This is a genomic window from Streptomyces sp. GbtcB6 (assembly GCF_019091475.1).
GTDB classification, from domain to species: domain Bacteria; phylum Actinomycetota; class Actinomycetes; order Streptomycetales; family Streptomycetaceae; genus Streptomyces; species Streptomyces hyaluromycini.
On record NZ_JAGXJL010000004.1, the window covers coordinates 137,859 to 251,937 of the forward strand.

The following is a 114,079-nucleotide window of genomic DNA, read 5'->3' on the forward strand; positions in this document are numbered from 1 at the left end:
CTGCGCTGCACGTACTGGCTGAGGACCAGGATCGGCAGGGTGGGCCGGGCCGCCCGCAACCGCACCGCCGCGTGCAGCCCCTCGTCCTGGAAGCCCGGCGGCATCCGGACATCCGTCACGACGACGTCGGGCGCGTGCTCCTCGACCGCCGCGACCAGCGCCTCCGCGTCCCCCACCGCCGCGACCACCGCATGACCGAAGCGGCCCAGCAGCCCCGCGATCCCCTCCCGCAGCAGCACGCTGTCCTCGGCCAGGACTACGCGCAGAGGTCGATCGGCTCGCACGGCAACTCCACACGCAGCAGGGTCGGTCCGCCCGGCGGGCTGGACAGGGAGAGTCTGCCATCCAGCACCGACACCCGGTCCGCGAGCCCGGTGAGGCCGCTGCCCGCCACGGCCGCCGCGCCGCCCCGGCCGTCGTCGCGCACCTCCAGGTGCAGTCGGCCGTCCCGGTGTCCGCCGGTCACCTCGGCGCGGCCCGCGCCACTGTGCCGGTCGACGTTGGCGAGCGCCTCGCGCACCACGAAGTACGCGGCCGCCTCGACCGACTCCGGCAGCCGCACGGGCAACCGGAAACCGACGTCCACCGGAACGGCCGTTCGATCCGCCGCATCCGCCACTGCCGCCTCCAGCCCATGGTCGGCCAGTACCTTCGGATGGATCCCGTGCACGATCTCCCGCAGCCCGGCGAGCGCCTCGCCCGCCTCGCGCTGGGCCTTGGCGAGCTGGTCGGCGAGCGGTCCCGGCGGGGCGTCCAGAAGGGCCAGGCCCAGGGTCATCGACAGGGCGACCAGGCGCTGTTGGGCACCGTCGTGCAGATCGCGTTCGATGCGCCGCCGTTCGGCCTCGAAGGCATCCACCAACCGCGCCCGGGACCGCGCCAGTTCGACCACCCGGTCCCCCGACCCGTCCTCGCGCGGCGCGATCAGCAGCCGGGTCAGCCCGGCCCGCGCACCGGCCACCACACCCAGCGCGTAGCCGCCGAGAGCCAGCAGGAACACCCCGGCCAGGGCGACGCCGAAGGCGGTCGGCCAGCCGGTGACCGTCCACACCTTCAGCACCTTCGTCTCCCGGCCGCCGCCGACCGTGGCCAGCAGCAGCGGGGCGGCGGCCACCGACAGCGGGCAGAGCAGGCCGAGCGCCACGGCGAGCGCGTCCACCGGCCACAACAGGCCCGCGAACAGCAGCGCGTGCCCGAGCTCACGCCAGGTCGCCCGCTCACGCAGCCGGGTCGTGAGCCAGGCCCGCAGCCCCGGGGAGGAGGGCCGCGCGTGGGGGTCGTACACCCGCTCCCGGTCGATCAGGCGGAGCCGGTGCCGTTCGAGCCGGGCCACCGGAAGACCCGCGAGCGCCACGAGGAACAGCAACGGCAGCCCGACGAGTACGACGGCGAGCGCACCGCCGGCCACCACGGCGACGACCAGCCCCACCAGGAGTACGGCACCGGTCACCGCGCCGGTCGCCAGGTAGCCGACGGCACGCCAGGGCCAGGCGGAGAGCAGGTAGCGGGGCGCGGCCATGGCCTGCCAGACGCTGCGCGGAGGGGGCTGCATGCCGGTCACCGTAGGCGGCGGGCCGGGCACCCGGCCATCCGTCCAGCCTCCGTGGCCGGGGTATGCCTGGCCCTACCCCGGATCTCCGTCCTGCCGCAGTGCGCCGCCCCGCCCCCGAACGGTTTCGTGGAGCCACCGACAGCGAAACCGGCAGCGAAACCGACGACGACGTCGACGACCACTTCGACGACCACACCCACGACCACACCGACGACGGCATCGGCATCGGCATCGGCATCGGCGACGAGACCGGCAACAGGACCGCCAACGAGCAGGAGAACGGGGCTTCATGACCGCCATCGCCTTGCGTTCCGTCAGCAGACGGCACGGCTCCGGAGACAGCGCCGTCACCGCGCTCGACGATGTCTCCCTCGCCTTCCCGAAAGGCACCTTCACCGCCGTCATGGGCCCCTCCGGCTCCGGCAAGTCGACGCTCCTGCAGTGCGCGGCGGGCCTCGACCGGCCCACCTCCGGTTCGGTCCTGCTGGGCGGGACCGAGCTGACCGGACTGAGCGAGAAGAACCTGACCCTGCTCCGCCGGCAGCGCATCGGCTTCGTCTTCCAGGCGTTCAACCTCCTTCCCTCCCTCACCGCGGAACAGAACGTGGCGCTGCCGCTACGACTGGCGGGCCGCCGTCCCCCGAGGGCCCGGGTCCGCGAGGTGCTCGACCGGGTCGGACTCGCCGACCGCGCCCGGCACCGGCCGAGCCGGCTGTCCGGCGGTCAGCAGCAGCGCGTGGCGCTGGCCCGTGCCCTCGTCACCCGCCCCGAGGTGCTGTTCGCCGACGAGCCGACCGGCGCCCTGGACACGCGGACGAGCCGTACGGTGCTGAAACTGCTGCGCGCCATGGCGGACGACGAGGGCCGGACGATCGTCATGGTCACCCATGACCCGGTCGCCGCCTCCTGCGCCGACCGCGTCGTCTTCCTCGTTGACGGCCGGGTCGACGGCGAACTGACGGGCGCGAAAGCCGACGACATCGCCACGCGCATGACCGGGCCGGAGGTCCTGCCGTGCTGAGCGACTCCCTGTACAGCACGTACAGCCTGCACATCCCGTACAGCCTGCACACCCTGCGCACCCGCTGGATCACCTTCGCCGGCAGTTTCGTCGCCCTCTGTCTCGGCGTCGGCCTGCTCACCGTGACGGGTCTGGCGCTCGCTTCCTCCCTGGACGCTCCGCAGCGCGCCCCGGAACGGTTCGCCGCGGCCCCGGTCGTCGTCAAGGGCGCCGACACCCTGCACGTCTCCACCCCGATCGGCACCCGCACCCAGAAGCTCGCCCAGCCGCGGGCCGTACCCGCCGCCGCCGTCGCCGAGTTGCAGAAGCTCGGCAAGGTCACCCCCGACCGCACCTTCACCGTGCATGTCGCCGGGTCTGCCGCCGTGCCGGTGGGGGACGGGCCCGGCGAACTCGTCGGTCACCCCTGGTCGGTCGCCGCGTTCGCGTCGTACGAGATCACCTCGGGCCGCGCACCGCGCACCGCTCGCGAGGTCGTCGTCACCGGGACCTGGGCGAAGCCCGGCCGCACCCTCCGCACGGATCGCGGCGGCGTCACCGTCGTCGGCACGGTCGCCGACCGCGGCTTCGAGCACGCCGTCTTCTTCACCGACGCCCGGGCGGCGCAACTGGCGCCCCACAGCAACCAGTTGGTCGTGGCCGCGGACCCGGCGGCGGTACGGAACGCGGTCGGCGGCATCCCCGGCGTACAGGTCCTCACCGGCGACGGCCGGCGCTTCGCCGACCCGGACCCGGACCGCGACCGCGAGGCGCTGACCGCGCTGAACGCCCTGTTCGGCACGGCCGGCGGGGTCGCCGCCTTCGTGTCGGTCTTCGTGGTGGCGTCGACGTTCGCCTTCGCGGTCGCCCAGCGCCGCCGCGAGTTCGGCCTGCTGCGCATCGCCGGGGCGACGCCCGGACAGCTCCGCCGGACGGTGGTCGCCGAGGCCCTGCTGGTCGGGGCGCTCGCCTCGGCGGTGGGCTGCGTGCTCGGCCGGTACGGCGCACCCTGCCTCGCCCGCTGGACCGTCGACGGCGGACTCGCCCCGGACTGGTTCCGGATCGGCGCCCCCACGTGGCCGTACTGGGCGGCCTTCTCGACCGGGCTGCTGGTCGCCCTGTGCGGAGCGGTCACCGCGTCCTGGCGGGCGGGCCGGACCGGGCCGGCTCAGGCGCTGCGAGAGGCGGCCGTGGACAACAGGCCCATGACCCGGACGCGTTGGCTGTCCGGCATCGGCCTGCTGCTGGCCTCGGCCGTCCTCCCGCTCCTCGCCGACCCCGGCGACCTGCTGCACCGCAAGTCCTACGTGAGCCGTCCCATGCTGCTGATCACCGCGGTCGCGTTGCTCGCCCCCGTCCTGGTCCGTCCGCTGACCCGGCTGCTCACCTGGGTCCCGGCCCGGCTCCCCGGCGCCGGCGGCATGCTGGTGCGCGAGAACGCGGCCGCGGGGGTCCGCCGTACGGCCGCCGTCGCCGCGCCCGTGCTGGTCACCGTCGCCCTCACCGGCTCGCTGCTCGGCACCACCGCGACCCTGAACGCGGCGCGGGCCGCGGAGACCCGCGACCGGACCACGGCGGCCTTCGTCGTCACGCCCGCGGCAGGCGGATTCGGGGAAACGACGCTCAGGGCGCTGCGCTCCGTACCCGGTGCCGAGCTCTCCGCGACCTCGGCGAGCGCGGTGTACGTCCTGGAGGACGGGGTCGCCCTGATCAGATCCGGGGCCCGGGCCGCCGATCCCGCCGCGCTGGCCGCCACCACGCACCTCCCGCTCGTCTCCGGCAGGACCACCGGCCTCGACGACGGCTCGATCATCGTCAACGAGGAGTGGGAGAAGCACACCGTCGGCCAGAGCGCCCGGGTGTGGCTCGGCGACGGCACCCCGAGGACCCTGCGCATCGCCGCCGTGATGAGGACGGGCACCGGGGACAACGGCGCGTACGTGACCCCGGCCAACGCACCCGGTGCGGCCGTCGACCGCGTCGACGTGGCCCTTCGGCCCGGCGCGGACGCGGCCACGGTGGCCGCCGGGCTGCGCGCGGCGGCCCGGGTGTCCGGCGCGCACGTCCTCACCAGGGACCGGTGGATCGCGGCGACCCACCCGCGGACCGACCGGACCACCCGCCTCGGCCTCCTCCTCGTCCTCGGCATCGCACTCCTCTACACCGGGATCTCCCTGGTCAACACCATGGTGATGGCGACCTCCGACCGGGTGCGCGAGTTCGCCGTGCTGCGGCTGGCCGGGGCCGGCCGCCCACAGATACTGCGGCTGGCCGGGGCCGAGGCGCTCACGGTGGTCGCGGTCGGAGCGGTGCTGGGGCTGCTGGTGACCGCCCTCGACCTGGCGGGAATCACGGCGGCCCTGCACGCCCTGTCGGCCCCGGCCGCCCTCACCCTGGCGTGGACCGCCCTGCCCTGGACCGCCCTGGCCGTCACCACGGCCGGCTGCGCGGCCCTGGCCGTCCTGGCCTCGGTCGCCCCGGCCGCGCAGGCCCTGCGCCGACGTGCGGCGACCTAGGGCCTGTCGTTTGGATCAGGCCGGCCTGACTCACGATGCCTTGCCGACCGACCCGAGCGGGGCGTGGTGCGTGCAGCTGCAAGGCGGAGGAGGGCGGCGACGCGGAGCGTCGACAACCGACGACAACGCCGCAGATGTGCGTGCCACGCCCCGCGACGCCGGCATGATCCAAACGACAGGCCCTAGCGGCACGCCGGCGCCGACGTCACATCGGCGGTCGGCCGCCCTCGCCACGCTCACGGCGAGGGCCGCGCCGCCGGGAGCACCGCCGCCCCGGTAGCGGGCCCGGCTCAACCCGCTGGGCCGGTTCGACCCCATGGAGACGGCCTCGTTGCCGGTTCAGGCGGGTCACCTGTCACCGCGCTCCGCCCACGACGCCGTCAGCGGCTCGGCCCGGACGTCCATGCTTCCGCGCCTCCTCCGGGGTGCGGGCCCTGCGGAGGAGGGAGAACGTCAGCCAGAAGGGACTAGGCCCGTTTGGCGACTGCGGTACGGGCGGAGTGCCACAGAGTGCGGGGGTTGTCCCGGCCGCCGTGCAGTTCGAGCATCGCGTTGACGATGTCCTCGACGCTGCCGCCCTCGTTGACGATGCGGCTGAAGTCGCGCAGGTACTGCTGGCTCGCGCCGATGCTCTCGGGCAGGTCGGGCGCGCCGACACTCTTGTGTCCGGCGACGACGATCCGCGGGTTCAGGGCGGCGACGGCGTCCAGGCTGGCGATCCATGCCTCGCGGCCCTGCTCGTCGGTCTCGGCGGTCATCATGTGCACACCGTTGTAGACGACGTCACCCCCGACCACCGCGGCGGCCGAGGGCACGTGCAGGACGGTCGAATGCTCGGTGTCCCCCTGGCCCACGGAGACCGCGCGCAGGACCTGCCCCTCCAGCTCGAACTCCGCGGCGGCCAGCGGCTCGGGCAGCACCGCCGTCTGCGGCAGCTCGCCGGGGAAGCTGGCCTTCCAGTAGGCGGACAGACCGGGGTCACCGGCCTCGAACCGGGCGCGTTCGACAACCTCGGGGGTGGCGATTCCCCGGGCGTCGGGGAAGTGCTCCTGGAGGCGGGCCAGGCCGATCCAGTGGTCCTGGTGGCCGTGGGTGATGTAGACGCCGGTGACGCGCTTGCCGAAGCCGCGCACCCACTCTGCGAGCGCGTCGACCTGGTCGAGGGTGACGAGGGTGTCGACGAGGACCGCTTCCTCGGCGCCGGCGATCAGAGTGCTGCTCATGGGCGACCACATCGGGGCGTCGCCCGGCCCCTGGGCGGGAGCGCCGGCGAAGGGGCGCATCGGTGCGACGTACACGTCGACGGTAAGGGAATCTGAGCTCATGACGGGCCCCTCGGGGGTTGGTGGCGATGACTCCGACCTCGGATTATGCTATGTAACATAGCATAATCAAGTGGCGGGTCCAGGGGCCCGCACCTGATGGGAAAGAATGGTCTGCATGTCAGAGAGCGTGCGCGAAGCGATGATCAAGGCGGCGTGGTTGCTGATCGCCGAGCGCGGGCTCGAGGGCATGTCGACCCGCGAGGTGCTCGCGCGCACCGGGGCACCCCGTGGCTCCGTGTACCACCACTTTCCGCGCGGGCGCGCGGAACTGATCGAGCTCGCCATCGACCACTCCCGGCAGTGGATGCAGGACCAGATCGACGCGATCCGCGCGCAGACCCCGCAGGACGTGGTCACCGGGTACATCGACATCTGGCGCAGGGTCGTCGAAGGCACGGACTTCCGCGCCGGCTGCGCGATGGCCGGGGTGACGACCGGCGGACACGATCCCGCGATCCTCGACCGGGCCGAGGCGGCGTTCAACGCCGCGGCCGACGCGCTGGCCGCCCGGCTCGAGCAGGTCGGACTGGCGCCCGCCGAGGCCGCACAACGTGCCAACCTGTTGGTGATCGCCGCCGAAGGAGCCGTCATCCTGTCCCGCGCACGGCGCAGCAGCGAGCCGCTCACCCTCGTCGCCACACGGCTCGGCTGACGGAGCCCGATCCCGGTTCGCCAGGGCTCGGCCGCACATCAGGACCTGGGCGCCGCCTCACCCCCCGAAGGGTGCGGGCGCGTCCCGGCCGACTCGACGGCCACGTCGAGATCGCAGACCCCGATCAGGCAGCACCGCCGACGGACCGACCGACCGACAGACCTGCAGAACGGGCCGCCGGAAAACGGGTGCCGGCGCCGTCGGCCAGCCCGCGGACCGCCCCGGCGGCAGTCGAGACCGGGACGAGACCGGGGCGATCCCGTCGCCGGCATGCATCGGCCGAGCCGGTGGCCGCCCAGCGCACCCCCCTTGCACCGGCCGGCCCTGGGCGGCGAGGTCGCGGTCTCTCGGCAGCTCCGCCGGGCGCACCCTGCCCGCGCAACCGGGACCCGGCCGTAGCCGGACGGCCGTCGGCACGCTCGCGCAGCGGCTGACCGGCCGACGCGCCGAAGACCTGTCGGCCGGCGACTCGGTCCGGCGCACGGAGGTCTCCGGCCGCGCCGCGAGGGACGTCGCCCCCGGCGCCGGTCGTGCGTTCCGCGAACACGGCAGCCGCCCACCGAGGGCAGCCCTCCCCGCCCGGAGGCGCATCGGGACGGCCCCTTCCATCCTGAAGGAAAGCCGGACGCCCGCGCTTGACTCTGAAGATGATGTGCGTAATCCTCAATATGCACGAACCAAGGGAGTATTGGGCATGTCGAAACCTGAGCAGACTTACGAACCCGAACTCACGGGATTGCTTGTCGTCGATCCCTACAATGATTTCCTGTCGGAGGGCGGCAAGCTGTACGAACACGGTCGCTCCACCCTCGAGACGCACCATGTCGTCGAGCACATGCGGCAGGTCCTCGCCGCCGCTCGCGCGGTTGATGTGCAGGTTTTCATCGCCCCGCACCATCGCTGGCGGGAAAGCGATCCCTACAGTCACTGGAAGACGATGCCTCCCGTCCAGGCAGCCGCCGCAAAGGGACAGACTTTTGCCGACGGAACCTGGGGCGGAAGTTTTCACCCCGATTTCGAGCCGCGCCCCGGCGAGGGCGTCGCGCAGGAGCACTGGCTCTCGAGCGGGTTCGCCAACACGGACCTCGACCTCCAGCTCAAGAAGCACGGGGTCCGCAAACTGATCGTGATCGGCATGCGCGCCAACACCTGCATCGAATCCACCGTCCGCTTCGCAGCGGAGCTCGGCTACGAGGTCACGGTGGTGAAGGACGCCATCGGCAGCTTCGGGTTCCCTGAAATGGACGCGTCACTGCAATTCAACATGCCGGCCTACGCGAACGCCATCATCTCGACCGCCGAGATCGTCGCGAAACTGTCAGCCTGAAAACAGGGAGATCAATAGATGACTGACCGCGTTATCGCCGAATCGGTGTCCGAAGCCACCATTCAGGCGCCGCTGCCGACGATCGACCTGGCGGAGTGGGTCTTCACTCTGACCGACAGCGGATATCTGGCATGTTCGAAGAACCACATTGCCGGGGCGACGACACTCACGCCCGAGGGCAAGCGCATGTCCATCAATGTGGAGCAGGTCGGCAATCTGATGGTGCAGCACTACGTCGAGGACGTCGCCGAGCGCAGCCATTGCCGCCTCGTGTCCCTGTCGGATTCGATCGGTCCGGACATTGGCGCCCGGGTCAAGCTCACCGTGATCTGGGAGTTCACCACCGAAGCCGTCGACCCGGACACGACGAGGTTCATCAACAGGGTCGAAGTCCGTACCGCTCCCGGCTATCTCGAAGCGCTGGAGGGACGGGGCGTGCCCTTTGCCGTGGCGAGTGAGGCCGCGCAGAAGGCGTTGAGCGCCCACAACGCCGAGGAGACTCCGCTCTTCGCCAGGGACATCGAGCGCAAGGCGCGCGCCGGCCGGTGGGGATGACCCGGCCCAGACGGTGCCACGGCCGCACCGCCTCGTAGAACGGGCCGGCTTTCGCCCCCGCCCTCCTCGCGCAACCAGCGCCATGGATGCCCTCCGGCCCGGCCGGTCAGGGAGTCCATGGCGTGTGCCATGTGACGTCACACATCGCAGGATGATGCATATAATCCTCAGTTGTCGCGGGCTGACGACGGCCCCGTGGACTGGAGGTTCGATCATGGTGAGTTCGCAGGCGGACAAGGCGGCGAGCCATGCCCGGATCGTGGACAGGGCCGCGGCACGTTTCCGCCGCGATGGCGTGAACGGGGTCGGTGTGGCCGAGTTGATGAAGGAGGCCGGTCTGACCCACGGCGGCTTCTACCGTCATTTCGCCTCCCGGGACGATCTCGTCGCCGAGGCGGTGGAGCACGCCTTGGAGCAGGGGAACAAGCGGTTCCTGACCGCCGCCGCCCGTGGCGGACAGCAGGCGTTCACAGCGATCGTCGACGGCTACCTCAGCACCGCCCACCGGGACGCACCGCAGGACGGGTGCGCGGTCGCCGCCCTGCCCCAGGACGTCTCACGGGCCGATGACAGAACGCGGGCCGCGTACGGCCGGCAGGTCGAGAGCTACCTGAACATCCTGGCGGGCCTCGCGTCGGGCGACGATCCCGCAGCCGAGCGCCGGCAGGCATGTCTGGTGCTCAGCGCTCTGGTCGGGGGGGTTGCCATGGCCCGGGCCGTCGGCGACCCAGAACTGTCCGCGGAGATCCTCTCCGAGACGGCCGCCGCGCTCAAGGAGCTCTAAGAGCTCGTCGTCCATCCACGTCCCTCACCCGGCCATGGGCCGCCTCGGTTGCTCCCCCGTCACCATCTCCGGCAGAGCGCAGAGCGCAGAGCGGAAAGACCCGGCCCCCGAATACCGCAGTAGAACGCAGTAGAACAAGGACAGGCCCCGCCCATGAGACAACTCATGAGCCGGGGCCCTGCGTATGCCCTTGCTTCCGTGATGGATGCGCAACGACACGCCGGATCGAGTCGGGATCCGGGACAACCGAAGTTATCGAGCCAATCCAGGCACACCAGTCTGCTGCGACACGTCTACTGAAGACGATGGATACACATGGTCGGCCCGGTGCGCTCCACGGAGCAACGAGCAGCCGCAAGTGATCGCCGCCTTTCCTCGGCGCGCGGAGTCACTCAGTCGGGCAAGACCCGAAGTGGCCGGATCACCGCAGCCAGTGGTCACTCGTTGCGCAAAGTAATGTCATGGGAACGCAGCGGGTGACATCATCTCCGGTACTCACTGCAGCCGACCCACGATGGGCCTGCCGTGAGAGGGCTGGGCGCACACGCCGAGGGGGAGCCCAGCTCACCTTCTGCTCGCCTGCGGCGGTCCTACCTGTCTATTGCATGACTTGGGGCCGTTCATGACTTGGTACCACCACGGCTGGCTCGCCGGATACGCATTACCGGCGATGCTGAGCGCCGGCCTTGCGTGGGTCGGCTTAGCCCGCCATTCCGTCGGCAAGGGCTGGCTGCTGGGCAGCTGGAGATCTACTGGCCTGGCACTTCTGGTTCTCGTTCTGACAGGTCTGGTCGGGATCGCCGCCGGTCTGGCACTTCCGCACCTGGCGAAGCTACCGCCGGTAGCCGCAGGTCTGGCGACCGGTGTCACGGCCATGCCTCGCAAAAGGCAGGAGGATACGACCCAGCCCTACCTCAGGTTCATGACGCTCGGCATCGCCTGGTTCAGGGAACGACTCGAATATCGCATGAGCCTCGACGCTCACAGTTGGTGCGCTCGGTTCCTTGACGGCTTCGAGAAGTCAACACAGCTTCGTGTGTTCGTACACGAGCTCAGGAACTACCTGGTGGATCGGCATCCCACACTCACCAAGACGATCGCCAACCTCTTCGACGCGGCCGACGAGGCCATGATCCACGCGCTGGAGGTGCAGACGAAGACCGAGGAGGCCCGAAGAGACATTGACACCGGCTGGATGCGAGATCCGACTGATGAAGAGGTCTATCAGTACCGCAGTGCTTTCGGCGAGGCCTTCAACCGTTGCGGAGACCTGTTGCTCTGCGCGTACATGCACGGCCGTCGGACGGAACAGGCCGAGCTTGAGACACTGCGCGCCAAGGCGCTTCCCAACGATGCCTTCCACAGTTCGTCGCTGCCCGTACAACGACGCCGGTTCAGCCTCCGCCGCAACCGCACCTAGCGGCAGCGGTCTGCAGCACCACGGGCCTGGCGGTTCGCTGTCTTCAGTGACGGCAAGACGCGCTCATCGATGTGAAGAGACGCTGTCCTTGCGCAATGACAACGGCTCTCCGTTGCTGACGGGCCGGTTCTGCGCAGCCTGCGGCCGCCGCGGGGAGAACTTGATCTCGACGTCGGCCCCCAGCGCTTCCGCCGCAGCCGCCAACGTGCGCATCGTCAGGTTCGCATCACCCGACATGATCTGACTGACCCGGCCGGGGCTGACACCCATGGCCTTGGCGAGGTCGGAACGTGACTTGCCGAGCCCTGCCAGCAGGCCCGCGAGAGAAGCAGACGCCTGCCGCGCCAACTGGGCGCCAGCTAACTCGACGTTACTTTCACTACGAACGAAGAAGCTCATGATATGACCCCCAACTCAAGCCGCTACAGCGGATGTTGCTGTCGCTTCAAGGATGCCACCTTTAGGTCTAGCTAAACACTCGATTCAGGCAGAATCTCCCGGCCCGGCGGCGCAAATCGTCCCTGGGGGGCGCCCGTGACCTGCGGCTATGAGTTCCCCGAGCGATCGATCCGTGGCTGATTGGACGTCACTCCAATGGGGCGACGACTCCCAGCGGGCCGGTCCTCCGGCTTCCTCCCTGCTCGCCTTCCAGCCGGCCCATGCCGACCGCCGCAAGATCAGGAAGTGGCTGGACACCCTCGCCCTCGGCGGCGAGCGCCCACGGCACCGCACCCACCAGCGGCGTAGATCAATTCGGCCCCCGAGCGCCACAGCACAACGAAGACAGGCCCCGCCCGTGAGATAGCTCACGAGTCGGGGCCCTTTGCATGCCTGACCAGGCCGTGCGATGCCTCACAGTCGCCGCGACGATCACCGCACAACGAGAAACGGGCCCCACCGTGACTTCCGTCACCGGCGGAGACCCGTTTCGTCGGTATCTCTCTGTGCGCGAGGGGGGAGTTGAACCCCCACGCCCTTGCGGGCACTGGAACCTGAATCCAGCGCGTCTGCCTATTCCGCCACCCGCGCATTGGGTGTGCCTTCCGGCTTCCGGCCCGTTGTTTCCTTCGGTCCGGCCCCTTCCGACATCGAGAACACTAGCACGTGGGACAGGGTGGGTTCACATCCCTTATCCCCCGGCAGCGCTGACCTTGCGATCACGTACCGAGCAGTCGGCCATCACGTATCAACCTCGTACCGGTCAAGGCCATCTGTCCAGGAGACGGATCGGGTCCACAGTCAGGTGCGGGACACTGGTCGTGGGCCACCTCTACGATCCATGGCAGAAGAAGCGCCGATCCTTGGCAGGAGAAGCACGCCGAGGAGTTCGAAGGGGGGCCGCTCGGGGAACCGGCTGATTGCCGGGCGCGTAGATACGATCAGTGAGCAGTAGCGGCAACGGCAACGGCAGGCAGTACGGGCAAGGCGACAGAGGAGGTGCCCTGTGGGAGTCCTGAAGAAGTTCGAGCAGCGTCTCGAAGGTCTGGTCAACGGCACCTTCGCCAAGGTGTTCAAGTCCGAGGTCCAGCCCGTGGAGATCGCCGGCGCGCTGCAGCGCGAGTGCGACAACAACGCGACCATCTGGAACCGGGACCGGACCGTCGTACCCAATGACTTCATCGTGGAGCTGAGCGCGCCCGACTTCGAGCGGCTCAGCCCCTACTCCGGGCAGCTCGGCGACGAGCTCGCCGGGATGGTCCGCGACTACGCCAAGCAGCAGCGCTACACCTTCATGGGGCCGATCAAGGTCAACCTGGAGAAGGCCGAGGACCTCGACACCGGCCTGTACCGGGTGCGCAGCCGCACTCTCGCCTCGTCCAGCAACCAGCAGGCCGCCGAGCGTGCCCCCGCGGGCGGCGCCGGCGCCCCGCAGCGACCGGGCGGCTACGGCTACCCGCAGCAGAGCGCCGCCGCCCCGCCCATGCCGAGCGCCCCACCGCCCGGCGCCCGCCCCGGCGGCTACGGCTATCCGCAGCCCACCCAGCCGGCCGCCCAGCGGCCGCCCTCGGGTCCCGTCGGCGCCTCGGCGCCCGGCTCCCGCACCCGCTACTGGATCGAGATCAACGGCACCCGCCACCAGATCTCCCGCGCAACGCTCGTGCTGGGCCGCAGCACCGAGGCCGACGTGCGGATCGACGACCCCGGCGTCTCCCGCCGGCACTGCGAGATCCGGACCGGAACGCCCTCGACGATCCAGGATCTCGGGTCCACCAACGGCATCGTGGTGGACGGGCAGCACACCACCCGCGCTACGCTCCGCGACGGCTCGCGGATCGTCGTGGGCAGCACCACCATCATTTACCGGCAAGCCGAAGGGTGAAGCGGGGGCAATGTCAGAGCTGACCCTCACGGTCATGCGGCTGGGTTTCCTGGCCGTACTGTGGCTGTTCGTGATCGTGGCCGTGCAGGTCATCCGCAGCGACCTGTTCGGTACGCGCGTCACCCAGCGCGGATCGCGTAGGGAAGAAGGGCGCCGGCAGCAGCCCGCCGCCCGGCAGCAGGCCGCGCCTCCGCAGCAGCGCGGCCAGCAGCCGGCGGCCGGCGGACGCCAGCGCCGTAACGCCCCCTCCAAGCTGGTCGTCTCCGAAGGCACCCTCACCGGTACGACGGTCGCGCTCCAGGGCCAGACCATCACCCTCGGCCGCGCCCACGACTCGACGATCGTGCTGGACGACGACTACGCCTCCAGCCGTCATGCCAGGATCTACCCGGACCGCGACGGCCAGTGGATCGTCGAGGACCTCGGCTCGACCAACGGCACCTACCTGGACCGGTCCCGGCTGACGACGCCCACACCGATCCCGCTGGGCGCGCCGATCCGCATCGGCAAAACCGTCATCGAGCTGCGGAAGTAGTGCTACATCATGGATAGGCGCGAGCGGAGCGAGCACGCAGCGGCGGACCGGACGCCGGTCCCCGGCGCGCTCCCGACCGGAGGGTGGGCACCGTGCGGATGTACCCGGAGCCGACGGGCGAGGTGCGCATGAGTCTGTCACTGCGCTTCGCCGCCGGATCGCACAAAGGCATGATCCGGGAGGGCAACGAGGACTCCGGTTACGCCGGTCCCCGCCTGCTCGCCATCGCCGACGGCATGGGCGGCCAGGCCGCCGGCGAGGTGGCCTCCTCCGAGGTGATCTCCACCCTGGTCACGCTCGACGACGACGTGCCCGGCTCCGACATCCTCACCTCCCTCGGCCTCGCCGTGCAGCGCGCCAACGACCAGCTGCGCGCCATGGTGGAGGAGGACCCGCAGCTGGAGGGCATGGGGACCACCCTCACCGCCCTGCTGTGGACCGGGCAGCGGCTCGGCCTCGTACACGTCGGCGACTCCCGCGCGTACCTCCTCCGTGACGGCGTGCTCACGCAGATCACCCAGGACCACACCTGGGTGCAGCGGCTCGTCGACGAGGGCCGGATCACGGAAGAGGAAGCCACCACCCACCCGCAGCGCTCGCTGCTGATGCGTGCGCTCGGCAGCGGCGACCACGTCGAGCCGGATCTGTCGATCCGCGAGGTGCGCGCCGGGGACCGGTACCTGATCTGCTCCGACGGGCTCTCCGGGGTCGTCTCCCACCAGACCCTGGAGGAGACCCTCGCCAGCTACCAGGGCCCGCAGGAGACCGTGCAGGAGCTGATCCAGCTCGCACTGCGCGGCGGCGGCCCCGACAACATCACGGTCATCATCGCGGACGTCCTCGACCTGGACACCGGCGACACCCTCGCGGGGCAGCTCTCCGACACCCCGGTCGTGGTCGGCGCCGTCGCCGAGAACCAGCAGCACCTGCACGACAACGGCTTCATGCAGACCCCGGCCGGCCGCGCCGCCAGCCTCGGCCGCCAGGGCCCACGGCACGGCGGCGGCGAGTTCGGCCCGCCCGGCTCCGGCGACACCACCGGCTACGTCCCCACCGACAGCTTCGGCGACTACACCGACGACGACTTCGTCAAGCCCCGCCGCGGGCGGAAGTGGCTGAAGAGATCCTTCTACAGCGTGCTCGCCCTCGCCGTGATCGGCGGGGGCCTGTACGGCGGCTACCGCTGGACGCAGACGCAGTACTACGTCGGCGCCAACGGGACACACGTCGCGCTGTACCAGGGCATCAGCCAGGACCTGGCCTGGGTGTCGCTGTCGAAGGTGGAGACGGACCACCCCGAGATCGAACTCAAGTACCTGCCGCCGTACCAGCAGAAGCAGGTCAAGGCGACCATCGCCGAGGGCGGTCTCACCGACGCCCGGTCGAAGGTCCAGGAGCTGGCCGTGCAGGCCTCCGCCTGCAAGAAGGAGTCGGAGCGCACCGCCGCCGAGTCCAAGACCAGCTCCAAGACCGGCCAGGGCGAGGCCGGAGGCACCACGGGAACCACCAAGACCTCTCTCACGTCCAAGGCCTCGCCAAGCCCTACGAACTCGGCGTCCCCCTCGGCGTCATCGTCCCCGTCCCCCTCAGCGACCCCCAGCCCCGGCCCCACCCTCTCGGAGGATGAGCAGAAGGTCGTCTCGCTGTGCGGTAAGCAATAGGCAAGCCGTGAGAGGCCCCGTCACACGATGAGCAGTACTACCAACACGTCGACGAACCACACGTCCACGATCGGCTCCATCGGAACGCCGAGCCGGCGCAACACCGAGCTCGCGCTCCTGGTGTTCGCCGTCGCCATCCCGGTGTTCGCCTACGCCAACGTGGGCCTGGCCATCAACGACAAGGTCCCCGCCGGACTGCTGAGCTACGGCCTGGGCCTCGGCCTGCTGGCCGGCGTCGCCCATCTCGTCGTCCGCAAGTTCGCCCCGTACGCGGACCCGCTGCTGCTGCCGCTGGCCACCCTGCTCAACGGCCTCGGCCTGGTCGTCATCTGGAGACTCGACCAGTCCAAGCTGCTCCAGTCGATCCACGTCTCGGGCGGCAAGGCCACCAACCAGCTGCTGTACACCGCGATGGGCATCGCGCTGTTCATCGTCGTCCTGATCTTCCTCAAGGACCACAGAGCACTCCAGCGCTACACCTACATCTCCATGGTGGCCGCGCTCTTCCTGCTGCTGCTCCCGCTCGTCCCGGGCCTCGGCCTGAACGTCTACGGCGCCAAGATCTGGATCTCCGTCGGCGGCTTCACCATCCAGCCCGGTGAGTTCGCGAAGATCGTCCTCGCGGTCTTCTTCGCCGGCTACCTGATGGTCAAGCGGGACGCCCTCGCGCTCGCCAGCCGCCGCTTCATGGGGCTGTACCTGCCGCGCGGCCGCGACCTGGGCCCGATCCTGGTCGTCTGGTTCATCTCAATCCTCATCCTGGTGTTCGAGACCGACCTCGGTACCTCGCTGCTGTTCTTCGGAATGTTCATCATCATGCTGTACGTCGCCACCGAGCGGACCAGCTGGATCGTCTTCGGTCTGCTGATGTCGGCGGCCGGCGCGGTCGGCGTGGCCAGCTTCGAACCGCACGTCCAGCAGCGCGTCCAGGCCTGGCTCGACCCGATGAAGGAGTACACGCTCTCCCGGCAGGGCGTCGCCGGCCACTCCGAGCAGGCGATGCAGGCCCTGTGGGCGTTCGGCTCCGGCGGCACCCTCGGCACCGGCCTCGGCCAGGGCCACTCCGAGCTGATCCGGTTCGCCGCCAACTCCGACTTCATCCTCGCCACCTTCGGCGAGGAACTCGGCCTGGCCGGCATCATGGCGATCCTGCTCATCTACGGCCTGATCGTGGAGCGCGGTGTGCGCACCTCGCTCGCCGCCCGCGACCCGTTCGGCAAGCTGCTCGCCGTCGGCCTCTCCGGCGCCTTCGCGCTCCAGGTGTTCGTCGTCGCCGGCGGTGTGATGGGCCTCATCCCGCTGACCGGTATGACGATGCCGTTCCTCGCGTACGGCGGTTCCTCCGTGATCGCCAACTGGGCGCTCATCGGCGTGCTGATCCGCATCAGCGACACCGCCCGCCGCCCGGCCCCGGCTCCCGCCGCCAACCCCGACGCCGAGATGACCCAGGTGGTCCGCCCCTCATGAACAAGCCCCTGCGCCGGATCGCGATCTTCTGCGGCCTCCTGGTCCTCACCCTGCTGCTGCGCGACAACTGGCTCCAGTACGTCAAGGCCGACACCCTCCGCGAGGACCCCGCCAACCGCCGCGTCACGATCGCCCGCTACTCCACCCCGCGCGGCGACATAATCGTCGACGGCAACCCGGTCACCGGCTCCACGGCGTCCAGCTCCTCCGGTCTCAACGACCTGAAGTACAAGCGCACGTACAAGAACGGCCCCATGTGGGCCCCGGTCACCGGGTACGCCTCCCAGGCCTTCGGCGCCAACCAGCTGGAGTCCCTCGAGGACGGCATCCTCACCGGCAACGACGACCGGCTCTTCTTCCGCAACACCCTCGACATGATCACGGGCAAGCAGAAGGCCGGCGGCAACGTCGTCACCACCCTCAACGCGGCCGCCCAGAGCGCCGCCTACAACGGGCTGAAGAAGCAGGGCGGCAAGGGCGCGGTCGTCGCCCTGGACCCCGCCACGGGCAAGATCCTGGCCCTCGCCTCCTACCCGTCGTACGACCCCTCGGCCTTCGCCGGTACCTCGGACACCGACGCCGAGGCCTGGAAGAAGCTGCAGAAGAAGTACAACCCGAACGACCCGATGCTGAACCGGGCGCTGCGCGAGACCTACCCGCCGGGCTCCACCTTCAAGGTGGTCACCGCCTCGGCCGCGCTGGAGAACGGGCTGTACACCTCCGCCGACGAGGCCACGAAGTCCCCGCTGCCGTACGTCATGCCGGGTACCACCACCGAGCTGAAGAACGAGGGCAGCATCCCGTGCAAGAACGCGACCATGCGGGTCGCGCTGCGGTACTCCTGCAACACCGTCTTCGGCAAGATCGGCGCCGACCTCGGCAACGACAAGATGCTCGCCGAGGCCAAGAAGTTCGGCTTCGACTCCGAGCAGTTCACCCCGGTCCGCTCCAGCGCCTCGGTCTTCTCCGACAACATGAACCAGTCGCAGACCGCACTGTCCTCGATCGGCCAGTACAACACCGCCGCGACCCCGCTGCAGATGGCCATGGTCGCCTCCGCGGTCGCCAACGACGGCAAGCTGATGAAGCCGTACATGATCGACAAGCTGCAGTCGTCGGGCGTCGACACGATCTCCCAGACCGAGCCCGAGGAGATGAGCCAGCCGCTCTCCTCCTCCAACGCCCAGATCCTCCAGTCCATGATGGAGACGGTCGTCAAGGAGGGCACCGGTACGAACGCGCAGATCAACGGCGTCACCGTCGGTGGCAAGACCGGTACCGCCCAGCACGGTGTCGAGAACAGCGAGAACCCGTACGCGTGGTTCATCTCCTACGCCAAGCTCCCCGACGGCAGCAAGCCGGTCGCGGTCGCCGTGGTGATCGAGGACGACCAGGCCAACCGTGACGACATCTCCGGCGGCGGCCTCGCGGCCCCGATCGCGAAGAGCGTGATGGAGGCGGTCATCAACTCCAAGAAGTGACCCCGCTCACGTCCCCTTCACATCGGTGCACGTTGACATACCGGTCCTGTATCGGGTTACGGGCTTGGCCAGGTCACACAAACACAGCCGGGTACGGTAGGCCCGGACGGCAGCCTCCGACCGCACACACCCGTGCCGGCCGGGACCCACGGAGAGGGCTGGTAGGTAGCTATGGAAGAGCCGCGTCGCCTCGGCGGCCGGTACGAGCTGGGCCACGTGCTCGGCCGTGGTGGCATGGCGGAGGTCTACCTCGCGCATGACACCCGGCTCGGCCGCACGGTGGCGGTGAAGACGCTGCGCGCGGACCTCGCGCGCGACCCGTCTTTCCAGGCCCGGTTCCGCCGGGAGGCCCAGTCGGCCGCCTCGCTCAACCATCCCGCGATCGTCGCGGTCTACGACACGGGCGAGGACTACATCGACGGGGTCTCGATCCCGTACATCGTCATGGAGTACGTGGACGGCTCGACGCTGCGGGAACTCCTCCACTCCGGTCGCAAGCTCCTGCCCGAGCGTGCCATGGAGATGACCATCGGCATCCTCCAGGGCCTGGAGTACGCGCACCGCAGCGGCATCGTCCACCGTGACATCAAGCCGGCGAACGTCATGCTGACGCGCAACGGCCAGGTCAAGGTCATGGACTTCGGCATCGCCCGCGCCATGGGCGACTCCGGCATGACCATGACCCAGACCGCGGCCGTCATCGGCACCGCCCAGTACCTCTCCCCGGAGCAGGCGAAGGGCGAGCAGGTCGACGCCCGCTCGGACCTCTACTCGACGGGCTGCCTGCTCTACGAGCTGCTGACGGTACGACCGCCGTTCGTGGGCGACAGCCCGGTCGCGGTCGCCTACCAGCACGTCCGCGAGGAGCCCCAGCCCCCGTCGGTCTTCGACCCCGAGATCACGCCCGAGATGGACGCCATCGTCCTCAAGGCCCTGGTCAAGGACCCGAACTACCGCTACCAGTCGGCCGACGAGATGCGCGCCGACATCGAGGCGTGCCTGGACGGCCAGCCGGTCGCGGCCACCGCGGCGATGGGCTCCGTCGGCTACGGCGGCTACCCGGACGACATGCCGACCACGGCCCTGCGCTCCGACGCCGGCGCCACCACCATGCTCCCCCCTATGAACCCGGACGACGGCGGCTACGGCTACGACGAACGCCCGGACCGCCGCCGCCAGCAGAAGAAGAGCAACACGTCCACGATCCTCCTCGTGGTCGCGGGCATCCTGGTGCTGGTGGGCTCGGTCCTGATCGGGAAATGGGTGGTCAGCGGGGGCGCGAACGACACGGTCCAGACGCCGACGTTCGTCGGGCAGACCAAGGCGACGGCCACGCAGATGGCCGACAACGTCGGTCTCAAGCTGGCCTTCACCCAGAAGACCTGCGACAACCAGCCCAAGGGCAGCGTGTGCTCACAGGACCCCACTCCCAAGACCGACGTCAAGAAGGACTCCACGGTCAACCTCGTCATCTCGACGGGCGCGCCGAAGGTCGCGGTGGACAACGTGATCGGCAAGAACGTCGACGACGCCACCACACAGCTGGAGAACAAGGGCTTCAAGGTCAAGGTCACCAAGACGGTGTCCACCCAGGACGAGGGTACGGTCCTGAGCCAGAACCCCGACCCGGGCACCGAGAAGGAGAAGGGCTCGGTCATCACCCTGGAGGTCGCCAAGGCCGAGGAGAAGTCCACGGTCCCCGACGTCACCGGCAAGAGCTGTGACGACGCCAAGGCGCAGATGGCGGCCAACAACCTGACCGGCAACTGCACCCAGGTGGACACCGACGACGCCAACCTGGTCGGCAAGGTCGTCTCGACCGACCCGACGGCCGGCACCCAGGTGAAGAAGAACTCCGCGGTGAACATCCAGATCGGCCAGGCCAAGCAGCAGACGGCCGTGCCGAGTGTGCTGGGCCAGACCGTGAGCCAGGCCAAGCAGACCCTGCAGGCGGCCGGATTCACGAACATCCAGTTCAACGGCGACTCCAGCGACAACGCGCTCGTCACCAACCAGGACCCGGCGGCCAACACCGGCGTCGACGACCCGGGCAGCACGACGATCACCCTCACCACGGTGAGCGTCGGCAACAACAACGGCGGCAACAACGGCGGTACCAACTTCTTCGGTGGTACCTCCGGCTGACGTTCCGCACGAGGGCAGGCTCTTCTCGGCCCCGCTGAGCTCCGGCTCGGCGGGGCCGAGTGCTGCAAGCGGACACCCCGGCATCCGCCGGCTCGCCGTCACCGCCAACCTGAGCGGGGTCATCATGGTGGACCGCTGCGGCTTGGAGGCATGGAGCGCTGGAGCGCCTCTCAAGGGCCTGAGGTAACCCCGAGCAACAAGGCATGCCAGGCGACAGACCTGCTGCAAGGAGGTCTGTCAGCTCAGTTCCTTCGGCGGTGTCCGCTTGCTGTCGACCTTCTGCACGCGGACCAGTTCACCCCACACCACATACCGGTACCGGCTCGTGTACACCGGCGTGCAGGTCGTCAGGGTGATGTAGTGGCCCGGCTTGGTCTTGCCGGACTCCTTGGGGACCTGGGAGAGGACCTTGACGTTGTACTTCGAGGTCTCGGGGAGGATGTCGTAGACCTTGTAGACGTACCAGTCGTCGCGGGTCTCGAAGACGACCGGGTCGCCGACCTTGACCTTGTCGATGTTGTGGAACTTGGCGCCGTGACCGTCGCGGTGGGCGGCGAGCGCGAAGTTGCCGGCTTTGCCGGTGGTCGGGAGCGTGGCCTTGACCGGATCCGTGTAGTAGCCGGCCACGCCGTTGTTCAGGACGTCCGTCGACGTGCCCTTCTCGACCAGGACCTCGCCGTTCTTCATCGACGGCACGTGCAGGAAGCCGATGCCGTTCTTCGTGTTCAGCGCGCCCGGACCGGTGTCCTGCTGGGCCCAGGTGTCCCGGACCTTGTCGCCCTCCCGGTCGGCCTTGCGGTCCGCGATGACGTTCGTCCACCACAACGAGTAGACGACGAACAGGCCGAGCAACAGGCCCGCCGTGATGAGGAGTTCACCGAAGACGCTGACCGCCGTCGCGATCCGGCCCATCGGCCGCCGCCCCGGCACGGACGCCGCATCCGGCGCGTCGGTCTGCTCTTCGGTGTCGTCGGCGGTCGCTGCCACTGTTCCTCTGCCTCTGCCCTTACTCGACGAGCGCGTCTGGCTTGCCCTTGCTGCGCGGGCGTTCCTCGACCATCTTGCCCCACACGATCAACCGGTACTTGCTGGTGAACTCCGGTGTGCAGGTGGTGAGAGTGATGTAGCGGCCCGGTTTGGTGAAGCCCGACCCCTTCGGGATCGGATCCAGCACACTCACGTTGCTCGGCGCGGTCACCGGCAGCATCGACGTCACCTTGTACACGAAGTACTCGTCCTGCGTCTCGACCACCACCGAGTCGCCGGCCACCAGCTTGTTGATGTACCGGAACGGCTCGCCGTGCGTGTTGCGGTGCGCGGCCAGGCCGAAGTTGCCGGTCTTGTCCTGCGGCATCGCGGTCTTCAGCGCGCCCTCGCCGTAGTGCCCGACCATGCCCTTGTCGAGGACCTTCTTGTTGCTGACGCCCTCGGCGATCGGCGCCACCACGTCCAGCTTGGGGATGTGCAGGATGGCGAAGCCCTGGCCCGGCGCGAAGACACCCGGCGCACGCTTGCCGCTCGCCCAGTCCTGCTGGAGGCTGCTCGCCTCCTGGCCGGCCTGGGCGTGGGCGCGGACGTTCGTCCACCACAGCTGGTAGGTCACGAACAGCAGCATCAGCACGCCGGTGGTGATGAACACCTCGCCTATCGCCCGGCTCGCCATGACGGCCGGACTGGGCTTGCGCAACCGCTCCCGCCGCCGGGCCTCCACCCGGGAGAGCGGCCGGCCCGGCGCGGTGGTTTCCGACGGCGCCGTCTCCGGTGTGCCGCCGTGCCGCCCGCCGCGCCGCTTGGCGGCCTTTCTGCGGGCCGCGCGGCCGCCTCCCGGGGTTCCGGTGCCAGAAGGGGCTGCTGTGGCCGCAGAGGCCGATACAGGCGGCTCGGGGATCCGCAGCGCGACGGTCTCCTCGTCGATCGGCGGGAGCGGCGGGAGGTACGCCGTCTCCCCGAGCGCGCTCGACCCCCCGTACGGCTGATCCCCGTACGAGGCACCGGTCTCGCGCTCGGGGCGCAGCGCGGTCACGCCGTGGCCCTGCCCACCACCGGGGCGAGCCCCGCCGACCTCGCCACGGCCCCCTGGTCACCGCACTCCACCAGCCAGTTGGCCAGCATCCGGTGCCCGTGCTCGGTCAGCACCGACTCGGGGTGGAACTGCACGCCCTCGACCGGGAGTTCACGGTGCCTGAGGCCCATGATGATCCCGTCGTGGGTGCGGGCGGTCACCTCCAGCTCGGCCGGGACCGTCGCCGGCTCGGCCGCCAGGGAGTGGTAGCGGGTCGCGGTGAAGGGTGAGGGCAGGCCCGCGAAGACGCCCTTGCCGCCGTGCTCGACCAGCGAGGTCTTGCCGTGCAGCAGCTCCGGCGCCCGGTCCACCACACCGCCGTACGCCACCTGCATCGACTGCATGCCGAGGCAGACGCCGAAGACCGGGACACCGGTCGCGGCGCAGTGCCGGACCATGTCCACGCAGACGCCCGCCTCCTCCGGCGTGCCGGGCCCCGGTGAGAGGAGGACGCCGTCGAAGCCGTCCTGGGCGTGCGCCGTCGACACCTCGTCGTTGCGCAGCACCTCGCACTCGGCGCCCAGCTGGTACAGGTACTGGACCAGGTTGAAGACGAAGCTGTCGTAGTTGTCGACGACGAGAATCCGCGCGCTCACTGGTTGTCCACCGTCACATCGTTGAAGGGCAGCAGTGGTTCGGCCCAGGGGAAGACGTACTGGAAGAGGACGTAGACCACGGCCAGGACCAGCATGAGTGAGATCAGCGCCCTCACCCACGCGTTCCCCGGCAGATGCCGCCAGATCCAGCCGTACATGCCGTCCCTTCCGTTCCACCACGGCACCAGAATCCCGCCGTACTGCACCAGACTAACGGCGCAGCGCCTTAGGTCTGCCTGACTCCACGGGCTGTGTGGAGTCCAAGTGCGCCCAGACGATCAGCCGATGGCTGTGCCCCCATTCCGGATCGCACGTGGTCAGCGTGAGATAGCGCCCCGGACGCGTATACCCCGACTTACGTGGCACAGGGTCGATCACTTCAACGTCCGTCGGAACTGTTTTGTAGGGCCCTTTGTCGATCCGATACGTGAACCAGGTCGTCCCGTCCGTCAGCACGATCGCATCGCCCTTGCGCAGCTTCGGGAAGTCGAGGAACGGATCGCCGTAGGTGCGCCGGTGGCCGGCGACCGCGAAGTTGCCCACCTGGCCCAGCTGGGCGGTCCTGGCGTAGTGCGCGAGGCCCTTCTTCAGCACATCGGTGCCGGTGCCCTCCAGGACCGGTTTGTTCCACGTGAAACCGAACCGGGGGATGTACATGATCGCGAAAGGCTTGCCGTAGTGGTACGCGGCGGGCTTCGCGGGGGCGGCGGCGGTCGCGGACGCCTTGGCCGTCGGATGCACCGCGGCACTGGCCGACCACTGCCGCTGTAACTGGTCGATCTGGTCGTGCATCTCGCTGTCGGCCTTCACGCCGGTCCAGAACAGCACGTACGCGACGAAGAGCACGATGAGCGTGCCGACGGTGATGCAGAGCTCGCTGACGGTCCTGACGATCACGCGCACCGGCGGCTCCAGAAAGTGACGAGCTGCTTACCCCACGGGCTTCGCGTAGTGCAGATCCACTGTGCCCGAGTAGCCCGGCAGAGTCACCGTCCCGTCCTCGGTCACTTTCCAGCCGAGGCCGTACACGTTCACGTACACCATGTAGTTCTGGATGGCCTCGGAGTCGGCGAGCGACTTCTGCATCTTCGCCGGGTCCCCGACCGCCTGGATCTTGTACGGCGGTGAGTAGACCCGGCCCTGCAGGATCAACGTGTTGCCGACGCAGCGCACGGCGCTGGTGGAGATCAGCCGCTGGTCCATGACCTTGATGCCGGTGGCACCGCCCTGCCACAGGGCGTTCACCACGGCCTGCAGGTCCTGCTGGTGGATGACCAGGTAGTCGGGCTGCGGCTCGGGGTAGCCGGGGAGCTTGGCGGTGGCGTTCGGCGGCGCGTCGTTGAGCGTGACGGTGATCGCCTTGCCGGTGAGCTTCCGGGTGCCCGCGTCCTTCTCCAGGCCGGTGAGCGTGTCGTCCTGGGCCTTGGTGGAGCCGTCGTCGCGCTTGGCGAGCTTCTCGTTCTCGTCGCGCGTACTCGCGTTGGACTCGTCCAGCTCCTTGTTCTTGCGGCTGTGCTCCTGGATCAGGTCGGAGAGCTTCAGCAGGTTGTCGTCCGAGCGGATGTCGGTGCCCTTGGCCGTGTTGAAGCTGGTGAAGAAGAGCAGACCGGCGAGGGCGAAGACGCCCACGGTGAGAATCCGCACCGGACGGAACCCGTTCTTGCGGGTTGGGCCGGCACCCGTTGATCCGGTCCCCTGGGAGTCGGCAGAATTGCTCAACGTACCCTTATCTCCTTCGGCGCCACGGAAGCACTACGCTAACGGACGCCCGGGGGAGCGCTCAGTGTGCCCTTACTGTCCCCCTTGTACGCTGCCCCGAGCCCGACCCAGTTACCTGCGCGGCCACGCAGCGCATCGACAGGAGAGACCCTCGTGCCGAAGTCACGTATCCGCAAGAAGGCCGACTACACGCCGCCCCCGGCGAAGCAGGCGACCGCCATCAAGCTCAACAGTCGCGGCTGGGTCGCACCGGTGATGCTGGCCATGTTCCTCATCGGGCTGGCCTGGATCGTCGTCTTCTATGTGACCGACGGTTCGCTGCCGATCGACAGCCTCGACAACTGGAACATCGTCGTGGGCTTCGGCTTCATCGCGGCCGGCTTCGGCGTCTCCACACAGTGGAAGTAGCTCTGCCCAGGGTTATCCGCTGAGTTATCCACAGGCCTGTGTATGGACCTGGGGAAAAGAAGACGATCTGTGGATAACCCGTTGGGTGTTGACGCCGGTACGACTACCACAACACCCGCCGCAAAACCACTCGCCCCCTCCCTGACCTGCGGCAACGCAGGTGAGTAGGAGGGGGCGCAGTTGTGCGGGCACGTTGTGCACAAGATCGGCCACCGACTGTGGACAACGGTTCGGTATCGGTGCGGTGAGCCGCCGTGATCAGGCGCAGACGCAGGCTCAGGTGAGCTGGGCGGTCCGGATGACCGTGATCACCACGGCCACGACCAGCACCAGCGCACACGTGCCGTACTGGATCAGGTTCCGCCGCTCGCGCGGGGCGTGCACCATCGCGTAGCCGGTGATGACACCGGCGACCAGGCCGCCGATGTGGGCCTGCCAGGCGATACCGCCGCTGAAGGTGAAGATGAGGTTGATCACCAGCAGGGCGATGATCGGCCGCATGTCGTAGTTGAGCCGGCGGATGAGGACCGCGGTCGCGCCGAAGAGGCCGAAGATCGCGCCGGAGGCGCCGAGCGAGGGCTGGTTCTGGGCGGCGAGCAGATAGGTGAGGGCGCTGCCGGCCAGGCCGGAGACGAAGTAGAGCGTGATGTAGCGGGCGCGGCCGAGGGCGGTTTCCAGGGGGCCGCCGATCCACCACAGGCTGAGCATGTTGAACACGATGTGCATGGGGCTCGAGCTGTCATGCAGGAACATCGCGGTCAGCATCCGGTAGTACTGGCCCTGGGCGATGCCCTCGACATCGCCGTACTGCGGGAACCAGGCCTGGCCGATCAGGTCGAAGCGGTTGGTGAAGCTGTCCCCGACGGAGAGCTCGACCAGGAAGACGGCGATGTTGATGCCGATCAGGATCTTGGTGAGCAGTCGCGGGTCGGCGGCGACCGTGCCGCCGGCGAGGGTGCGGGGCCGGGAGGCGGCCGGGGGCGGGCCGCTCTGGCCGGCGGTGGTGCCACGGACGCACTCGGGGCACTGGAAGCCCACGGAGGCGCTGACCATGCACTCGGGGCAGATGGGGCGCTCGCAGCGGGTGCAGCGCACGCCGGTCTCCCGGTCCGGGTGCCGGTAGCACTTGGGCAGGCTGTGGGCGTCACGCGCGCTGCCTGTCGCCTGGTCCTCCATGGGGTCCCCTCGCTCGTCCTGGGCAGTGTTCCGCCCCGCCCATCCTTACGGACGAGCGGGGCGTTTGGTTCCCTTCGGGTGCTTCCGTTTCGGGCCGCTCAGCCGCCGCGCTTCTCGACGACGACCGTCTCGATGACGACGTCGGTCACCGGCCGCTTGTTGGGTCCGCTGACCGGGACGGCGGCGATGCTGTCCACGATCTTCTGGGCGGCCGGGTCGACGACCTCGCCGAAGATGGTGTGCTTGCGGTTGAGGTGGGGAGCGGGATTGACCGTGATGAAGAACTGGGAGCCGTTGGTGCGGGGGCCGGCGTTGGCCATGGCGAGCAGGTAGGGGCGGTCGAAGCGGAGGTCGGGGTGGAACTCGTCCTCGAACTTGTAGCCGGGGCCGCCGATGCCGGTGCCGACCGGGTCGCCGCCCTGGATCATGAAGCCGCTGATCACCCGGTGGAAGACCGTGCCGTCGTAGAGCGGGTCCGTGGAGACCGTGCCGGTGTCCGGGTGGGTCCACTCACGCTCACCCTGCGCCAGTTCGACGAAGTTGCTGACCGTCTTGGGCGCGTGGTTCGGGAAGAGCCGGACCTCGATGTCGCCGAGGCTGGTCTTCAGAGTGGCGTAGAGCTGCTCGGCCACGATCCGCCTTCCGTTGTGCTCGGATTCAGTGCCACGATCCTCGCACGGTACGGCAGGTCCGACGCCCGCCCGGAGTTTCCGGACCCGGATCCTCACGAATCGCTTGCGGAACCCCTTCTGTCATGCGGGGGCGCGCGGCACCGATCCGTGGCATTGTCGTCGACAAGCCCCTCTTAGCTCTGGTTGCACCCGTATGCCCGTCCTCGCGCGCCGCTTGGCCCGTGGACAGGCATGATCCGTAAAAGGGTGGAAAGTCGAAATACCGTACGCCACCGAGGAGGAGGAAACCCGTGACCCGCAAAGACAGCGTGCGCGCCGCGACCAGTTCGGCGAAGGACAGCGTGCGGCACGCCGCGGAAGCGGTGGCGCCCTACGCCGACACGGCCAAGGAGCGTGCCGCGTACTACGCGCAGGAGGCACGCGTACGGCTCGCGCCCGTGGTGTCTCAGGCCGCAGAGCAGGCCCGCGTCCAGGCCCGCGTCCAGTACGACGCCCGTCTCGTGCCGCGCCTGGAGCAGGCCCGCGCCCATGTACCGCCGAAGGTGGACCAGGCCGCGCACGATGCCGCCGACCTGACGCGTAAGGCGGCCCGGCAGGCCGCCGACTACTCGCGGCCGAGGATCGAACAGGCGGTGGCGGCGGCCGGTCCGGTCCGCGAGGAGGCCACCGCGCGAGGTGCCGCCGCGCTGGCCGCGCTGCGCGGCAATGTCTCGGCCGAGGAGATCGAGAAGCTGGCGCGCCGGAACCAGCGGCGCTCTGCGTGTGGCCGTGCGTTCAAGGCGTTCGCCGTGGTCGGCGTACTCGCCGGCGCGGCCTTCGCCGCCTGGAAGTGGTGGGACAAGCAGGCCAACCCCGACTGGCTGGTCGAGCCTCCCGCCGCCACGGAGGTCCCGGATCCGGGTCGTCTCGGCTCGGTGGACGGCAGCTCGCCCCTCGACCCCGAGGTACAGGCCAAGGAGGCGAAGGAGCGGGGCTCACGGTCCCGGGACGACAAGAACCGCTGAGCCCGAGGGTCTGCAGGACGCCGTTTCACGTGAAACCAGACGCCTGACCGCGAGGCCGCGCACATGAACCCCTCTGACTGCATCTACGCAGATCAGAGGGGGTTCATGTGGGGAGCCCAGGGGAGTCGAACCCGAAACCGAGACACGCCCCACCTGCAGCTCTACCGGAAATCTCGGACAACACCCTCCGTTTCGATCCTGCTGGGCCCGACTCGATCCGGTTCGATCCCGAGAAACGGGAACCGCCTTGCCAGGACGGTGCGGGCGCCACGTCGTCACGTCCATGCTCCGTCAGGCGCGCAGCCCTTCTAGGACCACCTGGCGCAGTTCCCCGTACCGCTCGGTGAGGTCGGCGCGGCGGGTAAGGACGTCGGAGATGTGCTGCATGCCGAAGAACGCCGCGACGAGCACCCGGGCCGCGCCGCGCGGGGTGATGCCCGCGCGCAGTTCACCGGCCTTGTCGATGTCCTCGACGAGATCGGTCAGGTAGTCCTCCCAGCCCACGTACGGCTCGGGCAGGTCGCCGTTGATGAGCGACCGCTCGACCTGCAGCCGCGCGCCGGCCCGGACCACGATGTCGTCGCGGAACGCGCGGGTCACCCCGTCCATGACGGCCACCAGCGTCTCGTACGGCGGGAGTTGACGGGACGTCGCCTCCTGCAGGAGCAGGGGCCAGCGGGCGTAGTGCTCCTGGACGACGGCGACGGCCAGCTCCTCCTTGTTCTTGTAGTGGAAGTACACCGCTCCCTTGGTCATCGAAGCCCGTTCGGCCACGTCCTGCAGCGTCACCGTCGCGTAGCCGCGCTCGGCGAAGAGTTCGGCGGCCATCAGGAGGATGTGGGCCCTTGTCCGCCACGCCCGCTCCTGCTTCGGTTCGCTTCGCCTGCCTGTCATGGTCATCGCGCCTCCCTGGTTACCTCTCTTGGCAATATACCTTCCTGAAGGTATATTTTCTGCCGCCGGGGGGCGGCAATCAGTCCCCTGCGCGATACCTGCACATCTCTTGGGGGGGATTCAAGGATGTCTGTCAACACACTGCGGTCCACACCGTCACCGGTGGAACAGAGCCGGGCCGGACTCACCTTCGACCGCACGGTACCGCGCCAGCTGGTGCACCGTGCGTCCGTGACCGAGGTCTTCCTGACCGACGGTGCCCAGGTCGCCGCCGGCCGATTCCTGGTCGGCGCCCAGTGGCCGCGCCAGCATGTGCTCTACCACCCGGACCAGTCCGGTCGCTACGACTTCATGCTGCTCGCCGAGACCGTCCGGCAGGCGGGGATCTTCCTCATCCACCGCTTCTACGACGTCCCGCTGGGCCACCACTTCGTCTTCAGGTCCCTCGAACTGCGCATCGACGACCTCGACGCCCTGCGCGTGGGTGCCACGCCGCTCGGCGCGGTCCTCGATGTCACGGTCACGGCCTCCGGCGACACGGCACGCCGCTTCGACGCCCGCCTCGACGTGACCCTCGAGGTCGACGGGCGGCCCTGTGCGTACGGTTCGGTCTCCGTCGTCGTGGTCGACGCGCGTGGATACGACATCGTCCGGCACCGCGGCCGGGACCTCACGGCTGCCCCGGCCGCGCATACGGCGGCGCCCTCGACCGCGCCGGTCATCGCCGGCCGCCAGGACGCCAACGTGCTGTTGCGCACCGTCGCCGGCACCGACTCCAGCACCTGGCTGCTGCACGTCGACCTCCAGCACCCGGGGTACTTCGAGCACCCGTCGGACCATGTGCCGGGCATGATGCTGCTGGAGGCGTTCCGCCAGGCCGGCCATCTGGCCGCGGCCCGCGACTGCGTACTGGCCTCCCTGGAGGCCCGGTTCCGGTCCTTCGGCGAACTGTGCCGGCCGATCGTGATCCGTTCGGCCACCCGCCCCGACGGACCGCTGCACCTGACCGCCCTGCAGGGGGAGCGCACGCTGGCCGAGGCCGACGCCCTCTTCGTGCGCGCCTGACCCATGGACCTGCAGCGTCTGCGCGCCTTCCGCGAGGTCGCCCGGGAGCTGAGCTTCACCCGGGCGGCGCGGAACCTGCACTACTCGCAGCCCACCATCACGGCCCAGATCAGGGGCCTGGAGGAGTCCGTCGGCACGCCGCTGTTCGTGCGCCGCGGCAACCGGGCCGTCGAATTGACCTCGGCGGGCGTCCGGCTGCGCCCCTACGCCGACCGGATCCTCGACCTGGTCGAGGCCGCCCACTCGGAGCTGCACGCCGGGCTGTGACGGCGCCTTCGGCCCCCGGCACCCGATCTTCTCTGCACCCGATCTCCTCTGCACCCGGTTCCCCGCACCGGGTCCCCTGTACCCGCAGGACCTCACAAAGGTTTCCCCTGTCATGACGATCGGTCCTCTCAGAGCCGCGTTCTTCGACGTCGACGAGACGCTCATCACCGGCAAGAGCATGCTGAGCTTCCTCACCTTCCACTGGGCCCGTGAGGGCCGCGCCGCGTCCCGCGTGGCGTCGGCCCGGGCCGCTCTCAGCCACCAACTCCGCTCCGGCATGCCCCGCGAGCAGGTCAACCGCGCCTACTACCGGCTGCTGCGCGGCAGTCGCGAGACCGACCTGGCGGAGAGCGGCCGCCTCTGGTTCGCCCGCGAACACCCGCGAGGCCTCTTCCACCCGCCCGTCCGCGAGGCCCTGCGGCGGCACTCCAGCGCCGGCGACCTCACGGTCCTGGTCTCGGGCTCCTTCAGCGCCTGTCTGGACCCGATCGGACAGGCCGTCGGCGCCGATCTCGTCGTCTGCACGATCCCCGAGGTCGCGGGCGGCGCCCTCACCGGCGAGCTGACCGGCCGCCCCATGATCGGCCGGGCCAAGGCGGAGGAGGCGCGGCGCATCATGACCGCCTTCGGGCTGCGCCCCGAGCATTGCCACGCCTACGGCGACGACGCCAGCGACCTCGCGCTCCTGACGAGCGTCGGCAACCCGGTGGCCGTGGGCGGCGATCCGGCCCTGACGGCACACGCGGTCCGCGCGAACTGGACACGTCTGCCCGGCCCGGCCCTGAACGGCCTGCTGGACAAGGCAGCCTGACGAACCGTCACCTCTGATCGCGGCAGGCCTCGCCGCGTGGCCGCGGCCTGCCGCGACGTCTCCCGCCGCGCCCCGGTGTCCGGCGGCTCAACCGCCCAGGACCGGCGCCACCACGTCCCACATCTCCTTGACCTGCGCCTCCAGCCCTCCTTCTCGGCCCTGCGCCGTCCATCGATTCGAGCAGGCCCCCATCAACAGCGCCACCACGAACCGGGCCAGCAGTTCCGGCTGGTGGCCCGCGCCGATCTGGCCCTCCCGCCGGGCTTCGTGGATCAAATCCTCCAGATGTCCGCGGAGTTCGCCGAGAGGAGCCGGATCCCGCCGGTCCCCCCGGGCCGCGTCCGTCGTGAGCCGCAACCCCGCGGCGAACTGCACGTCGTCGTCCATCCTCCGGGCCAGCCCGATGACGAGTTCGCGCGGGGAGGACCCGGCCGACGACAGCAGTTCCCCCCACGCCCGCTCGAACCGCCGGCCCAGCTCCTCGGCCAGCTGCGCCTTGGACGCGAAATGACCGTAGAGCGCGCCCTTGGTGAGGCGGGTGCGGGCGACGACGTCGGACAGGTTCGTGCCCGCGAAGCCGTGGAGGACGAACTCGGCCGCCGCCGAGTCCATGAGCAGCTCATGTGTGCGCTGCGCTCTGCTCTGCTTCATGTGTCCGTCCTCGCCTTCGACCTGCGCTCATCAAGAAAATACCTTCTAGACCGAATCTTTTTATACCGTTAACCATCGTTCAGGAAAGGCAGCCATGTCCACGGCTCTCGCGATCCCGTCACTTGCCCCCGGCGCCGTCACCGCCCTCGCCGCCCGGCACGCCCGCGCTTCCGAGGAGGCCGCGTGTCTGCACCGGGAGGTGGCGGCCGCCCTGCCCGCGACCGGTTTCGCCCGCCATTTCGTGCCGAGCCGCTGGGGCGGCCGGGCAGGCGGTTTCGCGGAGCTGGTGGGCGCGGTGGCCGCCGTCGGGGAGGCATGCGCGTCCACCGCCTGGTGCTGTGCCCTGCTGGCCGGGCATGCCCGGCTCGCCGCCCATCTGCCGGAGCGGGCCCAGGCGGAGCTGTGGGCGGACTCTCCCGACACGGCGATAGCGGCGGCCGTCGTCCCGCCCTCCGGCCGGCTCACCCGCGCCCCCGGCGGCTGGCGGCTGACCGGCCGCTGGGCCTGGGCGAGCGGCGTCGAGCACGCCGACTGGGTGCTGCTCGCCACCCTCGACGAGCAGCCGGCCGGCCCTCCCGCCTACCGCATCCTCCTGCTCCCCCGCCGGGACATCCGCGTGCACCGCACCTGGGACAGCATCGGCCTGCGCGGCACCGGCAGCCACACGGTCACCGTCGACGACGCCTTCGTGCCCCGGCACCGCTCCTGCCTGCGGGACATCCTGATGACGGGCGTGCCCGAGGCGGACGCGGCGCCCTGCCACCGGGTGCCGTACACCCTGGTCGCCCCGCTGCTGTTCTGCGCTCCCGCACTCGGCGCGGCCCGGGGCGCCCTGGACGCCTGGACCACGCTCGTCCGGGAGCGCGGCGCGAGCGGCGAGAGCGGCGCCCCGCACACCCTGGCCCGCTGCTCGGCCGACGTCGATGCGGCGGCGCTGCTGCTGGAGGCGGCGGCGCGGCGGGCGGACCAGGCGGCACTCACGCCTCCGGCCGCCTTCGCGCCGGAGACGACGGCCCGCAACGGGCGGGACGCCTCGGTCGCGGTCGATCTGCTGACGGGAGCGGTGGGGCAGCTGTTCCGCACGGCCGGCATGCGCGCGCTGACCCCGGAGAGCCCGTTGCAGCGCGCCTGGCGCGACATCCACGTGGTGGGCGCCCATGCGAGCCTGCGCCCGGAGCCGGCCGCCGCGGCGTACGCGGCCATGGCGTTCCGGGCGTAGGGCGCGCCTGGGCCCTGTCGTCTGGATCAGCCTGGCTATGAGGTGCGGCACCTTTCGACAGACCCGAGCGGGGCCTGGTGCGTGCAGCTGCAGGGCGGAGGAGGGAGTCGGCTCGACCTCCTCCGCCTCGCAGCTGGACACACCAGGCCCCGCTCACTGGCGCTGACAAGCACCGTTGCCCGGAGCCGCCGCCGGACAGGCCCTGGCTCCGGCGCGGCCGCCGATCCGCTGTCATCAGGATTCCCGATAATAGTTGATACCTTCGCGAAGGTTTTTATTTCATGGAGACATGACCGAACCCACCAGCTCCACTCCCGCCTCCGGGGAGGACGCGTTCGCACCCCACCCCGGGCGCCACGGGGCAGGCAGGACACCGCTGGCCGATGCCGTGCTCGCGGCGGCCCGCCGGGACATCGCCTCCTTCCACGCCCTCCCGCTCTCGCACGGCCGGTCGATCCGCGACTCCCGGATCCGGGAGTCCTACGAGAGTCTGTTCGGCGCGGCCCAGCTCGCCGCCGATGTGTCGTACAGCGGCACGATGCTCGACTCGTTCTTCCGCCCGCGCGGCCCGCTGCGCGAGGCCCAGCGGCTGGCCGCCCGCAGCTTCGGCGCCGACGCGACGTACTTCCTGTCGACCGGCACCAGCACCGCCAACCGGGTCGCCCTGACCGCGCTGACCCGTCCGGGCGGCCGGGTGCTCGCCGACCGCAGCTGCCACCAGTCCGTGCACTTCGCGCTCGGCGGGCTCGGCGTGGACGTCACCTACGCACCCATGCAGAGGTGCTGCGCGGACTGCCCGCGCGCCTTCGGGGACCTGCCCCGACTGCTGGAGACGTTCCGTACGGCGGTGGCGGAGGGCCGGCCGTACGACACCGTCGTCCTGTCCGCCGTGTCGTACGACGGTGTCCGCTACGACCTGCCGACGGTGCTGGCCGAGCTGGCCGCCGCCCACCCCGGGGTCCGCGTCCTGGTGGACGAGGCGTGGGGCGCGGTGCACCGCTTCCACCCCCGGCTGCGCCCGCTGACCGCGCTGCACGCGGTGGAGACCCTGCGCCGCGCCGAACCGGCACTGCCCCTGACCGTGGCCGTGACGCACTCGGCGCACAAGTCGATGTCGGCGCTGCGGCAGGGCTCGTACCTGCATCTGGCCGGCGAGGGCGAGGCGCAGGAGCGCACCGCTCAGGCGCTGTTCCAGCACCACACCACCTCGCCCAGCTGGCCGGTACTGGCCAGCCTGGACCTGGCCCGGCTCCAGGCGGAGACCGAGGGCGAGCAGCTGCTGGAGCGGTCGCTGAACCTGGCCCGGACCCTGCGCACCGAACTCGGCACCGACCCGCGGCTGTCGGCCTACCGCACACTGGGCGCGCAGGGCCATCTGACCGACCCGGCGCTGCTGGTGAGCGACGACCCGACCCGGGTGCTGGTCGACATCGGCGCCCTGGGCATCACCGCCGCGGACTTCCGGCGGATCCTCTTCGACGAGTACGCCCTCTACGTGGCCCGGGAGAGCGGCGACGCGGTGCTCTTCCACCTCCACATCGGCGTGGACGAGGCCACCTTGCTGCGGCTGCTGGACGCGCTGCGGACCATCCAGCGCACCTATCGCACCGCGTCGGCGGCCCTGACGCCGGGCACCTCGGACCACTTCATCATCGCCTACCCGCCGGGCATCCCGATCACCGTGCCGGGGGAGCGCGTCTGCGACCGCATCCTCGGCGAGATCGACGCGCTGCGCTCCGACGGCTGCGAGATCTACACGCTGCACCAGCCCGGTGTCTCCACCGCCGCCGTCCCCGTGCCCTCGGGTCCCCCCGTCTCCACGGCGGTCTCCGCAGTCCCCGCAGTCTCCACAGCCTCTGCTGTTCCCGCTGTTCCCGCCGGAAGGAAGTGACCGTAAATGATCAAGCTCGCGGACATCCGCAAGCACGCCGGGCGCCGCCCCGGACACGTCGCCGTGGTCGACGGCGAGGTCCGGCTGACCTGGGCCAACCTCGCCGACAAGGTGGCCCGGGTGGCGACCGCCATCGAGAAGCGACTGCCTGACATACGTCCGGCCCGTGCGGTGTTCGTCGCCGAGAACCGCTGGGAACTGGTCGTCGCCATGGCCGCGGTCTCCTCGCTCGGCATCCCGTGCGTCGGACTCGACTACTCCGCCGGGCCCGAGGCCACCGCCGGCGCCCTGGAGCAGCTGCGGCCGACCGTGATCATCAGCACCTCCGCCCAGCGCGCCGTGCTCACCGAGGTCGGCTGGCCCGAGGGCCGGGACGTCCTCGACATCCGGCTGGACAGCGACCCGCCGAGGAACGCACCGGGCGTCGCCTTCACCGACCTGCTGCTGTCGGAGCCGGGCGAACCCCGGCCGGTGGAGCAGCCGTTCGAGGCCTTCTCCTTCACCTCCGGCACCAGCGGCATCCCCAAGCTGGTGATCCGCCGGTCCTCCTTCGAGGCGCGCCGGTTCGCCGACCTGGTGGACCAGTACTCCTTCGACGAGGACGACGTCCACCTGGTGACGGTCCCGCTGTACCACGCCTCGGGTCCCGGCTGGGCACGCATCTTCCTGTCCCTGGGCGGCACGATCGTCCTCGGCCCGTACGACGACACGGCGACCCTGATCCGCCTGATCCAGGACGAGGGTGTGTCCACCACGCTCATGGTCCCGCCGGTCCTCAAGCGGGTCGTCGCCCACCCGGCCTCCGAGCACCTGCACAAGACCTCCCGGCTGCACTTCGTGCTCTCCGGCGGGCGGCACCTGAACCGCTGGGTCGTCAACAACACCTGGGACCGCCTCGGCCCGGTCCTGCACCTCTACTACGGCACCACCGAGACCGGCGTGAACGTCATGATCGGCCCCGAGGAACTGCATGTGGCGCCCTGCCGCTCCGGCCGCCCGATGCCGGGCAACACCATCGCCGTGCTCGACCCGGAGAACCGTCCGGTGCCCAAGGGCATGCGCGGCCGGGTGGCGATCGCCAGCTACCAGCTGATGGACGCCTACGCCACCGCCGAGCCGGAGTTCCTCGACCTCGACCACGGCGGCCGCACCCAGCGCTTCCTGCTCACCGGCGACAGCGGCTTCATCGACGAGGCCGGCCGGCTCGAACTCACCGGCCGCAACGACGGCGTCTCCAAGGCGACCGAGGGCAAGCCGCTCGACGTCAACGTCTTCGGTCTCGAGAACGACCTGATGGACCTGCCCTGCGTCCGCGAGACCGCCGTACTGCGCACGAAGCTGCCGGACACCGGAGAAGAGGTGCTGATCGTGCCGTTCGCCCCGGTCTCCCCCGAGCGGATGGAGAGCGGCGGGCGCGCGGTCACGGCCGCCTGCACCCGCCGGGTGCCGTGCCTGCCCGCGTACGTGGTCCCGGTGGAGGCGATCCCGTACAGCCCGACCGGCAAGGTGCGGGCGGCGCGGCTGCTGGAGACGGTGCTGCCGCTCGTCCGCGCCGAGGCGGCGACCCGCCGCGCCGGCCTCGTCCCCGCCTGACCGCCCCCTCACTTCTGCCCCCGCCGTCCCCCCACTCGACAGGAAGAGTCATGAACGATCAGAAGAACTACAGCCGAGGCCTGCTGCTCTGCCTGCTGGCCACCGTGTCCTGGGGAGCGATGTTCCCCCTCATGGACGTGACCCTGAAACACATCGACCCGTTCACCTTCACCTGCCTGCGCTACGCGATCGCCGGCACGATGTTCCTGGTGTTCCTCAAGCTGCGCGAGGGTGCGGCCGGGTTCAAGCTGAAGGGCGAACGGATCGGTCTGGCCTGGCTGTTCGGCACGGCCGGCTTCGCGGGCTTCCAGTTCCTGGTGTTCTTCGGCCAGGACCTCATCGGTGCGCGGGGCGCCCTGAACGCCTCGATCATGATGGCGACCATGCCCATGATGGGCTTCCTGGTCAACTGGGTGCTGCGCAAGGTCGTCCCGCCGAAGGGCGCGCTCGCCTTCATCGGTATGTCCTTCGTCGGCGTCATCCTCGTCGTCTCCGACGGCAGCCTCAGCTCGCTCCTCGCCCACCCCTCGGACTTCGGCCCCGACGCCCTGCTGCTGTTCGCCGCGCTCTGCTGGGTGATCTACACCTCCGGCGCGACGTTCTTCCCGACCTGGTCCCCGATCAAGTACACCGCGATCACCACGGTCCTCGGTCTGGCCAGCGCCACCGTCATCACGGCCGTCATCCTGGCCACCGGCGGCGTCCCGGTCCCGAGCGGCCACGACGTGACCTCGATCCTGCCCGAACTGGCCTACATGAGCATCATCGCCGGCTTCGTGGGCGTCCTCGGCTGGAACTTCGGCAACAAGTACCTCGGCCCGCTCAACGGCGTCCTGTTCATGGACGTCGTCCCGATCACGGCATTCATCATCTCGGCCCTGACCGGCGTGATCCCCGCGGGTATGCAGATCGTGGGCGCCTCGCTGACCGCCCTCGCACTGATCTTCAACAACCTGTACCTGCGCCGCGTCGCCCAGCGCACGGCGGCCGCGCAGGCCGCGGCGAAGCCGGTCACGACCGCGCCGAACGCCGGAGAGGAGAAGCCCGCCCCCGTGACGGCCGGCCGCTGAGCCCCGCGGCGCACGAACACGTCGGACAACTGAAGACACACGGCAGCCGCGGGCCACACCCCCGCGGCTGCCGCCGCTCAGTACAGCTCGACGCGGTCGAACAGTCCCGCGGCGGTGAAGGCGGTCACCAACTCGGCCCGGCCCTCTGTGAAATGGGCCCAGCTGTCGAAGTGGACCGGGACGATCCGGCGCGCGCCGAGAATTCGGGCGGCCTCGGCGGCCTGGGCGCTGTCCAGGGTGAGCAGCGCTCCGTCGAGGGCGGCGGTGCGCGCGGCACCGGCGAACAGGACGGCGGTGTCGACCGGGCCGAAGCGCTCGGCGATCTGCCTGACCAGGTCCAGCGAGGCGTTGTCACCGCTGACGTAGACCGTGGGCAGGCCGTCCCCGGTCAGCACAAAGCCGACGACCTCGCCGACGACCGGCTCACAGCCCTCGGGCCCGTGCCGGGCGGGCACCCCCGTCACGGTGACGGTGCCGCCGTGGGGCCGCTCCAGTACGACGGAGTCCCAGGGGACGAGCCCCCGCGCGGTGCCGCCCAGCCGGCCCGCCCCGCCGGTGGTGGTGAGGGTCAGCGGAACGTCGGCGAGCAGGGCGCGCCCGGAGCGGTCGAGGTTGTCCGGGTGCTCGTCGTGAGAGAGCAGGACCACGTCGACGCGCCCCAGGTCGGCGGGTGCGGCGCCGGCGGGAGCCGTCTTGGTGAGGACCCGGCCGTTGCCCACGGGGTGATCGCCGGGGCCGTCGAAGGTCGGGTCGGTGAGAAACGTCAGTCCGCCGTACTCGATGAGCGCGGTCGGGCCACCGAAGACACGAACGGGGACAGCAGTCATGACAGCACACACCTCACGGAGGAAACCTCACGGATAAGAGATCCACTAACCGTGAAGTTAGCGGCTTCTCACGGATGAAGGCAAGGTGTACCGTGACATCGATGAACAGGACCGCGACCGCCGAGCCCGCTCCGGCACCCGCGCCGGGCGCGGAGCAGTACCTCGCCCTCGACTTCGCCGACAGCGTCGTCGCGCTGCCCGGCGGGCGATTCCTCGACCTGCTCGGCACACCGGAGGCCGCGGCACGGTGGCTGACCGAGCGGAACCTCGCCCCGGCGGACACCGAACTGCGTGAGACCTGCTCGATCCGCATGCGGTCCCTGCGCGAGCACGTCCGAGCACTGTTCACCTCCCGGATCGACGGACGGCCCGCGCCCTCGGCGGCCCTCGCCGCCGTCAACGAGGCGCTCACCCGGGTCCCCACGGCCTCCCCCCTGCACTGGGACCCGGTCCGCGGGCCCTACCGGACCGCCCCGCACCCCACCGACCAGACCGTCGACCACGCCCTGGGCGTCCTCGCCGCGGACGCCGCCGACCTGCTCACCGGCCCGGACGCGGCACGTCTGACCGCCTGCGGCTCGGTCCCCTGCAACCGCTACCTGCTCCGTTCCGGCCGCCGCCACTGGTGCTCGGTCCGCTGCGGCGACCGCGCCCGCGCCGCCCGCGCCTACGCCCGCCGCACAGCCGGCTGACACACCCCCGCGCCCCCAGCGCGCACCAAAAATGCCCCCTGAAACTGCGTTTCCGCAGATCAGAGGGCATCTACCAAGTGGAGCCTAGGGGAGTCGAACCCCTGACATCCGCCATGCAAAGACGGCGCTCTACCAACTGAGCTAAGGCCCCGTACGGGAAGCGCCCGGCCCAGCGGGAGATCCGCGGGGTCGGTGCCGCAGACCAGAGTACCGGGTCACCCCCCGTACCTCGCAAAAAGATTGGGGGTCCCCGCAGATGACCACTCTCCGTAAGATGCACGACGGGGTTCGCTGTAGCGAACCGTGGTTTTTTTGGGGAAGCGATGGGGAGACGCAATGGACGCCGCACAGCAGGAAGCCACCGCCAGAGCGCGGGAGCTGCAGCGGAACTGGTACGGAGAGCCGTTGGGGGCGCTCTTCCGTAAGCTCATCGACGACCTGGGGCTCAACCAGGCACGTCTCGCGGCGGTCCTCGGACTGTCCGCGCCCATGCTGTCGCAGCTGATGAGCGGACAGCGGGCGAAGATCGGCAACCCGGCCGTGGTCCAGCGGGTGCAGCTGCTCCAGGACCTCTCGGCGCAGGTCGCGGACGGCAGCGTGAGCGCGGCCGAGGCGACCGAGCGCATGGACGAGATCAAGAAGTCCCAGGGGGGCTCGGTGCTCAGCAACACCACGCAGACGACCAGCGGTTCGGGGGCGCCGACGGTCAAGCGGGTGGTCCGCGAAATCCAGTCGCTGTTGCGCTCGGTGGCCGCCGCCGGTGACATCATCGACGCGGCCGACACGCTTGCTCCGACCCACCCGGAGCTGGCGGAGTTCCTCCGGGTCTACGGTGCCGGCCGCACCTCGGACGCCGTCACGCACTACCAGTCGCACCAGAGCTGAGCCACGGCCCGGCGCACCGGAGGGGGTCCGGTGAACCGGGCGGGGCCCGGCCCTGGCAGAGGGGGTCACGCGAGAGGGGTCGTATCGCTCATCCGGGGGAAGCAAGGGGGGTAACAGGCAGGGGGTGGCAGGGGGACCCGAGGGGGAGGGCTACGGGCAGTCATGGGTGAGGTCTTCGCGGGCCGGTACGAACTGGCCGACCCGATCGGTCATGGCGGAGTGGGCGCCGTCTGGCGCGCCTGGGACCACCGGCGCAAGCGCTATGTGGCGGCCAAGGTGCTCCAGCAGAGCGACGCCCACGCGCTTCTGCGCTTCGTGCGGGAGCAGGCGCTGCGCATCGACCACCCCCATGTCCTGGCTCCGGCCAGCTGGGCCGCCGACGACGACAAGGTCCTCTTCACGATGGACCTGGTCGCCGGCGGCTCGCTGGTCCACCTCGTCGGGGACTACGGTCCCCTGCCCCCGCTGTTCGTCTGCACCCTCCTCGACCAGTTGCTCTCCGGCCTCGCCGCGGTGCACGCCGAGGATGTGGTCCACCGGGACATCAAGCCCGCGAACATCCTGCTGGAGGCGACCGGCACCGCCCGTCCCCGGCTGCGCCTGTCCGACTTCGGCATCTCCATGCGGCTCGGCGAGGCCCGGCTGACCGAGACCAACCTCGTGGTCGGCACGCCGGGTTACATCGCTCCCGAGCAACTCCTGGGCGCCGAGCCCGACTTCACGGCCGACCTGTTCGCCGTCGGCCTGGTCGCCCTGTATCTCCTCGAAGGCGCCAAGCCCGACGCCAAGGCGCTCGTCCAGTACTTCGCCGAACACGGCACCCCGGGGGCGCCCAAGGGCATCCCGGACCCGCTCTGGCAGGTCGTCGCCAGCCTCCTCCAGCCGGACCCCCGCGCCCGCTTCCACACCGCCACAGGAGCCCGCAGGGCCCTCGCCCAGGCCAGGGAACTCCTCCCGGAGACGGACGCCGACGACGACTCGATCGAGATCTTCGACCAACTGGGGCCACTGCCCAAGGGGTTCGGGCCCGATGGTCCGGTTCGGGTGGCTTCGGGGGGCGGCACGGCTCAGGGGGCGACGGGGACTTCGGCAAGGCCGGGTACGCCGGGGGCGGGAGCAGGAGCGGAGGCAGCGGGGGCAGCGGGGGCAGCCGCTGCGGCGGCGCCGGGAGCAGCGGCCGGGGGCAGGGCAGGGACGAGTACAGGGACGGGCTCGGAGGAGGCGGCCGAGGCGGGACTGGGTACGGCGGCGGGGACGGGTGCGGGGGCAAGTCCGGCGGCGCCCGGGACCCGGGTGGGAAGTGCTGACGGGCCCCCGGCGGTCGACGCCGGCGGTACCGGAACCCCCTCGGCCCCCGTCTCCATGTCCGACACCGGCAGCTTCCGGCTCCCCCCGCCCCAGACGCCGGTCACCCCGGCCCCCGCCGCGGTGCAGCCCGGGCCGACACCGCCGTACCCGCCGTACGCCCGGCAGCAGCCGGTGCCGCAGCAGGCCGCCCCGGTCGCGCAGCCCCACACCCCGTGGCCGCCCGCGCAACCGCTCCCCCCGGCCAGGCCGGACACGGACACGGACACCACCACCGCCACCTACACCGCGCGGGACCCGCAGGCCCCGCCGCCTTCGGTCCGCACCCACGGCCGGCGTCGGCGGCGGGCCCGCAGGCCCGGCCCTCCCGCCAGGGCGGCCGTGCCCATCCTGCTCCTCGCGCTGGCCTGTTACGCCGTCGGTTTCTGGGCGTTGGCCCGGATCTGAGCGCGCCGGGCGGTCAGGGTCCACACGCCCAGGACAAGCAGCAGGGCCGTGCCCGTGCCGATGCCGCCGACCGCGAGAGCCCGCATCCCCGTGTCGCCGTCGCCGGCCGCGGTCCCGAGGCTCCCCCGGTCCGAGGAGACGTCGAAGACGCCCTTCGGGACCGGCGAACCGGCGTACGCGGGGCCGGAGTTCGGAGTGCCGTCGACGCGGACATGGAGCGTGACGCCGTACGGCCCCTTCCCGAAGGTGTCCGCGGTCTGCCCGGTGAGGTGGACGACGAGGTAGTAGGCGCCGGCGAAGCGGACGGAGTTCTCCGAGCCGGAGACGGCGTACCGGTTGGCGTACGCCACGGGTGGCAGGGGGTCGAGGGAGGACGACTTCTGGGTGCCGTCGTAGCCGAGGGAGACGTCGTCGACGTAGCCGCGGACCGGGTTGTAGAGGGAGAGGTTGAGCGCGGCGCTGACATAGCCGTGGGTGTCGCCGCTGGTGCTGCCGAGGTCGACGGTGGTGTGCAGCTGCTGGCCCCAGTCGACCGGGACGGCGTAGTAGAGGGTCTGGCCGGGCGTGATGTCGGTCCGCCAGACGCCCTGGTCCAGGATGCGGGCCGTGGTGAAGCCGGCGCCCGCGGTGCGGCGGCGGGGTTCTCCGGTGAGCGGCTCGGGCGACGCGGAGTTCCAGGCCTCGGGGGCGGTGGTGGCGCCGGCCTTGGCCAGGGCCGGTTCGGTGACGGGGGCGATCTCCAGGTCCCAGCTGCCCGGGGTTGTGGTCGTGGAGCCGGATACGACCCGCTCCACGACCACGTAGTAGGTGCCGGCGTCCTGGCACAGCGCCCTCCCCGCGTCCCGGCGCCCCACCGCCGTGACCGGCCGGGGGCTGAGCCCGGCACCGAAGCGGGCGCTGTCGTAGTCGCAGGCGGTGCCGTTGGCGTCCTCGATGGAGACCTCGATGCCGTCGCTGGCGGAGACGGTCGCGGTGGCGGGCGGAACGGCGGTGACGGGGACGTAGGCCGTGGTGCCGGCGGCGAGTTCGAGGCGGAAGTACAGCTCGCCCTTGTCCGGCAGGGTGCTGCGGTAGGTCGTACCGGACTCCAGCGGTACGGCGTCCGTGGTGCCCGTCGCGCCGGTGACCGTGCGGGCGTCGGGGGCGAAGGCGTATCCGCTGCCACCGGTCGCGGAGGCGGCAGAGGTCTCAGGAGAAGCGGAGGCAGCGGAGGCAGCTGAGGCCGGCAGCAGTGCCGTCAGTGCGAGGGCTGCCGTCGCGCCGATGCCCCGCCATGCCGCCGTACGCCACCGCCGTATCACGCGCGCCCCCCAGCCGTCGTTCGCCGGCCGCCGAAGTCCGGGACCGGCCCGCCCCATACTGCCCCGCGCGCCCTCGCGCCACCCGGGGATCCCCACGACCGTCCGAAACGCCCGCATCGCACCGCAGCCGCCCGCCCACGCCCGCCTGCCCGCCCGTGCCCGCCCGTCCGTCGGCCTGCCCGCCCGTCGGCCTGTCAGTCCGCCCAGGCAACGCAAAACCCCGACCGCTCGGGCGGCCGGGGTCTCAGTGTCGTCTGTTGTCGGTACTCACGAACCCGTGGGCACGGAGTCAGTAGCCTCCGTCCACAGGTCCTGCTCAGCGCGATCCGCCTGGATCTGGCGGTACACAAGGAGCCCGCCGATGGCGGCCAGTGCGACCAGGAGAAGCTTCTTCACCGCGCGACCTCGTCTCTTCCTTGACGTAGGGGACCTCTGCCGCCCGACTATACACACCGACCGATATCGATCGGTGACCTGGCATCCGACCCCAACTCCGGTCCGCCACAAGGTGTTGCACGAGGTCGGACCGCTCCGATCGGAGGGTGATCACACCCCCACGGACGGTTACTTTGCTCCCTCTCGACTCCTTTCACGGCTCTTTCTTGGGATTTTTCCCATCCCATGCACCCATCCGTGTGGTGTTCATCAGAACATCGACGCGCCACAGTCCGGCGTCCCCCACTTCGCGATCCCCATACACATCATGAGGAAAGTACGCAAATCGCCCAACCTGAAAGTGAGGGGCCATGGCCCGGAACGCCAAGGTCACGAAGCTGTGGACCGCCATCGTCACCGCCTTCCTCGCGCTGTGCACGGCGCTCGGATTCATCTCCGCCACCACCGCCGCCGCGGTACCGCAGACCGAGACCCCGCGCAACAGCACCGGTGACGACCACAGCACGGGCCGGGTGACGATCCCGGCACAAAGCCACTGGCTCTGGTCCCACGCCAGGTCCCTGCCGCCCACGATGAAGCAGCGCATCCGGGCCGAGGCCCACGGCAAGACCCCCAGCTGCCGCCAGCACCCCCTGGACACCACCGAGTCCGAGAACCCGGCCGAGCCCCCCGCGGCACCGCTCGACTGCTGACCCCGCCGGTACAGACGGCTCGGACGCAACGGCGCAAGGGCGACTTGCGTACGTACCAGCGCCTACTGCGACAGCAGACCCGCGACCGGGATCGATCCGGCCGCGGGCCTCCGCACGTCCATGGACGGAACGACTCGACTCCTCAACTCCTCTTTAGGAGTCGTAGGCTGATCATGTGCCCAAGGCCTACGAGGAGATCGCCGACGACCTCCGCCGCGCCATCCGGAACGGCGGGCTCAAGCCCGGTGCCCGGCTGCCCTCCGAGGCGGAGCTGGCCCGGCAGCACGGCCGCAGCGTGCCCACGATCCAGAACGCGCTGCGGCTGCTCAGCGCCGAGGGCCTGATCGACAGGCGGCACGGCAGCGGCACCTTCGTGCGCCGCCCGCGCACCCGCGCGATCCGCGACAACGAACGGCACCAGTGGGAGAAGGACCGCGCCCGGATGCCGGAGGCCACCCGGGCCGAGACCGGCGCGACCGAGCGCGAGACCGGCCTGGTCAGCGGCGACCTGGTCTTCTTCGCGCGCTACCGCGAGCTGACCGCGCCCAGCGACCTCGCCGACGCGTTCGGGGTGCCGGAGGGCACCGTGCTCCTCGAGCGCACCTACCGGACCTGGCACTCCGCCGAGACCGCCCCCTTCAACCTGGTGACCTCCTACCTGGTCCGCGACATGATCGCGGCCAACCCGGATCTCCTGGACGAGACCAACGAACCCTGGCCGGGCGGCACCCAGAACCAGCTCCACACCGTCGGCATCGAGGTCGACCGCGTCGAGGAGCGCTTCACCGCCCGCCCGCCGACGCCCGAGGAGGCCAGGGAGCTGGACCTGCCGGCCGGCACCTCGGTGATCCTGCTGCGCAAGACGTCGTACGACATCCACGACCGCATCGTGGACATCACGGCCGTCACGCTCCCCGGCGACCGCACCGAACTGCTCTTCACCACATACCTCGAAAGGTGGTGAGCGCTGCCGTGACCCGGCGCATCACCGTCGTCACCGCGGTCCACGCGCCGTCGGCCCGCTTCCTGCCCGAGGCCTACAAGTCACTGTGCGAGCAGCGACTGCCCGAGGGGTGGGAGTGGCAGTGGCTGATCCAGGAGGACGGAGACGGCGGCGACGGTTCCGGCGAGGTCCGTACCCACGTCCCCGACGACGCGCGGGTGTCGTTCCGGCGGGGCCGCGCCGGTGGTCCCGGGGTCGCGCGCACCCTCGCAGTGGCCCGGGCGGAGGGCTCGTACGTCAAGGTCCTCGACGCCGACGACCAGCTCCCGCCGGGTGCGCTGGCCCGTGACCTGGCCGCGCTGGAGGGCCGCCCGGACATCGGCTGGGCCACCTCACGGGCCCTGGACCTGCTGCCGGACGGCTCCACGGTCGGTTTCCCGGGCGACCCGGAGGAGGGCCCGATCGAGCGCGGGACGGTGCTCGGCCACTGGACGGCGCACGACTTCCGCGCCCAGGTGCATCCGGCCACCCTCTTCGTCCGCCGCGAGCTGCTGCTCGCCCTCGGCGGCTGGATGGCGCTGCCCGCCTCCGAGGACACCGGGCTGCTGCTCGCCCTCGACGCCGTGAGCCGGGGCTGGTTCTCGGCGGAGGTCGGGCTGCTCTACCGCAAGTGGGACGGCCAGGTCACCGGCCGCCCCGCACACAGCGACCCGGTGGAACGGGAGGCCCGCATGACGGTCGTGGCGGCACGGGCACGGGCCCTGGCAGAGCTCGGCTGGCGGTACGGCTGACCTACCCGGCAGGGCCCAGCGTCGCCGCGTCCACTCGCGAGAACACCAGGTCGCTCTCCTCGGTCACCGGCCGGTCCCAGCGGACCGGAACCACCGGTTCGCCGTACAGGGCGCGGGGGTAGCTGTCGACCGCGTAGCTGTTGGCGAGCCGGTAGACGTGGTAGCCGGCGTCGGTCATGGTGCGCAGCAGGTCGTCCGCGGAGTCGCCCAGCTGGGCCATCCGGTCGGGGGTGACCTCGACGGTGATCTCGGCGTCCGGACGCAGCTTCTCCAGCAGGGGGGCGAGCCCGCGCACCACCGCGCCCTCGGCGCCCTCCACGTCGATCTTGATGACCCGCGCGGTCTCGAGCTCCTCCGGCCGGAGCAGCTCGGGCAGCGGCACGGCCTCGATGTCGAAGCTGGACTCGGCCGGGCCGTCCCACGGGACGATGCTGTTGGCGCCCATGTTGCGGGAGCTGGCGAGCACGAAGGTCAGGGTGCGGTGGGCGTCGGAGACGGCGGCGTTGACCGCGCGGATGTTCCGGCAGCCGTTGAGCGCGCTCTGCTGTTCGAGGCGGCGGTGGAAGGCGGGGGAGGCCTCGACGGCCACGACCCGGCCCTGCTCCCCGACCAGCTGGGAGGCGAGGACGCTGAAGACGCCGATGTTCGCGCCGACGTCGACGAAGCAGTCCCCCGGCGCCAGCCGGCGGCGCAGCCAGCGGGTCATGTGCGGCTCCCACACCCCGAAGAGGTAGAGGTAGCGCTGGATGAGGTCCTGGGTGTCGACCGCGAACCGGGCGCCGGAGAGCGTCTCGACGACGCGCCGCCGGGGGTGGTCGCGCAGGTAGGGGTTGAGCGCGCGGGCCGCGAGGGTCTTGCCCCAGGGGCCCGGGAAGTCGCGGACGTAGCGGCGGCCGAGGGTGGCCAGGAGTTCGGTGGGGCTGGTGCGGCTGGTGCTCATCCGCTAGTCGGTGACCCTTCGGCCGTCGATCCGGATCGCCTGCGACGGGCAGCGCTCGGCGATGTCCCGGATCAGTTCGTCGTCGTCCCCGGACTCCTCCCGTCCGGGCAGGACGAAACCGTACCCGTCCTCGAACCCGAACACAGCGGGTGCCCGGAAGGCACACTCACCCGACCCGTAACAGACGTCGGCGTCGACGGAGACCTTCATGGCAGGTCCCCTGCCCACCGGGCGGCCCGCTGAACCGGCCGGAGCCGGGGCGGGGCTGTCGGGCTACGTGAAGGGCAGCTCCAGCATCCGGATCGCGTTGCCGCGCAGCAGCTTGTAGGCGACCTCCGGGGCCAGGCCGCCCACGTGTTCCTGGGCCACCCGCTTGGTCTCCGGCCAGGTCGAGTCGACGTGGGGGTAGTCCGTCTCGAACGTCGCGTTGTCCACGCCGATCGTCTCGATCGCCTCGATGCCGTGCCGGTCGCGGAAGAAGCAGCAGAAGATCTGCCGGTAGTAGTACGTCGAGGGCGGCTCGGGGATCAGGTCCTTCACCCCGCCCCAGGCGCGGTGCTCCTCCCAGACGTCGTCGGCGCGCTCCAGCGCGTACGGGATCCAGCCCATCTGTCCCTCGCTGTACGCGAGTTTCAGCCGGGGGAACTTCACCAGGACCCCGGAGAAGAGGAAGTCCATCATCGAGGCCATCGCGTTGTTGAAGCTGAGCGAGGCCTGGACGGCGGGCGGGGCGTCCGGGGAGGCGGCCGGCATCTGGGAACTCGACCCGATGTGCATGTTGACGACCGTCCCGGTCTCCTCGCAGGCCGCGAAGAACGGGTCCCAGTAGCCGGAGTGGATGGACGGCAGGCCCAGATAGGTCGGGATCTCGCTGAAGGTGACCGCCCGGACGCCCCGCTCGGCGTTGCGCCGGATCTCGGCGACGGCCAGGTCGATGTCCCACAGCGGGATCAGGCACAGCGGGATCAGCCGGCCGCCGCTGTCTCCGCACCACTCCTCGACCATCCAGTCGTTGTAGGCGCGGACACAGGCCAGCGCGACCTCCTTGTCCTTGGCCTCGGCGAAGGTCTGCCCGCAGAAGCGGGGGAAGGTCGGGAAGCAGAGGGAGGCCTCGACATGGTTCATCTCCATGTCCTCCAGGCGGGCCTTGGGGTCCCAGCAGCCGCGCCGCATCTGCTCCCTGGTGATGCCGTCGAGCGTCATCTCGTCCCGGGAGAAGCCGACGGCGGCGATGATGCGCTTGTACGGGAAGAGCAGGCCCTCGTACTCCCACCAGTCGGTGGTCTGGCCCTCGGGGTCGGTGGTGAACCGGTACTTGCCGCCGACGTAGGCGAGTTCGCCGATGCCGGCGGTGAAGGGCTTTGGCCCCTTGTCGCGGTACTTGCCCGGCAGCCACCGCTCGAAGAGGTGCGCGGGCTCGATCACGTGGTCGTCCACGCTGATCACCCTGGGCAGATCCTGGGTGCCGGTCGCGTTCTCTGCCATGCCTACCCCCTGCTGCCTGCGGAGTTCCGAATTTATCTGACGGTCCATCAGATAAGCCGTCGGCATTCAGGCTAGGCCCAGGAGCCTGCACCAGCAAGGCCCGCCACATCCCGCACCCCACCCGAACACCCCGCCTCACGACACGCGCCGCCCCCTCACGCCTCGCGACGCGCACCACCCCTCTCCCGCAGCACGCCGCCACCCCGCCCCTCGACGTACGACCCCCTCGCCGAGTTCACGCCGCCCTCCCTCTTGCGACGCGCGCCGCCTTCCGCTGAACTGACGGTCCGTCAGGTCTGTTCGGGGATCCGGGGAGGGTGCGGGATGCGATCAGCCTTGCTGAGCGGTGCCGAATGGTTCGCGGTACTCCGCATCGGGCTCGGTCTGTGGTGGCTGGAGAGCTGGCGGCACAAGGACAAGAAGCAGTGGTTCGGCGGCGGAGGCATCCGGTGGGCGGCCGGTGTCGCGGAGAAGCATCGCTGGCCGGTGGTCCGGCGGGGCTTCGACACCGTCGTCGCACCCCGCCCCCGGCTGATGGCCTACGTCGTGGCGTACGCGGAGCTCGCCCTAGGCCTCGGCCTGGTCTCCGGCTTCCTCACACCGATCGCGCTGGTGGCCGGGTTCCTGCTCAACCTGATCTACCTGGTCCTCATGATCCACGACTGGGCCGAACAGGGGCAGAACCTGATGATGTCCCTGATCTCCGCCGTCGGCCTGTTCGCCGTCAGCTGGCAGAGCTGGTCCCTGGACTCGGCACTGGGCCTGTTCGGCTAACCGACACACCCTTCGGGGGCGGGGCCCCTGGGGAGCTCCCGCAATGAGGGGCCCACGATGAGGCGCCCCGAAGGGGCGCGGGGCTGTCTCTGATATGCGGCTACCGCCGCGTGGGCGCGACCAGCCCCCACTCACCCGCAGCGACCCTCTGCCCCATCACCGCACTCCCAGCGAGGAGGCACAGATGATGACCGACCCCTCGAAGTCCCCCTCGAAGTCCCCCTCTGATTCCCTCTCGGCGGACACCCTGAGGCAGCTACACTCGGCGCGCGCCCACAGTGCCTACGAGCGTGCGGTGGCCGCCTGCCGGCACGCGGGGATCGACCCCGCCGCGGCGCAGACCGTACCGACGAGTCCGGTGGGCCGGGCCGCGAACGCCCTCCGGCTGTCGGCCCAGTCGCTCGCCGCCCTGGCCGGCACCGCACCCGATCCGGCGGCGGACGCCCGCTGCGCCCGCAACGCCGCCGCCACCGCGGCACTGGCCGCGCAGGTGGCCGGTTCCCTGGACGAGCGCGCCGCGACGGCGACGGCCCTGCGTGCCGCCCTGACCGCATCCCAGGCGGCCGCGACGGCGGCCGGCGGCACGGCGGCAGGACAGGACGCGGCTCTGAACGCGAAGGCAGACGACGCGGAGGAACGCGCGGCCGCGGCGGCCCGGACGGCGGGCTGGATGTGATCCCGTGCCGTTCGGCACCGGTCCCTCCCCACGTGGGGACCGGTGCCGAACGGCGCGGGTGGTGTCGGGCCGCGCACTGGGACCGGATACCTGCTCAGTGCGCGGGAGCAGCTCGTGTCGTACGGCCACTCCGGCGGAAGGCCGCCGGTCGAAGGTGACCGAGAACATGCGGTGCCGTGAGCTGTCTCTGCGAATGCTGAGCTGGTCGGCCGGTCGGGGCGACGCCCGATCACCGCGGTGCTGCGGCGAAATCCTGCCAGTCGAGGAGCCCGTCTGAGGAGGGCAGGACGTCCGGTCCAGGGCTTCTCCGCAGGTCAGCCGTATAAAGTGAGTTTTCCGGTCCGGATGGCCAGCAGCGGGGAAAGTAAGGGGTGGAGTGCTTTGGGTCCCGATGCAGGGGCACGCACAGCCTTCGCGGAACGCCTCGCGTTGCTGTACAAGGAGGCCGGTAATCCTCCGCTCAAACGCGTCGCCGAAGCGGTCGACCGGCTGCATCGCGTCGACGAGCGGGGCCGGCCCGTGCGGGTCTCCGCGCAGCGGATCAGCGACTGGCGGCGGGCGAAGAACGTGCCCGCCCAGTTCGTCGCCCTCTCCGCCGTCCTGCAGGTCCTGATCCCGCAGGCTCGCCGCGCCCAGCCGGTGCCGGTGTCCGGCGGGCTCTACGACATGACCCAGTGGCAGAAGCTGTGGGAGCGGGCCGTGGCCGACCCGGTCGGCGAGCTGCCCGCAGCGGAAGCGGCCGAGGAGACGGACCAGCCGCCGCCGACCGACAGCGTCTGCCCGTACCGGGGCCTGGCCTCCTACCGCCGTGAGGACGCCCGCTGGTTCTTCGGCCGGGAGCGCAGCACCGACGCGCTGGTCGCCCAACTCCGTTCCGCCGAGGCGGACGGCGGTCTGGTGATGCTGGTCGGCGCCTCGGGTGCGGGAAAGTCCTCGCTGCTGAACGCCGGCCTGGTCACCGCGCTGCAGAGCGGCGCCCTGGCCGATGACGAGGGCCGCCCGCACCACATCCTTCAACTCGTCCCGGGTGCGGACCCCGTGAAGGAGCTGATCCGCCGCATACCCGAGCTGGCCGAACTGGCAGACCCCGACGATCCGGACGCCGTACGACATGCGGTCACGGCCTGGACCCGACGCGAAACCGGTCCCGTGCCGACCAAGACCGGGTCGACCGTCGATGTTTCACGTGAAACATGGCGTCCCTCAAGGCACGATCCCGCCCGTCCAGTCCTCATCGTCGACCAGTTCGAGGAGACCTTCACCCTCTGCACCGACGAGGCGGACCGGCGCACCTTCGTCCAGTTCCTGCACGCGGCCAGCACCCCCGCCGCTTCCGGCGAACCGGCCCCCGCCCTGGTGGTCCTCGGTATCCGTGCCGACTTCTACGAGCAGTGCCTCGGCTACCCGGAGCTGGCCGACGCGCTCCAGCACCGGCACATGGTGCTCGGCCCGCTGACCACCGCCGAGCTGCGTGAGGCGGTGACCGCTCCCGCCAAGGCCGTGGGCCTGGAGCTGGAGCCCGGCCTCGCCGAGCTGATCGTCCGGGAGGTGAGCGCGGACGGTCCGCGGGGCGCCCACGACGCCGGTGCCCTCCCGCTCCTCTCCCACGCCCTGCTCGCCACCTGGCAGCGCCGCAAGGCGGGCCGGCTGACGCTGGCCGGCTACCGGGCCGCCGGCGGCATCCAGGGCGCCGTCGCCGCGACCGCGGAACGCGCCTGGTCCAGTCTGGACCCGGCCGCCCGCACCGCCGCCCGGCTGCTCCTGCTCCGCCTGGTGCGGCTCGGCGAGGACACCCAGGCGACCCGCAGACGTTGCACCCGGCGCCAGCTGGCCGCGGAATCCACCGACCCGAACAAGACGGAGGAGTCACTCGAAGCCCTGGTCCGGGCCCGGCTGGTGACCCTCGACGCCGACACCGTGGAGATCACTCACGAGGCGTTGCTGCACGCCTGGCCCCGGCTGCGCGAGTGGCTCGACGAGGACCGCAACGGCAATCTGCTGCGGCAGCGCCTGGAGGAGGACGGCCGGTCCTGGGACGAGTCGAGCCACGACTCGTCCCTGCTCTACCGCGGTTCACGGCTCGAACAGGCCCACACCTGGGCGAAGTCGGCCGGAGACACCTACCTGACCCGCAGCGCGCTGGAGTTCCTGGCGGCCTCGGTACGGCTGCGCCGGCGCACGGTGTGGCTCAGCCGGGCCGCCGTGTCGGCGCTGGTCGTGCTCGCGGTACTGGCCGCCGGCTCCGCCGTGATCGCCCGGCAGCAGCGGGACGACGCGGTTTTCGAGCAGGTGGTCGCGGAGGCCGACCGCTTCCAGTACTCGGACCCGTCGCTGTCCGCCCAGCTCGACCTGGTGGCCCACGACCTGCGCCCGGACGACGAGGGCGCCAACAACCGCCTGATATCCATCGTCAACGCCCCGCTGGCCACCCCGCTGCTCGGCCACACCGGCGCGGTCTACCTCACCTCCTTCAGCCCCGACGGCAAGACCCTGGCCACCGCCGCCTACGACCGCACGGTCCGGCTGTGGGACGTCAGTGACCCGACCCGGCCGAAGGCCCTGGGCAAGCCCCTGCTCGGCCACACGAGCTGGGTCTCCAGCGCGGTCTTCAGCCCGGACGGCAAGACCCTGGCCAGCGCCGGCGACGACGGCACCGTACGGCTGTGGGACGTCTCCGACCCGAAGCACCCCGCCTCCCTGGGCTCCCCGCTGGCCGGCCACGACGGCACCATCTACCTCGTCGCCTTCAGCCCGGACGGCCGTACCCTGGCCGCCGCCGACGAGGACCACACCGTCCGGCTGTGGGATGTGCACGACCCGCGCCACCCCGCTTCGCTGGGCACCCTCACGGGCCACTCCGAGGCCGTGCGCTCCATCGCGTTCAGCCCCGACGGCCGCACCCTCGCGGCCGGCAGCGACGACAACTCGATCCTCCTGTACGACGTCTCCGACCCCCGGCGCCCCGAGCGCGTCGGCGCTCCGCTGACCGGGCACACCGCGACCGTGCACTCGGTGGCCTTCAGCCCGGACGGCCGCACCCTCGCCAGCGGCAGCAAGGACGACACCGTACGGCTGTGGGACGTCTCGGACCGGACGCACACCAAGGCCCTCGGCGCGCCGCTCACCGGCCATACCGGGCCCGTCTGGTCGGTGGCCTTCAGCCCCGACGGTTCCATGCTCGCCGCGGGCAGCGCGGACTCCACGGCCAGCCTGTGGAACGTCGACAACCCGGCCTTCCCCTCCCAGGTGGGTGAGCCGCTCGCGGGCAGCAGCGGCGAGATGTACGCCGTCGGCTGGAGCCCCGACGGGCAGACCCTCGCCACCGGCAGCGGTGACGGCAAGGTGCGGCTGTGGTCGATCCCGGGTTCGGACATGATCGGCGCGGCGGGGGCGTTCAGCCCGGACGGCCGCGTCCTGGCCACCGGCGGCGGTGACAGCAGGATGCGGCTGTGGAACATCACGGACCCGGCCCGGCCCACCGCGCTCGGCGAACCGTTCACGACCGGGTCGCGGGACCTGCGCTCGATGGTGTTCACCCGGGACGGCCACACCCTGATCATCCTGACCAGCGAGGACAACCTCAGCTGGGTGCAGCTGTGGAACGTCTCCGACCCCGCGCACCCCGCCCAGTACGGTGCGCCGGTCCGGCTGAACACCCGGTACGCAGGCTCCGAGGCGCTGGCCCTGAGCCCCGACGGGCGCACCGTGGCCGCCGACTACGACGACCGCACGGTGCAGCTCCTGGACATCAGCGACCCTGCCCACCCCAAGCGCCTCGGCGAGCCCCTCAGGGGCCACACCGGTTACGTCAACGCGCTCGTCTTCAGCCCGGACGGCAGGACCCTGGCCAGCGGCAGCGCGGACGGCACCGTACGCCTCTGGAACGTCTCCGACCGGACCCGTGCCAGGCCCCTGGGCGCCCCCCTCAAGGGCCACCTGGGCCCCATCAACACCCTCGCCTACAGCCCCGACGGGCGCACCCTGGCCAGCGGCAGCGACGACGACACGGTCCGTCTCTGGAACGTCTCCGATCCCGCGCACGCGACCCGGCTGGGCGTGGTCCTCACCGGCCACACCGAGGCGGTCGTCTCCCTGACCTTCAGCCGCGACGGCAGGACCCTGGCCAGTGGCGGCAACGACAACACGGTCCGCCTCTGGAACGTGTCGTCCCCGTCCTCGGCCCACCCCATCGGCCAGTCCATGAGTCCCAACGCCAAGACGGGCAACTTCCTCTCCTTCAGCCCGCGGAGCAACATGCTGGGCGTCTCCAGCGGCGCCGACACGGTCCGCCTGTGGAGCCTGGACGTCGACCAGGCGGTCACCCGCATCTGCTCGGTCACCCGCGACGTCCTGACGCCCGCCAAGTGGCGCGAGTACCTCACCCGCCTCACCTACGACCCGCCCTGCGACGCCTGATCCACCCCCATCCCCGACCGCCATTGAGTGATCCCGATCACAACTGCTCATGACGGCCGAGAAGTTGACTCCCACCGCACAGGCCACCTTGTTAGGCTGGCCGCAGCCCGGTCGCTGGTGCATCCCCCGTCGCCAGCGATCGGGCCTTTTCATGCCCTGCCGCATGAACCACACCCCATGAACGCCGAAGACCCCCGATCCGTCCGGACCGGGGGTCTTTCGTGCTGGTGGGGCTAACAGGATTTGAACCTGTGGCCTCATCCTTATCAGGGATGCGCTCTAACCAACTGAGCTATAGCCCCGCCGCGCTCTGCGGTGTGTGTCCCGCGCGCTGACTCCTGAAGATTAGCGCACGACCGGGGCAGTCCCAAAATCGGTTGTCGGGGGAGCGTCAGGAGAGGTTTGAACTCCGGTTACTCGTCCTCGGCCAAGGTCAGCTCGATGCCGCCGACGAAGCCCGCGGAGAGGTTGTAGATGAACGCGCCGAGGGTCGCCAGCGCCGTCGCGAGGACGACGTCGATGACCGCGATGATCGCCGTGAACGTCAGGACGTGCGGGAGGGAGAGGAACGACTGGAGGTCGAAGCCGTTCGACTCGTTCGAACCGGTCGCCTCCGAGATCGTGCCGCCGACCGTCGAGAACACGCCCATCGCGTCCAGGACCATCCACAGCACCGCCGCCGCCACGATCGAGCAGATGCCCAGCGCGATGGAGAGCAGGAAGCTGACCTTCATCACCGACCAGGGGTCGGCCTTGGCGACCCGCAGCCGGGCCTTGCGGGTGCGCGGGGCGGTGCGCGTACCGGCGCCGGTACGCGGCCGTCGTACGGCCCCCGAGGGCGCCTGTGCGGGCTGCCCCGCCGGGTAGGCCTGCGGCGGGTGGTAGGGCCCGGCGGGCTGCTCGGCACGCCGTTCCCCGGGCAGCGGGGACGTGCCCTGCTGCTGCGGCTGCGCGGCCGCCGGCAGGTCGCCCGGCGCGGCCTGCCCTCGGGCGTCGGTCACAGATCCCCCCTGCGATCCCTGTGCGTCCGGCGCAGGCGCCTTCACGGGCGCCTTGATCGCCTTCAGCTGAGTCGTGTGCGTGTCCGCCTGCTGCGGCGCACCGCCCCCGTCGGACGCGGCGGAGCCACGGCCGCCGCCGTCCGCCTCCGTACCCGTAGAGGTACCGGCCGATCCGGCGCCCGTGGCTCCGCTCACGATGACTCTCTCCTCGTGCCTACTCGGCCGAGGGCGCCTCACCCTCGTCCGTACCGCTGGTCTCGACACCCTCGGCGGTCTCGTCAACGGCGTCCTCGCCGTCGACTTCCTCCGCCTCGCTGCCGGCCTCGGCGTTACGTGCGATGCCGACGACGGCATCGCGCTTGCCCAGGTTGATCAGTTGGACGCCCATGGTGTCACGGCCCGTCTCCCTGACCCCGCTGACTCGCGTACGAATCACACCGCCGGACAGGGTGATGGCGAGGATCTCGTCGTTCTCCTCGACGATCAGCGCGCCGACCAGCGAACCGCGGTCCTCCACGATCTTGGCGGCCTTGATGCCGAGGCCGCCGCGGCCCTGGACGCGGTACTCGTCGACACGGGTCCGCTTCGCGTACCCCCCGTCGGTGGCAGTGAACACGAACGTACCGGGTCGAACAACATTCATCGACAGAAGTTCATCGTCCGCGCGGAAACTCATGCCCTTGACACCGGAGGTGGCCCGGCCCATGGGGCGCAGAGTGTCGTCGGAGGCGGTGAACCTGATCGACTGTGCCTTCTTGCTGATCAGAAGCAGATCATCGTCCGCCGAAACCAGCTCGGCACCGATCAGTTCGTCATCGGAACCGTCCTCGCGCTCCCGCAGGTTGATCGCGATGACACCGCCGGAACGGGGCGAATCGTAATCCTTCAGAGGCGTCTTCTTGACCAGACCGGCCTTGGTGGCCAGCACCAGGTAGTCCGCCGCGTCGTAGTCCCGGATCGCGAGGATCTCGGCGATCGCCTCGTCCGGCTGGAAGGCCAGCAGGTTCGCCACGTGCTGACCGCGCGCGTCCCGGCCGGCGTCCGGCAGCTCGTACGCCTTCGCCCGGTACACCCGGCCCTTGTTCGTGAAGAACAGCAGCCAGTGGTGCGTGGTCGAGACGAAGAAGTGGTCGACGATGTCGTCTTCCTTGAGCTTCGTACCGCGCACGCCCTTGCCGCCGCGCTTCTGCGCCCGGTAGTCGACGGTCTTGGTCCGCTTGACGTAGCCGCCGCGCGAGACCGTGACGACGATGTCCTCCTCGGCGATCAGGTCCTCGATGGACATGTCACCGTCGTAGGGCACCAGCATGGTCTTGCGGTCGTCGCCGAACTTCTCCACGATCGCGGCGAGCTCGGCGCTGACGATGCCGCGCTGCCGGACCGGCGAGGCGAGGATCTCGTTGTACTCGGTGATCTTCGCCTGGAGTTCGTCGTGCTCCTGGATGATCTTCTGGCGCTCCAGGGCGGCCAGTCGCCGCAGCTGCATCTCCAGGATGGCGTTGGCCTGGATCTCGTCGATCTCCAGGAGGTCCATCAGGCCCGTACGCGCGATCTCGACGGTGTCACTGGCCCGGATCAGCGCGATGACCTCGTCGATCGCGTCCAGCGCCTTCAGCAGACCGCGCAGGATGTGCGCCCGCTCCTCGGCCTTGCGCAGCCGGAAGCGCGTCCGGCGCACGATGACCTCGATCTGGTGCGTCACCCAGTGCCGGATGAACGCGTCCAGGGAGAGGGTGCGCGGCACGCCGTCCACCAGCGCCAGCATGTTGGCGCCGAAGTTGGACTGGAGGTCGGTGTGCTTGTACAGGTTGTTCAGGACGACCTTGGCGACCGCGTCCCGCTTCAGCACGATGACCAGCCGCTGGCCGGTGCGCGAGGAGGTCTCGTCGCGGACGTCGGCGATACCGCCGACCTTGCCGTCCTTCACCAGGTCGGCGATCTTCTGCGCGAGGTTGTCGGGGTTGGTCTGGTACGGCAGTTCCGTGACCACCAGGCACTGGCGGTTCTGGATCTCCTCGACCTCGACGACCGCGCGCATGGTGATGGAGCCGCGCCCCGTGCGGTACGCCTCCTCGATGCCCTTGCGGCCGACGACCAGCGCGCCGGTCGGGAAGTCGGGTCCCTTGATGCGCTCGATCAGCGCGTCCAGGAGCTCCTCGTGCGAGGCCTCCGGGTTCTCCAGGTACCACTGGGCACCGGCCGCGACCTCGCGCAGGTTGTGCGGCGGGATGTTGGTCGCCATACCGACCGCGATACCGGCGGAGCCGTTGATCAGCAGGTTCGGGAAGCGGGCCGGCAGGACGGTCGGCTCCTGGGAGCGGCCGTCGTAGTTGTCCGTGAAGTCGACGGTCTCCTCGTCGATGTCGCGGACCATCTCCATCGACAGCGGCGCCAGCTTGCACTCGGTGTACCGCATGGCGGCCGCCGGGTCGTTGCCCGGGGAGCCGAAGTTGCCGTTGGAGTCCACCAGCGGCATCCGCATCGACCACGGCTGGGCGAGGCGCACCAGGGCGTCGTAGATGGAGGAGTCGCCGTGCGGGTGGTAGTTGCCCATGACGTCGCCGACGACACGGGCGCACTTGTAGAAGCCGCGCTCGGGGCGGTAGCCGCCGTCGTACATCGCGTACAGGACGCGGCGGTGCACGGGCTTGAGGCCGTCGCGGACGTCGGGCAGCGCGCGGGACACGATGACGGACATCGCGTAGTCCAGGTACGAGCGCTGCATCTCCGTCTCGAGCCCGACGGGCTCGACGCGCATCACGACCTCGCCGCCCTCTTCAGGGGTGACGGGAGTGTTCTCGTCGGTCATAGCTGGTCAAGATCCTTCCTGGTGCGGTCAGCTGAGACCGACTCAGATGTCGAGGAAGCGGACGTCCTTGGCGTTGCGCTGGATGAACGCGCGGCGGGCCTCGACGTCCTCGCCCATCAGGACCGAGAACAGGTCGTCGGCCTGGGCGGCGTCGTCCAGGGTGACCTGGCCGAGGACCCGGTGCTCCTGGTCCATCGTGGTGATGCGCAGCTCCTCGGCGTTCATCTCGCCGAGGCCCTTGAAGCGCTGGATCGAGTCCTCGCGGACGCGCTTGCCGCGCTGCCGCCCCATCTCGAGGAGCGCGTCGCGCTCGCGGTCCGAGTACGCGTACTCCGTGTCGTCCCGGCCCCACTTGATCTTGTAGAGCGGCGGGCGGGAGAGGTACACGTGCCCGGCCTCGACCAGCGGCCGCATGAAGCGGAACAGGAAGGTCAGCAGCAGGGTGGAGATGTGCTGGCCGTCGACGTCGGCGTCCGCCATCAGGATGATCTTGTGATAGCGGAGCTTCTCGATGTCGAAGTCCTCGTGCACACCGGTGCCGAAGGCGGAGATCAGCGCCTGGATCTCCTGGTTCTGCAGGATCTTGTCGATCCGCGCCTTCTCGACGTTGAGGATCTTGCCGCGGATCGGGAGGATCGCCTGGTACTGCGGGTTGCGGCCGGACTTGGCCGAGCCGCCGGCGGAGTCACCCTCGACGATGAAGATCTCGCACTTGGTGGGGTCGTTCGACTGGCAGTCGGAGAGCTTGCCCGGCAGGGACGCGGACTCCAGGAGACCCTTGCGGCGGGTGAGGTCCCGGGCCTTGCGGGCCGCCACGCGCGCGGTGGCCGCCTGGATGCCCTTGCGGATGATGTCCGCGGCCTCGACCGGGTTGCGGTCCAGCCAGTCGTTCAGGTGCTCGTAGACCGCCTTCTGCACGAAGGTCTTGGCCTCCGTGTTGCCCAGCTTGGTCTTCGTCTGGCCCTCGAACTGCGGCTCGCTCAGCTTGACCGAGATGATCGCGGTCAGACCCTCGCGGATGTCGTCACCGGTGAGGTTGTCGTCCTTCTCGCGGAGCAGCTTCTTGTCGCGCGCGTACTTGTTGATCAGCGAGGTGAGCGCCGCGCGGAAGCCCTCCTCGTGGGTGCCGCCCTCGTGCGTGTGGATGATGTTGGCGAACGAGTACACGCCCTCGCTGTAGCCGCTGTTCCACTGCATGGCGACCTCGAGGGACAGGCTCTTGTCCTTGTCCTCGGCCTCCAGGTCGATCACCGTCGGATGCACCACGTCGCCCTTGCGGGAGTTGAGGTACTTCACGAAGTCGACGATGCCGCCGTCGTAGTGGTACGTGACGGTCTTGACCTCGGCCTTCTCGTCGGCGCCGGCCTCGTCCGCCCCGGCCACCGCCTTCGCCGACTCGCGCTCGTCGGTGAGCCGGATCGTCAGGCCCTTGTTGAGGAACGCCATCTCCTGGAAGCGCCGCGACAGCGTCTCGAAGGAGTACTCGGTGGTCTCGAAGATGTCCGGGTCCGCCCAGAACGTGACCGAGGTGCCGGTCTCGCCGGTCTCCTCGTGCTTGACCAGCGGAGCCGTGGGGACGCCGAGCTTGTAGTCCTGCGTCCAGCGGTGGCCGTCGGTCTTGATCTCGACGGACACCCTGGACGACAGCGCGTTCACGACGGACACACCCACACCGTGCAGACCGCCGGAGACCGCGTAACCGCCACCGCCGAACTTGCCGCCCGCGTGCAGCACGGTCAGCACGACCTCGACGGCCGGCTTGCCCTCGGACGCCACGATGCCGACGGGGATGCCACGGCCGTTGTCGACGACGCGCACGCCGCCGTCGGCCAGGATCGTCACGTCGATCGTGTCCGCGTGGCCCGCCAGAGCCTCGTCGACAGAGTTGTCCACGACCTCGTACACAAGGTGGTGCAGACCGCGCTCGCCGGTGGAGCCGATGTACATACCGGGTCGCTTGCGGACCGCGTCCAGCCCTTCGAGGACGGTGATGGCGCTGGCGTCGTAAGAGGCGGTGACCTCACCGTTCGCGCCGGCGTCGGTGGACGGGATGTTCTCGTTGGGGTTGCCGGAATCGGCCACGAAGCGCCCTTTCTGGCACAGCACGAGCCAGGCTCGTCGGCGGGTTGCCGGAGCGGCTGCGGCATGTTGCGTTGGTAAGCCTTGATCAGCGTTGCTCAGCTTTTCCCGGGCGGTCCCCACGTTCGGGGCGGGATTGTCTTCCAGTCTACCGGTAGCGCCGACAGTGATGGGGGTTTGCCGGTACCTGAGTCCGCATGTGCCGCCCTGAACCCGCCTCCGCCGACTCCCGATATGTGGATGGGGGCTCCAAGAGGCTCACGGAGGCACTCAGCGCTTCCGGCTGTCAACCCTTGGCTACTCCGGGGTCAGGTCGCGATTCGCAACCGCGTGCAGTGGTACGACGATCAGCCGGGGCAGCCGTACGACGGCTCCGCACCCGGCTCGTGGCGTGACGCAAGTCACCCGTAGGTATCGCCGGGACCGGTGCTTCCGGGGGCGCGCAACGGGCCGTAGCGCCGGGCCGGACCGCCCGGATTGAGCACCTTGATCATGCGTACGGTGCCGTGCCCCAGGTCCTCGTTCAGGCGGGCGACCAGCGCGGGTGCCAGATGGCGCAGCTGGGTCGCCCAGGCCGTCGAGTCGCACTGCACGACCAGCACGCGCTCGTCCTCGTCGTAGCGCTGCGGCACACAGTGGTTGGCCAGATCATCACCGACGATCTCCGGCCAGCGGCCCATCACCCCGCCCACCGCGGCCGGCGTCTCCCAGCCCCGCTCGGTGATCAGCCGGTTGATCGCGGAACCCAGCGCCATCGGGTCACGGCCGTCGGCACGCGCCCCGGAGCGCAGGCCACCGCGCCGCGCCTGCTTCTTCTGCTGCGCCGCGTCCCCACGCGCGCGTGCCGCCTCCTTCGCCGCCCGCAACGCCACGCGCGCGAGATCGACACCGGAGGCCTCGGGCGTCTTCTGGGACGTTTTCTGGGACGTCTTCTTGGGCTCGTCGGCGCTCATGCCCGCTCCACCGTCCCGTCGGCCACCGCGTAGCGCGTACCCGTGAGGATGTGCGGTACGTCGTCGTCCACAGCGGCGGTGACCAGCACCTGCTCCCCGGGCGCGACCAGCTCCGCCAGCCGCTCCCGGCGCCGGGCGTCCAGTTCGGCGAACACGTCGTCGAGCACCAGCACCGGCTCGTTCCCCTCGGCACGCAGCAGGTCGTACGACGCGAGGCGCAGCGCCAGCGCGTACGACCAGGACTCGCCGTGCGAGGCGTACCCCTTGGCGGGCAGCTGCCCCAGCTTGAGCGCCAGGTCGTCGCGGTGCGGACCGACCAGCGTCACGCCCCGCTCGATCTCCTGCTTCCGGGCGTCCGCCAGGGCCGCCATCAGCTGGGTGTACAGGTCCTCGCGCGTATGGGCGTCGCCGGGCGCCGACGGCTTGTACTCCAGCGCGACGGGACCGCCGCCCGGCGCCAGCTGCTCGTACGCCTTGTCTGCGAGGGGCTGGATCGCGGCGACCAGGTCGAGCCGCTGGGCGAGCAGCTCGGCGCCCACGCGCGCGAGGTGCTGGTCCCACACGTCGAGCGTGGACAGGTCCATGGACCGACCGCCGTGCCGCCGGGCGAGGGCCGCGCTCTTCAGCAGGGTGTTCCGCTGCTTCAGCACCCGCTCGTAGTCGGACCGCACGCCCGCCATCCGCGGCGACCGCGCGGTGATCAGCTCGTCCAGGAAGCGACGCCGCTCGCCGGGATCGCCCTTCACCAGCGCGAGGTCCTCGGGCGCGAACAGCACGGTCCGTACGATCCCCAGGACGTCACGCGGCCTGACCTGCGAGGACCTGTTGATGCGGGCTCGGTTGGCCTTGCCGGGGGTGAGCTCCAGCTCGACCAGCTGCTGCCGGTCGCCCTGCCGGACCTGCGCCCGGATGACCGCCCGGTCGGCGCCCATGCGGACCAGGGGGGCGTCGGTCGCGACCCGGTGGCTGCCGAGGGTGGCGAGATAGCCGACGGCCTCGACGAGGTTGGTCTTGCCCTGGCCGTTGGGGCCGACGAAGGCGGTGACGCCCGGGTCGAGCGGGACCTCGACCCGGGCATAGGAACGGAAGTCGGCCAGCGACAGATGCGTGACGTGCATGGGTGTTTCGCCGACCTCCCCGTGACCTGCTACTTCGTCTCTACTACGGCTTACTTCGCCGCTACGGCGTGGCCGCCGAACTGGTTGCGCAGCGCGGCGATCATCTTCATCTGCGGCGAGTCCTCCTGCCGGGAGGCGAACCGCGCGAACAGCGAGGCGGTGATCGCGGGCAGCGGCACCGCGTTGTCTATCGCGGCCTCCACAGTCCACCGGCCCTCGCCGGAGTCCTGTGCATAACCCTTCAGCTTGTCCAGGTGCTCGTCCCCGTCGAGGGCGTTCACCGCGAGGTCGAGCAGCCAGGAACGGATGACCGTCCCTTCCTGCCAGGAGCGGAAGACCTCGCGCACGTCCGTGACGGAGTCGACCTTCTCGAGCAGCTCCCAGCCCTCAGCGTAGGCCTGCATCATCGCGTACTCGATGCCGTTGTGGACCATCTTCGCGAAGTGGCCCGCGCCGACCTTGCCGGCGTGCACCGAACCGAAGTCGCCCTCGGGCTTCAGCGCGTCGAAGACCGGCCGGACCTTCTCGACGTGCTCGGCGTCTCCGCCGTACATCAGCGCGTAGCCGTTCTCCAGGCCCCAGACACCGCCGGAGACCCCGCAGTCGACGAAGCCGATGCCCTTGGCGGCCAGCTCCTCGGCGTGCCTCTCGTCGTCCGTCCAGCGGGAGTTGCCGCCGTCGACGACCACGTCACCGGGCTCCAGGAGCTCGGCCAGCTCGTCGATCGTGGACTGCGTCGGCGCCCCGGCCGGGACCATCACCCACACCACGCGCGGCCCGCTGAGCTTTCCCACAAGCTCTTCCAGGCTGTGGACATCGGCGAGGTCCGGGTTGCGGTCGTATCCGACGACGGTGTGGCCCGCGCGGCGGATCCGCTCGCGCATGTTGCCGCCCATCTTGCCGAGGCCGACGAGACCGAGCTCCATCAGTTGGTTCCTTAGGTTGCGGTGTGGCAGGAGAGGCACGTTCGTACCCGCGTCCGAGCCTAATCGCCACCCTTTGCGCACAGTTGTGGGCATAGCCGCTCACCTGGGAAAACCCACCGGGCCTCGGTGCCGGGTACCCACAGGGGAGACCCGGCACCGTGCACAGCTGTGGACAACTCAGCCGCTGAGCCGCACCGGCATGATCAGGTACTTGTACGCCTCGTCCGCCTCGGCATCCACCGCCGGCTTCCCGCTCAGCAGCGCCGGCTTGGTGGACGTCGTGAACGACAGCTGCGCCACCGGAGAGTCGATCGCGCTCAGGCCGTCCAGCAGGAACGTCGGGTTGAAGGCGATCGAGACGTCGTCGCCCTCCAGCTGTGCGTCGACCCTTTCCACAGCCTGTGCGTCGTCGCTGGAGCCGGCCTCCAGGATCAGCACACCCTGCTCGAAGCTGAGCCGCACCGGCGTGTTCCGCTCGGCCACCAGGGCGACGCGCTTGACGGCCTCCACGAAGGGGGCGGTCTCGATCACGGCGACGGAGTTGAACTCGGTCGGGAACAGCGAGCGGTACTTCGGCAGGTCGCCTTCGAGCAGCCGCGTGGTCGTGCGCCGGCCCGCGCCCTCGAAGCCGATGAGGCCCTCGCCCGCGCCGGAGCCGGAGAGGGCCAGGATGACGCTGTCGCCGCTCGTGAGGGCCTTGGCGGTGTCCAGGAGCGTCTTGGCGGGCACCAGGGCGACCGCGGAGGCCTCCGGGTTCTCCGGCTTCCACAGGAACTCGCGGACCGCGAAACGGTAGCGGTCGGTCGAGGCCAGGGTGACCGTGTCGCCCTCGATCTCGATGCGCACACCGGTCAGCACCGGCAGCGTGTCGTCACGCCCGGCGGCGATGGCCACCTGGGAGACCGCGGAGGCGAAGACCTCGCCCGGGACCGTGCCCGTCGCGTTCGGCATCTGCGGCAGGGACGGGTACTCCTCCACCGGCAGGGTGTGCAGCGTGAACCGGGACGATCCACAGACCACCGTGGCCCGTACACCGTCTGTGGAAATCTCCACCGGCCGGTTGGGGAGCGCACGGCAGATGTCGGCGAGCAGCCGGCCGGAGACGAGGACCGTGCCCTCCTCATCGACCTCGGTCTCGACGCTGACCCGCGCGGAGACCTCGTAGTCGAAGCTGGACAGGCTCAGCTGGCCGTCCTCGGCCTTCAGGAGCAGGCCGGCGAGGACCGGCGCCGGCGGACGGGCCGGGAGGCTGCGTGCCGCCCAGGCCACTGCCTCCGCGAGTACGTCGCGTTCCACCCGGATCTTCACCGTAAGCCCGCCTCCTGCTGTTGCCGGGGCTTCTCGCCCTGCTGCGTCTTCGTCGTCTGTCTCGGTGTCGTCGGCCCCGGGGAGGGGAAGAACACCGGGGACCAGTCTGACGCACCGCACTGACAGCTGGTGCCTCTCGGGGTCAAGTCGTGACGAGGCGCGGTCAGAGGCCGGAGAGCGAGTTGTGCACAGGGCCCTCTTCGAAACGGATTCCGAGCTCTCTCTAGTTGTCAGTAGTAGTAGGGCCTGTGGATACCGTGGATAACCTCGTTTGCCCAGCTCAGGGCCGAGATTTTGTCCACTGCCCCTGTGGGTGGAACCGGTGGACAACTGGGTGTCGCTGTGGAGAACAGAAAGTTCTGCACACGCCATGCACAGCCCGAGGGGAGTTCTCCCCAACACCGTCCCCAGCTTTACCCACCTTTCCCACAGCCCAACCTGGCAGCTTCGTGTGACGCCTTTCACTCGACTCGGTGAGGAGGCGCGTCGGGTTGCCGAACAGTGGACAGCGGTGTGGAGAAGCTGGGCATCGCTGGGGACAACCGCCCCTCAGCCTGTGGGCTACCGGTGGACAACTTCATACACAGCCTGTGGATCTTTTCGTCGTCCACAGTCTGTGGAGATCCGTTGTCCACGATTCCACAGCCACCTGAGCTGCCCAGATGCGCTTTCAACCCCCAGCCTGTGGACGACGCTCGGGACAACTTCACAGTCCCCAGGGTGTGGACGCAAGAAAGTCGGCAAATCTGTGGAGGACGCCCGTAACCAGGCCGGTAATCGAACAGTGGGGGGTGTCTGCTTGCGACCCCGTTCAGGGCACGCGCCCCGCCAGGGGCGCGGGGAACTGCGCGACCAGCCCCCACCGGGCCCGCAGTGGCTCACTCCCGCAACCACCCCAGGACGCCAAAAGGCGCCCCCGGGATCTCTCCCAAGGGCGCCCTGAACGCCGTAGAACTAGCCGTTCTTGATGCGGTTCGTCAGCTCCGTCACCTGGTTGTAGATCGACCGCCGCTCAGCCATCAGCGCCCGGATCTTCCGGTCGGCGTGCATCACGGTCGTATGGTCCCGGTTCCCGAACTGCGCCCCGATCTTCGGCAGCGACAGATCCGTCAGCTCCCGGCACAGGTACATCGCGATCTGCCGCGCCGTGACCAGCTGCCGGCCGCGCGAACTGCCGCACAGGTCCTCGACGGTGAGCCCGAAGTAGTCCGCGGTCGCCGCCATGATCGCCGTGGCGCTGATCTCCGGCGTGGAGTCCTGCCCCCCGGGGATCAGGTCCTTCAGCACGATCTCGGTGAGGCCGAGATCGACCGGCTGGCGGTTGAGCGACGCGAACGCCGTCACCCGGATCAGCGCGCCCTCCAGCTCACGGATGTTGCGCGAGATGCGGGAGGCGATGAACTCCAGGACCTCCGGCGGCGCGTTCAGCTGCTCCTGCACCGCCTTCTTGCGGAGGATCGCGATCCGCGTCTCCAGTTCCGGCGGCTGGACGTCGGTGATCAGACCCCACTCGAACCGGTTCCGCAGCCGGTCCTCCAGCGTGACCAGCTGCTTGGGCGGCCGGTCGCTGGAGAGCACGATCTGCTTGTTCGCGTTGTGGAGCGTGTTGAAGGTGTGGAAGAACTCCTCCTGCGTCGACTCCTTGTCCGCGAGGAACTGGATGTCGTCGACGAGCAGGATGTCCATCTCGCGGTAGCGCTTGCGGAAGCTGTCGCCCTTGCCGTCGCGGATGGAGTTGATGAACTCGTTGGTGAACTCCTCCGAACTCACGTACCGCACCCGCGTGCCCGGGTAGAGGCTCCGCGCGTAGTGCCCGATCGCGTGCAGCAGGTGCGTCTTGCCGAGTCCCGACTCCCCGTAGATGAAGAGGGGGTTGTACGCCTTGGCGGGCGCCTCGGCGACGGCGACCGCGGCCGCGTGTGCGAAGCGGTTGGACGCGCCGATGACGAACGTGTCGAAGAGGTACTTCGGGTTCAGGCGGGCGGTCGGCTCGCCGGGGCCGCCGGCCTGTGCGGGCTTCCCGCCGTGGGTCCCGGGCCCGCCGGCGCCCGGCAGGTCCGGCCGTCCGGGACCGCCCCGGTGTCCCTGGCCCGGCCCGCCCGAGGACTCGGGCATCTCACGGCGCCCGGAGTCCCGGTCGTAGTCGGACCGGTCGTAGTCGGGTCGCTCGTAGTCGGGGCGCGGCGGTTCGTACTCCGCGCGCTGCTGCTCGTACGGCGGCCGCGCCGGCTGCTGCTGCGGGCGGTACTCCTGGCCGTACGAGTCCTGGCCGCCGTAGCCGTCCGAGCGGTACGCGTCCTGGGACGGCGAGGCATAGGGGTCGCGCTCGGGGAAGCCGAGCCGCGGCTGCTGCCAGCCGTACTCGTCCTGCCCGGGGCGCGGCCAGGCGCCGGGCTCGGGGCGCTGGTACTCGGAGGGGTAGGCGGGGCGGGCGATGGGGAGCTGGTCGCGGCCGCCCTGGTCCGGCAGCTGGTCGGCGCGGTGACGGCCGTACCCTCCGTCGTACTGCGACGACGGGAGCTCGGACTCCTCGTAACGCTGTGTCTTCACGGGGGGCGCCGGCGGGGCCGGGGGCTCGCCGGCGGACTCGTCCACGGTGATCGCGATCCGGATCGGGCGCCCGCACTCGCGGCTCAGGGTCTCGCTGACGATCGGTGCGAGACGGCCCTCCAGTACGTTCTTCGCGAATTCGTTCGGTACGGCGAGCAGGGCGGTGTCCGCGACCAGCGCGAGCGGCTGGCAGCGCCGGATCCAGTGTTCGTCCTTCGTCTCCACTCCCTGACCGCGGCCCTCACCGAGGAGCTGCTCCAGTACTCGTGGCCACACTGCGGCAAGATCGGCAGGTACGTCAGCCACAGGGCACGCTCTCTCACAGGTCCCACGAACGTGTGGTTCGAGGACGGGTCGGGATGAATATCGGGTCGGGCGGGGATAAAGGAACGAATCGGAGTTCAGCCACGGTAGTCAGCGTGGCGGGTGCGGTTCAAGTTGTTGTCCCCAGCCTGTGGATAGTGTCTCTCCGTCACTGCTGGTTTGACCGAATGGCGTAGCCCCGCGTACCGTAACCAGGTCGAGTTGTCGATGGCTGCTGCCGCCTGCCTCCGATGGGCACAGATCGCTGAAGGTGATCGGGAAGCGGTGCACTCGGGCGTGATGCGAGCTACTCGTGGGCGCACGGTGACAGCCAGGATGGCACCCGCCACCACCGATTTGATTTCTGGAGCCCCCGAGTGAGCAAGCGCACCTTCCAGCCGAACAACCGTCGTCGCGCGAAGACCCACGGCTTCCGCCTGCGGATGCGCACCCGTGCCGGCCGCGCGATTCTCGCGAACCGTCGTGCCAAGGGTCGCGCCAGCCTGTCCGCCTGATCCCGATCAGGTCATGACGTCGTGCTGCCTACCGAGCATCGGCTGAGGCGGCGCGAGGACTTCGCGACCGCGGTACGACGGGGTCGCCGGGCAGGCCGCCCGTCCCTCGTCGTCCACCTTCGTAGCGGTGCCACGGACCCGCACGCGCCTGGGGAGAGCGCTCCCCCGACGCGTGCGGGTTTCGTCGTGAGCAAGGCCGTGGGTGGTGCCGTTGTGCGCAACACAGTGAAGCGCAGACTGCGTCATCTGATGCGTGAGCGAGTCGCCCTGTTTCCCCCCGGTAGCCTGGTAGTCGTACGAGCGCTGCCCGGAGCGGGCGACGCCGACCATGCACAGCTGGCCCGAGACCTGGATGCCGCCATCGAGCGGCTGCTGGGAGGGGGCGCGCGATGAAGTACCCGCTGCTGGCTCTGATCAAGCTCTACCAGTGGACGATCAGTCCGCTGCTGGGGCCGGTGTGCAAGTACTACCCGTCGTGCTCCCACTACGGCTACACGGCCATCGACCGGCACGGTGCGATCAAGGGCACGGCACTCACGGCCTGGCGCATCCTGCGGTGCAATCCGTGGTCGCTCGGTGGTGTGGACCATGTCCCGCCGCGCAAGCGCCCGCGGTGGCACGAAATGCTGCGTGACGCCTGGCGTGCACGCAGGGGCGGGCCCTCCGCCGCCGAACCGGCCACCGAGGAGAAGCCTCCTTCCGAGCTTCCTTCGAGCCCGGCCGCAGAGACTTCGTCCCATGCCCAAGGAGCATGATTAGTGGACACGATTGCCAGCCTGTTCAGCTTCATCACGACACCCGTCTCATGGGTCATCGTCCAGTTCCACTCGGTGTACGGGAAGATCTTCGGTCCCGACACGGGCTGGGCCTGGGGCTTGTCCATCGTGTCCCTGGTGATCCTGATCCGCATCTGCCTGATCCCGCTCTTTGTGAAGCAGATCAAGGCGACCCGGGCCATGCAGACGCTGCAGCCCGAGATGAAGAAGATCCAGGAGCGCTACAAGAACGACAAGCAGCGTCAGTCCGAAGAGATGATGAAGCTGTACAAGGAGTCGGGCACCAACCCGCTCTCCTCGTGCCTTCCCATCCTGGCGCAGTCCCCGTTCTTCTTCGCCCTGTACCACGTGCTCAACGGCATCGCGACGGGCTCGACGATCGGCGTCATCAACGAGTCGCTGCTCGCCAGTGCCCGTAAGGCCCACATCTTCGGGGCCCCGCTCGCCGCGAAGTTCACGGACGGCTCCTCGAAGGTGGAGGCGCTCGGCGCCTCCCTCACGGACGTCCGGGTCGTCACCGCGATCATGATCGTCCTGATGTCGGCGTCGCAGTTCTACACGCAGCGCCAGCTGATGACGAAGAACGTCGACACCACGGTGAAGACGCCGTTCATGCAGCAGCAGAAGATGCTGATGTACGTCTTCCCGGTCATGTTCGCCGTCTTCGGTATCAACTTCCCGGTCGGTGTCCTCGTCTACTGGCTGACCACCAACGTGTGGACCATGGGCCAGCAGATGTACGTCATCCGCAACAACCCGACCCCGGGTTCCAAGGCCCAGGCCGCCTACCTGGAGCGCCTCACCAAGCACGTCACGCACCACGGCAAGACCCGTCGGCGCAGCGAGAAGACCATCGTCAAGGCGATCGTCGCCAAGGGCCGGGACCGCAACGAGTTCGAGCGCACGTTCATCAACGCGCTGACCAAGGCCGGCCTCACGGCCCAGGCCGACGGCACCGTGGTGACGGGCGAGGCCCAGGCCGTCGCGCAGACCGAGGACGGCGTCACGGCCACCGGTGCCGCCAAGCGGCAGCAGCCCAAGCGCCAGAGCAAGGCCCAGCGGCAGTCCGGCGCAGCGAAGGCGCCCGGAGACTCCACGTCGGACTCTTCGGACTCGTCGGATTCGGCTGATTCGGCGGACACCACGACCTCGCTGGAGAAGGCCGACGAGCCGCAGGACGCCAAGCCGGCTGCCCAGCAGGCCCCGAAGGGCGGCTCGAACGGCCGCAGCAGGGCCCAGTCCGGTCAGCGCAAGGGCGGTCCGCAGCGCCCCAAGTCCCCGTCCAAGAAGTAAGAAGGAGCCCATCCCGTGACGGAAGGCACCACCTCCGCCGCTGCCGAGGGTGCAGACACCCTGACCCGCCTGGAGCAGGAGGGCGAGATCGCGGCGGACTACCTTGAGGGCCTGCTGGACATCGCCGACCTCGACGGCGACATCGACATGGATGTCGAGGCCGACCGCGCCTCGGTGTCGATCATCAGCGACTCGGGCGGCCGCGACCTGCAGAAGCTGGTCGGCCGCGACGGCGAGGTGCTGGAGGCGCTTCAGGAGCTGACCCGCCTGGCCGTGCACCGGGAGACCGGTGACCGTAGTCGGCTGATGCTCGACATCGCGGGTTACCGAGCCAAGAAGCGCGCCGAGCTCTCCGAGCTGGGCGCCAAGGCCGCCGCCGAAGTGAAGAACACCGGCGAGCCCGTGAAGCTCAAGCCGATGACCCCGTTCGAGCGCAAGGTCGTGCACGACGCGGTCAAGTCCGCCGGTCTGCGCAGCGAGTCGGAGGGCGAGGAGCCGCAGCGGTTCGTCGTCGTACTGCCCGCCTGAGCGGTCCCCCCGTTGTACCGGCCCCGTCTGTTGAGCAGGCGGGGCCGAACTTTGTCAGCCTGGTAGTTCTGGTGGCCGGTGCGTGGAGCGCCGGCGCTGTACGGAAGGACGGTCCCCCCGTGACGGAGGCTGCGGAGCTCCCCCCGGCGCCCGAGCAGGCGCGGGAAGTGTTCGGTGACCGCTTCGCCGATGCGGTCCGCTACGCGGAACTGCTCGCCGAGGCAGGCGTGCAGCGTGGTCTGATCGGCCCACGGGAAGTGCCCCGTCTGTGGGAGCGCCACCTGCTGAACTGCGCGGTGCTCTCGGAGGCCGTCCCCGAGGGGGTGACGGTGTGCGACGTGGGTTCCGGGGCCGGGCTGCCGGGCATTCCGCTGGCGCTGGTCCGTGAGGACCTCAACATCACCCTGTTGGAGCCGTTGCTGCGGCGCACCAACTTCCTGACCGAGGTCGTCGAGCTGCTCGGTCTGGACCATGTGACCGTGGTGCGGGGCCGCGCCGAGGAGGTCATGGGCAAGCTGCCTCCGGTGCATGTGGTGACGGCCCGTGCCGTGGCCCCGCTGGACCGGCTGGCCGCCTGGGGCATCCCGCTGCTGCGTCCCTACGGCGAGATGCTCGCCCTCAAGGGGGACACGGCGGAGGAGGAGCTGAAAGCCGCGTCTACCGCGCTGACGAAGCTCGGCGCGGTGGCCACATCCATCCTGCATGTGGGTGAGGGCGTGGTGGATCCGCTGTCGACCGTCGTCCGTGTGGAGGTCGGGGAGAGCCCGGGCGGTGTGCGCTTCGCAGCCAAGCGCGCGAAGGCAGCCCGCACGGGGAGGGCGCGTAGGCGCCGCTGATCCGTCCTGACGACCAGACGTACTCCACACAAGCTGCCAAACCTACGCATGACGGAGTGTCGCGGCTTTTCGGTACCGCTCGCTGTGCATCGTGTTTCACGTGAAACGTCGCTCACTGCTACACGGCATCATCGGCCGGGGCCGCGCCGCGGCCGAACCGCGCGACCGAAAGCCTCTTGGTTCCCTCAGAGAGGGGGTCTCTGGTGACACTCCGTCCTCCCCCCGGGGCACGGAGTTGTCCACAGAGGTGGATTTCTCCACAGAACACCAGGCCTCACTGGTTCACGACCCCGAAGGCATGGGAGGCTCTGTTCATTGCGAGCCTGAAGTCGAGGAGAGTGAATCCTTGCGGTCCGACGCCAACATCGCGGGACCGATGACCGATCCGGTCCCCGGTCCCCGTACCGAGTCGATGGGGGCGGATGTTTCACGTGAAACACCGCCTCCTATGGACGACACTCCCATCGGTCGTGCTGCCCAACTCGCTGTGGAGGCTCTGGGCCGTGCCGGCGAAGGTCTGCCACGTCCGGAGCAGACCAGAATCATGGTGGTCGCCAACCAGAAGGGCGGTGTTGGCAAGACGACCACAACGGTCAACCTTGCCGCGTCCCTGGCCCTGCATGGCAGCCGCGTCCTGGTGATCGACCTCGACCCACAGGGCAATGCGTCCACTGCGCTGGGTATCGACCATCACGCCGAAGTTCCGTCCATCTACGACGTGTTGGTCGAGAGCAAGCCGCTGGCCGAGGTCGTCCAGCCGGTGGTGGACGTCGAGGGTCTCTTCTGTGCTCCCGCCACGATTGATCTCGCCGGTGCGGAGATCGAGCTGGTGTCCCTGGTGGCACGGGAGAGTCGGCTGCAAAGGGCGATCCAGGCGTATGAGCAGCCGCTGGACTACATCCTCATCGACTGCCCGCCCTCGCTCGGCTTGCTGACGGTCAACGCGCTCGTCGCGGGTGCTGAGGTGCTCATCCCGATCCAGTGCGAGTACTACGCGCTGGAGGGCCTCGGCCAGCTGCTGCGCAACGTCGACCTGGTACGGGGGCACCTCAACCCCGACCTGCACGTGTCGACCATCCTGCTCACCATGTACGACGGCCGGACGCGTCTCGCCTCCCAGGTCGCGGACGAGGTGCGCAGCCACTTCGGCGACGAGGTGCTGCGGACGAGCATTCCCCGCTCGGTCCGCATCTCAGAGGCGCCGAGCTACGGGCAGACGGTACTGACCTACGATCCTGGATCTAGCGGTGCCCTCTCCTACCTTGAGGCGGCCCGAGAAATCGCGCTGAAGGGCATCGGGGTCAGTTACGACCCGACGCAGGCCCATATCGGCGCTCAGACCAACCCGAACATGGTGGAGGGGATCCAGTGAGCGAGCGACGGAGGGGGCTGGGTCGTGGGCTCGGTGCACTGATCCCAGCTGCCCCGACCGAGATGAACCCGGCCCAGACGGCCGTGGGGGGAACGGTAGCGCCGTCCCCCACCGCGGTTCCGGTGCTGACGACCGACCGTGGGGTCGCCGCGGCCAAGGTGACGACGCTGCCGGCTGTTTCACATGAAACCGAGGAACCGTCGGTGTTCGGAGTTGGAGGCGTGGAGACGCCTGCACCTCCGATGGGCGCTCACTTCGCGGAGATCCCCCTCGACGACATCACGCCGAACCCGCGTCAGCCGCGTGAGGTCTTCGACGAGGACGCTCTTCAGGAGCTGGTCACCTCCATCCAGGAGGTCGGCCTCCTCCAGCCCGTCGTCGTACGGCAGTTGGGCCCTTCCCGCTACGAGCTCATCATGGGCGAGCGGCGCTGGCGGGCCTGCCGTGAGGCCGGCCTGGACGCGATCCCGGCGATCGTCCGGGCGACGGACGACGAGAAGCTCCTCCTGGACGCGTTGCTGGAGAACCTGCACCGCGCCCAGCTGAACCCGCTGGAAGAGGCCGCCGCCTACGACCAGCTGCTGAAGGACTTCAACTGCACGCACGACCAGCTGGCCGACCGCATCGGGCGCTCCCGCCCGCAGGTCTCCAACACCCTGCGACTGCTGAAGCTCTCCCCGGCGGTCCAACGCCGGGTGGCCGCCGGAGTCCTGTCGGCCGGGCACGCCCGGGCGCTGCTCTCCGTCGATGACTCGGAGGAGCAGGACCGGCTGGCCCACCGGATCGTCGCCGAGGGGCTGTCGGTGCGGGCCGTCGAGGAGATCGTGACCCTCATGGGCTCGCGACCCCAGACGACGACGCGCGCCAAGGGACCGCGGGCCGGCGCCCGCGTCTCCCCGGCGCTGAGCGACCTCGCGACCCGGCTCTCGGACCGCTTCGAGACGCGGGTGAAGGTCGACCTGGGGCAGAAGAAGGGCAAGATCACCGTCGAGTTCGCCTCGATGGAAGACCTTGAGCGGATCCTCGGCTCGCTCGCCCCGGGCGAGGGGCCGGTCCTGCACCAGGGCCTCCATGACGGAGACCCCTCGGCCTCTGAGGGATCCGAGGAGTTCGAGGACTGACCATCCCGCCGACCGGACGTTTCCCGTCCGGTCGGCGCCTTGTCGCTCAGAGAGCGGACTGTGTCCGGTGTGTATCGGAACGCGGTCCGCTCTTTGCTTTCAGGCGGTATCGATGGAATCGCTGTGTGGATACGATGCGAACGGTATGGCGCATCCACCTGACAGCTGGCAGCACCTCTGAGAGAGAGGCGGGGGCCATGCGATCGATGAGCCGCACCGGACTGGTGAGCGCGGGTCTGGGACTGGGCGCGACCGTCGGATTCTTCGGCAGTCTGCTCAGGGAACGCAGCGCTCTGACAGCCGCTCGCGATGCTGCGGGCGAAGGAAGCGAGGAACAGCCTTCATGGGGCGTCGGCTCGTACCGCTCACGCTGGACAACCTTCAGGACCTTCCCCAGCGCTGTCGCTCGTGTGTCTTCTGGGAACTGGATCCCGTCAGCGGCGAAGCAGCGGTGAGAGCGGGTACATCCGCGCTGGAGAAGGAATCCTGGATCTCCGCCGTCCTGCTCGACTGGGGATCGTGCGGCCGTGTGGTCTATGTCGACGACGTGCCGGTGGGCTTTGTGCTCTACGCTCCGCCCGCCTACGTCCCGCGCTCCACGGCGTTCCCCACGAGCCCGGTTTCATCGGACGCCGTGCAGCTCATGACCGGCTTCATCATGCCCGGCTATCAGGGGCAGGGGCTCGGACGCGTGATGGTGCAGACGGTCGCCAAAGATCTGCTGCGACGGGGCTTCAAGGCCATCGAGGCGTTCGGCGACGCCCGCTACAAGGAGTCGGCCTGTCTGCTGCCTGCCGAGCATCTGTTGGCCGTGGGCTTCAAGACGGTCCGGCAGCACCCCTTGCACCCCAGGCTGCGGCTGGAGCTACGGACGACGCTCTCCTGGAAGGAAGACGTGGAGATGGCGCTCGACCGGCTTCTGGGGGCCGTACAGAAGGAACCAGCGCTTCGGCCGCTGTGAGTGCCTCAAAGCGAATGGGCCAACCCCAAGGGGTTGGCCCATTCGTGTTTCACGTGAAACATCACTCGGCGATGAAGTCCTCGAGGTCGCGGACAAGCGCGGCCTTGGGCTTGGCGCCGACGATGGTCTTGGCGACCTCGCCACCCTGGTAGACGTTCAGGGTCGGGATCGACATGACGCCGTACTTGGCCGCCGTGGTCGGGTTCTCGTCGATGTTCAGCTTGACGATCTCGATCTTCTCGCCGTGCTCGGCGGCGATCGCCTCAAGCGACGGGGCGATCTGGCGGCACGGGCCGCACCACTCGGCCCAGAAGTCCACCAGGACGGGCTTGTCGCTCTTGAGGACGACCTCTTCGAAGTCGGCGTCGGTCACATGCTTCAGAGTGCCGGCCACGGCGGGCTCCTTTATTTGATCGTGCGGTGGGGCGGAAGGGGGAAGGTCAGACGGAGGTCGTCTCGGGCTCGGCCTTCTCCTCGTCCGCGAGGGCGGAGAGGAAACGCTCGGCGTCGAGAGCGGCGGAGCAGCCGGTGCCGGCTGCGGTGATTGCCTGGCGGTAGGTGTGGTCGACCACATCACCGGCGGCGAAGACACCGGTCAGGTTGGTGAGCGTCGAGGGGGACGCGACCTTGAGGTAGCCCTCCTCGTCGAGGTCCAGCTGGCCCTTGAAGAGCTCGGTGCGCGGGTCGTGGCCGATCGCGATGAACAGGCCGGTCACCGGCAGGTCGGAGAGCTCGCCGGTCTTGACGTTGCGCAGCTTCAGACCGGCCAGCTTCTGCTCACCCTGGACCTCGGCGATCTCGCTGTCCCAGGCGAACTTGATCTTCGGGTCGGCGAACGCGCGCTCCTGCATCGCCTTGGAGGCACGCAGGGTGTCCCGCCGGTGGACGATCGTCACGGACTTGGCGAACCGGGAGAGGAAGGTCGCCTCCTCCATCGCGGTGTCGCCGCCGCCGATCACGGCGATGTCCTGGTCCTTGAAGAAGAACCCGTCACAGGTGGCACACCAGGAGACGCCACGTCCGGAGAGGGCGTCCTCGTTCGGAAGACCGAGCTTGCGGTGCTGCGAGCCGGTGGTGACGATGACGGCCTTCGCCTTGTGGACCGTGCCGGCGGTGTCGGTGACGGTCTTGATCTCACCGGTCAGGTCGACGGAGACGACGTCGTCCGGAACCAGCTCGGCACCGAAACGCTCGGCCTGGGCGCGCATGTTGTCCATGAGGTCGGGGCCCATGATGCCGTCGCGGAAGCCCGGGAAGTTCTCCACCTCGGTGGTGTTCATCAGGGCACCGCCCGCTGTGACGGCCCCCTCGAACACCAGGGGCTTCAGCGACGCGCGCGCGGTGTAGAGCGCCGCCGTGTAGCCGGCGGGCCCGGAGCCGATGATGATCACGTTACGGACGTCGCTCACGGCTTGATTCCTCGTCTCTGGTCTACGTCATTCGACCGGTGGGAGTTCTTCTCAGAAGCTCTCACACCACCCAACGGATCCTAAGGGGCGCGCATTCCCGGTGTGTCCGGGCACACGGGGATCCCACACCGTACGGATTTCCACGCTGGGGCGAGACGATGCGTTCCCCCTCTGAAGCGGTTCCGGGGGAACACTCAGGGATGGGTCAGGGACTCCGTCAGGAGGACCTTGCCGGTGGACGCGGGCGCCTTGCCGGCACAGGACGCGTCGACGATGTACGCCGTCACCCGGGAAGCATCGGAGGCGTCGGGGAGTACGACGAGGTAGGCGTCCTTCCCCTCGTACGTCCCCTTCTTCGCACCCAGGGCGTCGCCGGTCTGGGTGATGCCCTGGCGGACACAGTCGGGTACCCGTGTCGAGGGCTGGAGCAGGATTTTCGGGCTCTGTGTCGAGTCCGGCTGGCCGGTGGCCTGGGACTCGACACTGAAGGGCTTCTGGGAGCCTCGCTGTGTGCCTGTCTTCGTACCGAGGAGGTCCTTCACCTGGCCCTGGAGGGTGCTCTGGGAAAAGGTCACCGCGGAGCTCGTCGGCTTGCCCTGAGCTGTCGTCGGCCCATTGCCGCCGAGCGACTGGAGGAGGAAGGAACCGGCGCCCAGGACGGCTGCGGTGAAGACAGCGCCGAGGACGACCGTCCGGTGGCGTCGGCCGCGACCACGTCCGCGCTCCTTGCGGCCGGGACCGGCAGAGGCATTCGACCGCCCGGCAGGGCGGTCCCCCGGCGACGACATTTCGAGGGGCGATGTTTCACGTGAAACATGTGCCTCAGATGCCGTGGCGTTCAGCAGAGCCTCGGCCGCGAGTGCGGCGTCGATCCGGCCGGCGACATCGGCCGGCATACGCGGCGGACCCGGCAGAGCGCCCAGCAGACCCCGGATCTCCTCCAGCGAGGTGTGGACGTCGGCACAGAGCTCGCACTCGTCCAGATGCCGTCGCACTTCTGCGGTCCGGGTGGGGGGCAGCAGGCCCTCGGTGAGGTCGGAGATCTCCGCGACGTCCGGGTGCCCGGTCGTGTCTGTCGTCGAAGTCACGCTCGCCCACCTCCGCCCTTCACTGCGGCTGAATCACTCGGCCCGGTGTCCTGCGGGCCCCTTTTCTGAGGCCCCGCTGCGGGTGGGACGGATGTCCCCTCCGCCCGGTTCCGTGCCGGGTCCGGGTCATTCTCGTCACCGGTGCTTTCCGGCCGTAGATGGGTGAGCAGCGGAAGGAGTCTGGCTCTGCCGCGAGCGCAGCGGCTCTTCACCGTCCCTGTGGGCACATCGAGGATCCGGGCCGCCTCGGCGACCGGGTAGCCCTGCATGTCCACGAGGACGAGGGCGGCCCGCTGGTCGTGGGGCAGGGTGCCGAGGGCTTCCAGGAGCTGGCGGTGCAGGTCGTTCCGCTCGGCCGGAGCGGAGGCCGATTCATGCGGCTCCAGCAGTTGCTCCAGCCGCTCGGTGTCATCGACGGGGGCGGTCTTGCGGGAGGCCGCCTTACGGGCACGGTCGAGGCAGGCGTTCACCGTGATCCGGTGCAGCCACGTTGTGACGGCCGACTGGCCCCGGAAGGTGTGGGCGGCCCTGTAGGCGGAGACCAGGGCGTCCTGGACGGCGTCAGCGGCTTCCTCGCGGTCCCCCAGGGTCCGCAGGGCGACCGCCCAGAGCCGGTCCCGGTGCCGCCGCACGATCTCACCGAAGGCATCGGGGTCGCCCTCCACATGGCGGGTGAGCAGATCCTGGTCGCTCACTCCGCCGTATCCGGCGCCCTCCGTCATCTGCCCCTCCGCCTTCGGCCTTTCGCTCAGCTGGTCACCTTGATGTCTGCCACCCGCCCGCGGTAGGTGCCTTCGTCCGTTAGCGGCAGCTTGGTCAGCCAGACGAGCAAGTAGCGGGACTTGAGGGACTCGCCCGGCTTGAGGGTGACGCTGGTACCCGAACCACTGGCGACCTTCGTGTAGGAGTCGAAGGACGTCGGCTCGGAGCCGGCGGCGTTGGATGCGGCGCGCAACTCGACGGACGTGTCTCCCACGAAGGTAACGGTCACCTTCCCGATCTGCTGGACCTTGCCGAGATCGAGAATGACGCCGAGGCCGGGCTTCAGGTTTCCGAAGGTGGCGCCCTTGTAGAAGTCGGTCTGCCAGTAGGTCGACAGGCTCTTGTCGTAGACCTTGCCGATATCGGCCGGCTTCTCGGACCCGTCGCCGAACGGGTCGAAGTCCCGGGCACTGCTGATGGCGATCGGTTGGTTGACCACCTTCGGTGCCTTCTTGTCCCCGTCGTCCGTCGGCTGGGTGTTGTTGGTGTCGCCGGACTTGTCGCCCTGGTTCATCAGGGCGTCCGCGAGCTGCCAGCTGCCCAGGCCCAGGGCGGCGATGAGGAGGGCCGAGACGGCCCACTTCAGCGCTTTGCCCGTGCGGCTCTGCAGCGGGGGCGGCGGAGCCTGGAGCGGCTGTGTCATGCCGGGCGGCGTGGGACGGCCGTAGGTGCCCTGCTGGTACGTGGTGCGCTGGTACTCGGGCGGTGCCGTGAACGCCGGCTCCGGCGGACGGACGCGGGGCATCTCACCGATCGCCTTCACCAGCTCCTCCGGCGTGGTGCACGCGGACTCGTGACGGGAGGCGGTCGCGCCGTCGTTGACCAGAGCCCGCATGGTGAGCTCGGACAGGCCGCGGTGGACACCGGCACGTACCTGGTCGGGGGCGATCAGGCCGACGTCCTTGGGCAGACCGGCCAGACCGTAGGCGTCGCTCTCGTACGGCCAGCGCTGGGTCAGCGCCGCGTACAGCAGGGCGCCGATCGCCTCGGTGTCGGCGCGCTGCGGGGTGTCGGAACTGATGCCGCGCAGCGCCGCGTTCACCGCGAGGCCGCGGATGCGCCACTGGCCGGTGGAGGTGCGCAGCACGGCGTTCGGGTTGAGGCGGAGATGGGCCAGCCCCTCGCGGTGCGCTGCCGCCATGGCGGAGGCGATCTGACTGACCATCTGGTAGGCGTCGTGCGGCTCCAGCGGTCCGGCCGCGAGCAGCGCGGTCAGTTCGGTGGCGTCCGGGAGCCACTCGTGTACGACGTAGACGAGGTCGTTCTCCTCGACGGCGTCCAGCACCTGTACGAACCGGGGGTCGCCGAGCAGCGCGGCGGAGCGGGCTGCGGCCAGCACCGCCCGGGTGCGCGCATGGTCGGCGGGCAGGGTGTGCACGCCGACAGCACGCCGGAGTTTCTCGTCGACCGCACGCCAACTGCTGAATCCGTCCAGACGGGTGACGCACTCCTCAAGGCGGTAGCGTCTGGCCAGTTTGTGTCCGCTGTGCAGTTCCGGGGGTGCGGTCTTCTTCTCAGCACCCGCGTCTGTGCCGCTTCCCTGTGCCTTGTCGCTGTCCGTGTCCCGCTCCGGGTTCTGGGCCACCCCGTCGGCCGTGGACTGCTCCGCCTTGGCGGTCAGCGGCTCGTCACCGCTGTTGTCTGCCACGTCGACGGCAGCCGTGCTCCGTTCCGCCACCGTCGTTCCCTGCCTCCCCATCCGTTGCACGCTGTTCGACGCCGAAACCAATTGTGCCCACAGTCCCCCGCTATGCACGACACGCGGCGGCGAACGATGGTTGTGCGCTTACCCCTGCCTCAACGACCCAGGCGCCCGCGCACCATACCCACGAGGGAGTTGAGCTCCTCGATGCGCATGCGACGCGCGGCGATGTAGAAGACGCCGAGCAGGACCGCTCCGCCGGCCAGCAGCGCGGCGAAGGAACCGATCACACCCTGCCCCAGAGTGTGGCCGATGCCGTAGCAGGCCGCACCACTGAGCAGCGCCGCCGGTACGGAGGCGATGCAGAGCCTGGCATAGGTACGGGTGACCCGGGAGCCGTCCAGGTCGCCCCCGAGCCGCTTGCGCAGCCGCCGCCAGGCGACACCCACGCCGATCGCGTAGGCGAGGCCGTAGGAGGCGGCCATGCCGGCCACCGCCCAGCGGGCCGGGAGCACCATGTAACAGGCGACCGAGGCACCCGCGTTGACTGCGGCGACGATGACCGTGTTGTAGAAGGGGGTGCGGGTGTCCTCGTAGGCGTAGAACGCGCGCAGGACGACGTACTGCACCGAGTAGGGGATCAGGCCGAGGGCGAAGGCCATCAGCATGTACCCGATGTTGGTGGCCTCGCTGGTGCCCGAGGAACCGAAGATCAGGGTGGACATCGGGATGCCGAGGGCCAGGAACCCGAAGGCGATGGGGACGATCGCGACGGCGGTCGTCCTGAGGCCCTGCGAGATGTCGTCGCGGACGGCACCCGTGTCGTTCTCGGCGGCCGAGCGGGAGATCCGCGGCAGCAGCGCGGCCATCAGGGAGACCGTGATGATGGCCTGCGGCAGGCCCCAGATCAGCTGGGCGTTGGCGTAGGCGGCGAAACCGGTGCCGTCGACCGGGGAGTGCTTGCCGGCCGAGGTCGACAGCTGGGAGACGACGATCGCGCCCGCCTGGTTGGCGAGGACGAACAGGATGGTCCATTTGGCGAGCGTTGCCGCCTTGCCGAGTCCGTGTCCCCTCCAGTCGAAGCGCAGCCGCAGCCGGAAGCCGGTCTCGCGCAGGTAGGGGATCATCGCCAGGGACTGGACCACGAGGCCGAGCAGCACGCCGAGGCCGAGCAGCCGCTGGCCCTCCGGCGGGATGTTGGTGACCTTCATGCCGGAGTGCGCGGCGGTGCCGTACACCCAGATGAACAGGCCGAGGGTGACGATGATGACGATGTTGTTGAGGACCGGGGTCCACATCATCGCGCCGAACTTGCCCCGTGCGTTGAGGATCTGACCCATCACCACGTGGATGCCCATGAAGAAGATCGAGGGCAGGAAGTAGCGGACGAAGGTGATGCCGACCTGGTTGGCCGCCGGGTCACTGGCGACCGGGTCGGACAGCAGGCGGATGAGGAAGGGCGCGGCTGCGACGGTGGCAGCGGTGAGGAGGCCCAGTGCCACCATGACGAGGGTCAGCAGGCGGTTGGCGAACGCCTCGCCGCCGTCGTCGTCCTCCTTCATGGCGCGCACCAGCTGCGGCACGAAGACCGAGTTGAGGCCGCCGCCGACGGTCAGGATGTAGATCATCGTCGGTAGCTGGTAGGCGACCTGGAAGGTGTCGCCGAGCAGGCCCACGCCGAGCGCGGAGACGATCAGTGCGGAGCGGACGAAGCCGGTGAGGCGGGAGACCATCGTGCCCGCCGCCATCACGGCGCTCGACTTGAGCAGGCCGGCGGCCTTACCGCCCTTCTTCGCGGGGGCGGGCGCCGCGGCCGCGGCGGGCACGGCATTGAGGTTGAGTGTCTGGTCGGCCGAGGGAGCCGGAGGAGTCGGAGCCATCGGTGGAGCCGGTGCCTGGTACTGCGGCATCTGCGGCGGGCCTCCCGGGGAGGCTGCCGGACCGGGTACCGACGGGGGTTCCGACGGCAGCTGACCGCCGCCCTGCTGCGGATCCCGGTAGCCGCTCTGCTGCTGATCGCGGAAGAGATGTGCGAAGGCGTCGGGCTCGTGGCGCTCCTCACCGGAGTGCGAGACCAGGTCGTCCACGCCCACGAACTGGGTCGTGCGCGGGTTGTCGCCGTACGGCAGGTACTGGCTCGCGCCGTCCGGCTCCGGCGCCGGGGTCTGGGCCCACACATGCGGATCGGGGGCGTACGGCGACTGGGCGGGCTGCCCGTACAGCGGCTGCTGCGGGTAGGTGCCCGGCGCCGGCGGGGGGTGAGCGGCACGGTCGTAGAGCGCCTCGGCGACCGGGTCCTGGGCGGAGAGATCACGCGCCCGGTAGGGGTCCTGGTCGTAGGCGTCCTGGAGGTACATGTCAGCCGCGTGCTGCGGCGGGACCTGGCCGGGCTCCGGCGGCGGCTCGGGGTAGCCCGAACCGGCCGCGCCCTGGCCGCGTTCACCGTCGTACGGCGCGTTCATGGTTACCCCACCTCATCGTCCCGGGCCCACCGGCCACGACATCGCTCAACGGTCCACTCTCTCACCCGTCTCGGACGGGTCGGCGCTTTCCGGTGCGGTGTCCGGCGTCGGGTCACTCGGCTGCTCCGGGTCGTCTGCCCGGGACTGCGCGACGGACTCCTCCTGGAGACGATCCCCATGGGCAGCGGGGTTCCCCGGCCCATCGGTGTCCTCGGTGTCCCCTGGGCTCTCGGCCTCCGAGGCACCGGGAGCCTCCGGGTTGCCGGGAGCGTCCGGGGTGTCCTCGCCCGCCTCGTCGGGGCCGTCGTCCTCCTCGGCCCGCCGGGCGGCCGCCCGCTTGCGCTGGGTGTACATCCGGAAGCCGGCGAGGACCAGCAGCAGCACACCGCCGCCGATGACCAGCATCACCGTCGGCGTGACCTCGGTGACCTTCACGTCGAACTTGACGGGTGTGCCGTACTTCTGGCCGTCCTCGGTGTAGAGCTGGGCGGTGACCTCCACCCGGCCGTTGGCGTTGGCCGAGGTGGAGAACTTCACTGACTGGCTGTGGCCGCCGGACACCTCGACAGGCTGCTCGTAGTAGGGATTGCCGCCGATCTCCAGTCGGGTCGGCATGGTCGAGGTGAGCCGCAGGACGAGGTGGTTGACGCCCTGGACCAGATTGTTCTGGACGGTGACCGGGATGGTGGCGCTGCGGCCGGAGAGCTTGGTCTCGGACTTGTCGATCAGCTTGACCTGGCTGATGAGGTCGTCGAGCCAGGACTCCACGCTCGTGCGGAAGCTGTCCGCCTCACTGCCGCTGCCCCGCCACGACGTGGACATCTCGCGGTTTATGGCCCGCCCGAAGGGGGTCACCACCCGGGACTCGTCGGTGAGGATCACCTGGAAGTTGTCGAGCTTGTCCTGGGTGCGGGCGATCTGCTCGAAGGCCGTCCGGGGCAGCTCCTGCTTGCGCAGCGAGGACGGGTACGCGGACGACGAAGGGATCTTCGTGGTCGCGCCGGGGTCGGGCTTGGCCTTGGCGGCCGCCGCGAGATCCTGGACCTGCGACCAGTTGCTGTCCTGCAGCGCGGTGATCGCCGCCGCCATCGCCTGCGCCTGGCTCGCCGACGGCATCCGCTGCGGGGCGACGACGATACTGCGCTGCTTGTCGGTCTGGGTGTTCAGCGCCAGGCTCTGGGCGAGGAACTGCTGCACGGCGAGAGTGGACGAGTCGGCCTGCGTCAGATCGCCCTCGAAAGCCGTGGACAGCCGTGCGTCGGCGACCACCGCCGTCGTGCCGCCGCCGATCGGACGCGCTGCCGAGGGCGTGTAGGGCAGCCCGCCGGTCTCCTGGAGGCTGTCGCTGCGGGCGATCACCTTGTCGGCACCCGCCGAGGTGGCGACCTTGATGATCGAGGGGTCGACGGCGCCGTCCACGGGCCACGCGAAGTCGGTGTTCGGCGTGACATGGAGCACGGTCTTCACGGTGGTGGTGGCGACGTCGGTGGCGTCCTTGAGATGGCTCAGCGAGCCGGTCACGCTGGTGCCGTTGTGGGCGAGGGAGGCCAGGTCCGGGTCGGCGAAGGGGAGGGCCACCACTTCCCTGTCCGTCACCGCGTCCTGCAGGTCGGCCAGGAACTGCTTGGCCACCGCCTGATGGGTGCCGGCCGTGGTGGTGCCGTCGGCACCCTGGATCCGGTAGCTGCGGGTCATGGCGTCGACGGAGGCCAGCAGATCCGGGTCGATCACCCAGGTGACGTCAAGATCCTTGCCGAGCGCCAGCATCTGGGCCAGCCGGCCGCCCGGCGAGATCTCCTTGGCGAGGTCGTCGTTCTGGAAGACGGGCGTCTGGAGCTCGCCCGCACCCGTCTTCGCCGTCACATGGACGGTGGAGATCAGCGGCCACAGATACGTCGTCTTCGTCTTCGTGTCGGCCTCGGAGGACTGCCACGGCAGGAACGTGCGCTGGATACCGAGGACCTGGTCCCACTGCTGCGCGGCCGTCTTGCCGGACAGCGAGACGCCGAACTGGTACACGCCGTCCTGGCCGAGGTCGAGCTTGTCGACCGGCACGGAGATGCTGAACTGCTCGGCGACCCCCGGGCCGAGCGAGTCGAAGTCCTCGGTGTACTTGCCGCCGACCTCGGTGCCGAGGCTCGACTGGAGATCGTCGGAGTGCCGGGCGGCCGTGTCGATTTCGGAGCGCGTGCCGAGCAGGGAGCCCACCCGCAGGTCCACGTGCGCGTCTGTGACGGCCTGCTTGCCGTTGTTGGTCACCGTGCCCGAGACCGTGAGCGTGTCCCCGTCGCTGGGGGCGCTGGGGCTCAGCGAGTCCAGGGCGACGGACACGGTGTCCGAGCCGGCCGCCTGCGCCGGCGCTGCTGCGGGCAGCTGCATCAGTCCGGCCAGCAGGGGCGCACCCGCGAGCAGTGCCCCGGTGCGCCGCAGCCAGCGGCGGGCAGGTGAGGGCGTCCCCTGGAAGTCTGCCGCCTCGGCCACGCGCTCGTCCGTCCCTCGTCATCGTCAGTGGTCGTCGGAATGTGCGTCCACGCATGGTAACGAGGTGCGCTGAACGGAAGTGCCGCGGTGTGCTTCACAAGATCGGGAGATGCGATCGGACCGTCCCCTATATCCAGTATCGTCGGGATACTCTGTTAAGCGACGAGCGCTGTGCTTATTGGGGTATGGAGTGAGATGTCCCACCCTCTCCGCAGGGAGGTATTACATGGGGCGCTGCCGGAATATGGAGGCGCTTCGGACCGTCTGGGACACGTAGTCTGTTCTGTTGTGCCGAACGCCAATGAAGACAATCCCTCTGCCCTGAGCCAGGCGCAGCAGCGCGCGGTGAGCGAACTGCTGCGGGTGGCGCCCGTCGCCGACGACCTCGCCCGCCGATTCCAGGAGGCCGGGTTCTCGCTTGCCCTGGTCGGCGGCTCGGTCCGGGACGCGCTGCTGGGCCGGCTCGGCAACGACCTGGACTTCACGACCGACGCACGCCCCGAGGACGTACTGAAGATCGTCCGGCCCTGGGCGGACGCCGTCTGGGAGGTCGGGATCGCCTTCGGTACCGTCGGCGCGCAGAAGGATGCACGCGTCGGAGACGCTGTCAGGCCCTTTCAGATCGAGGTGACCACCTACCGGTCCGAGGCCTACGACCGCACCTCGCGCAAGCCCGAGGTGTCGTACGGCGACTCCATCGAGGAGGACCTCGTCCGCCGTGACTTCACGGTCAACGCGATGGCGGTGGCACTGCCGGAGAAGGAGTTCATCGACCCGTACGGCGGTCGAGAAGACCTGGCAAAGCGCGTGCTGCGCACCCCGGGGACGCCCGAGGAATCCTTCTCGGACGACCCGCTGCGGATGATGCGCGCCGCCCGCTTCGCCGCACAGCTCGACTTCGAGGTGGCACCCGAGGTCGTCGCGGCGATGAAGGACATGGCCGGCCGTCTGGAGATCGTCTCGGCCGAGCGGGTCCGGGACGAGCTGAACAAGCTGATCCTCTCCGCGCACCCGCGCAAGGGGCTGACCCTGCTCGTCGACACGGGCCTCGCCGACCATGTCCTGCCCGAACTGCCCGCCCTTCGGCTGGAGAGCGACGAGCACCACCGGCACAAGGACGTCTACGACCACACACTGATCGTCCTGGAACAGGCCATGGCGCTGGAGGAGACGGGTCCCGACCTCACCCTCCGTCTTGCCGCGCTGCTGCATGACATCGGCAAGCCGCGCACCCGCCGCTTCGAGAAGGACGGCCGGGTCTCGTTCCACCACCACGAGGTGGTCGGAGCGAAGATGACCAAGAAGCGCATGACGGCGTTGAAGTACTCCAACGAACTGGTGAAGGACGTCTCGCAGCTGGTCGAACTCCACCTGCGCTTCCACGGCTACGGCACCGGGGAGTGGACGGACTCTGCGGTCCGCCGCTACGTCCGCGACGCGGGCCCGCTGCTGGACCGACTGCACAAGCTCACCCGGTCCGACTGCACCACCCGCAACAAGCGAAAGGCCGCCGCGCTCTCCCGTGCCTACGACGGCCTGGAGCAGCGCATCGCCGAGCTCCAGGGGAAGGAGGAGCTCGACGCGATCCGCCCGGACCTCGACGGCAACCAGATCATGGAGATTCTGGGTATCCGCCCCGGCCCGGAGGTCGGCAAGGCCTACAAGCACATGCTGGAGCTGCGGCTGGAGAACGGGCCGATGGAGCACGACGCAGCGCTGGCCGCTCTCAAGGAGTGGTGGGCCGAGCAGGGCTGAGAATGTGCAGCGGGGTCATGTTTCACGTGAAACATGACCCGGCCGGAACACAGCGAGGGGCGATGTTTCACGTGAAACATCGCCCCTCGCCATGACCTCACTACGGTCTTGCGTGATTCTGCTGTGGCCGCCGGTTGCGCTGGAAGCGGTCCATGGCCACGGCAACCGCTGCGTAGACGAAGGCGACCGTGATGACGAGGGTCGCTGAGCGGCCGTCCGGCGGGAGCATCAGCGCGGCTACCGCCGCGGCCCCGACGAAGGCGACGTTGAAGAGCACGTCGTACACGGAGAAGATCCGGCCGCGGAAACCGTCGTCGACGGACGACTGCACGATGGTGTCCGTGGCGATCTTCGCGCCCTGGGTGATCAGCCCCAGGACGAAGGCGGCGACGAGCATGGGGACGGTCGTGAACGGGAGGCCCAGGGCGGGCTCCAGTACGGCGGCGGACGCGGCGCACACGACGATCCAGCGGCCGGGGCCGAGTCGCCCCGCGGTCCACGGCGTCACCATGGCGGCGGCGAAGAAGCCCGCGCCGGAGATCCCCAGAGCCAGCCCCAGTAGCCCGAGTCCGTTGTCCGGGTCCGACGAGAGGGCGTACCGGCACAGCATCAGCACCAGGACGAGCAGCGCGCCGTAGCAGAAGCGCATCGCCGTCATGCTGACCAGCGCCCACACCGCCTCACGGCGTCGCGGCGCGGCGAGATGCCGTATCGCTTCCAGAAGGTCGCGTGCGGTGGTGATCACGGCCATTCCCAGGCTCGGCTGTGTTGGGTGCCGGTCCGGGCCGAGAAGGTCGGGGGCCATGGTGAGGGAGGCAAGGGCCGAGCACAGGTACAGGGCGGCGCCCAGCAGCACCACCGCGGCATCGGAATCCGAGGCCACCAGCCGTACAGCAAAGGCGAGGCCGCCGCCGGCGGTCGCGGCAAGAGTGCCCGCGGTCGGGGACAGAGAGTTGGCGAGCACCAGCCGATCGGTGTCGACCACTCGTGGCAACGCGGCGGACAGACCCGAAAGGACGAAGCGGTTGACGGCCGTGACGCACAGGGCGGAGACGTAGAAGAGCCAGTCGGGAACGTGGCTGACCATGAGGACCGCGGTGGCCGCAGCCAGCAGCGCACGCAGCAGATTGCCGTAGAGGAAGATCTGGCGTCGGCGCCAGCGGTCCAGCAGGACGCCGGCGAAGGGGCCCACGAGGGAGTACGGGAGGAGCAGGACGGCCATGGCCGAGGCGATCGCGGCCGGCGAGGTCTGCTTCTCCGGGGAGAAGACGACGTAGGCGGCGAGGGCGACCTGGTAGACGCCGTCGGCCCCCTGGGAGAGCAGGCGTATGACGAGTAGACGGCGGAAGTTCCGCAGGCGCAGCAGGACACGCAGGTCGCGGACGACGGGCATGGGGCACAGCCTCACATATGGGGCCGCGCACAGGAGAAGGGTCCCCGGATCGGATGAACCGGAGACCCTCTGAGCCCTGGCAGGAGCGATTTTTTTGGCGAACCTGATCTTTGGAGCTTCAGCGCCCGGCGGTGTGCCGGGTCAGCGCTCGACGTCGCCGCGGATGAACTTCTCCACGTTCTCGCGGGCCTCGTCGTCGAAGTACTGGACCGGCGGGGACTTCATGAAGTAGCTGGACGCGGAGAGGATCGGGCCGCCGATGCCGCGGTCCTTGGCGATCTTCGCGGCGCGCAGGGCGTCGATGATGACACCCGCGGAGTTCGGGGAGTCCCAGACCTCGAGCTTGTACTCCAGGTTCAGCGGGACGTCACCGAAGGCACGGCCCTCGAGGCGGACGTAGGCCCACTTGCGGTCGTCCAGCCAGGCCACGTAGTCGGACGGGCCGATGTGGACGTTCTTCTCGCCGAGGTCCCGGTCGGGGATCTGGGAGGTGACGGCCTGCGTCTTGGAGATCTTCTTGGACTCAAGGCGGTCACGCTCGAGCATGTTCTTGAAGTCCATGTTGCCGCCGACGTTCAGCTGCATCGTGCGGTCCAGGACGACGCCCCGGTCCTCGAACAGCTTCGCCATGACGCGGTGCGTGATGGTGGCGCCGACCTGCGACTTGATGTCGTCACCGACGATCGGGACACCGGCCTCGGTGAACTTGTCCGCCCACTCCTTGGTGCCGGCGATGAAGACCGGGAGGGCGTTGACGAAGGCGACCTTGGCGTCGATGGCGCACTGGGCGTAGAACTTCGCCGCGTCCTCGGAACCGACGGGCAGGTAGCAGACGAGGACGTCGACCTGCTTGTCCTTGAGGATCTGGACGACGTCGACCGGCTCGGCCTCGGACTCCTCGATGGTCAGGCGGTAGTACTTACCGAGACCGTCGAGGGTGTGGCCGCGCTGGACGGTGACACCACTGTTGGGCACGTCGCAGATCTTGATGGTGTTGTTCTCGGAGGCGCCGATGGCGTCCGCCAGGTCGAGGCCGACCTTCTTGGCGTCCACGTCGAACGCAGCGACGAACTCGACGTCCTTGACGTGGTAGTCGCCGAACTGGACGTGCATCAGGCCGGGGACCTTGGACGCCGGGTCGGCGTCCTTGTAGTACTCGACTCCCTGCACCAGCGACGCGGCGCAGTTGCCCACGCCTACGATGGCTACGCGAACCGAACCCATTCCGGTTGCTCCCTGTGTGTACGAGTGAGGCCCTGAACGGGTCTCACGTGGCGGTGTCGTCGGGCGTATCCGGTCGGAGAGGTTCCCCGGACCGGGGCAGGACGCCCGGCGCTCCATTGGTGGTGTTCTGCTGAGCGGACCCCCCGGAAGCGGAACCCTTCAGGTCCCGCCCGGCCCGCTCGCTCTCGATGAGCTCGTTCAGCCAGCGCACTTCGCGCTCCACGGACTCCATCCCGTGGCGCTGGAGCTCAAGCGTGTAGTCGTCGAGGCGCTCCCGGGTGCGCGCCAGCGAGGCGCGCATCTTCTCCAGGCGCTCCTCCAGCCGGCTGCGGCGGCCCTCCAGCACGCGCATCCGCACATCGCGCGAGGTCTGCCCGAAGAAGGCGAACCGCGCCGCGAAGTGCTCGTCCTCGTACGCGTCGGGACCGGTCTGGGACAGGAGCTCCTCGAAGTGCTCCTTACCTTCGGCAGTCAACCGGTAGACGATCTTGGCACGGCGGCCGGCGAGCGGTGCGGCGAGGGCGTCCTCGGCGGTGTTGCCCGGCTCCTCGATCAACCAGCCGGTGGCGACCAGCGTCTTGAGGCAGGGGTAGAGCGTCCCGTAGCTGAAGGCACGGAAGACGCCCAGAGATGTGTTGAGCCGTTTCCGCAGCTCATAGCCGTGCATCGGGGACTCGCGGAGCAGGCCGAGGATGGCGAACTCAAGGATGCCGGAGCGCCGGCTCATGGTCGCCTCCTCTCGTCCGCGGTTCGCTTATCTCGTTCTGATGTATCGGCTCGATACATCCCGACGATAGATCGGCATTCCCCGTGCGACAAGAGGAGCGACGGTGAACGGGATCACATCACCGATTCGTTGGAGGCAAGTTGCCTGATTTGGGGTGAACTTCGGGGCTCGGCGGGTTTTGGTGGTGCGTAGTCTGTGCGGCATGCACACCACCGGGAACCAAGTGACGCCTGGGGGGCGTCCACGTCCCCGGTGCAGTACGGGTGAATGCAGGACCGACCACATCCGTACTTTGGGGGGACCGGAAACCAGCCGCCGTTCCAGGCGCGCAAGGGTGCGCCTGCCCGAGGAGTAATCGTTCGATGAGCGAGCACCGTCGCAAACCGCCGCCGCCGCAGGGAGGCGGACGTGCCGCGGCCCGACGCGGCCAGTCCGGACCGTCCTCCGGCCGCCGTGCGGCACCGCGAGGCGCCACCGGGTCTCTTTCCGACTCCTATGGGTCCAGTTCCTATGGGTCGGACTCGGACTCGGGAGGCGAGGAGCGTCCGTACGGCAGCCGTGCCGAGGCACGCCGGGCGACGCAGAGAAGCACGGGTAGCAGCCGCCGCAGAGCGGCCGACAACGGGAGTCGCGGTCCGGGTGGTCCTGCCGGGCCCGGGCGTGGCAGAGGCAGGGCGTCGACGGCGCCCGGCAAGAAGCGCCTCATCGACTACCCCAGGGCGAACAGATTCGGCTGGCGCCGCTGGGTGCCTTCCTGGAGGCTCGTCTCGGGGCTGTGCATCACCTTCTTCGGCAGCCTGGTGGCGCTGGTCGGCGTCAGCTATGCCATGGTGGGCGTCCCGAACGAGAACACGGCGGCGCAGTCCCAGAACAACGTCTACTACTGGGCCGACGGCAAGCAGATGGTCGCGACGGGCACCGGCGTCAACCGGCAGAACGTCAACATCGCCCAGATCCCCGAAGCCATGCAGAACGCCGTGATCTCGGCGGAGAACAAGAGCTTCTACACGGACCCGGGCGTCGACTTCAAGGGCATCGCCCGCGCGCTCGTCAACATGGCCCAGGGCGGTCAGACGCAGGGTGGTTCGACGATCACCCAGCAGTTCGTCAAGAACACCTACCTCAGCCAGGACCAGACGCTCACCCGCAAGTTCAAGGAGATGTTCATCTCCATCAAGGTGGGCACCAAGTTCAGCAAGCCGCAGATCCTCCAGGGCTACCTGAACACCTCGTACTTCGGTCGTGGCGCCTACGGCATCCAGGCCGCCGCCCAGACCTACTACGGCGTGGACGCGAAGGACCTCAAACCGAGCCAGTGCGCTGTCCTGGCGGCCCTTCTCAAGGGGGCGACCTACTACGACCCCGCGGGCAACCCGGACATCGACACCGCGGCCTCCCCGACGGCCAATTACCAGCGCTCGCACGACCGTTGGGCCTGGATCCTCGAGGAGATGCACAAGGACCAGCACCTCACCGACGCCGAGTACCAGACGGCCGTCAAGAAGTACCCGATGCCCCAGGGCCGCAAGGCGGTCAAGGGCATGACCGGCCAGATCAGCTATCTCGCCGACACGGCCAAGAAGTACGTCCTCTCGCACTCCAACATCACGGAGACGCGGTTCGACCAGGGCGGCTTCCAGATCTACACGACCTTCCAGAAGGACAAGGTCAACGCGCTGAGCGCGGCCGTGGAGAAGGTCCAGAAGGCGCGTCTGGACCCGAAGAACCGGGACAAGGACAAGTACGTCCAGTTCGGTGCCGCGTCGGTGGTGCCCAACGACGGCGCGATCGTCGCCCTGTACGGCGGTGCCGGCTACGAGAACAACCACTTCACCAACAACGCCGACACCTCCGGTGTCCCCGTCGGTTCGACGTGGAAGCCCTTCGTCCTGGCCGCCGCCATGCAGTACGGGACGTACAAGACCTCTCCCGACGGGGTCTCGCCGCTGAGCAAGTACAACGGCAACGACCATCTCAAGGTCATGAACGAGGACGGCACCGCTGTCCTGAACAAGGACGGCTCGACGTTCTTCCAGAACAACGAGAGCAACTATCGCTGGGGATACATCACCCTGCGCAAGGCGATGGAGCAGTCGATCAACACGCCGTTCGTGCAGCTCGGCTGGGACGTCGGTATGTCGCACGTGAGGGACGTGGCCAGCCGGTCCGGCATCCTGGACAGCAGTTTCGCGACCCTCAACCCGTCCTTCGCCCTCGGTACGTCGACTCCGAGCGCGATCCGCATGGCCGACGCCTACGCGACCTTCGCCGCCTCCGGCAAGCACGCGGACCCGTATTCGGTGACCGAGGTCAAGCAGGACGGAACCGACCTGCAGGGCTTCAGCAAGCCGAAGGTGACCAGCGCGATGCCCGAGAACATCGCGAACAACGTCACCGACACCCTGGAGAACGTCATCCAGAACGGTACGGGTACCAACGCCAAGGCTCTGGGCCGTACGGCGGCGGGCAAGACCGGTACCACCGACAGCAACAAGTCTGCCTGGTTCGTCGGCTACACCCAGCAGCTGGCCACGTCGGTGGCGATGTTCCGTGAGAACCCGAAGGACGCCGAGCTGCTCTCCATGAACGGCACCGCCGGCGTGGCGTCCATCCATGGTGGTGACATCCCGACCTCGGTGTGGACCGAGTACATGGAGTCCGCGCTGAAGGGCAAGAACGACCCCGGTTTCCCGGACGCCACCAAGGTCGGTGAGATCGCCGACGAGGCGGGGGCTCCCTCCCCGACGCCGACCGTCAGCATCACGCCGAGCGAGACGCCCACCGAGACGCCGAGCGCCACGCCCAGCGAGACGGCCACCTCCCCGTCGCCCACGGTGACGGAAACCTGCCAGTTCGCCTTCAACTGCTCCACCGACGGCGGTGACACCGGCAGCACGTCCGGTACGACGTCCTCGCCGACGGCCACGGAGACAACTGGCGAAGGGAGCACCAGAGGCAATGCCAACGGTGGAGGGAACCTCTTCGGCGGGTCGACCGGCTAGCCGCGGTCCGACCGGTTGGTGACTATTTCACCCGCCGAAGTCTGTTTCACGTGAAACATGGGCCGTCGCACCGGACGAGGTGCGGCGGCCCTCGGCGTATTCCTAGAGAGGTACGGCAGGATGTGCCCCATGCCCAGTGCAGAGACGACGCCCGCGGGCGTGCGCGAGCCGGAGCCGGTACGGCCGACCAGGGAAGACGAGGTCGCCGCCGCCGGGAGTGAGCTGATCGGTGGCCCCATCGGGCGGCGTGCCCTGCTCGGGACGTCCTGGTGGACGCCGCTACGGGTGGTCGTCATCGTGGCGGTCGGGATGTTCGCCCTTGGCATGGTCCAGAAGGTGCCCTGCTACGACAGCGGCTGGTTCTTCGGCGCGAGCTCCCAGTACACCCACGCCTGCTACTCGGACATTCCGCACCTCTACCAGGGGCGCGGTTTCGCCGACGGTCTGGTGCCGTACTTCGACAAGCTTCCGGGCGACATGGACTACCTCGAATACCCGGTGCTGACCGGTGTGTTCATGGAGGTGGCCGCATGGCTCACGCCGGGCAGCGGCAGCATCATGCTCCAGGAGCAGGTGTACTGGTTCGTCAACGCCGGAATGCTGATGTTGTGCGCCGCCGTCATCGCGGTGTGTGTGGTCCGTACGCACCGCCGGCGCCCCTGGGACGGCCTGCTGGTAGCCCTGGCACCCGCCTTCGCGCTGACCGCCACCATCAACTGGGACCTCCTGGCGGTCGCCCTGACGGCCGCAGCGATGCTGATGTGGTCCCGGAGCCGTCCCCTCGCGTTCGGCGTCCTCCTGGGGCTTGCCACGGCCGCCAAGCTGTACCCCGTGTTCCTGCTGGGGCCGCTGTTCCTGCTGTGCTGGCGCGCGGGGAAGTGGCGGGAGTTCTTCATCGCCACGGGCGGTGCAGTGGCCGCCTGGCTAGTCGTGAACCTGCCGGTGATGATCTTCGCCTTCGACGGCTGGTCGAAGTTCTACACGTTCAGCCAGGAGCGGGGTGTCGACTTCGGCTCCTTCTGGCTGATCTGGGCGCAGAACACGACCACCCCGCCCAGCACCGACTTCGTGAACACCGCGGCCACGGTCCTGGTGCTGCTCTGCTTCCTGGGCATCGCCGCCCTGACCCTCACTGCCCCACGCCGGCCACGCTTCGCCCAGCTGGCCTTCCTGGTGGTGGCGGCCTTCATCCTCACCAACAAGGTCTACTCCCCGCAGTACGTGCTGTGGCTGGTGCCGCTGGCCGTCCTCGCCCGCCCCAAGTGGCGGGACTTCCTGATCTGGCAGGCGTGCGAGGTGGCGTACTTCCTGGGGATCTGGATGTACCTCGCGTACACGACCAGCGGAGACGCCCACAAGGGCCTGCCGACCGACGGCTACCACTGGGCCATCGCCGTGCACCTGCTGGGCACGCTCTACCTGTGCGGCATGGTCGTGCGCGACATCCTCATGCCGGAGCGGGACGTAGTGCGCCGCACCGGGGAGGACGATCCCTCGGGCGGGGTGCTGGACGGTGCGGAGGACGTCTTCGCACTTGGCGCGGCAGCCCATCCCCCACGCCACGCCGTCCACTTCGAGGGACCGCAGGTGGAATGGGGAAGCCGATCCTCCGAGGACGGTTCGCTCTGAGCGAACAGCCCAGGTCCTCGACGGAAAAAGGGCCGCACACGGACTCCGTGTGCGGCCCTTTCTCTGTCCTGCGGCCGGTCAGCGGTCCACGAGACGGTCGAACTGCGTGGTGGTGTGCCGCAGATGGGCCACCAGTTCCTCACCGACCTTCGGCTCCGGGGCGTCCGAGGGCACGAAGAGGATCGACACCTGCATGTGCGGCGGCTCCGCGAACCAGCGCTGCTTGCCGCCCCAGACGAACGGAGCAAGGTTCCGGTTCACCGTGGCCAGGCCGGCCCGTGCGACGCCCTTGGCGCGCGGCATGACGCCGTGCAGGGCCTTCGGGGCCTCCAGGCCCACCCCGTGCGACGTACCGCCCGCCACGACCACCAGGAAGCCGTCCGAGGCCGCCTTCTGCTGCCGGTAGCCGAACCGGTCGCCCTTGGCGACGCGGGTGACGTCCAGGACCGCCCCGCGGTACTCGGTCGCGTCATGGTCCCCCAGCCACAGCCGGGTGCCGATCCTGGCCCGGAACCGGGTCTGCGGGAACTGCTGCTGCAACCGGGCGAGTTCGTCGGCCTTGAGGTGGCTGACGAACATCGTGTGCAGCGGCAGCCGCGCCGCGCGCAGCCGGTCCATCCAGCCGATGACCTCCTCGACGGCGTCCGAGCCGTCGGTGCGGTCCAGCGGCAGATGGATGGCGAAGCCCTCCAGGCGGACGTTCTCTATGGCGGAGTGCAGCTGCGGCAGGTCCTGCTCGCTGATGCCGTGCCGCTTCATCGTGGACATCACCTCGATGACCACACGGGCACCCACCAGGCCGTACACACCGTCGATGGACGACACCGAGCGGATGACCCGGTCGGGCAGCGGAACCGGTTCCTCGCCTCGCCGGTACGGCGTCAGCACCAGCAGGTCGCCGCCGAACCAGTCCTTGATGCGCGCGGCCTCGTACGTCGTGCCGACGGCCAGTATGTCCGAGCCGAGTCGCGTGGCCTCCTCCGCCAGCCGCTCGTGCCCGAAGCCGTAGCCGTTGCCCTTGCAGACCGGGACCAGGCCCGGGAACTGCTCCTGCACGCGCTTGTGGTGCGCACGCCAGCGCGCGGTGTCGACGTAGAGCGTGAGCGCCATGGCCGGACCTGGGACCTTTCTGGATGGCTGGGGTGTGCCAGAGGAGTGCGGTGTGTCAGGGCTATAGAAGCACGGAGCGTGACGTCAGCGGCGCGACATGTAGATGTCGAGCGCCTTGTGGAGCAGCTTGTTCAGCGGGAAGTCCCACTCGCCGAGGTACTCGGCGGCCTCACCGCCGGTGCCCACCTTGAACTGGATCAGGCCGAAGAGGTGATCCGTCTCGTCCAGCGAGTCGGAGATGCCGCGCAGGTCGTAGGCGGTGGCACCGAGCGCGTAGGCGTCGCGCAGCATCCGCCACTGCATGGCGTTCGAGGGCCGCACCTCACGGCCGATGTTGTCGGAGGCGCCGTACGAGTACCAGACATGCCCGCCGACGATCAGCATGGTCGCCGCGGAGAGGTTGACCCCGTTGTGGCGGGCGAAGTACAGCCGCATCCGGTTGGGGTCCTCGGTGTTGAGGGCCGTCCACATGCGCTGGAAGTACGACAGCGGGCGCGGCCGGAAGTGGTCGCGCACGGCCGTGATCTCGTACAGCCGCTGCCACTCCGCCAGGTCCTGGTAGCCGCCCTGGACGACCTCGACGCCGGCCTTCTCGGCCTTCTTGATGTTGCGCCGCCACAGCTGGTTGAAGTTCTTGTGGACCTCTTCCAGGGAACGGTTGGCCAGTGGCACCTGGAAGACGTAGCGGGGCTGCACGTCGCCGAAGCCGGCGCCGCCGTCCTCGCCCTGCTGCCAGCCCATCCGGCGCAGCTTGTCGGCCACCTCGAAGGCACGCGGCTCGATGAAGTCGGGCTCGATGTCGCGCAGCCGCTTCACGTCCGGGTTCTGGATGCCCTGCTTGATGGAGTTGGCCTCCCAGCGCCGGATGATCACCGGCGGGCCCATCTTCACCGAGAACGCGCCCTGCTGCTTGAGGTGCGCCAGCATCGGCTGGATCCACTCGTCGAGATTCGGCGCGAACCAGTTGATGACCGGGCCCTCGGGCAGGTAGGCCAGGTAGCGCTTGATCTTGGGCAGCTGGCGGTACAGCACCAGGCCCGCGCCGACCATCTCGCCGGTGCGGTCGTCGAACCAGCCGAGGTTCTCCGAACGCCACTCCGCCTTGACATCGGCCCAGGCCGGGACCTGCATGTGGCTAGCAGCCGGCAGGCTCTGGATGTACGCCAGATGCTGTTCGCGGCTGATGGTCCGCAGGGTCAGGCTCATGTCGGGGCGCTCCTCGGGCTGGTGTGTCCCCATGGGTACAGGGGCTCCGGCTCTCGCGCCGAAGCCTACTGCGCCTTGCCCACGGCCTGACTGGGCGTACGGCACCTACGCCCCGGCTCCTGTCCGGCCGGGGCGTTCCACAGCGGTGTGGAGGTGCCGGACTCAGCCGAACAGGCCGCCGTTTGCCATGCCGATGAAGAAGCCGATGCCCGAGGCACCGAGACCCAGGATCAGACCGAAGCGCTCACGCGTGGTGATCGAGATCCACTGCCCGTAGAGACCGATGAGGAGGCCGATCAGACCGGTCCAGGAGCTGAGCAGGTGCAGGCTGTGGAAGAACGACGTGATGAAGGCGATCAGCCCGAGCGCCAGCGTCACTGCCATCAGTGAGTCCTGGAGCGGATGGGTCTTGCCGTCGGTGGCGAACAGGGAGCCGGCGGTGTTGGGTCGCAATGCCTGTGCCATAGGGCACCTCCTGCGGAAGGCGGCGCATCGTAGCGCCGTACACACCCGATGTGTACAGATTGAGGGTCCCGGCGGCCGGATTTCAACCGGAAGCGGGTGTGCGGGTACTCTGTACCGTCTGCACCGGTGTCTGCCCAGACCCTGGCCGGGATCCCAGCGGGAACCCCCGAATGTCAGTGGCGGCCGATACCGTTGCGTACGCATCACAACCCTCCTGCCACGGAACGACCGTGGCCGCTGAGTCCAAAGGAGGTGGGTTCCACATGCGTCACTACGAGGTGATGGTCATCCTCGACCCCGATCTGGAGGAGCGCGCTGTCTCCCCCCTGATCGAGAACTTCCTCTCCGTCGTCCGTGAGGGCAACGGAAAGGTCGAGAAGGTCGACACCTGGGGCCGTCGTCGTCTCTCGTACGAGATCAAGAAGAAGCCCGAGGGCATCTACTCGGTCATCGACCTGCAGGCCGAGCCTGCGGTCGTCAAGGAGCTCGACCGCCAGATGAACCTGAACGAGTCGGTCCTCCGGACCAAGGTCCTCCGCCCCGAGACCCACTGAGCTCTCCGCTCAGCCGATCTCGGGATTTCGAGTAGCAGCACAAGCAGCCAGCAGCAAACCCGCCGAGAGGTTCCCCCATGGCAGGCGAGACCGTCATCACGGTCGTCGGCAATCTTGTCGACGACCCCGAGCTGCGCTTCACCCCCTCCGGTGCGGCGGTCGCGAAGTTCCGTGTCGCGTCCACCCCCCGCACCTTCGACCGTCAGACGAACGAGTGGAAGGACGGCGAGAGCCTGTTCCTGACCTGCTCGGTCTGGCGTCAGGCGGCGGAGAACGTCGCGGAGTCGCTCCAGCGAGGCATGCGCGTCATCGTGCAGGGCCGGCTGAAGCAGCGGTCCTACGAGGACCGTGAGGGTGTCAAGCGCACGGTCTACGAGCTGGACGTCGAGGAAGTCGGCGCCAGCCTGCGGAGCGCCACGGCCAAGGTCACCAAGACCGCCGGTGGCGGCGGCCGCGGTGGCCAGGGTGGCCAGGGTGGTTACGGCGGCGGTGGCGGCCAGGGCGGCGGCAGCTGGGGCGGTGGCTCCGGCGGCGGCAACCAGGGCGGCGCTCCCAACGACGACCCCTGGGCTTCCGGCACTCCTGCCGGCGGCGGCAACCAGGGCGGTGGCGGCTGGGGCGGCGGCTCCGGCGCCGGCGGCGGTGGCGGCTACTCGGACGAGCCCCCCTTCTAAGGGCCAAGGGCTCGTATCCCCACTTCTTGATCACACAGGAGAAACACCATGGCGAAGCCGCCTGTGCGCAAGCCTAAGAAGAAGGTCTGCGCTTTCTGCAAGGACAAGGTCACGTACGTGGACTACAAGGACACGAACATGCTGCGGAAGTTCATTTCCGACCGCGGCAAGATCCGTGCCCGCCGCGTGACCGGCAACTGCACGCAGCACCAGCGTGACGTCGCCACGGCCGTCAAGAACAGCCGTGAGATGGCGCTGCTGCCCTACACCTCCACCGCGCGCTAAGGGAAGGGTGACCGACTAATGAAGATCATCCTCACCCACGAGGTTTCTGGCCTCGGCGCCGCCGGCGACGTCGTCGACGTCAAGGACGGCTACGCACGCAACTACCTGATCCCGCGGAAGTTCGCGATCCGCTGGACCAAGGGTGGCGAGAAGGACGTCGAGCAGATCCGTCGTGCTCGCAAGATCCACGAGATCCAGACCATCGAGCAGGCCAACCAGGTGAAGGCCCAGCTTGAGGGCGTCAAGGTCCGCCTGGCCGTCCGTGCCGGCGACGCCGGTCGCCTCTTCGGTTCCGTCACCCAGGCCGACATCGCTTCGGCGATCAAGGCTGCCGGTGGCCCCGACGTCGACAAGCGTCGCATCGAGGTCGCTTCGGCGATCAAGACCCTGGGCGCCCACGAGACGTCCGTGCGTCTGCACCCCGAGGTTGCCGCCAAGGTCAACATCGAGGTCGTCGCGGCCTGACGCTGCGCTCGGTTTGAGCAGTAGCTGAAAGGGGCCGCACCCGTGAAGGGTGCGGCCTCTTTGGTTTGGCTGACGATGATGTGGAGCGGTGGGTGTTTCACGTGAAACGTGACAGCCCGCGCTGTTTCACGTGAAACCGTCGGCAGGGCGCATTGGTCAGCGCGTTGCACCGGTCACGATCCACCGGCCGGAGCGGGCGCGCAGCCAGAGGGTGAGCATCCGTACGGCCATCATCAGCGTCATGGCTCCCCAGAGCGCCGTGAGCCCGCCGCCGAAGGTGGGGACGAGCAGCGCCACCGGCGTGAAGACCAAAAGAGTCAGGACCATGGCCCCGGCGAGATACGGCCCGTCTCCGGCGCCCATCAGCACGCCGTCGAGCACGAAGACCACGCCGGAGATCGGCTGGGAGAGCGCCACGATGAGCAGCGCGGGCAGCGCGGTGTTCTTCACGGCGGGGTCGCCGGTGAACAAGGGGAGGAAGAGCGGTCGGCTGGCGATCACCAGCAGGCCCAGGACCACTCCGGTTGCGATGCCCCACTGAACCATCCGCCGGCAGGCCTCGCGGGCGCCGGCAGCGTCTTCCGCCCCGAGATAGCGGCCGATGACGGCCTGCCCGGCGATCGCGATCGCGTCCAGGGCGAAGGCCAGCAGACTCCACAGGGACAGCACGATCTGATGGGCGGCGACGTCTGCATCACCAAGCCGGGCTGCCACAGCGGTGGCGATCATGAGGATGGCACGCAGTGAGAGCGTCCGGACGAGCAGGGGTACGCCGGCCTGCGCCGAGGCCCGTATCCCGGCGGCCTCGGGGCGCAGCGAAACGCCATGCCTGCGTGCGCCGCGCACAACGACTGTCAGATAGACCGCTGCCATTCCGCACTGGGCGATGACCGTGCCCCAGGCCGAGCCGGCGATGCCCAGCCCGGCGCCGTAGACAAGCGCCGCATTGAGCCCGGCGTTGGCGATGAACCCCGCTACGGCGACGTACAGCGGTGTCCGGGTGTCCTGGAGGCCACGCAGGACGCCGGTGGCGGCGAGCACGACCAGCATGGCCGGGATGCCGAGGGAGGAGATCCTCAGGTAGACGGTCGCGTAGGGGGCCGCGGTGGCCGAGGCGCCGAAGACGTCCACGATGCCGGGGGCGAGGGGCAGGACGACGGCGATGACGACGGCGCCGAGCAGCAGCGCCAGCCAGATGCCGTCCATGCCCTGACGGACGGCCGCCTGGAGATCGCCGGCGCCGACCCGGCGTGCGACGGCGGCCGTGGTGGCGTAGGCGAGGAAGACGAACACGCTGACGGCGGTGGTGAGGAGGGCCGAGGCGATCCCGAGACCGGCCAGCTGTGCGGTGCCGAGATGGCCGACGATCGCGCTGTCGGCCATGACGAAAAGCGGCTCGGCGACGAGTGCGCCGAAGGCCGGGACGGCCAGTGCGACGATCTCTCGGTCGTGCCGCCGCCGGGTGGCCTTGGGGATCGGGGGAGCCAGTGACATGGGCGCTAATCTAATCGTCCACAGGTAAGAGATGCAATTGCAGAATGACCCTTACTTGAGGTTGCGCGGTCCGCGCTGTCGCGCACTGTTCGAAGCGATCTTGGTCCGACTGGGAAAGTTTTTCTTCTGCACAGCCGGTGGATCGGAAAAGTGCAGGTCAGGGCCTATTGTGGATAGAGATCGAGGGCTTGTTCACAGGGCTGTCCACCGCGTCGTGCACAGGTTTTGGCGGGTTCTCCACAGCATACGAGCGGTCGTCCACATGGCCTGTGGATAACCAGATTGGCTGACGGTGCTCGCGGGCCTACCGTGGTGCGGCACCCGCTCCTTGTCACGGCCTCGGAAACCTCACAAAACCGACGCGTCCAGAACCGGAATGGGGCGTCCTAGTTGTCAGTGCCGTGCCGTAGAAAAGAGGGCATGGCGAGGTCCGCGGTGCGGACGGGAGGAGGTGGCTCGGTGAGCATTTCCGAGCCCTTGGACGATCCGTGGGCCGACGCCGGTCCCGGTGATCGTCTGCCCGCCTCCCGCCGACGGAACGAGGGCGGCCGCGGTCGGGACGACCGGCACGACCGGGGCCGGGACAGCGGGGACTGGGACGGCGGGGGCGCCACCTTCGAGCGGGTTCCTCCGCAGGACCTGGACGCCGAGCAGTCCGTGCTCGGCGGCATGCTGCTCTCCAAGGACGCCATCGCCGACGTCGTCGAGATTCTCAAGGGTCACGACTTCTACAAGCCCGCACACGAGACGATCTACCAGGCGATCCTCGACGTCTATGCGAAGGGCGAGCCGGCCGACCCCATCACCATCGCCGCCGAGCTCACCAAACGCGGCGAGATCAACAAGGTCGGCGGCGCCTCCTATCTGCACACCCTCGTCCAGACGGTGCCGACGGCGGCGAACGCCGAGTACTACGCGGAGATCGTCCACGAGCGGGCGGTGCTGCGTCGGCTGGTCGAGGCGGGCACGCGGATCACGCAGATGGGATACGCGGCCGACGGCGACATCGACGAGATCGTCAACAGTGCCCAGGCCGAGATCTACGCCGTCACCGAGCAGCGGACCAGCGAGGACTACCTGCCGCTCGGCGACATCATGGAGGGCGCCCTCGACGAGATCGAGGCGATCGGATCCCGCACCGGTGAGATGACCGGCGTCCCCACCGGCTTCACCGACCTGGACTCGCTCACCAACGGCCTGCACCCGGGGCAGATGATCGTCATCGCCGCCCGTCCCGCCATGGGCAAGTCGACCCTCGCCCTGGACTTCGCCCGTGCCGCGTCCATCAAGAACAACCTGCCCAGCGTCATCTTCTCCCTCGAAATGGGCCGCAACGAGATCGCGATGCGTCTGCTGTCCGCCGAGGCCCGGGTCGCGCTGCACCACATGCGGTCCGGCACGATGACCGACGAGGACTGGACGCGGCTGGCCCGCCGGATGCCGGACGTCTCGGCCGCGCCGCTCTACATCGACGACTCCCCGAACCTGTCGATGATGGAGATCCGCGCCAAGTGCCGCCGGCTCAAGCAGCGCAACGACATCAAGCTCGTGATCATCGACTATCTCCAGCTGATGCAGTCCGGCGGCAAGCGTTCCGAGAGCCGCCAGCAGGAGGTGTCGGACATGTCACGAAACCTCAAGCTGCTGGCGAAGGAGCTGGAGGTCCCGGTGATCGCGCTCTCGCAGCTCAACCGTGGTCCCGAGCAGCGCACCGACAAGAAGCCGATGGTGTCCGACCTGCGTGAGTCCGGCTCCATCGAGCAGGACGCCGACATGGTCATCCTGCTCCACCGCGAGGACGCCTACGAGAAGGAGTCCCCACGCGCGGGCGAGGCGGACATCATCGTCGGCAAGCACCGAAACGGCCCGACGGCGACGATCACTGTGGCCTTCCAGGGCCACTACTCGCGCTTCGTGGACATGGCACAGACCTGATCCGCGCCGGGGAGCGGCGCTGACCTGGCCGGCGCCGCCGAAATGAACTCGACGCCGGTCCGGTCACCAGGTGGACTGGGCGCATGACGACATTCCAGGAAGAGCTGCTCCCCGCCACCCGGCGGGCGCTGTTGCATCGGATCGCCGTGGCCCAGTCGGAAGGCCGGGCGCCGTCACTGGTGGCGGCGGTCGTGCGAGGCGGGCGTGCCGTCTGGCATGGTGCGCGGACCTCGGTGGACGGGCATGGACCGGACGAGAACGTGCAGTACCGGATCGGTTCGATCACCAAGACGTTCACGGCCGTTCTGGTGCTCAGGCTGCGTGACGAAGGGCTGCTCGATCTCGGTGACCCACTGGAGAAACACCTGCCGGGCACCGGCGCGGGGGAGGCGACCATCGCCGAACTCCTCGCGCACACCGGCGGCCTGGCGGCCGAGTCGCCGGCTCCCTGGTGGGAGCGCACCCCGGGCTCACTGCGGCCGGAGCTGAGCGATGTCCTCGGTGAGCAGCCCCTGCTGCATCCCGTCGGCCGCCGCCACCACTACTCCAACCCCGGTTACACCCTGCTGGGTGCGCTGGTCGAAGAACTTCGCAGTGCTCCCTGGGAGGAGGTGCTGCGGCGGGAGGTGCTCGAACCTCTGGGCCTCGACCGCACGAGCGCCCAGCCGCAGGCGCCGCATGCCGGTGGCTGGGCGGTACATCCCTGGGCCGACGCCATGCTCCCGGAGCCGTTGGAGGACCTCGGCCGGATGGCACCGGCCGGGCAGCTCTGGTCGACCACCGGCGACCTGGCCCGTTTCGCCGTGTTCCTGGCGGCCGGGGACGACCGGGTGCTGAGTGCCGAGTCGGTGCGGGGGATGCGCACCCCGGCAGCCCCCGCCGAGCCCGCCGACGTGCTGGACGGCGCCACCTACGGCCTCGGCCTGCAGATCCAGCGCCGTGACGGCAGGCTGCTCGTGGGGCACTCCGGCTCGCTGCCCGGCTTCCTGGCCAACCTCACCATCAGTGTGGACGACGACGTGGCGGCCGTGGTGCTGGCGAACTGCACCTCCGGCCCGCTGTTGTCCGCCACCGGTGCCGACCTCGTCCGGATCGTCGCGGAGGCCGAGCCGCGCATCCCCGAGCCATGGCGTCCTCTGGCCCAAGTCGAGCCTTCCGCCCTAGAGTTGGCGGGCCAGTGGTACTGGGGCACACATCCCTTTGTACTGCGGGTGACGGCCGACGGGCTTGTCTCGCTGGGACCGCTGACCGGTGCCGGCCGCCGAGCCCGATTCCGATCCAACGGCGACGGCACCTGGACCGGCCTGGAGGGCTACTACGCCGGAGAGCTGCTGAGGCCCGTACGGCGCCCGGACGGCACCGTGAGCCACCTGGACCTCGGATCGTTCGTGTTCACACGTCAGCCGTACGACGAGACGGCTCCCGTACCCGGTGGGGTGGACCCCGAGGGATGGCGGGGGATCGGCTAGCGGACGAGAAGTCGGGGGCGGTGTTTCACGTGAAACACCGCCCCCGTGCGATCGCTCCGCTCGGCCACGAGCCTCTGAGATTCAGATTTCGAGCTTGAAGCCCACGTGCGAGGCGGTGAAGCCGAGCCGTTCGTAGAAGCGATGGGCGTCGATCCGTGACGCGTCCGAGGTCAGCTGGACCAACTGGCAGCCCTGGCGGCGGGATTCGTCGATCGCCCACTCGATGAACCGGGTGCCCAGGCCGCCGCCGCGCTCGTCGGCGTGGATGCGCACGCCTTCGATGATCGACCGGGTGGCGCCGCGCCTCGACAGTCCAGGGATGACCGTGAGCTGGAGTGTGCCGACGATGCGGCCTTCGCGGACGGCCACGACCAGCTGCTGGTTGGGGTCGGCACTGAGTCGTTCCAGGGCGCTCAGATAGGGCGCCAGGTCGTCCGGTGATTCCCGCTGGGCGCCCAGCGGGTCGGCGGCGAGCATGCCGACGATGGCCGGGATGTCGTCGGCGACCGCGGTGCGTATGTCAAGGTCTCCCATGCCCGCAGCCTATGCGGGCACGTGCAGTGACTCCACGGCCCGGACCAGGGGAGCCAGTTCCGGGTTCCTGGCCGCTTCGTCGAGGGCTTCGCGCAGTGCCGTGTCGTTGGTGGGGCGAGCCTCCTCCAGCAGTAGCAGGCCGGCCTCGGTGACGTTCGTGTAGATGCCGCGGCGGTCGGTCGGGCAGAGATAGCGCTCCAGGAGACCGCGGTCCTCCAGGCGCGTGACCAGCCGGGTGGTGGCGCTCTGGCTGAGGACGACCGCGTCGGCGACCTGCTTCATCTGCAGATGGCCTCCTTCGCCGTCGTGCTGTCGGCTGAGGACATCGAGCAGGGAGTACTCGCGCACGCTCAGGTCGTGCTTGGCCTGAAGGGCGCGCTCGATATGTGCCTCGATCCTCCCGTGCAGCAGGGAGAGGGCGCACCAGCCCTGGGCGAGGGCGGTGAGTGCTGGGTCCGTCGCTGTCATTGGCGTTTTTCCTCCGTCCCGGAGCGGCTGAACCCAGGATAGAGCAGGTGTGCAATATCCCTCGCTTGCACATAGCCCGCGTCTGCAACTATTGTGGACGCACGCAAAGCGCACCTGCAATCGTCTGGGAAGGTCGTACCTCCATGCCTCTCGCGCTTCTGGCCCTCGCGATCGGGGCCTTCGGAATCGGAACGACCGAATTCGGGATCATGGGCTTGCTGCCCGAGGTCGCGGGTGACTTCGGGGTCTCCATCCCGACCGCCGGCCTGCTCGTCACCGGCTACGCGCTCGGCGTGGTGATCGGCGCCCCGCTGATGACCGTGCTGGGCACGAAGGTTCCCCGCAAGCGGATGCTGATGCTGCTGATGGGCTTCTTCATCGCGGGCAACCTGCTGACCGCCGTGGCCCCCGTCTTCGCCGTCACGCTGATCGGCCGCGTGGTCGCCTCCCTCGCCCACGGGGCCTTCTTCGGCATCGGCTCGGTCGTGGCGGCCGAGCTGGTCGCACCGAGCAAGAAGGCGGGAGCCATCGCGATGATGTTCACCGGCCTCACCGTCGCCAACGTCATCGGCGTCCCGCTCGGCACCCTCGTGGGGCAGCACGCCGGCTGGCGCGTCACCTTCGGCATCGTCGCCGCCCTCGGCGTCGTCGGCCTGGCGGGTATCGCCAAGCTGGTCCCCGAACTGCCCAGCCCGGAGGGCGTGCACCTGCGGCACGAGCTGGCCGCGTTCAAGAACACCCAGGTCCTGCTCGCCATGGCGATGACCGTCCTGGGCTTCGGCGGGGTCTTCGCGGCCATCACCTACATCGCGCCGATGATGACCCATGTCACCGGCTTCGCCGACGGCTCAGTCACCTGGCTGCTGGTCCTCTTCGGTCTCGGCATGGTCGGCGGCAACCTCGTCGGCGGCAGGTTCGCCGACCGCGCCCTGATGCCCATGCTGTACGTGTCCCTGGGCGCCCTGGCCGTCGTCCTCGCCCTCTTCCCGCTCACCGCGCACAGCAAGGTCGCGGCCGCCGTGACCGTCGCCCTGATCGGCGCCCTGGGCTTCGCCACCGTCCCACCGCTCCAGAAGCGCGTCCTCGACCAGGCGCACGGCGCCCCCACCCTGGCCTCGGCCGTGAACATCGGCGCCTTCAACCTCGGCAACGCCCTGTCCGCCTGGCTCGGCGGCATCGTGATCGCCGCCGGCTTCGGCTACACCTCCCCCAACTGGGTCGGCGCCGCCCTCGCCGCGGCCGCCCTCGTCCTCGCCTTCCTGTCGGCCGCGCTGGAGCGCCGCGACAGCGCCCCGAGCACGGTGGTCGCCGGCGGGACGCCCACCGGACAGCGGGCGTCGGTCCACCACTGACCGCCAGCACTTCTCACCGCACGTCAGCATCATCCAAGGAGAACCATGAGCACCACCGTCACCCCGCTCACCATCCAGGACGCCGAGCTCCTGATCACCGAGGCCAGCCGTGCCGCCGAGGCCGCCGGGGTCACCGTCAGCGTCACCGTCCTGGACGCCGGAGGCCATCTGCTGGCCTTCCGTCGGGATGACCGCGCCGTGCTGATCTCCGGCGAGACCAGCACTCGCAAGGCCTACACGGCGCTCCAGCTGAACACGCCTACCGCCGACCTCGTCGACGCCGTCCAGCCCGGCGGCCTCTTCCACACCCTGCCCACGGCGCTCGACCGGCCGCTGCTGTTCATCGCGGGCGGTGTCCCCGTCCAGCGGGACGGCCGGCTCATCGGGGCGATCGGTGTCGGCGGCGGTGCGCCCGACCAGGACCACGGGTTCGCCTCCGCAGCGGTACAGGCACTCGCCTGACAGCAGCGCCGCTTGACGTGGAACGCCGGCTCCCCCAGGGAGCCGGCGTTCCACGTGCCGAAGGACTCTCACCCTGCCGCGACCGTCAGCGGTGCGAACCGCCGTGTCCAGTCCCCCGGTGACTCCGTGATGCCGTAGGCCATGACGGAGTTCATGGCGACGGAGGCCAGCCCACGCGCCTTCGCCCAGGCCAGCAGTTCCTCGTGCCGGACGTCGATGTCGGTACGGAGCGGACGATCGGTGTGGGCGGCGAGCGAGGCGATCAGGGACTTCGCCGTCTCGGTGTCACGGGCGATCAGTGGCCCGACGACATGCGTGTCCATGTTGGGCCAGGCGGCCGCGTATCCGACGATCCGCCCGTCGTCCACGGCGACACGCAGCAGGTCCGAGAACGCGGGCAGCCGAGTGATCAGAAGGGTGCGGTCGGCGCCGAACACCTCCTCGTCCAGCCGGAGGATGGAGCCGAGGTCCTCGGCGGTGGCCGGCCGGGTCGCCACCAGAGGCTCGGCTCCGCCCGGCGTGAAGGGCCCGGACAGCATCTCCGAACGTCCCGTGACCTTGAACCCCAGCTCCTCGTAGAGCGGACGGCCGTAAGGCGTCGCGTACAGGGTCAGGGGAGTCGTCCCCATCGCCGAGACGATGTGCCGCATCAGCCGGCGTCCGATGCCCTGGCGGGCGTGCCGTTCGGCGACCAGGACCATGCCGACCGCGCCGAGATGCGGGCGTTCCCTCGGGCCGTACTCCGTGATGACGCAGGCGGCCACCAGGCCTCCGCCGGGGTCGTCGATGCCGTATCCCTTCCCGGCCGTGAGGAGCAAGCGCCACTTGTGTTCCTCACGGGGCCACCCCCGATCCTCGGACAGGTCGGCGCAGACGCTGAGATCGCGTGGCGTCAGTCGGCGAATGGGCAGAGCGGCGTCGGAAGGAGTTGACACGCAGGTCAGGCTTGCCGACCGAGACCCCCGGCGTCCACCCGTTTCAGGGCACACGCACGCGCTTTTGGCCATGTCGTAGCCCCCGGCTCAGCCCCTGGACAGACCCACGACGTTTCACGTGAAACATCGCCGTATGGCAGTCGTCGGTGGCCGCGCCGAGGGGCTGCGACTGCTTCCCGTTAGCCTCGGGACCATGGCGCGACTTCATCTCTTCGATCTCGACGGCACATTGCTGCACGGCACCTCCGCGCCCGTCGAGATATCCCGTCAACTCGGTCTGGAAGCAGAGACCATGGAGCTCGACCGGGCGATTTCGGTGGGACGGATAGATCCGCCGGAGTATGCGACGCGGGTGTACACGCTTTGGGCCGAGCTGACCGACGCACATGTGAAGGCGGCATTCGACGGCGCGCCCTGGCTCGCCCGTATCCGGGACGTCTGGGCCGAGATCAGGGGATCGGGGGAGTACTGTGCGGTGGTCTCGCTGTCGCCCTCGTTCTTCGTAGAGCGTCTGCTGGACTGGGGCGCCCATGCAGCGTTCGGATCGCGCTTCCCGGCGCTGCCGTTCGTCGAACCGGTGGATCCCGCGGGAGTGCTCACTGCCGCCGCCAAGGTGACCATCGCGGACCGCCTGTGCGAGCAGTTCGGGGTCGGTCGGGCGGACTGCGTCGCCTACGGCGACTCGATGTCGGACAGGGACTTGTTCGCCGCGGTTCCGGTGTCCGTGGCGGTCAATGCGGACGGACATCTCGCCGGCCTGGCGACGTACTCCTACACGGGCAGGGATCTGTGGGATGCCTATGAATTGGCGTGCGGCGCCCGGTAATTGAGAGAACCGACGGTTCGCCCGTTGCCAGATTCACGGGGGAGGCAGGGGGGACTTGTGCGCGCGGCGACGGCCGGTAGGGTCGACTCCGGTTAACGTCCGGGGCGGGGCGCTCCCGCGGGAGTGATTGCGGCCCATGTCACACTCTCGCCTTACTTGTCCGTACACGGGGAATCGCGGGTTGAATATGGTCGTGTCGGCCACGGGGCCCGACCGGGGAGAGCTAGCCGTAAACGGGGGAAAGCAAGCACCTTCCGAGTGAAGTGCGCAGACCGACCGCAAGATGTTCGAGGCGAGGGCACACCATGGACGCTCCGATCACCACGTCGGCGGGCAACGACGGGGCCGGCGGAGGCCACTGGTTCGCGCCCCACGACAGGCCCGCGTTCGACCCCTCTGCCGGGCCGCCGGTCGTGGCGCCCGGTAGCGGGCAGGAATCGCCTCAGGGCCGCCCTCCTGCGTCCGCAGAGCCTCGGGAACGAATACGGCCGACGGTGGAGCCGCCACGCCTTCAGGGGGCCGCTCAGGCCCCGTTCGGCGGGCAGCACGCGGTGCCCGGCCCCTTCGTGCCCCCGACCGGGCACCCCGCACCCGGCACCTTCGAACAGCGCGTCCCGCCACAGCGCGGTGCACAGCAGACGCAGGGCGCCTCCCCGGACGCGATCCGAATCCGCGGCACCATGGCCGAGGTCGGTCCGATCGCCGACAAGGTCACCTCGTACTTCTACGCACTGCTCTTCGTCCGCCATCCCGAACTGCGTTCGCTGTTCCCGGCCGCCATGGACACCCAGCGGGACCGGCTGCTGAAGGCGCTGCTCACCGCGGCCGAGCACATCGACAACACACCCGTCCTGGTGGAGTACCTCCAGAACCTGGGCCGCGGCCACCGCAAGTACGGCACCCGGGCCGAGCACTACCCGGCCGTCGGCGAGTGCCTCATCGGCGCGCTGAGCAGGTACGCCTCGGGCATCTGGGACCCCGAGACGGAGGCGGCCTGGGTACGGGCGTACACGACGATGTCCCAGGTGATGATCGACGCGGCTGCCACGGCCGAGTTGCGCGCACCGGCGTGGTGGCACGCGGAGATCGTCGCCCACGAGCTCAGGACCGCGGACGTCGCGGTGCTCACGCTCCGTCCGGACCAGCCGTACCCCTTCCTCGCCGGGCAGTACACGAGCCTGGAGACAGCCTGGTGGCCGCGGGTGTGGCGGCATTACTCCTTCGCCTCCGCGCCCCGCTCGGACGGCCTGCTCACGTTCCATGTGAAGGCCGTCCCGGCAGGCTGGGTCTCCAACTCGCTGGTGCACCGCGCCCGCCCTGGTGACGTCGTCCGCCTCGGCCCGCCCGGCGGTTCGATGACCGTCGACCACACGAGGGACAACGGACTGCTCTGCCTGGGCGGCGGCACCGGCATCGCACCCATCAAGGCGATGGTCGAGGACATCGCCGAACGCGGCACGCGCCGCCCGGTCGAGGTGTTCTACGGCGCCCGCACCGACCACGATCTGTACGACATCGACCACCTGCTCCGGCTCCAGCAGATCCATCCCTGGCTCGCGGTCCGTGTGGTGGTCGACCAGCAGGCGCACCTCCAGCTCCCCGACGCCATCCGCGGGTACGGACCGTGGATCGAGTACGACGCCTATCTCTCCGGACCGCCCGGAATGATCCGCAACGGGATCACCGCGCTGCGGGACGTCGGCTTCCCCGCCCACCGCATCCGGCACGACTCGGTGGAGGAACTGGTCGTCGTCGGCGACTGAGCCGTCATCCGAGATCCGGGGCGTGCATGGCCCGCACGCCTTCGATGTTGCCGTCCAGGTAGTGCCGCAGCGACAGCGGTACGAGGTGCACGGAGGCGATCCCCACCCGGGTGAAGGGGACGCGCACGATCTCGTACTCGCCGGCGGGCTCGTCGACTTCGGGGCCGTGCCGCAGGGCCGGGTCCATCGACTCCAGCCGACAGACGAAGAAGTGCTGCACTTTCACGCCGGTCGCGCTGCCGTTGTCGCCGATGTGCTCCACGGTGTCCACGAAGCAGGGCACCACGTCGGTGATCTTGGCGCCGAGCTCCTCGTCCACCTCGCGGTGCAGGGCGTCGACGACGGTGGTGTCCTCCGGCTCGACCCCGCCACCGGGGGTGACCCAGTAGGGATCGACACCAGGCTTGGTGCGCTTGATCAGGATCAGGTCGTCGCCGTCCAGCAGGACGGCACGGGCGGTGCGCTTGACCACGGGTCGGACGGTCATGGGAGAAATGTGGCCCAGCTGGTTCCACGTGAAACATCGCGAAGCGCCACCGTACGGACGCATGGCGTTAACTTCGCAGAACGCGGTCAGCCCCAGTCCGAGGCCGCGTGCTGGAGCCACTCGTGCGCCCTTGCCACATGGGGCATGGCGAGTGTGCCGGTGCGCACCACGAGGAAGTACGTCCGCAACGGCGGCACCGCGGGATCGTGCAGTGCCACGACCTCACCGCGCTCCAGAGCGGCCGTGCACAGATACCGGGGCAGCACGGCGAGGCCGGCGCCCGCGACCGCACAGGCGAGGACCGCGCGCAGATCGGGCACAACGACCGTGCCCGAGGCGGCTGGACGGCTGTCGAAGACGGAACCCCAGTAACGCGAGACGAACGGCAGCGACTCATGGACCTCGACGACCGGCAGGTTCTCCAGGGCGGCCGAGCCCTTGCCGTGTACCGCGCCGGTGCCGATCTCCTCGGACCAGCGTGGAGCGGCGATCAGTACATGCTCCTCGTCGCAGAGTGCGGTGGCGGTGAGCAGAGCGCCGCGCGGCCGGACCGTGCTGATGGCCAGGTCATGGTGACCGGCGGACAGCCCCTCCAGGGTCTCTTCGGCATTCCCGAACGAAGCGCGCAGCGCGAAGCCCAGGCCGTCGTCGCCGGCGAGCTCCGTGAGAGCGGGAAGGGCGCGTTCGGCGGTGAACTCGGGCGGGCCTGCGAGGTGCAGAGTGCGCACCGAGGAGTCGTCGTCGAGGCCGCGTTCCGCTATCTCCACGAGGGCGTCGAGATGCGGGGCGGCCTTGTGGGCGAGTTCGTCGCCGATGGTCGTGGGGGTCACTCCGCGGGCCTGGCGCAGGAAGAGCGGGCGGCCCAGCTGTCGTTCCAGGGTCCGGATCTGGGAGGTCACGGCCGGCTGCGAGAGACCGAGGAGGGCGGCGGCGCGGGTGAAGGAGCCGGCCCGGTGCACGGTGACGAAGGTGCGCAGCAAGGCCAGATCCATCGCACGCCCTCCCGTTCGCCCTGCCCTTTTCCGGCCCTCGGGCAGGTCCCCAACTATAAATAAGTCGATAGGTCTCTGTCGCTACAGTGATTGGACACTGACGCAGAGTCAACTAGCCTTGGTCGCGCGGTTCTTGGCGCGCGAGAACCGGGACGGTCCGAGCCACGAGGGGGGAGGCTCGGACCGTCCGTTATGCGTAGCCGGACCCGTGGAGGCGTCCGTAATCCGGTCACCGGTCCGACTCGTCGAGCGCGCGCAGCACATCGGCCACGAGATCTTCGGGATCCTCCGCCCCGACCGACAGCCGGATGAAGCCCTCCGGTACGTCGTCCCCGCCCCAGCGCCGCCGCCGTTCGGCCGTGGAACGCACCCCGCCGAAGCTCGTGGCATCGTCGACCAGCCGCAGGGCCTGGAGAAAACGCTCGGCACGCGCGCGCGTGGGCAGCGTGAAGGAGATCACCGAGCCGTAGCGGCGCATCTGCTGCGAGGCGATCTTGTGTGCGGGGTCGCCGGACAGCCCGGGATAGCGCAGGGCGGTCACCTCGGGCCGCTCGCGCAGTGCCTCGGCGAGCAGCAGGGCGGTCGCGTTCTGCCGGTCCACCCGCAACTGGAGGGTGGCGAGGGAGCGATGGGCCAGCCAGGCCTCCATGGGACCGGAGATCGCCCCGATGATCTTGCGCCAGCGGCGTACGGCGGCCATGGTCTCCGCGTCGCGCCCGGCGACGTACCCCAGGAGCACGTCCCCGTGGCCGGTGAGCTGTTTGGTGCCGCTGGCCATGGAGAAGTCGGCGCCCAGCGCCAGCGGCCGCTGGCCGAGCGGGGTGGCGAGGGTGTTGTCGACGGCGACGAGGGCGCCACGTGCGTGTGCCGCCTCGGCGAGGCGCCGGATGTCGCAGACGTCGAGCCCGGGATTGCAGGGCGTCTCGATCAGCAGCAGCTTCGCCCCGTCCAGGGCGTCGAGCTGGGCGTCGCCGGCTGTCGGTGCGGTGCGCACCTCGATGCCGTACGCCTCCAGCTGGGCGCGGACCAGGGGCAGCACCTGGTAGCCGTCGGAAGGCAGGACGACCGCGTCCCCGGCGCTCAGCTGGGAGAAGAGCACCGCCGCGATGGCGGCCACCCCGGAGGCGAACACCAGCGTCTCGACGTCCGCATCACCGGGTGCCTCCAACTCGCCGATGGCCCGCTCCAGATGGGTCCAGGTCGGGTTCTCGTCGCGCCCGTAGGCGTATGGTCCGCTCACCTCGCCCGGCAGATGGAAGTGCGCGGCGAAGACCGGCCCGGGCAGGGTCGGCTCGTTCTTGACCGGCTCGGGCAGCCCCGCGCGCACCGCGCGTGTGCCCTCGCCCATGGCCGCCTCGGTCATGCCGCTGTTCCCTCCACTTCGTCCCGTACCGCGGCGAGCAGCCCCTCGCTCGCCGCCTCCACCATCTCAAGGCACTCCTCGAAGCCGTCCAGACCGCCGTAGTACGGATCCGGTACGTCGAGGTCGTCGCCTGCCGCCGGGTCGTACGCGCGCAGCAGGCGCACCTTGCGCGCGTCCTCCGCGGTGGGGGCCAGGCGCCGCAGGGCCTTGAGGTGGCCGGAGTCCAGGGCGATCACGAGGTCGAGCCGGGCGAACCAGGACGCCTGGAACCGGCGGGCGGTGTGGTCGCTGTCGTAGCCGTGCTCCGCGAGGACGCGGACGGTGCGCGGGTCGGCGCCGTCGCCCTCGTGCCAGCCGCCGGTGCCGGCGCTGCCGGCCTCGACACGGTCGTCGAGCCCGGCCTCGGTCACGCGGGCACGGAAGACGGATTCGGCCATCGGGGAACGGCAGATGTTGCCGGTGCAGACGAAGCAGACGCGGTAGGTCATCGGGTGCTCAGTCCGTGTCGGGAAGGACCATGTTGAGCGCCCAGGACACGATCGAGATGATCAGACCGCCCAGGACGGCCGTCCAGAAGCCCTCCACGTGGAAGCTCAGGTCGAGCTTGTCGCACACCCACGACGTCAGCAGCAGCATCAGCGCGTTGACCACCAGGGTGATCAGGCCGAGGGTGAGGATGAACAGCGGGAAGGTCAGGACCTTCACGATCGGCTTGACCAGGAAGTTCACCAGGCCGAAGACCAGGGCCACCAGGATCAGTGTCCAGACCTTCTTGGTGGTGCTGTCCCCGGTCAGGGTGATCTTGTCGAGCAGCCACACGGCGACCGCCAGAGCGCCCGCGTTGGCGAT

Annotated in this window: 104 protein-coding genes and 3 tRNA genes (2 of these 107 only partly in view); 54 read left to right on the forward strand and 53 right to left on the reverse strand. The window is 69.5% G+C overall.

The features are described 5' to 3' along the window. Positions 1-284, reverse strand: the start of a protein-coding gene (locus KVT45_RS08505; protein ID WP_217545906.1) for a response regulator transcription factor. It extends 376 nt beyond the left edge of the window; only the first 284 of its 660 coding nucleotides appear in the window; the start codon lies at positions 282-284; the stop codon falls past the left edge of the window. After that, a complete protein-coding gene (locus KVT45_RS08510) occupies positions 257-1,519 on the reverse strand; it encodes a sensor histidine kinase (protein ID WP_217546179.1) in 1,263 nt (420 codons plus the stop codon). The genes KVT45_RS08505 and KVT45_RS08510 overlap by 28 nt, the downstream gene beginning before the upstream one ends. 131 nt (positions 1,520-1,650) lie before the next feature. Here KVT45_RS08510 and KVT45_RS08515 point away from each other — a divergent pair, with 131 nt between their 5' ends. The 3 genes from KVT45_RS08515 to KVT45_RS08525 are packed head-to-tail and all read left to right on the forward strand — an operon-like array spanning position 1,651 to position 5,068. Then, complete coding sequence (locus KVT45_RS08515; protein WP_217545907.1) at positions 1,651-1,845, forward strand: hypothetical protein; 195 nt, start codon at positions 1,651-1,653, stop codon at positions 1,843-1,845. After that, the gene (locus KVT45_RS08520; protein WP_217545908.1) at positions 1,842-2,573 is read left to right on the forward strand and encodes an ABC transporter ATP-binding protein; all 732 of its coding nucleotides are present in this window, start codon (positions 1,842-1,844) and stop codon (positions 2,571-2,573) included. Before KVT45_RS08515 ends, KVT45_RS08520 begins: the two co-directional genes overlap by 4 nt. Continuing rightward, positions 2,567-5,068: an ABC transporter permease gene (locus tag KVT45_RS08525; protein ID WP_308310678.1), complete on the forward strand. Its 2,502-nt coding sequence runs from the start codon at positions 2,567-2,569 to the stop codon at positions 5,066-5,068. Before KVT45_RS08520 ends, KVT45_RS08525 begins: the two co-directional genes overlap by 7 nt. Positions 5,069-5,535: 467 nt before the next feature. Here KVT45_RS08525 and KVT45_RS08530 read toward each other — a convergent pair whose 3' ends face one another. Next, positions 5,536-6,393, reverse strand: a complete 858-nt coding sequence (locus KVT45_RS08530; RefSeq protein ID WP_217545909.1) for an MBL fold metallo-hydrolase — start codon at positions 6,391-6,393, stop codon at positions 5,536-5,538. A 115-nt stretch (positions 6,394-6,508) separates the two neighbouring features. Between KVT45_RS08530 and KVT45_RS08535 the strand changes: the two genes are divergently transcribed. From KVT45_RS08535 to KVT45_RS08555, 5 genes are all read left to right on the forward strand, one after another. Then, a complete protein-coding gene (locus tag KVT45_RS08535; protein ID WP_217545910.1) occupies positions 6,509-7,045 on the forward strand; it encodes a TetR/AcrR family transcriptional regulator in 537 nt (178 codons plus the stop codon). A gap of 694 nt (positions 7,046-7,739) precedes the next feature. Then, the gene (locus tag KVT45_RS08540) at positions 7,740-8,372 is read left to right on the forward strand and encodes an isochorismatase family cysteine hydrolase (RefSeq protein WP_217545911.1); all 633 of its coding nucleotides are present in this window, start codon (positions 7,740-7,742) and stop codon (positions 8,370-8,372) included. Positions 8,373-8,390: 18 nt separating this feature from the next. After that, positions 8,391-8,927, forward strand: a complete 537-nt coding sequence (locus KVT45_RS08545) for a hypothetical protein (protein ID WP_217545912.1) — start codon at positions 8,391-8,393, stop codon at positions 8,925-8,927. 214 nt (positions 8,928-9,141) lie between these two features. Further along, entirely contained in the window at positions 9,142-9,711 is a 570-nt protein-coding gene (locus KVT45_RS08550) for a TetR/AcrR family transcriptional regulator (protein WP_254646481.1), read from the forward strand. Between the two features lie 622 nt (positions 9,712-10,333). Then, complete coding sequence (locus KVT45_RS08555; protein ID WP_217545913.1) at positions 10,334-11,131, forward strand: hypothetical protein; 798 nt, start codon at positions 10,334-10,336, stop codon at positions 11,129-11,131. A 63-nt stretch (positions 11,132-11,194) separates the two neighbouring features. Here KVT45_RS08555 and KVT45_RS08560 read toward each other — a convergent pair whose 3' ends face one another. Together KVT45_RS08560 and KVT45_RS08565 are read right to left on the reverse strand one after the other, a co-directional pair. Next, entirely contained in the window at positions 11,195-11,530 is a 336-nt protein-coding gene (locus KVT45_RS08560) for a helix-turn-helix transcriptional regulator (protein WP_217545914.1), read from the reverse strand. A 546-nt stretch (positions 11,531-12,076) separates the two neighbouring features. Continuing rightward, a tRNA-Leu gene (locus KVT45_RS08565) sits at positions 12,077-12,160 on the reverse strand. Between the two features lie 415 nt (positions 12,161-12,575). Here KVT45_RS08565 and KVT45_RS08570 point away from each other — a divergent pair. The 6 genes from KVT45_RS08570 to pknB all read left to right on the forward strand — a co-directional run bounded on the left by KVT45_RS08570 (position 12,576) and on the right by pknB (position 20,740). After that, positions 12,576-13,451: a DUF3662 and FHA domain-containing protein gene (locus tag KVT45_RS08570; protein ID WP_217545915.1), complete on the forward strand. Its 876-nt coding sequence runs from the start codon at positions 12,576-12,578 to the stop codon at positions 13,449-13,451. Between the two features lie 10 nt (positions 13,452-13,461). Next, positions 13,462-13,986, forward strand: a complete 525-nt coding sequence (locus KVT45_RS08575) for an FHA domain-containing protein (RefSeq protein ID WP_089100420.1) — start codon at positions 13,462-13,464, stop codon at positions 13,984-13,986. A 98-nt stretch (positions 13,987-14,084) separates the two neighbouring features. Beyond that, positions 14,085-15,647, forward strand: a complete 1,563-nt coding sequence (locus KVT45_RS08580) for a Stp1/IreP family PP2C-type Ser/Thr phosphatase (protein ID WP_217546182.1) — start codon at positions 14,085-14,087, stop codon at positions 15,645-15,647. A gap of 27 nt (positions 15,648-15,674) precedes the next feature. Then, positions 15,675-17,114, forward strand: a complete 1,440-nt coding sequence (locus KVT45_RS08585; RefSeq protein WP_217545916.1) for an FtsW/RodA/SpoVE family cell cycle protein — start codon at positions 15,675-15,677, stop codon at positions 17,112-17,114. Then, on the forward strand, positions 17,111-18,595 hold the full coding sequence (locus KVT45_RS08590) for a penicillin-binding protein 2 (RefSeq protein WP_217545917.1): 1,485 nt from the start codon (positions 17,111-17,113) through the stop codon (positions 18,593-18,595). The genes KVT45_RS08585 and KVT45_RS08590 overlap by 4 nt, the downstream gene beginning before the upstream one ends. A 171-nt stretch (positions 18,596-18,766) precedes the next feature. After that, entirely contained in the window at positions 18,767-20,740 is a 1,974-nt protein-coding gene (gene pknB, locus KVT45_RS08595) for a Stk1 family PASTA domain-containing Ser/Thr kinase (protein ID WP_217545918.1), read from the forward strand. Between the two features lie 237 nt (positions 20,741-20,977). Here pknB and KVT45_RS08600 read toward each other — a convergent pair whose 3' ends face one another. The 6 genes from KVT45_RS08600 to KVT45_RS08625 are packed head-to-tail and all read right to left on the reverse strand — an operon-like array spanning position 20,978 to position 25,117. Continuing rightward, positions 20,978-21,727: a class E sortase gene (locus tag KVT45_RS08600; protein WP_217545919.1), complete on the reverse strand. Its 750-nt coding sequence runs from the start codon at positions 21,725-21,727 to the stop codon at positions 20,978-20,980. Between the two features lie 19 nt (positions 21,728-21,746). Beyond that, positions 21,747-22,763, reverse strand: coding sequence for a class E sortase (locus KVT45_RS08605; RefSeq protein WP_217545920.1), 1,017 nt, complete (start codon positions 22,761-22,763; stop codon positions 21,747-21,749). Then, entirely contained in the window at positions 22,760-23,398 is a 639-nt protein-coding gene (locus tag KVT45_RS08610) for an aminodeoxychorismate/anthranilate synthase component II (RefSeq protein WP_093500774.1), read from the reverse strand. Before KVT45_RS08610 ends, KVT45_RS08605 begins: the two co-directional genes overlap by 4 nt. After that, a complete protein-coding gene (locus tag KVT45_RS08615; protein ID WP_217545921.1) occupies positions 23,395-23,556 on the reverse strand; it encodes a hypothetical protein in 162 nt (53 codons plus the stop codon). The genes KVT45_RS08610 and KVT45_RS08615 overlap by 4 nt, the downstream gene beginning before the upstream one ends. 52 nt (positions 23,557-23,608) lie before the next feature. Next, positions 23,609-24,301 carry a class E sortase gene (locus KVT45_RS08620; RefSeq protein ID WP_217545922.1) on the reverse strand — a complete coding sequence of 231 codons (693 nt, stop codon included), beginning with the start codon at positions 24,299-24,301 and terminating at the stop codon, positions 23,609-23,611. Positions 24,302-24,328: 27 nt separating this feature from the next. After that, complete coding sequence (locus tag KVT45_RS08625; protein ID WP_217545923.1) at positions 24,329-25,117, reverse strand: DUF881 domain-containing protein; 789 nt, start codon at positions 25,115-25,117, stop codon at positions 24,329-24,331. Positions 25,118-25,270: 153 nt separating this feature from the next. Between KVT45_RS08625 and crgA the strand changes: the two genes are divergently transcribed. After that, positions 25,271-25,525, forward strand: coding sequence for a cell division protein CrgA (crgA, locus tag KVT45_RS08630; RefSeq protein ID WP_089100431.1), 255 nt, complete (start codon positions 25,271-25,273; stop codon positions 25,523-25,525). A gap of 276 nt (positions 25,526-25,801) precedes the next feature. Here the strand turns inward: crgA and KVT45_RS08635 are convergent, their stop codons facing one another. Beyond that, a complete protein-coding gene (locus tag KVT45_RS08635; RefSeq protein WP_217545924.1) occupies positions 25,802-26,701 on the reverse strand; it encodes a rhomboid family intramembrane serine protease in 900 nt (299 codons plus the stop codon). A 98-nt stretch (positions 26,702-26,799) separates the two neighbouring features. Further along, entirely contained in the window at positions 26,800-27,333 is a 534-nt protein-coding gene (locus KVT45_RS08640) for a peptidylprolyl isomerase (protein ID WP_217545925.1), read from the reverse strand. Positions 27,334-27,623: 290 nt separating this feature from the next. Between KVT45_RS08640 and KVT45_RS08645 the strand changes: the two genes are divergently transcribed. Continuing rightward, positions 27,624-28,337 carry a DUF5324 family protein gene (locus KVT45_RS08645; RefSeq protein WP_217545926.1) on the forward strand — a complete coding sequence of 238 codons (714 nt, stop codon included), beginning with the start codon at positions 27,624-27,626 and terminating at the stop codon, positions 28,335-28,337. A gap of 291 nt (positions 28,338-28,628) precedes the next feature. On the opposite strand, the gene KVT45_RS08650 is transcribed toward KVT45_RS08645, so the two are convergent. After that, the gene (locus KVT45_RS08650; RefSeq protein ID WP_254646482.1) at positions 28,629-29,231 is read right to left on the reverse strand and encodes a ScbR family autoregulator-binding transcription factor; all 603 of its coding nucleotides are present in this window, start codon (positions 29,229-29,231) and stop codon (positions 28,629-28,631) included. Positions 29,232-29,357: 126 nt separating this feature from the next. Between KVT45_RS08650 and KVT45_RS08655 the strand changes: the two genes are divergently transcribed. From KVT45_RS08655 to KVT45_RS08665, 3 genes are all read left to right on the forward strand, one after another. Beyond that, on the forward strand, positions 29,358-30,296 hold the full coding sequence (locus KVT45_RS08655; RefSeq protein WP_217545927.1) for a ScbA/BarX family gamma-butyrolactone biosynthesis protein: 939 nt from the start codon (positions 29,358-29,360) through the stop codon (positions 30,294-30,296). A 3-nt stretch (positions 30,297-30,299) separates the two neighbouring features. Beyond that, the gene (locus KVT45_RS08660; RefSeq protein WP_217545928.1) at positions 30,300-30,563 is read left to right on the forward strand and encodes a LysR family transcriptional regulator; all 264 of its coding nucleotides are present in this window, start codon (positions 30,300-30,302) and stop codon (positions 30,561-30,563) included. A 112-nt stretch (positions 30,564-30,675) separates the two neighbouring features. Then, positions 30,676-31,374, forward strand: a complete 699-nt coding sequence (locus KVT45_RS08665) for an HAD family phosphatase (RefSeq protein ID WP_217545929.1) — start codon at positions 30,676-30,678, stop codon at positions 31,372-31,374. Positions 31,375-31,461: 87 nt separating this feature from the next. On the opposite strand, the gene KVT45_RS08670 is transcribed toward KVT45_RS08665, so the two are convergent. Beyond that, the gene (locus KVT45_RS08670) at positions 31,462-32,025 is read right to left on the reverse strand and encodes a TetR/AcrR family transcriptional regulator (RefSeq protein ID WP_217545930.1); all 564 of its coding nucleotides are present in this window, start codon (positions 32,023-32,025) and stop codon (positions 31,462-31,464) included. 94 nt (positions 32,026-32,119) lie between these two features. Here KVT45_RS08670 and KVT45_RS08675 point away from each other — a divergent pair, with 94 nt between their 5' ends. The 4 genes from KVT45_RS08675 (at position 32,120) to KVT45_RS08690 (ending at position 37,798) form a co-directional block, all read left to right on the forward strand. Beyond that, positions 32,120-33,244 (forward strand): acyl-CoA dehydrogenase family protein, encoded by a 1,125-nt coding sequence (locus KVT45_RS08675; RefSeq protein ID WP_217545931.1) that lies wholly within the window; start codon positions 32,120-32,122, stop codon positions 33,242-33,244. A gap of 289 nt (positions 33,245-33,533) precedes the next feature. Then, positions 33,534-35,135, forward strand: a complete 1,602-nt coding sequence (locus KVT45_RS08680; protein ID WP_254646483.1) for an arginine decarboxylase — start codon at positions 33,534-33,536, stop codon at positions 35,133-35,135. 6 nt (positions 35,136-35,141) lie between these two features. Further along, entirely contained in the window at positions 35,142-36,728 is a 1,587-nt protein-coding gene (locus KVT45_RS08685) for a class I adenylate-forming enzyme family protein (RefSeq protein ID WP_217545932.1), read from the forward strand. Positions 36,729-36,778: 50 nt separating this feature from the next. Then, on the forward strand, positions 36,779-37,798 hold the full coding sequence (locus KVT45_RS08690; protein WP_217545933.1) for a DMT family transporter: 1,020 nt from the start codon (positions 36,779-36,781) through the stop codon (positions 37,796-37,798). 77 nt (positions 37,799-37,875) lie between these two features. On the opposite strand, the gene KVT45_RS08695 is transcribed toward KVT45_RS08690, so the two are convergent. Next, positions 37,876-38,625, reverse strand: a complete 750-nt coding sequence (locus KVT45_RS08695; RefSeq protein ID WP_217545934.1) for an MBL fold metallo-hydrolase — start codon at positions 38,623-38,625, stop codon at positions 37,876-37,878. Positions 38,626-38,726: 101 nt separating this feature from the next. On the opposite strand from KVT45_RS08695, the gene KVT45_RS08700 reads away from it, so the two are divergent. Continuing rightward, positions 38,727-39,317: an ABATE domain-containing protein gene (locus tag KVT45_RS08700; RefSeq protein ID WP_217545935.1), complete on the forward strand. Its 591-nt coding sequence runs from the start codon at positions 38,727-38,729 to the stop codon at positions 39,315-39,317. A 78-nt stretch (positions 39,318-39,395) separates the two neighbouring features. On the opposite strand, the gene KVT45_RS08705 is transcribed toward KVT45_RS08700, so the two are convergent. Next, positions 39,396-39,468: transfer RNA gene (locus tag KVT45_RS08705), tRNA-Ala, on the reverse strand. Positions 39,469-39,653: 185 nt separating this feature from the next. On the opposite strand from KVT45_RS08705, the gene KVT45_RS08710 reads away from it, so the two are divergent. Then, the gene (locus KVT45_RS08710; RefSeq protein ID WP_089100435.1) at positions 39,654-40,202 is read left to right on the forward strand and encodes a DNA-binding protein; all 549 of its coding nucleotides are present in this window, start codon (positions 39,654-39,656) and stop codon (positions 40,200-40,202) included. Between the two features lie 162 nt (positions 40,203-40,364). Then, a complete protein-coding gene (locus KVT45_RS08715; RefSeq protein ID WP_217545936.1) occupies positions 40,365-41,954 on the forward strand; it encodes a serine/threonine-protein kinase in 1,590 nt (529 codons plus the stop codon). Here KVT45_RS08715 and KVT45_RS08720 read toward each other — a convergent pair. Both KVT45_RS08720 and KVT45_RS08725 read right to left on the reverse strand, forming a co-directional pair. Beyond that, positions 41,918-43,255 carry a hypothetical protein gene (locus tag KVT45_RS08720; RefSeq protein WP_308310679.1) on the reverse strand — a complete coding sequence of 446 codons (1,338 nt, stop codon included), beginning with the start codon at positions 43,253-43,255 and terminating at the stop codon, positions 41,918-41,920. The two genes, KVT45_RS08715 and KVT45_RS08720, sit on opposite strands and share 37 nt — an antisense overlap. A gap of 267 nt (positions 43,256-43,522) precedes the next feature. Further along, on the reverse strand, positions 43,523-43,651 hold the full coding sequence (locus KVT45_RS08725) for a DLW-39 family protein (RefSeq protein WP_003999697.1): 129 nt from the start codon (positions 43,649-43,651) through the stop codon (positions 43,523-43,525). 350 nt (positions 43,652-44,001) lie between these two features. Between KVT45_RS08725 and KVT45_RS08730 the strand changes: the two genes are divergently transcribed. From KVT45_RS08730 to KVT45_RS08740, 3 genes are all read left to right on the forward strand, one after another. Next, positions 44,002-44,343 carry a DUF6344 domain-containing protein gene (locus tag KVT45_RS08730; protein ID WP_217545937.1) on the forward strand — a complete coding sequence of 114 codons (342 nt, stop codon included), beginning with the start codon at positions 44,002-44,004 and terminating at the stop codon, positions 44,341-44,343. 175 nt (positions 44,344-44,518) lie between these two features. After that, positions 44,519-45,307, forward strand: a complete 789-nt coding sequence (locus tag KVT45_RS08735; RefSeq protein ID WP_217545938.1) for a GntR family transcriptional regulator — start codon at positions 44,519-44,521, stop codon at positions 45,305-45,307. 8 nt (positions 45,308-45,315) lie between these two features. Further along, positions 45,316-46,077: a glycosyltransferase gene (locus KVT45_RS08740; RefSeq protein ID WP_217545939.1), complete on the forward strand. Its 762-nt coding sequence runs from the start codon at positions 45,316-45,318 to the stop codon at positions 46,075-46,077. A 1-nt stretch (position 46,078) separates the two neighbouring features. On the opposite strand, the gene KVT45_RS08745 is transcribed toward KVT45_RS08740, so the two are convergent. The 3 genes from KVT45_RS08745 to KVT45_RS08755 all read right to left on the reverse strand — a co-directional run bounded on the left by KVT45_RS08745 (position 46,079) and on the right by KVT45_RS08755 (position 48,502). Then, positions 46,079-47,017, reverse strand: coding sequence for an FkbM family methyltransferase (locus KVT45_RS08745; protein ID WP_217545940.1), 939 nt, complete (start codon positions 47,015-47,017; stop codon positions 46,079-46,081). A 3-nt stretch (positions 47,018-47,020) separates the two neighbouring features. Next, on the reverse strand, positions 47,021-47,227 hold the full coding sequence (locus tag KVT45_RS08750; protein WP_089100442.1) for a ferredoxin: 207 nt from the start codon (positions 47,225-47,227) through the stop codon (positions 47,021-47,023). A 63-nt stretch (positions 47,228-47,290) separates the two neighbouring features. Beyond that, positions 47,291-48,502, reverse strand: coding sequence for an amidohydrolase family protein (locus tag KVT45_RS08755; protein ID WP_217545941.1), 1,212 nt, complete (start codon positions 48,500-48,502; stop codon positions 47,291-47,293). Between the two features lie 324 nt (positions 48,503-48,826). On the opposite strand from KVT45_RS08755, the gene KVT45_RS08760 reads away from it, so the two are divergent. The 3 genes from KVT45_RS08760 to KVT45_RS08770 all read left to right on the forward strand — a co-directional run bounded on the left by KVT45_RS08760 (position 48,827) and on the right by KVT45_RS08770 (position 54,368). After that, positions 48,827-49,276 (forward strand): DoxX family membrane protein, encoded by a 450-nt coding sequence (locus KVT45_RS08760; RefSeq protein WP_217545942.1) that lies wholly within the window; start codon positions 48,827-48,829, stop codon positions 49,274-49,276. Positions 49,277-49,460: 184 nt separating this feature from the next. Beyond that, positions 49,461-49,952, forward strand: a complete 492-nt coding sequence (locus KVT45_RS08765; RefSeq protein WP_217545943.1) for a hypothetical protein — start codon at positions 49,461-49,463, stop codon at positions 49,950-49,952. Between the two features lie 381 nt (positions 49,953-50,333). After that, entirely contained in the window at positions 50,334-54,368 is a 4,035-nt protein-coding gene (locus KVT45_RS08770; RefSeq protein WP_254646484.1) for a WD40 repeat domain-containing protein, read from the forward strand. Between the two features lie 225 nt (positions 54,369-54,593). On the opposite strand, the gene KVT45_RS08775 is transcribed toward KVT45_RS08770, so the two are convergent. The 9 genes from KVT45_RS08775 to dnaA form a co-directional block, all read right to left on the reverse strand. Next, a tRNA-Ile gene (locus KVT45_RS08775) sits at positions 54,594-54,670 on the reverse strand. 111 nt (positions 54,671-54,781) lie between these two features. Then, positions 54,782-55,564, reverse strand: coding sequence for a DUF3566 domain-containing protein (locus KVT45_RS08780; RefSeq protein WP_217545944.1), 783 nt, complete (start codon positions 55,562-55,564; stop codon positions 54,782-54,784). Between the two features lie 19 nt (positions 55,565-55,583). Beyond that, positions 55,584-58,178 carry a DNA gyrase subunit A gene (gene gyrA, locus KVT45_RS08785; RefSeq protein WP_217545945.1) on the reverse strand — a complete coding sequence of 865 codons (2,595 nt, stop codon included), beginning with the start codon at positions 58,176-58,178 and terminating at the stop codon, positions 55,584-55,586. A gap of 42 nt (positions 58,179-58,220) precedes the next feature. Beyond that, the gene (gyrB, locus tag KVT45_RS08790; protein WP_308310680.1) at positions 58,221-60,284 is read right to left on the reverse strand and encodes a DNA topoisomerase (ATP-hydrolyzing) subunit B; all 2,064 of its coding nucleotides are present in this window, start codon (positions 60,282-60,284) and stop codon (positions 58,221-58,223) included. 374 nt (positions 60,285-60,658) lie between these two features. Further along, entirely contained in the window at positions 60,659-61,210 is a 552-nt protein-coding gene (locus tag KVT45_RS08795) for a DUF721 domain-containing protein (RefSeq protein ID WP_217545946.1), read from the reverse strand. Further along, positions 61,207-62,328, reverse strand: coding sequence for a DNA replication/repair protein RecF (gene recF / locus KVT45_RS08800; RefSeq protein ID WP_217545947.1), 1,122 nt, complete (start codon positions 62,326-62,328; stop codon positions 61,207-61,209). Before recF ends, KVT45_RS08795 begins: the two co-directional genes overlap by 4 nt. Before the next feature lie 50 nt (positions 62,329-62,378). Further along, positions 62,379-63,254, reverse strand: a complete 876-nt coding sequence (gene gnd / locus KVT45_RS08805) for a phosphogluconate dehydrogenase (NAD(+)-dependent, decarboxylating) (RefSeq protein ID WP_217545948.1) — start codon at positions 63,252-63,254, stop codon at positions 62,379-62,381. A gap of 177 nt (positions 63,255-63,431) precedes the next feature. Next, positions 63,432-64,562, reverse strand: coding sequence for a DNA polymerase III subunit beta (dnaN, locus tag KVT45_RS08810; RefSeq protein ID WP_217545949.1), 1,131 nt, complete (start codon positions 64,560-64,562; stop codon positions 63,432-63,434). 954 nt (positions 64,563-65,516) lie between these two features. Continuing rightward, complete coding sequence (gene dnaA / locus KVT45_RS08815; RefSeq protein ID WP_217545950.1) at positions 65,517-67,418, reverse strand: chromosomal replication initiator protein DnaA; 1,902 nt, start codon at positions 67,416-67,418, stop codon at positions 65,517-65,519. A gap of 374 nt (positions 67,419-67,792) precedes the next feature. On the opposite strand from dnaA, the gene rpmH reads away from it, so the two are divergent. The 9 genes from rpmH to KVT45_RS08860 all read left to right on the forward strand — a co-directional run bounded on the left by rpmH (position 67,793) and on the right by KVT45_RS08860 (position 74,817). After that, the gene (rpmH, locus tag KVT45_RS08820) at positions 67,793-67,930 is read left to right on the forward strand and encodes a 50S ribosomal protein L34 (RefSeq protein ID WP_015659252.1); all 138 of its coding nucleotides are present in this window, start codon (positions 67,793-67,795) and stop codon (positions 67,928-67,930) included. Between the two features lie 21 nt (positions 67,931-67,951). Next, entirely contained in the window at positions 67,952-68,323 is a 372-nt protein-coding gene (gene rnpA / locus KVT45_RS08825; RefSeq protein WP_089100455.1) for a ribonuclease P protein component, read from the forward strand. Then, positions 68,320-68,685 (forward strand): membrane protein insertion efficiency factor YidD, encoded by a 366-nt coding sequence (gene yidD / locus KVT45_RS08830; RefSeq protein ID WP_093500828.1) that lies wholly within the window; start codon positions 68,320-68,322, stop codon positions 68,683-68,685. The genes rnpA and yidD overlap by 4 nt, the downstream gene beginning before the upstream one ends. Positions 68,686-68,688: 3 nt before the next feature. Continuing rightward, positions 68,689-69,999, forward strand: coding sequence for a membrane protein insertase YidC (yidC, locus tag KVT45_RS08835; protein ID WP_217545951.1), 1,311 nt, complete (start codon positions 68,689-68,691; stop codon positions 69,997-69,999). A gap of 15 nt (positions 70,000-70,014) precedes the next feature. Further along, positions 70,015-70,527, forward strand: a complete 513-nt coding sequence (locus KVT45_RS08840; protein WP_089100458.1) for a R3H domain-containing nucleic acid-binding protein — start codon at positions 70,015-70,017, stop codon at positions 70,525-70,527. A 119-nt stretch (positions 70,528-70,646) separates the two neighbouring features. Continuing rightward, positions 70,647-71,363 (forward strand): 16S rRNA (guanine(527)-N(7))-methyltransferase RsmG, encoded by a 717-nt coding sequence (rsmG, locus tag KVT45_RS08845; RefSeq protein ID WP_217545952.1) that lies wholly within the window; start codon positions 70,647-70,649, stop codon positions 71,361-71,363. Positions 71,364-71,661: 298 nt separating this feature from the next. Continuing rightward, on the forward strand, positions 71,662-72,735 hold the full coding sequence (locus KVT45_RS08850; protein ID WP_217546188.1) for a ParA family protein: 1,074 nt from the start codon (positions 71,662-71,664) through the stop codon (positions 72,733-72,735). Then, on the forward strand, positions 72,732-73,856 hold the full coding sequence (locus tag KVT45_RS08855; RefSeq protein WP_217545953.1) for a ParB/RepB/Spo0J family partition protein: 1,125 nt from the start codon (positions 72,732-72,734) through the stop codon (positions 73,854-73,856). The genes KVT45_RS08850 and KVT45_RS08855 overlap by 4 nt, the downstream gene beginning before the upstream one ends. Before the next feature lie 343 nt (positions 73,857-74,199). After that, on the forward strand, positions 74,200-74,817 hold the full coding sequence (locus KVT45_RS08860; protein ID WP_217545954.1) for a GNAT family N-acetyltransferase: 618 nt from the start codon (positions 74,200-74,202) through the stop codon (positions 74,815-74,817). 61 nt (positions 74,818-74,878) lie between these two features. Here the strand turns inward: KVT45_RS08860 and trxA are convergent, their stop codons facing one another. The 7 genes from trxA to KVT45_RS08895 all read right to left on the reverse strand — a co-directional run bounded on the left by trxA (position 74,879) and on the right by KVT45_RS08895 (position 84,661). Next, on the reverse strand, positions 74,879-75,211 hold the full coding sequence (gene trxA, locus KVT45_RS08865) for a thioredoxin (RefSeq protein ID WP_123975726.1): 333 nt from the start codon (positions 75,209-75,211) through the stop codon (positions 74,879-74,881). 46 nt (positions 75,212-75,257) lie between these two features. Then, positions 75,258-76,226, reverse strand: coding sequence for a thioredoxin-disulfide reductase (trxB, locus tag KVT45_RS08870; protein WP_217545955.1), 969 nt, complete (start codon positions 76,224-76,226; stop codon positions 75,258-75,260). 194 nt (positions 76,227-76,420) lie between these two features. Then, entirely contained in the window at positions 76,421-77,314 is an 894-nt protein-coding gene (locus KVT45_RS08875; protein WP_217545956.1) for an anti-sigma factor, read from the reverse strand. Then, positions 77,311-78,036, reverse strand: a complete 726-nt coding sequence (gene sigM / locus KVT45_RS08880) for an RNA polymerase sigma factor SigM (protein ID WP_217545957.1) — start codon at positions 78,034-78,036, stop codon at positions 77,311-77,313. Before sigM ends, KVT45_RS08875 begins: the two co-directional genes overlap by 4 nt. Before the next feature lie 26 nt (positions 78,037-78,062). After that, a complete protein-coding gene (locus KVT45_RS08885; protein WP_217545958.1) occupies positions 78,063-79,754 on the reverse strand; it encodes a protein kinase family protein in 1,692 nt (563 codons plus the stop codon). 119 nt (positions 79,755-79,873) lie between these two features. Then, complete coding sequence (gene murJ / locus KVT45_RS08890) at positions 79,874-82,180, reverse strand: murein biosynthesis integral membrane protein MurJ (protein WP_217545959.1); 2,307 nt, start codon at positions 82,178-82,180, stop codon at positions 79,874-79,876. Between the two features lie 45 nt (positions 82,181-82,225). Then, the gene (locus tag KVT45_RS08895) at positions 82,226-84,661 is read right to left on the reverse strand and encodes a DUF6049 family protein (RefSeq protein WP_217545960.1); all 2,436 of its coding nucleotides are present in this window, start codon (positions 84,659-84,661) and stop codon (positions 82,226-82,228) included. 288 nt (positions 84,662-84,949) lie between these two features. Between KVT45_RS08895 and KVT45_RS08900 the strand changes: the two genes are divergently transcribed. Continuing rightward, positions 84,950-86,416 carry a CCA tRNA nucleotidyltransferase gene (locus KVT45_RS08900; RefSeq protein ID WP_217545961.1) on the forward strand — a complete coding sequence of 489 codons (1,467 nt, stop codon included), beginning with the start codon at positions 84,950-84,952 and terminating at the stop codon, positions 86,414-86,416. Between the two features lie 100 nt (positions 86,417-86,516). On the opposite strand, the gene KVT45_RS08905 is transcribed toward KVT45_RS08900, so the two are convergent. From KVT45_RS08905 to KVT45_RS08915, 3 genes are all read right to left on the reverse strand, one after another. Next, positions 86,517-87,809, reverse strand: coding sequence for an MFS transporter (locus tag KVT45_RS08905; protein ID WP_217545962.1), 1,293 nt, complete (start codon positions 87,807-87,809; stop codon positions 86,517-86,519). A gap of 141 nt (positions 87,810-87,950) precedes the next feature. Continuing rightward, positions 87,951-89,033, reverse strand: a complete 1,083-nt coding sequence (locus KVT45_RS08910) for an inositol-3-phosphate synthase (protein ID WP_217545963.1) — start codon at positions 89,031-89,033, stop codon at positions 87,951-87,953. 43 nt (positions 89,034-89,076) lie between these two features. After that, positions 89,077-89,760 carry a PadR family transcriptional regulator gene (locus KVT45_RS08915; protein ID WP_217545964.1) on the reverse strand — a complete coding sequence of 228 codons (684 nt, stop codon included), beginning with the start codon at positions 89,758-89,760 and terminating at the stop codon, positions 89,077-89,079. A 746-nt stretch (positions 89,761-90,506) separates the two neighbouring features. Here KVT45_RS08915 and KVT45_RS08920 point away from each other — a divergent pair. Together KVT45_RS08920 and KVT45_RS08925 are read left to right on the forward strand one after the other, a co-directional pair. Then, positions 90,507-92,762, forward strand: a complete 2,256-nt coding sequence (locus tag KVT45_RS08920) for a transglycosylase domain-containing protein (RefSeq protein ID WP_308310681.1) — start codon at positions 90,507-90,509, stop codon at positions 92,760-92,762. A 120-nt stretch (positions 92,763-92,882) separates the two neighbouring features. Continuing rightward, positions 92,883-94,391: a glycosyltransferase family 87 protein gene (locus tag KVT45_RS08925; RefSeq protein ID WP_217545966.1), complete on the forward strand. Its 1,509-nt coding sequence runs from the start codon at positions 92,883-92,885 to the stop codon at positions 94,389-94,391. A 78-nt stretch (positions 94,392-94,469) separates the two neighbouring features. Here the strand turns inward: KVT45_RS08925 and KVT45_RS08930 are convergent, their stop codons facing one another. The 3 genes from KVT45_RS08930 to KVT45_RS08940 form a co-directional block, all read right to left on the reverse strand. Further along, a complete protein-coding gene (locus KVT45_RS08930; RefSeq protein WP_089100475.1) occupies positions 94,470-95,501 on the reverse strand; it encodes an alanine racemase in 1,032 nt (343 codons plus the stop codon). A gap of 84 nt (positions 95,502-95,585) precedes the next feature. Further along, positions 95,586-96,707, reverse strand: a complete 1,122-nt coding sequence (gene femX / locus KVT45_RS08935; protein WP_189262831.1) for a peptidoglycan bridge formation glycyltransferase FemX — start codon at positions 96,705-96,707, stop codon at positions 95,586-95,588. 162 nt (positions 96,708-96,869) lie between these two features. Then, positions 96,870-97,172, reverse strand: coding sequence for a hypothetical protein (locus KVT45_RS08940; protein ID WP_217545967.1), 303 nt, complete (start codon positions 97,170-97,172; stop codon positions 96,870-96,872). 263 nt (positions 97,173-97,435) lie between these two features. Between KVT45_RS08940 and rpsF the strand changes: the two genes are divergently transcribed. The 4 genes from rpsF to rplI all read left to right on the forward strand — a co-directional run bounded on the left by rpsF (position 97,436) and on the right by rplI (position 99,150). Beyond that, positions 97,436-97,726, forward strand: a complete 291-nt coding sequence (rpsF, locus tag KVT45_RS08945; protein ID WP_006604399.1) for a 30S ribosomal protein S6 — start codon at positions 97,436-97,438, stop codon at positions 97,724-97,726. A 77-nt stretch (positions 97,727-97,803) separates the two neighbouring features. Further along, the gene (locus KVT45_RS08950) at positions 97,804-98,400 is read left to right on the forward strand and encodes a single-stranded DNA-binding protein (protein WP_217545968.1); all 597 of its coding nucleotides are present in this window, start codon (positions 97,804-97,806) and stop codon (positions 98,398-98,400) included. Between the two features lie 48 nt (positions 98,401-98,448). Beyond that, on the forward strand, positions 98,449-98,685 hold the full coding sequence (gene rpsR, locus KVT45_RS08955; protein WP_003949403.1) for a 30S ribosomal protein S18: 237 nt from the start codon (positions 98,449-98,451) through the stop codon (positions 98,683-98,685). 18 nt (positions 98,686-98,703) lie between these two features. Next, positions 98,704-99,150: a 50S ribosomal protein L9 gene (gene rplI, locus KVT45_RS08960; RefSeq protein WP_217545969.1), complete on the forward strand. Its 447-nt coding sequence runs from the start codon at positions 98,704-98,706 to the stop codon at positions 99,148-99,150. Positions 99,151-99,306: 156 nt separating this feature from the next. Here rplI and KVT45_RS08965 read toward each other — a convergent pair whose 3' ends face one another. Next, entirely contained in the window at positions 99,307-100,644 is a 1,338-nt protein-coding gene (locus KVT45_RS08965) for an MATE family efflux transporter (protein ID WP_217545970.1), read from the reverse strand. A gap of 459 nt (positions 100,645-101,103) precedes the next feature. Here KVT45_RS08965 and dnaB point away from each other — a divergent pair, with 459 nt between their 5' ends. Together dnaB and KVT45_RS08975 are read left to right on the forward strand one after the other, a co-directional pair. Beyond that, complete coding sequence (gene dnaB, locus KVT45_RS08970; RefSeq protein ID WP_089100481.1) at positions 101,104-102,579, forward strand: replicative DNA helicase; 1,476 nt, start codon at positions 101,104-101,106, stop codon at positions 102,577-102,579. Between the two features lie 83 nt (positions 102,580-102,662). After that, on the forward strand, positions 102,663-104,048 hold the full coding sequence (locus KVT45_RS08975; protein WP_217545971.1) for a serine hydrolase: 1,386 nt from the start codon (positions 102,663-102,665) through the stop codon (positions 104,046-104,048). A gap of 81 nt (positions 104,049-104,129) precedes the next feature. Here the strand turns inward: KVT45_RS08975 and KVT45_RS08980 are convergent, their stop codons facing one another. Both KVT45_RS08980 and KVT45_RS08985 read right to left on the reverse strand, forming a co-directional pair. Then, positions 104,130-104,582: a GNAT family N-acetyltransferase gene (locus KVT45_RS08980; RefSeq protein WP_217545972.1), complete on the reverse strand. Its 453-nt coding sequence runs from the start codon at positions 104,580-104,582 to the stop codon at positions 104,130-104,132. A 9-nt stretch (positions 104,583-104,591) separates the two neighbouring features. After that, complete coding sequence (locus tag KVT45_RS08985) at positions 104,592-105,050, reverse strand: MarR family winged helix-turn-helix transcriptional regulator (protein WP_217545973.1); 459 nt, start codon at positions 105,048-105,050, stop codon at positions 104,592-104,594. 143 nt (positions 105,051-105,193) lie between these two features. Here KVT45_RS08985 and KVT45_RS08990 point away from each other — a divergent pair, with 143 nt between their 5' ends. Both KVT45_RS08990 and KVT45_RS08995 read left to right on the forward strand, forming a co-directional pair. Further along, on the forward strand, positions 105,194-106,402 hold the full coding sequence (locus KVT45_RS08990) for an MFS transporter (protein WP_217545974.1): 1,209 nt from the start codon (positions 105,194-105,196) through the stop codon (positions 106,400-106,402). Positions 106,403-106,447: 45 nt separating this feature from the next. Beyond that, a complete protein-coding gene (locus tag KVT45_RS08995; protein WP_217545975.1) occupies positions 106,448-106,864 on the forward strand; it encodes a heme-binding protein in 417 nt (138 codons plus the stop codon). Positions 106,865-106,932: 68 nt separating this feature from the next. On the opposite strand, the gene KVT45_RS09000 is transcribed toward KVT45_RS08995, so the two are convergent. Beyond that, the gene (locus KVT45_RS09000) at positions 106,933-107,799 is read right to left on the reverse strand and encodes a GNAT family N-acetyltransferase (protein ID WP_217545976.1); all 867 of its coding nucleotides are present in this window, start codon (positions 107,797-107,799) and stop codon (positions 106,933-106,935) included. A 193-nt stretch (positions 107,800-107,992) separates the two neighbouring features. Between KVT45_RS09000 and KVT45_RS09005 the strand changes: the two genes are divergently transcribed. Together KVT45_RS09005 and KVT45_RS09010 are read left to right on the forward strand one after the other, a co-directional pair. Beyond that, the gene (locus KVT45_RS09005; protein WP_217545977.1) at positions 107,993-108,625 is read left to right on the forward strand and encodes an HAD family phosphatase; all 633 of its coding nucleotides are present in this window, start codon (positions 107,993-107,995) and stop codon (positions 108,623-108,625) included. A 305-nt stretch (positions 108,626-108,930) separates the two neighbouring features. Beyond that, positions 108,931-110,388 (forward strand): globin domain-containing protein, encoded by a 1,458-nt coding sequence (locus KVT45_RS09010; protein WP_217545978.1) that lies wholly within the window; start codon positions 108,931-108,933, stop codon positions 110,386-110,388. Positions 110,389-110,392: 4 nt separating this feature from the next. Here the strand turns inward: KVT45_RS09010 and KVT45_RS09015 are convergent, their stop codons facing one another. From KVT45_RS09015 to KVT45_RS09035, 5 genes are all read right to left on the reverse strand, one after another. Further along, complete coding sequence (locus KVT45_RS09015) at positions 110,393-110,875, reverse strand: NUDIX domain-containing protein (protein ID WP_089100489.1); 483 nt, start codon at positions 110,873-110,875, stop codon at positions 110,393-110,395. 86 nt (positions 110,876-110,961) lie between these two features. Next, positions 110,962-111,867, reverse strand: a complete 906-nt coding sequence (locus tag KVT45_RS09020; RefSeq protein ID WP_217545979.1) for a LysR family transcriptional regulator — start codon at positions 111,865-111,867, stop codon at positions 110,962-110,964. A 229-nt stretch (positions 111,868-112,096) separates the two neighbouring features. Beyond that, the gene (locus tag KVT45_RS09025; protein WP_217545980.1) at positions 112,097-113,230 is read right to left on the reverse strand and encodes a cystathionine gamma-lyase; all 1,134 of its coding nucleotides are present in this window, start codon (positions 113,228-113,230) and stop codon (positions 112,097-112,099) included. Continuing rightward, a complete protein-coding gene (locus tag KVT45_RS09030; protein ID WP_217545981.1) occupies positions 113,227-113,718 on the reverse strand; it encodes a low molecular weight protein-tyrosine-phosphatase in 492 nt (163 codons plus the stop codon). Before KVT45_RS09030 ends, KVT45_RS09025 begins: the two co-directional genes overlap by 4 nt. A gap of 7 nt (positions 113,719-113,725) precedes the next feature. Next, on the reverse strand, positions 113,726-114,079 hold the 3' portion of the coding sequence (locus KVT45_RS09035) for a phage holin family protein (RefSeq protein ID WP_217545982.1). Its footprint extends 24 nt past the window's final position; 354 of the gene's 378 nt are visible here — the last part of the coding sequence; its start codon lies off the right edge, out of view; it ends in the stop codon at positions 113,726-113,728.

Excerpts from the sequence above, each read along its gene's own strand:
- KVT45_RS08540 (WP_217545911.1), top strand. The coding sequence starts at position 7,740 with ATGTCGAAACCTGAGCAGACTTACGAACCCGAACTCACGGGATTGCTT.
- KVT45_RS08685 (WP_217545932.1), top strand. The coding sequence starts at position 35,142 with ATGATCAAGCTCGCGGACATCCGCAAGCACGCCGGGCGCCGCCCCGGA.
- KVT45_RS08635 (WP_217545924.1), bottom strand. The coding sequence starts at position 26,701 with ATGGAGGACCAGGCGACAGGCAGCGCGCGTGACGCCCACAGCCTGCCC.
- KVT45_RS08940 (WP_217545967.1), bottom strand. The coding sequence starts at position 97,172 with ATGGCACAGGCATTGCGACCCAACACCGCCGGCTCCCTGTTCGCCACC.
- KVT45_RS08950 (WP_217545968.1), top strand. The coding sequence starts at position 97,804 with ATGGCAGGCGAGACCGTCATCACGGTCGTCGGCAATCTTGTCGACGAC.
- KVT45_RS08550 (WP_254646481.1), top strand. The coding sequence starts at position 9,142 with ATGGTGAGTTCGCAGGCGGACAAGGCGGCGAGCCATGCCCGGATCGTG.
- pknB (WP_217545918.1), top strand. The coding sequence starts at position 18,767 with ATGGAAGAGCCGCGTCGCCTCGGCGGCCGGTACGAGCTGGGCCACGTG.
- KVT45_RS08710 (WP_089100435.1), top strand. The coding sequence starts at position 39,654 with ATGGACGCCGCACAGCAGGAAGCCACCGCCAGAGCGCGGGAGCTGCAG.
- KVT45_RS08520 (WP_217545908.1), top strand. The coding sequence starts at position 1,842 with ATGACCGCCATCGCCTTGCGTTCCGTCAGCAGACGGCACGGCTCCGGA.
- gnd (WP_217545948.1), bottom strand. The coding sequence starts at position 63,254 with ATGGAGCTCGGTCTCGTCGGCCTCGGCAAGATGGGCGGCAACATGCGC.
- KVT45_RS08930 (WP_089100475.1), bottom strand. The coding sequence starts at position 95,501 with ATGGCGCTCACGCTCTACGTCGACACCGCGCGCTGGCGTGCGCACCAC.
- KVT45_RS08755 (WP_217545941.1), bottom strand. The coding sequence starts at position 48,502 with ATGGCAGAGAACGCGACCGGCACCCAGGATCTGCCCAGGGTGATCAGC.
- KVT45_RS09025 (WP_217545980.1), bottom strand. The coding sequence starts at position 113,230 with ATGACCGAGGCGGCCATGGGCGAGGGCACACGCGCGGTGCGCGCGGGG.
- KVT45_RS08925 (WP_217545966.1), top strand. The coding sequence starts at position 92,883 with ATGTGCCCCATGCCCAGTGCAGAGACGACGCCCGCGGGCGTGCGCGAG.
- KVT45_RS08915 (WP_217545964.1), bottom strand. The coding sequence starts at position 89,760 with ATGAGCCGGCGCTCCGGCATCCTTGAGTTCGCCATCCTCGGCCTGCTC.
- KVT45_RS08975 (WP_217545971.1), top strand. The coding sequence starts at position 102,663 with ATGACGACATTCCAGGAAGAGCTGCTCCCCGCCACCCGGCGGGCGCTG.
- femX (WP_189262831.1), bottom strand. The coding sequence starts at position 96,707 with ATGAGCCTGACCCTGCGGACCATCAGCCGCGAACAGCATCTGGCGTAC.
- KVT45_RS08555 (WP_217545913.1), top strand. The coding sequence starts at position 10,334 with ATGACTTGGTACCACCACGGCTGGCTCGCCGGATACGCATTACCGGCG.
- gyrA (WP_217545945.1), bottom strand. The coding sequence starts at position 58,178 with ATGACCGACGAGAACACTCCCGTCACCCCTGAAGAGGGCGGCGAGGTC.
- KVT45_RS09015 (WP_089100489.1), bottom strand. The coding sequence starts at position 110,875 with ATGACCGTCCGACCCGTGGTCAAGCGCACCGCCCGTGCCGTCCTGCTG.
- KVT45_RS09030 (WP_217545981.1), bottom strand. The coding sequence starts at position 113,718 with ATGACCTACCGCGTCTGCTTCGTCTGCACCGGCAACATCTGCCGTTCC.
- KVT45_RS08910 (WP_217545963.1), bottom strand. The coding sequence starts at position 89,033 with ATGGGTTCGGTTCGCGTAGCCATCGTAGGCGTGGGCAACTGCGCCGCG.
- KVT45_RS08585 (WP_217545916.1), top strand. The coding sequence starts at position 15,675 with ATGAGCAGTACTACCAACACGTCGACGAACCACACGTCCACGATCGGC.
- KVT45_RS08750 (WP_089100442.1), bottom strand. The coding sequence starts at position 47,227 with ATGAAGGTCTCCGTCGACGCCGACGTCTGTTACGGGTCGGGTGAGTGT.
- yidD (WP_093500828.1), top strand. The coding sequence starts at position 68,320 with ATGAAGTACCCGCTGCTGGCTCTGATCAAGCTCTACCAGTGGACGATC.
- KVT45_RS09005 (WP_217545977.1), top strand. The coding sequence starts at position 107,993 with ATGGCGCGACTTCATCTCTTCGATCTCGACGGCACATTGCTGCACGGC.
- KVT45_RS08655 (WP_217545927.1), top strand. The coding sequence starts at position 29,358 with ATGTCTGTCAACACACTGCGGTCCACACCGTCACCGGTGGAACAGAGC.
- sigM (WP_217545957.1), bottom strand. The coding sequence starts at position 78,036 with ATGACGGAGGGCGCCGGATACGGCGGAGTGAGCGACCAGGATCTGCTC.
- KVT45_RS08985 (WP_217545973.1), bottom strand. The coding sequence starts at position 105,050 with ATGACAGCGACGGACCCAGCACTCACCGCCCTCGCCCAGGGCTGGTGC.
- KVT45_RS08650 (WP_254646482.1), bottom strand. The coding sequence starts at position 29,231 with ATGACAGGCAGGCGAAGCGAACCGAAGCAGGAGCGGGCGTGGCGGACA.
- rpsF (WP_006604399.1), top strand. The coding sequence starts at position 97,436 with ATGCGTCACTACGAGGTGATGGTCATCCTCGACCCCGATCTGGAGGAG.
- KVT45_RS08580 (WP_217546182.1), top strand. The coding sequence starts at position 14,085 with ATGTACCCGGAGCCGACGGGCGAGGTGCGCATGAGTCTGTCACTGCGC.
- rpsR (WP_003949403.1), top strand. The coding sequence starts at position 98,449 with ATGGCGAAGCCGCCTGTGCGCAAGCCTAAGAAGAAGGTCTGCGCTTTC.
- KVT45_RS09010 (WP_217545978.1), top strand. The coding sequence starts at position 108,931 with ATGGACGCTCCGATCACCACGTCGGCGGGCAACGACGGGGCCGGCGGA.
- KVT45_RS08675 (WP_217545931.1), top strand. The coding sequence starts at position 32,120 with ATGTCCACGGCTCTCGCGATCCCGTCACTTGCCCCCGGCGCCGTCACC.
- KVT45_RS08545 (WP_217545912.1), top strand. The coding sequence starts at position 8,391 with ATGACTGACCGCGTTATCGCCGAATCGGTGTCCGAAGCCACCATTCAG.
- KVT45_RS08795 (WP_217545946.1), bottom strand. The coding sequence starts at position 61,210 with ATGAGCGCCGACGAGCCCAAGAAGACGTCCCAGAAAACGTCCCAGAAG.
- KVT45_RS08560 (WP_217545914.1), bottom strand. The coding sequence starts at position 11,530 with ATGAGCTTCTTCGTTCGTAGTGAAAGTAACGTCGAGTTAGCTGGCGCC.
- murJ (WP_217545959.1), bottom strand. The coding sequence starts at position 82,180 with ATGAACGCGCCGTACGACGGTGAACGCGGCCAGGGCGCGGCCGGTTCG.
- KVT45_RS08700 (WP_217545935.1), top strand. The coding sequence starts at position 38,727 with ATGAACAGGACCGCGACCGCCGAGCCCGCTCCGGCACCCGCGCCGGGC.
- KVT45_RS09020 (WP_217545979.1), bottom strand. The coding sequence starts at position 111,867 with ATGGATCTGGCCTTGCTGCGCACCTTCGTCACCGTGCACCGGGCCGGC.
- KVT45_RS08745 (WP_217545940.1), bottom strand. The coding sequence starts at position 47,017 with ATGAGCACCAGCCGCACCAGCCCCACCGAACTCCTGGCCACCCTCGGC.
- KVT45_RS08695 (WP_217545934.1), bottom strand. The coding sequence starts at position 38,625 with ATGACTGCTGTCCCCGTTCGTGTCTTCGGTGGCCCGACCGCGCTCATC.
- KVT45_RS08965 (WP_217545970.1), bottom strand. The coding sequence starts at position 100,644 with ATGTCACTGGCTCCCCCGATCCCCAAGGCCACCCGGCGGCGGCACGAC.
- rplI (WP_217545969.1), top strand. The coding sequence starts at position 98,704 with ATGAAGATCATCCTCACCCACGAGGTTTCTGGCCTCGGCGCCGCCGGC.
- KVT45_RS08765 (WP_217545943.1), top strand. The coding sequence starts at position 49,461 with ATGATGACCGACCCCTCGAAGTCCCCCTCGAAGTCCCCCTCTGATTCC.
- KVT45_RS08995 (WP_217545975.1), top strand. The coding sequence starts at position 106,448 with ATGAGCACCACCGTCACCCCGCTCACCATCCAGGACGCCGAGCTCCTG.
- recF (WP_217545947.1), bottom strand. The coding sequence starts at position 62,328 with ATGCACGTCACGCATCTGTCGCTGGCCGACTTCCGTTCCTATGCCCGG.
- KVT45_RS08660 (WP_217545928.1), top strand. The coding sequence starts at position 30,300 with ATGGACCTGCAGCGTCTGCGCGCCTTCCGCGAGGTCGCCCGGGAGCTG.
- KVT45_RS08575 (WP_089100420.1), top strand. The coding sequence starts at position 13,462 with ATGTCAGAGCTGACCCTCACGGTCATGCGGCTGGGTTTCCTGGCCGTA.
- KVT45_RS08980 (WP_217545972.1), bottom strand. The coding sequence starts at position 104,582 with ATGGGAGACCTTGACATACGCACCGCGGTCGCCGACGACATCCCGGCC.
- KVT45_RS08510 (WP_217546179.1), bottom strand. The coding sequence starts at position 1,519 with ATGGCCGCGCCCCGCTACCTGCTCTCCGCCTGGCCCTGGCGTGCCGTC.
- KVT45_RS08990 (WP_217545974.1), top strand. The coding sequence starts at position 105,194 with ATGCCTCTCGCGCTTCTGGCCCTCGCGATCGGGGCCTTCGGAATCGGA.
- KVT45_RS08670 (WP_217545930.1), bottom strand. The coding sequence starts at position 32,025 with ATGAAGCAGAGCAGAGCGCAGCGCACACATGAGCTGCTCATGGACTCG.
- KVT45_RS08860 (WP_217545954.1), top strand. The coding sequence starts at position 74,200 with ATGGGGCGTCGGCTCGTACCGCTCACGCTGGACAACCTTCAGGACCTT.
- KVT45_RS08690 (WP_217545933.1), top strand. The coding sequence starts at position 36,779 with ATGAACGATCAGAAGAACTACAGCCGAGGCCTGCTGCTCTGCCTGCTG.
- KVT45_RS08680 (WP_254646483.1), top strand. The coding sequence starts at position 33,534 with ATGACCGAACCCACCAGCTCCACTCCCGCCTCCGGGGAGGACGCGTTC.
- KVT45_RS08530 (WP_217545909.1), bottom strand. The coding sequence starts at position 6,393 with ATGAGCTCAGATTCCCTTACCGTCGACGTGTACGTCGCACCGATGCGC.
- KVT45_RS08760 (WP_217545942.1), top strand. The coding sequence starts at position 48,827 with ATGCGATCAGCCTTGCTGAGCGGTGCCGAATGGTTCGCGGTACTCCGC.
- KVT45_RS08905 (WP_217545962.1), bottom strand. The coding sequence starts at position 87,809 with ATGCCCGTCGTCCGCGACCTGCGTGTCCTGCTGCGCCTGCGGAACTTC.
- KVT45_RS08535 (WP_217545910.1), top strand. The coding sequence starts at position 6,509 with ATGTCAGAGAGCGTGCGCGAAGCGATGATCAAGGCGGCGTGGTTGCTG.
- KVT45_RS08615 (WP_217545921.1), bottom strand. The coding sequence starts at position 23,556 with ATGTACGGCTGGATCTGGCGGCATCTGCCGGGGAACGCGTGGGTGAGG.
- KVT45_RS08850 (WP_217546188.1), top strand. The coding sequence starts at position 71,662 with ATGGGAGGCTCTGTTCATTGCGAGCCTGAAGTCGAGGAGAGTGAATCC.
- KVT45_RS08715 (WP_217545936.1), top strand. The coding sequence starts at position 40,365 with ATGGGTGAGGTCTTCGCGGGCCGGTACGAACTGGCCGACCCGATCGGT.
- KVT45_RS08665 (WP_217545929.1), top strand. The coding sequence starts at position 30,676 with ATGACGATCGGTCCTCTCAGAGCCGCGTTCTTCGACGTCGACGAGACG.
- KVT45_RS08590 (WP_217545917.1), top strand. The coding sequence starts at position 17,111 with ATGAACAAGCCCCTGCGCCGGATCGCGATCTTCTGCGGCCTCCTGGTC.
- KVT45_RS08730 (WP_217545937.1), top strand. The coding sequence starts at position 44,002 with ATGGCCCGGAACGCCAAGGTCACGAAGCTGTGGACCGCCATCGTCACC.